Raw genomic sequence first — 115,343 nt, 5'->3', positions numbered from 1 at the left:
TGATCGGCTTTATCCAGCAATTTATGTCCCCAGTATTCCTTTCCACGTATTTTGACATGTTTAAAACTGCCATCCTCATTCAGAGGAACAGAAGCATGATAAAGAAGATTCGAGTTTGAAACCAGATACATGCCGCCATAAGTAAACAGACAACGCATATGCTTCTTCAATTTCTCGCTATTCATAAATGAATAATGAATCTTTTCTACCAATTCGCGTTCTTCTTCAGTCAACCGGTAAGGATCTGCCGGGTCTACAGTCGGGAAGTTGGTATCGCGCAAAGCATATTCTTTTCCTTCGTACACAAAGACACCACGTTCAAAATCAATCTTCTCCAGAAGTTTACGATTAGCCATTCCGAATTCCGGACGGCGGTCGATGATTTCAGCTTCCAGCTTAAACTGGATAATGGTAATGGCTTTATGCATTTGAGTAATCAGACGCAAAGTCTTCTCATTATAATGAGCATCGGCAAAGTTCATTTTCGGCATGAAGATCGTGCAAGGATCATCGGCATACGTATCCATTGCAAAAGTAGCCAATGGAAGCAAATTGATTCCGTACCCGTCTTCAAGCGTACCCAGATTACCGTAGCGCATGGACATACGTATCACATTAGCGATACAACTATCATTACCGGAAGCTGCTCCCATCCAAAGAATATCATGATTTCCCCATTGGATATCGAAGTTGTGGTAATTGCACAATGTATCCATAATGATATGCGCACCGGGACCACGGTCGTAAATATCTCCTACGATATGAAGAGAATCAATAGTCAAGCGCTGAATCAGATTACACATAGCGATAATGAAATCGTCGGCACGCTTCGTAGTGATAATCGTGCTGATAATTACATTAATATAAGCATGCTTGTTCGGTTCGATAGACGATTCGTGCAATAACTCCTGAATGATATAAGAGAATTCGGCAGGCAGTGATTTACGAACCTTCGAACGGGTATATTTGGAAGACACGTTCTGACAGACCTTCACCAGTTGGTTCAGCGTAATCAGATACCAATCGTCCAGATCCTTTTCACGGGCCTTCACCAATTGGAGTTTCTCTTCGGGATAGTAAATCAACGTGCAGATTTCTTTCTTTTCAGCTTCACGGAGAGTATTGCCGAATATTTCATTTACTTTACGTTTTACCGCACCGGAAGCATTTTTCAGTACATGCTGAAAAGCTTCATATTCTCCATGAATATCAGTCAGGAAATGTTCCGTCCCTTTAGGTAGATTTAAGATAGCCTCCAAGTTGATTATTTCCGTACTGGCATCGGCAATGGTAGGAAAACTTCGGGAAAGCAGTTGCAGGTAACGGAGATCACTCACAATGCTTTCAGGAGTTATGTTACTTTGAGCAGTCATTCTATTTACTATTTTACTATTTACAATTTATTAATTGGCAACTTATTATTCGTTGACAACTTACCATTTAGTAACTCAAAAAAGGAATTTATTAACTCCTCTCCTTTTCTTGTTACAAATTTATCTATTTTAAACGATTCCTGATTAAGAAATGACTTCTTTTTATTTACAAATCCATCATTTCTCAATTTTCAATTCTCAATTCTCAATTTAACAAGAACATCAACAACACTTGAGCGATAATTACCCGCAGGAACATACACAGCGGATAAACAGTCGCATAGGCTACGGATGGATTGTCGCTGGGAATGGTATCGTTCACATAGTTCAGTGCCATCGGATTTGCCATACTTCCGCACAACATACCGGATACAGTACCGAAATCAATCTTCATCATCTTGAAAGCTACAAACCCGACCAACACGGTTGGAACAATAGTCAATCCGGCCCCCAAAGCGATCCATAACAAACCTTCCGGACGGAATACGGTGTCGAAAAAATGAGCTCCGGCATCCAGTCCCAGACAAGCAAGATACATGGAAAGCCCCAAGGCACGCAGCATCAGATTCGCACTACGGGTGGTATAGGTAATCATATGTATCCGCGGTCCAAAAGTTCCCAGAAGGATACCAACGATAATCGGTCCACCCGCCAATCCCAGCTTCACAGGAGTACTGACACCCGGAAAGGAGAAAGGAATAGCTCCCAATGCCAAGCCAAGTACGATGCCGATAAACACAACAACCAGATTGGGTTCTTTCAAGCTTTTTACAGCATTTCCCAATACCTTCTCCACATTCTGAATAGCAGCAGCCTCTCCCACTACCGTCAGGCGGTCTCCTAATTGAAGTATCAATCCCGGAGTAGCAAGCAACTGCACACCCGACCGATACACGCGGCTGATGTTAATCCCATAATGGTTTCTCAACCGGAGTGAACCGAGTTTCTTACCATTCAGTTCGGGGCGGGTAACGACAATACGTTGCGAAATCAATTCACTATCAATCGCATTCCAGTCAATGTCCTCTTTATTCCAATCCGTATTTTCCTGTTCACCAAAAAGCACGGTCAAGACCAAAGCATCTTTCTCCGCAGTTACCACCAGCAAACGGTCACCTTCCTTCAATATCTTGTCAGAAGTCGGAATACTTACATGTCCGTCACGCCATAAGCGGGAGATGACAAACTTCGGGTAACTCATGCGAGCTATATCCTTGATGCTTTTATTGAAAATAGCAGGATTGTGTACTTGAAACGCTGCAATGTAGGTTTTGTTCGCATCGTCTTTCTCTTTTATCTCCAAGTCTTCTTTGCGAACCAGCACTTTGCGAATTAATAAAACGGCAAGGATTACACCAACTACCCCCATCGGATAGGCTACCGCACATCCTAAAGCAGGAGTACTGCTGTCCATTCCCATCTGTTTCAATGTTTGTTGTGCGGCTCCCAACGCCGGAGTATTCGTCGTTGCTCCACAAAGGATACCAACCATATCAGGAAGAGAGACACCTGTTGCATAACTGGCCACCACCGTCAACAACGTTCCCAACAGAACAACTCCCAATGCCAGCATATTCAGTGTTACCCCTCCTTTGCGGAAAGAGCTAAAGAAACCGGGACCGACTTGCAAACCGAGAGAATAAACGAAAATGACCAGTCCGAAACTTTCTGCGTAGTTCAACATCTGCGGATCGACCGAAAGCCCAAGATGGCCGGCGAGGATGCCTGCAAAAAAAACAAAAGTGACTCCCAGGGAAACTCCCCAGAAATGCACTCTTCCCAAGCCCAGACCAATGGCAGAAATCAATGAAAGTACCACAACAGCCTGTAAGGCAGAATGTTCGAGAAATAGACTATATAACCACTCCATGTATATAAAAACTAATAGGGCGCAAAGATAAAAACTATTTAGTCCGGTTCAAAACTTTTAAGCTTTCATTTCGCGCCCTATTTATACCCTGAATCATATATCCTGAAATCTTATTGATTACCCTTTTACTTCGTTACCTATTATTTTGTTCCTAATAACTATCCTATTTCTATCTTAACTATCTTATCCTTCTCTTTTCACCTGCATCTTGTTATCCATCAAACGATTTTTTCCCTCTGTTTCTTTCCGTTTTATCTTTCATCTTTTCCCCTGAAACTCTACAAAGTTATTTCGTCCGTCCAGATAACCGCTTAGCCTGTTTCCACCGATGTACACATCATCCAGATATGAAACATCATTCGGTCCGTATGACATACGAATGGAAGTCTGCGCATAATTCTCCCAGCTCCAACGGAAATTATATTCATACTGCTCTACTGCTCCGTTAGGATATTCCACCCGTATATAGTCAATTCCCGTACGATCTAAAAAGAAATCCAGTTCCTGACGGCAATAGTTACCGTCCATGTCCCGGTAGAAACTAACCCAGGTACGGCTACACAAATCAGCCGAACGATTATAGTACCCTGCACCATTATTATCATCATCATAGAAACTGTCTATTTCCACTTCGCAAGAGGTAAAACTTACCATCAATATAGCCATTAAAGCCAAACCGAAGTATTTAAATGTGTTCGTTTTCATATTCCTTTATTTTTAACGGTTCTCTAATTATTATCTATCATTTATCTTTCGATAGAACAAAAGTAGAGAATGAATTTTCCTTATGAAACTGAAAACTCCTACTTATCGGGAGGAAATTGCCTAAATCTAGGGGTAAATCCCCCCAATGAAGTCTATTTCAAAGAATTCTTGTATCTTTGCCTCCTGCTAACAACACATGAAATCATCTGTCGCATGAAGTCAATCAAATCCCATATCACCCAACTGCTGAAATCCCTCAATGAGGGAGTATTCGAAAAAGAACATACCATCGCACTCTCCCTATTATCTGCCATGGCAGGTGAAAGTATCTTTCTATTGGGCCCTCCGGGAGTAGCCAAGAGCTTAGTGGCACGCAGGCTCAAACTGGCTTTTAAAGATGCGGATGCTTTTGAATATCTGATGTCCCGTTTCAGTACACCGGATGAAATATTCGGCCCCGTCTCCATCTCAAAATTGAAAGATGAAGATACATACGAACGTATTACAAAAGGATACTTGCCGACAGCATCGATTGTCTTCCTGGATGAAATATGGAAAGCCGGTCCTGCTATCCAAAATTCTCTTTTGACAGTAATCAATGAAAAGATATATCGCAACGGACAATTTACGGTGCGTGTTCCTCTGAAAGCACTGATTGCCGCGTCCAACGAACTACCCGCAAAAGGTGAAGGACTGGAAGCCTTATACGACCGTTTCCTGATCCGCCAGTTTGTCGGATGCATTGAACAGGAATATGCTTTCGACCAGATGATTTCTTCTACACGGGAAGTAGAACCTGAAATCCCGGCAAAACTCCAGGTAGACGATGAATTATACAATCAAATACAAGCTGAAAGTGAGAAAGTAGGTATCCACTATACCATCTTCGAGCTGATTCACAATATCAAACGAGAAATCGAACAATATAATACAGGGCGGGATGAAAACACCCCTCCGATCTATATATCCGATCGCCGTTGGAAAAAAATAGTAGGTCTGCTCCGCACCTCGGCCTATCTGAACGAATCTCCGGGGATTCACTTCTCCGACTGCTTGCTGATGAGTGCCTGCCTGTGGGATGAAGTTTCGCAGCTCCCCATCATCGAAAACATAGTGGAACAGTCGATTGCACGGGGAATCAATACATATTTATTGGGAGAAAAACGACTGGAACAGAAACTGGATACATTGAAAGAAAACATGAAGTCCGAACACAGCCTACGGGAACTTAGCGATCCGGGAATCCAGGTCGTAGATACTTTCTATCATCGCATAGAAGGTTACCACATTGCCGGAAATTTACTCATCTTTGCTTCGGATTACCAGTCTTTGAGGAAAGACAGCAACCGGTTGTTTTATATCCAACAGGATAAATTCCGTCCGGTCAACAAAATCCTGAAAGCCTACGATTTTGTAAAGAACAGAAATATCGCACAAAAGAATATTTATTCCCTCCGAAAAGGAAAACGATCCGTTTTCGTCAACAATCAGGAATATCCACTACTATGTTATGATCATTGCGAACCTTTGCCAGCCCAGCAGGACGACAGCACTCCGTTCGAATTTACATTGCAGGAAGTGATAGATTTACTTCAGCAAATGGAAGTAGAATATAAAACAATCTCCGAGCGGGAAACAGCATACACCAAGGAACATCTTTTCTTAAGTTCATCGCAAAAAAGCAAGATTAAGCGAATCTTGGGAGAGACTGCACATATCATAGAGAACTACCGGAATGAACTTCGCATCATCGCTCATGCCCATGAACAAGAGAACAGAGAGTATTAGGCTCAAACACCTGCAAGACATTTATTACGAAAAATTGCAGGGAATAGCCTATGATGTGTACGACGAACAACTGCACAATCAGATTATCCGTCCCGAAGAACTGGATGCGGACATTCACCTATATTTTCGTCACACACAACCCTCCCTGCAAGATTTCTACTCCCGCTATGCATCGCAATGGGAATACTTTCATGAAATGAATGAAGCATCGGACGCCAAGTTTCTTCAATTCCTGAAAAACAGCGCATACCCCTTCTCCATGAAATATCACCTGGTAGACCTCAACGTAAAATACTATCTCCAACGTTTTGATGTAATCAGCCCGCGTTCCAAAGAATGGAAAGCGCTGCGGACTCTCTTTTTCGACAAGTGGCATACGCTGCTCTCGAACAATGAGTTCAACTATCAGATGGAACATATCGAGCAACTCTGTGAGGATTTCTACCGCATTCAACTGTCATTAGCCAAAAATCTTCCGGTACGCGGTGGCTCACGCCTCGTCTGGCTACTTCGCAATCATAAACAGATAGCGGAACAGATTTTAGAATACGAAGAAACAATCAAACGGAATCCCGTTATCCGCGAACTGGTAGAAATCTTAGGCAAGAAACACCAAAGTAGCCGGAAACGTTTCAAAATGACCGCAGGTATTCATCGGGAACAAATTATATCTCACGCCACCCGAAGCGATATTGCAGGCATTTGTGAAGGAAATGATTTGAATAGTCTTCTCCCTCTGGAATATTGTTATCTGGCGGAAAAGAGCCTACAACCCGTATTTTTCGAGCGTTTCATAGAGAAGAGACTACAAGTTATCGATTATCAATCGCACGAGAAGCAAACCATCAATGATAAGAAAACAACAGGAAATGAAGTTTCCGAAGAAGCTGAAGGCCCTTTCATCGTTTGTCTGGACACTTCCGGTTCTATGGCAGGAGAACGGGAAAGAATCGCGAAATCTACTCTACTTGCCATTGCCGAATTGACAGAAGTACAACATCGGAAATGTTACGTCATCCTTTTCTCCGATGATATCGAGTGTATTGAAATAACCGATTTAGGAAGTAGCTTCGACCGCCTTGTCGATTTCCTAAGCCAATCTTTTCATGGTGGCACAGATATGGAACCGGTCATCACGCATGCTCTGCGAAAAATCAGCGAAGAAGGATATATGGAAGCAGACATCATCACCGTATCGGATTTTGAGATGCGTCCCGTCGATAAACTGCTATCCCGGTCCATAGAACATGCAAAAGCAAAACAGACAAAGATGTATGCCATTTCTTTAGGAGGCAAAAGTGCCGAGACCAGTTATCTGAAATTATGTGATAAATATTGGGAATATAGTGTTCAAAACGCTGAAAATCTTAATAAAAATAGAATTGAAGAATCAAATATTTAATCAATGTTATAAAACATCTCTTTTTTCTTGTTTTATTTGCAAATTCACCAGAAGTCCGTATATTTGTACTGTGTTTTTCATAGTATTAGATTTAAGGTTAACAAAAGATTGGCTGTCTGGGATAGATAGCCTTTTTTTATGCCCTTTTCCAAGGTTAAATATACCGTCACTATCCAATCCCGATGATTACCCTATCCCATGAAGATACCGTCACTATAATGAACGGATAGCGTCAATATGTTTCAAGTCGTCCGCCCATCGATAAAATTTAAAAGCTTTCGAAAAAAAATTCCTCCGTTTAACATTTGAAACATAGCAGGTTATCTCATTTTACAAAAAACAGGTAAAAAAAATCTTGCTAAAAGATTTGCGTAGTCCAAAAGTTCCCCCTATATTTGCACCGCATTTGAGAGAGAATGCGGGTTCAAGGAAGTTTGGGTGAGTGGCTGAAACCACCAGTTTGCTAAACTGACGTACTCGTAAGGGTACCGGGGGTTCGAATCCCCCAGCTTCCGCAAAATCTCAAAATAAAAAAGAGCTAAGTTTTGTAGACTTGGCTCTTTTTAAATCTATCAAATTCCGGTGGGTTCGTCTAACGGTTAGGACACATGCCTCTCACGCATGTAATACGAGTTCGATTCTCGTACCCACTACCACTTGATTATCAGTCTCTTACAAACAAGTAAGAGGCTTTTTTATTGCCTTATATCTATATCAAAGTATCGTTTTAGGCGTTATAAATGGGTATTATTAAAAAAAATGGTGCAAATTTTGCGTAAATTTTCATCTCGCATAATTATCGCGCTATCCCATTAATGGACTCTCTTTTTCTTTATAGATCTCGAAGTAAGATTCCTTATCAATCCTCAACCGGACTCTGTCCTCCCTTTTCTGACCTGCCAGATTCACAAACAGATTGAAATACAGTTGGCTGAAAGAAAGGTTGGAACGGTCATAAGTTATATCGAACGTCCAAGTTCTGCGGAAAGAATCGAACGTAGCATACGATTGTTCACCCCCTTTACACATAAACACTTCCGGGAAAGACGTAGGAGGATAAGGCTGGAATAAGCCGGCTAATTGAGCATAAATATAATCAATCATCCATTCATCTCCTGTTAAGGTCAATTCTCCTTTTAAACGGAGTTTGATGGCATAACTGGCAGTCACGTCGGGCGAAGTATAAACAGGGACCTGGCTTTCTGCCGGATAGTTGCCGTCTTTATATCCAAGACTCATCGTTAGTTTGGATTGACCGACACCATTAAAACCACTCACCTCCTGATCAGTCAACCGGTTTTTCAGACTAACCATAAATGTCAATTTACCGAGCGTCGGATCACCCGGATATTGCGCGAGCGTGTCCAGTACATAATCTTCGGTATTATAACTACGGGCTATCAAATCACCCTTTCCAGCCTCCAAAGCCGGACCGCCTCTTTCCACATCCACGTTGCCAACCGGATAATAAATAGCATCATTATCCCTTACACAACCACTAAAACAGAACAGCAACACTGCCAACTTTATTATCTTATTCATTATCAACTACATTTTGATTTTGCGGACAAATATACATCTTTTTTGTACCACACATGATTTATGTCAACCGTTTTTAGTATTTTTGCACACACCAAGACAAAAAGACATGGATACACTATTAAGAGATACCGTAAATGCTGTTGTTAATTCCCGCTTTCCGGAAATGAGCATAGAAGGAAGACGGCAGATAGAAAACATATTGATCCGTGAAGAATTTCCCAAAGGAGCAATAGCGCTGAATGAAGGAGAAGTAGCTCACGAACTCGTTTTTGTTGGCAAAGGTATGCTTAGGCAGTATTATTACAAAAATGGAAAAGACATAACCGAACATTTCTCATACGAAGGCTGCATCGTGATGTGTATCGAAAGTTTCTTGAAACAAGAACCTACGCGGCTGATAGTGGAAACTCTGGAACCTTCCATCATTTACCTATTCCCCCGTGATATGATACAAAAGTTAGCAAGAGAAAATTGGGAGATCAATATGTTCTACCAGAAGATACTGGAATACTCCCTAATCGTATCGCAGATTAAAGCAGACTCCTGGCGTTTTGAATCCGCCCGCGAACGCTATAACCTCCTGCTCGAAACACATCCGGAAATCATCAAACGTGCACCTTTGGCGTACATCGCCTCCTATCTTCTAATGACACCGGAGACATTAAGCCGTGTACGTTCCGGTGTTTTATAAATTTAGCGGCTTTTCCGGTATTCCTTAGGAGACATACCGGTGTAATGTTTGAAGTATTTTCCAAAGAAAGACTGGTTTGCAAAATTCAGCCGGTCGGCAATCTCTTGTATATTCATACTTGAAGAATTCAGAAGTGCTTTCGCCTCCAGAATCACCAATTCGTCAATCCACTCTCCCACTGTTTTCCCACTGACCTCTTTCACTACTCCCGAAAGATGCTTCGGTGTCAGACATAACTGATCGGCATAGAATTTCACACTGCGTTCAGACTGGTAGGACTCTACTAAAAACTCATAGAAACGTTCAAAAATATATTCTTTCCGACTTTTATTCTTCACTGTGACAGTATTGGCAGGTACATGGTTATTAAGAATATTATACAGTTCGAAAAAGAACCCCTGCATCAATCCCATCACAACCTCTTTACGGTACACCCCCTCCTTATTTCTCAATCTCTTCCTGATAAACATATGATATTCCTTCACAACCTCCTGCTCGTGCGAGTGAAGGGCGAGACACGGATAGTCTTTCAGATAGAGAAATAAGGAAAGCACATTCCCGATTTTAGGCAACACCTCCAACATATTCTTTGACACAGCAAAAAATATTCCCTTAAAATCGGGACTAAAGCACCGCTGTTCAATAATCTGGCTGGGCAACGCTATCACCATCAATCCGGGAGACAACTCAAATTCACGCAAACTAATATTAAATGCACCAGTACCTTCCAGGCAAAGCCCTACAGTCAGCACTTCCAGTTTGGTAGGTCCATTATACAATGATATAACGCTCTCCGTATCGAAAAGTGCTATATCATTATCCATAACATCAATATGGTCGGCATCTATATGTTTGGAATGAACTACCGAAGAAATACCTATTTTAGGAACACTCTGAATATCCATACTCTATCTTTTTTGCGACAAATATACCAGCATTTAATCAGATACACAAGCCATTCAGGAGTATTATCGGACATAATGAACACTTTTGACTACTTATTGAACAGACCGGAATAGATATTCATAATCACGTCTGGCAGCCGGCACTGTCCATTTCTCCGGAACAAACTTCCACTGATTCAGGGCTTTGGGGTCCATCTTACCTTTCTTTTCGATATAATTCATCAAATAGAAACGAAGGTCTTTATCCGTAGAGAAAATAATACGGTCTTTCAATTTCTCCTGCGGAATACCCGATCCTTTCGTCAACAGTTCTCCACCGCCATTACCACGATAAGAATTTAAGGCCACTTTATATATCTTATCCATACGGAAAGGAGAACCGTCGGCCATACTCGTAATCGTAATCTTTTCTCCCTGCGGTTTAGTCACGTCCACCGTATAAATAATGCCGGAAGCCGAGTCGAAATTAAAACTGAAGTTCCGGAAAGAAGCCCTGTCTTCCGCACCTTCCCGAGGTTTCTCCTTGAACCAGAGCAGATGATCTTCCGGTGACTTCATCCGGTTCGTCCACATATAATAAGACATCTCCAGAAAATCCTTAATCTCCTTCCCGGACAACGTCATCACGTACAACATATTCTCGTACTTATATAAGTTGAACATATCACTGACAAACACATCCCCCTTCTTTATCTCCGCATCAAACGAAAGCGGAGCGGCAAAAGAGATGTCAGCTCCGGTAATGTCGAGCTGTAAGGTATGTATCAAGTCGATAAAAGCGGAAGGACCGAAGAAAGCAGGACGAGTAGAGATACTCTCGGTAAAAGTTCCGATCTTCTTGGATACAAACTTCTGCACCGCCTCATATTGCGGAGCAAAATACTTCATGAAATCCTCGCTGATTCCGTAAGTTTCCGTCTCCGTCAACTCCCCCTTGATATCCTTGCTCTGCACCTTTCCATCTTTCAATTTCAAGGTCACATCGATATTAGACAATACAATTCCATTGCTGGCCGGATCGATAATCAACACCGAATCTCCGGCCACGTTCATCACCTTCTTACATTCGCGGGCATGATCGTGTCCCATCAATACAATATCGAATCCCGGGACATTCTTCGCAACGTTGAGAGAAGCATTCTCATTGTATTTACCCGACATTTTGAAAGCCTCCTGTCCGGCATGAAACAATCCGATCACTACATCGGGATTCTCTTTTTCATGGATAATCTTCATCCATTTGCGTGCCGTCTCTTCCATATCGTCGAAACGCAACCCTTTCCACAGATTTTCAGAAAGCCATGCAGGGATGGCAGGAGTAATCATACCCAATACCACAATCTTCACGCCATCACGTTCCAACACCTTATAAGGAGCCAGATGGGGCTTTCCCGTAGACGTATCAATGATGTTGGCACCCAACACAGGGAAGTCACAAGTGCGTATCCAACGGTCGAACACGGCACGCCCCGTTTCCACATCATGGTTTCCCATATTGCCGGCATCATATTTCATATAATTCATCATTTCCGAACAAAGATGAGGAGACACCGTATCTATATAATTATAGTAATAGGCAGTAGGCTGTCCCTGCAAAATATCACCATTATCCAGCAATATCAGATTCTCTTTATACTGTTCGCGCTCCTTCTGCACGAAAGAATAAATACGTGCCAGACTCCCCTTCCACTCGTGACGGGTTATAAAATTGTAAGGATAATAATTACCATGTACGTCACTTGTTTCCACAATCTTCAGCTTCACTACCTTTTCCTGCGCCGCAACAGACAGTACGAGACAGAAAAGCAAGCCATAAAAAAATCCTATTCGTTTCATTCTTTTTCTATATTTAGCGGATGCGAGAATACGAACCGTGCCCCACCGGTATAGTCAGGGTCGATCCATATACTTCCTCTCCATTTATGCACAATCAATTTACAGATAGACAATCCCAATCCGGTTCCCTGGGCATACTCATTCAATTTTTCAAAACGCTCGAACACAAGTCCCTGTTTTTCTTTCGGGATGCCGCATCCGGTATCCGTTACCGAGAAAATAGCCATTTGCTTTTCCTCATTCACAGAAAAGTCCAATGTAATCTTCCCGCCTTTCGTAAATTTGTCAGCATTGGACAGCAGATTAATGATTACCTGTTGCATACGCTGCACATCCGTCACCATCCGGAAAGTTTCAAAAGAGGTGGAAAACAAGAACTGATTGTCCGACGACTGCCGTGAAAAACTAACAGAGGCAACCACCTGACTACACAACTGCACCACATCACATTCCTCCCACGTTAAAGTCACCCGGTTCGCCTCCAGACGTGAAAGATCGAGAATATCATTAATCAGACGAAGCAACAAATCCGAATTGGTTTTGATAATCTGATAATAAGACTGCTGTTCATCCTCCGTGCTATCGCCCATTGCCAGTACATCCGAGAAGCCGACAATCGAGTTCAACGGTGTCCGTATCTCATGACTCATATTGGCAAGGAAAGCACTCTTCAGACGATTAGACTCTTCCGCCCTGTCTTTCGCTACACGCAAATCCTTCTCCGATTTCAGAAGCTCGTCTTTCAAACGTTTCGTACGGAAATAATAGAAAAGAGAGATACATAAGCCAAGTACCAGAATCACGAACAAAGCACAAGCAGACCATATCTGATAAGTATATTGCTGATAGAACGAAACCGGTTGGTTGACAAGCTGCACTTTAAAAGGCAACACACTCGGGTGCAGCCCCCACTCTTTCACCTTCCGGCTATCCAATACCGCTTTAGAGCCAATGATCGAAAGATGCTTCCCCGTATCCTCCGGGTGCTGATCCATCCGTACGGACTCCATAGCCATTTCTCCTCCCACTTTCCGATAATCGGGCAGCACTCCCCCTATCGCCCAATAGCCAAGGCTCACCGATGAAGGAGTAAAAGCTGGGATGGTAGGAGTAGCCTCCATCATGGCATACGTCGCATTTCGCATGAAATACCCCTCGTTCATATCCACACGCCACGTTCCCACCAAAATAACCGTATTTTCGGGCAACTGTCTTAATTCCTCAACGATGGTATAAATAGAATGTCTCCGGCCGTCCATCAAAATCAAATCCAGATCGGGGAACTTCTTCATTTCTTTTCGTACCAACGATTGCATGGTCACTCCACCATAAGTATTGTCCGAGATAAAGGCAATATGTTTCGTTTTCGGATAGAAAGCTTGAATCATGGAGATATTACCTTCTATATTATATTGATTGATAAATCCCGATTCCAGTTCGGGAATATCCAAATGATCTTCAAAGATATCGACAGATTCGGGCATCCAGCAATCAAGGTTTTCCACCGTATCTTTCGGCAATATCACCACATTGCTACTGACCAGACTGCACATCACCGGCACTTTCACCTGCATTTCATCCCTCTGCGACAAATAGGCAGCCCATGCCTCCTGTCCTAATAAGATAATTTGTGCCGGATGCTTTTCTCCCTGATATTTAGCCAGAATCTGCGTCATCATCGCGCTCCATAACGGAGCCTCCGAGAAGCTTTTACAATTCATGTTTTCGATGATAATGTCGCGCTGTCCTCCCAACTTACTATATTCATCCATATAATCGGAAATAGTGACCGAGGTTTGGTGCGCTGCCGGATTATAAGAGCAAATAATCAGAATAGGTTTCTTATCTTTAGAGACAGCCAATACTTCCGTTGACTGCAGAAGCCAAAGGAAACAGATAAAAAGATATCCAAGACGTCCCAGCATAATTATGCAGTTTTGATGTGTTAATTCATTAATTGAGTTGCAAATATAGTAAAACTTGTCGGGTTTAGCAGATTTATATGTATTTTTGTCGCTCATTTACTCTCAAAAAATACAAATTATGGAATTATTTCACAAGATGATTTCCGGTTTTCTGGGTATACCGGAAAGACAAATAAGTAGTACACTCCATCTTTTGGGTGAAGGTGCTACGATTCCCTTCATCAGTCGTTACCGTAAAGAAGCCACCGGCGGACTGGATGAAGTGCAGATAGAGCAAATCAAAGAGCAACACGATAAGTTGTGCGACATAGCCAAACGGAAAGAAACGATTCTCGGCACCATCAACGAGCAGGGAAAACTGACTGCCGAACTGGAGAAACGTATCAACGACACCTGGAATCCGACGGAACTGGAAGACATTTATCTTCCTTATAAACCCAAGCGGAAGACACGTGCTGAAGTAGCCCGCCAGAAAGGGTTGGAACCGCTTGCCACCATCCTGATGTTGCAAAGGGAAAACAACCTTAGTGCTAAGGCTGCCTCCTTCGTGAAAGGAGACGTGAAAGATGTGGAAGATGCCCTAAAAGGCGCCCGTGACATCATTGCAGAGCAAGTGAACGAGGACGAACGTGCCCGCAACGCGGTACGTAATCAGTTCATCCGCCAGGCAGAGATTAGTGCCAAAGTAGTGAAAGGAAAAGAGGAAGAAGCGGCAAAATACCGGGATTATTTCGATTTCTCCGAAGCACTGAAACGTTGCACGTCCCACCGCCTGTTGGCCATCCGCCGGGCAGAGTCGGAAGGCCTGCTAAAAGTATCCATCAATCCCGACGACGAGGCATGTATCGAACGCCTGGAACGTCAGTTCGTACGTGGCAACAACGAGTGTAGCCAGCAGGTGGACGAAGCCACAGTCGATGCCTACAAGCGTCTGCTCAAGCCTTCCATCGAAACAGAATTTGCCGCTCAATCCAAAGAAAAAGCCGACGAGGAAGCCATCCGGGTATTCACCGAGAACCTCCGCCAACTTCTTCTCGCCCCTCCATTGGGACAAAAACGGGTGCTCGCCATCGACCCCGGATTCCGTACGGGATGTAAAGTTGTCTGCCTCGATGCACAAGGCAATCTGTTGCATAATGAGAATATCTATCCGCATCCTCCCGTGAACAAAACAGGAGAAGCTGCTTCCAAACTCCGTAAGATGATTGAGGCCTATCAGATAGAAGCCATCTCCATCGGCAACGGAACGGCAAGCCGTGAGACAGAAGATTTCATCAACAGCCAGAGCTTCGACCGTCAGATACCCGTGTTTGTAGTCAGTGAACAGGGAGCTTCCATTTATTCGGCTTCGAAGATTGCCCGCGACGAGTTTCCCGATTATGACGTAACGGTGCGTGGAGCAGTCTCCATCGGCCGCCGCCTGATGGACCCGTTGGCAGAATTGGTGAAGATAGATCCTAAATCCATCGGTGTAGGTCAATACCAGCACGATGTAGACCAGACAAAGCTGAAAAAAGCACTCGATCAGACCGTAGAGAATTGCGTGAACCTGGTCGGCGTAAACCTGAATACGGCAAGCAGCCATCTATTGACTTACATCTCCGGACTGGGACCGCAACTGGCTCAAAACATCGTCAACTACCGGGCGGAAAACGGAGCTTTCGGTTCGCGGAAAGAATTGATGAAAGTTCCGCGCATGGGCGCCAAGGCTTTCGAACAGTGTGCCGGATTCCTCCGCATCCCCGGAGCCAAGAATCCGCTGGACAACACCGCCGTGCATCCGGAAAGCTACCACATCGTAGAGCAAATGGCCAAAGACCTGAAATGTACCATCGACGAACTGATAGCCGACAAGGAACTCCGCCGGAAGATTAACATCTCCGCCTACATCACCCCTACCGTCGGCCTGCCCACCTTACAGGACATTCTGCAGGAACTCGACAAGCCGGGACGTGACCCGCGTAAGGCTATCAAAGTCTTCGAGTTCGACAAGAACGTGCGCACCATAGCCGATTTGCGCGAAGGAATGATTCTTCCGGGCATCGTAGGCAACATCACCAATTTCGGGGCGTTTGTCGATATAGGTATTAAGGAGAACGGACTGGTGCACCTCTCGCAATTAGCGGAACGGTTCATTTCCGATCCGACGGAAGTGGTATCCATCCATCAACACGTCATGGTCAGAGTGATGAATGTAGATTATGACCGGAAACGGATTCAGCTTAGTATGATCGGGGTACCGCAAGACTGATTGCTTCTCTTTTTTCTCCCCACCACACAATCAGAATCGTAAAAACAATCATAAGTACTGTGCAAATGAGCGAGCCTTCAAAACCGAAGGCTCCGCCATTCAGTACGTTTTCTTCGGGCATACGCAAAGTCAGCATGCTCGTCGTGAAATTATTTCCGCTTACCTGATAACCCAGAATCGGACCCTGAATCCAATTCCAGAAAAGATGAAGAGAGATAGGGAAACACAGATTACGGGTATATAGATAGGAAGCACCCAACAGCATACCGGCAAGCAATAGATTTAGCATCGGCAGGAAAGCTATTTCCGGATTAAAGATATGCATAAACGCGAATAATGCCGACGAGATGAAGAGTGCCAGGAATTTATTCATATTGGTATGAAGCAGACGTCCGAGGATATAGCCGCGCATCAGAATTTCTTCAAACAACGCCACTAACAGGAAAAACACCCACGACCCCAATAAATCCAACGGCTTAAACTGGAAACCGGTGACTTCTATTTCTCCCAAAACAACAGAGATTCCGAAACCCAGCAAATAGAGCAAGATTGCCACCAAGAGACCATACCACAGTCCGTTGGTATGTCCTTTTAGGGAAAGTCCCAAATCAGAAAACGGACGACGTTCGAGACGAAGCAAGATGACGGCGGCAGTAAGAACGGCCAAAAGCATACCGGCCTCCACGAAAATATACCCTACTACTCCCGGATGGCGAGCCTCCACTCCAAGAACCAACGACAGGCCTCCGCTGACCAATGTCCCATACAATCCAATAAATATGAAAAGTACCACAATAAACAGCGGGATACATGCCCACACAGGAAGTCTTTTGGGTTCTTTCTTCCCATCTATGTTGTCTGCCTCCATTTTTACAATTTGTTAATCCGGCTACAAAATTAGATATAAAACATAAAAAAACATCATGTATTCTCTATTTTTCCTATATTTGTCAGAACAAATCTACAAAATTATGAAAATTAAACTACTATTGATAAGTTTCTTACTGGCCGCTAATGCATTAGGAGCCGCCGCCCAAGTGAGTAAGACGTATTATGTGAGTAAGCCCGGTACGCTGATTTCCATGATGACTGAAGAGGAAGCCAACAGTGTCACCCACCTCACACTGACCGGAAAACTGAATGCAGAGGACTTCCGGCATCTCCGTGACGAATTCGATAATCTGAAAGTATTGGATATTTCGAACGCGGAAATCAAGATGTACAGCGGAAAAGCCGGTACTTATCCCAATGGAAAATTCTACATTTATATGCCGAACTTCATCCCTGCCTATGCTTTCTCGAATGTGGTAGGCGGAGTGACCAAAGGTAAAGCCACACTGGAAAAAGTGATCCTTTCCGAGAAAACGAAGAATATCGAAGATGCTGCCTTCAAAGGCTGTGAGAATCTGAAAATCTGCCAGATCCGGAAAAAGACAGCTCCCAACCTGCTGCCGGAAGCATTGGCAGACAGCGTTACCGCCATCTTCGTTCCTCTGGGCAGCAGCGACGCTTACCGCTACAAAGACAGATGGCAGAATTTTGCTTTCATCGAAGGTGAACCGGTAGAGACTACCCTGCAAGTGGGTGCAATGGGCAAACTGGAAGAAGAGATCCTGAAAGCCGGACTGCAACCCAGAGACATCAACTTCCTCACCGTTGAAGGGAAACTGGATAACGCTGACTTCAAACTTATCCGCGATTATATGCCGAATCTCGTATCGGTTGATATTTCCAAGACAAATGCAACGGCTATCCCCGACTTCACTTTCTCGCAGAAGAAGTATCTGCTGAATATGAAATTACCTCATAACCTGAAATCAATCGGACAGCGTGTATTTAGTAATTGCGGCCGTCTGTGCGGCACGCTGGAATTACCGGCCAGTGTAACGGCTATCGAGTTCGGCGCTTTTATGGGATGCGATAATCTTCGCTACGTATTGGCTACGGGGGATAAGATCACAACACTGGGAGATCACTTGTTCGGGGAGGGAGTTCCGAGTAAGTTGGTTTATAAGAAATAAAAGAATTGAGGGCTGTCTAAAACTTCAACTTACTAAAAACAGCCCTTTTCTTATTTAAAAGAAACATGCTTTTGGCCAATTTTAAGCAGAATGAATATATTCATGATTATTTCACATATAGATTGTTTCCTTTTCCTAAAGCATAGCTTTTGCCCACCTAAAGCTAAGCTTTCCGTTCTCTAAAGCTATGCTTTTTACTTATACTAAAAGAAGTTTCACACTTCTCCTACAAAAAACTCATTTCTCTATTCTCCTTCACCTTTCTTCTGAACTCCAGATAAATAAGCTCTCTACGGGTGAAGGTAGAGTTTTTCATCATTACATTCATCGTATTGCATATCGAAAAAAGTCATTATAGAACTTTCTAAAAATCATCGCATTAATTGTAGAAAACATCCCAATGTTTAAAAAAGAATATCCCAATGAAAAAAATAATCTATTAGCATATTCTATTTAACTATTAGCATATTTCATTTCTAAGCAAGGTGAAAAGTAAGCGTCTCCGCGATTCTATCTTGTCGGCCTTTTTTCATTCTTATATTTTTGCTATGTATAAAAATGAAGCATTATGGATTTAGCAGAAAATCGATTTGGAAAAACTTGGAAACATTTCCTTGAAGTATTGAAAGTAGACTACAATTGTTCTTTAGCCGATGTTTGCCGCGATCAGCATACCACTTTTGGTGGTATGAGTTCCTGGATGTCCAGACGGGGCTATAGCGTTAAACAAGCCAAGGCAGATGTGGTCCGTGATTATTATGGCGGCGTTGAACCCTCCCAACCGACAACTTCCTCTCCTTCATTCACTCAAATAGCACCCGCCATGTTGTCGGAAGAAGAGTTTAGTCTTGCCGGGATCACAATCACCTTTAACAGTGGAACCACCATTTCGGTCAAACGGGCCACACCCGGTGGTGTGATTAAAATGTTGCGCGATTACGAAAGAAAGGAGGGAGATCCATGTATTCTCTAACATCAGCCAATCGATACTATCTGTACCAGGGCTTTGTTCGTATGAACCTTGGCATTGACGGTTTATTCAAAATTATACGATCGGAAATGAAGGACTTGTCTCCCGTTTCCGGAGATATCTTTTTATTCTTTGGTAAAAACCGACAAAGTGTAAAAATACTGCGTTGGGATGGCGATGGCTTTCTTCTGTACTACAAGCGCCTCGAAGGTGGAAGTTTTGAGTTACCGACATTTAACCCCAATACAGGCAATTACGAGATTTCTTATCAGGTTTTGTCTTTTATCTTAAATGGAGTGTCATTAAAGTCTGTACGGTTGAGAAAACGTTTTAGGATCTAATTCAACATTCTGATTATTAGTTATTTGTGCTAAAGATATCATCCGGTTTATTTGGCCAATTCGTTGATTCTTTATATCTTTATGCCATGAAAAAGGATGAGATCATAGAGTTATTGAAGGAACAAATCAAGGGATTACGAGATGACAACAACAGACTCTTGGACCAAATAGATGCTTTGATAAAGGAGGTTTCTTCCCTTAAAGAGGCACTCCTTCAAAAAGGCGAATCTCTTAGCAAGCAACAGCGCCTTACTAAGGGACTCGCCAAACTTGTATCCAACACATCCGAACAGCAACAGGCTCCCCAATCTGCCATATCCGAAGAAGAGCGGCAGAAGATAGAAGCGGAAAAAGCAGATAAGCGTAAAGCAAGAAAGAACAATGGGGCCAAACGTGACATGCATTATGAGATGGAGGAAGAAGAACATGTCGTTTATCCCGATGATCCCGATTTTGACATCAATAAGGCCCGGTTGTTTACCACTGTTCCCAGAATATGCGTCCGCTATGAATGTGTACCCATGCGCTTCATCAAGCATGTCTACAAGATACACACCTATACGCAAGAAGGTCGCCTGTTTGAGGGAAAAACACCGGCTTCGGCCTTCTTGAATTCCAGCTATGACGGTTCATTTATTGCCGGATTGATGGAATTACGTTATATACAATCGCTACCTGTTGAAAGAATCATCAACTACTTCGAGAGTCATGGCTTTACGCTGAAGAAACCTACGGCTCATAAGTTGATAGAGAAAGCCTCAAACCTCTTCGAAAATCTTTATAAGTGCATCCGGCAGACAGCTTTGAGTGATCCTTATAAGGCAGCCGATGAAACCTATTACAAAATACTCGTCCCGGAAAAGAACAGCAAGGGAAAAGGAGTCAGGAAGGGATACCTTTGGGTGGTTGTCGGCATAAACACCAGGATGATATACCTGCTCTATGATGACGGCTCCCGGTCTGAAAGAGTTATTCTTAACGAATTAGGCAGTTGCAAAGGTATCATACAAAGCGATGGTTACTCACCTTACCGGAAGCTCGAAAGCGATGCTTATCCCAATATCACACGCATCCCGTGCTTGCAACATATAAAACGGAAATTTATAGATTGCGGTGAGAAGGACCCGGATGCAAAAAGGATCGTGGAGCTGATAAACGCACTTTATCAAAACGAGCATAAGCATAAAGTTGGGGTTGAGGGATGGACGGTAGAACAGAATCTTATGCATCGAAAAAAGTATGCGCCGGACATACTCGGAGAAATAAAAGATGTGCTTGATGAAATAGAAGAACGGGGGGATTTGTTACCTAAGAGCGAACTGCAGGAAGCCATTACCTATCTTCGCAATGAGTGGAATGCAGTGGTGGACATCTTTAATTATGGTGACACTTATCTGGACAACAATATGGTTGAACGGATGAACCGGTACATATCCTTATCAAGAAAAAACTCATTGTTCTTCGGCAGCCATAAGGGGGCCGAACGAGGCGCCATACTCTATACGATAGCACTCACTTGTAGGATGCATAAAGTGAATCTATTTGAGTATCTCACGGATGTGATAAACAGAACAGCCGAATGGCAACCGAACACACCAATTGAAAAATACAGGGAACTGCTTCCTGACAGATGGGAAAAGGCTAATGACTAAAAAGGGATCATTAGCCTTTTTATTTTAATACACTATATAGAATCGCGGAGACGCTTACGGTGAAAAAGACAGTGTAAGAGGTAACCATACTATTTTCCGCCACGACAATTTTATCGGCTGTCTTTCAGCCGATAAAATAAAAATGCCCGTAAGAAAATATTTTTGTTTTAACATTCCGGTTTATAGAAACATGGCAGAAGCGCCTTCTTGTCGCAGTCCTTACCATAAAGAATACATTCAAACAAGTGTTTCAGGTAGTCCTGAGGGGCTATGTCATTTAACTTACAACTCTCTATCAAAGAGAAGATGAATGCTGAGTTTTCTGCCGCATCCTCACTGCCTATGTTCATACAGTTCTTGAGCAGCAGCTTTACAGGTTTCATCCTTTGCTCACAGAGGTTGTTCGAGATTTCCGCTGAACCGTCCTTGAGGATATTTCTCAAGGATTTCCACTGGTGTATCGTATAGTTCACGGCCTTTCTCATCAGTTCGTTAGCCATAATCTTCGCATCCTGCATCATAATGACCACCTTATGATGGATACGTTCAAGAATCGGTCCTGTAAGCTTAAGCCTTCTTTCCTTAATCTGCTCACCGCTGAGTTTCATCATACGGAACAGGTCTTCATTTCTGAACATCTCACCAATAGGATCTATTATGTCCATCGCTGTTCTGTCTGAAGGCAGGGCATCAACCCACAACCTTCTACAGTGCGTCCAGCATCCTATATGAAGCACCTTTGAGTCTTCACCATCGTACATCCTGTAAACCGTATATCCGTCAGTGGATATGGTTCCCATAAAATATTCCAGGAATGACTTTGCCGCATCGGATGACCTGCTGCCGTTATTATAGTGATAATAGACCATCTTAATATGCTTGGCAAAGAAAGCCCATAAGTACTTTCTCCTGTAAGCCTTCCCTTCCTTTGTCTCCACTCCTACGAGTTCGGTGGTCTCATCAACCATAAGGTATTTAGCTCTCTGTACAAACTCCTTGAATACATCTTCTATGAACTCCTTTAGCTTGGCGATTCCGTTATGTATATAGCTGTTCAGCGTGGTATTGCTTATGTGGATGCCCTCTCTTGCAAGCAGTCTTATCTCTCTGTTTTCTGGCATGCTGAAGTCATATTTTAGGCAGAGCAGGCGGGCAAGCAGTTCAGGAGAGAAGATACCTCCAAGATTTTTCAGCGGATGCTCCATGGTGCTTGTGAAAGTGCCGTCTGTAAGCTTTACCCTTGCCACCTTGTAAACATGCTCCACGTTATGAGCCCTTACATGTTCTATGACCCTGTATTCCCAAACATCAGGCATACCGTTACGGTTCATAAACCTTGCACCATCCGGGAGTTGGTAATAGTCTTCTATTTCATGAACAACTACCTTATCCACCTTCAGCCTGCTCTTTTCTGCACGTGGGGCGGTTTCCTTTCTTCTTGAAGGTTTGCTGTTCTGTTCAGGCACGTTATCGGAAGAGGTATTGCCACTGGTTTCGTTACCATGTCGAGTAGACCAAGGGAATTTCACCCTCAGCCTCTCTCGGAACCGTACGTGAAAGTCTCCCTTCATACGGCTCTTCGCATTCAAATCATTTCTTTTGACGTGCATAGGGTACATATCCTACTTGCCAATGATAAAACAGATTGGGTTCTTTCTGAGCTATATAGGCTAACCAATAATGAGCAGATATGACACCTCGACGACGAAGTCTTTTATATTTCGTCTTTGCCCAATAAGCAATAGAGCGATTCAGATGGCACATAACTTTCCAAAATTCTGTTTTACCAAATTTCTCATAATAGTTTATCCATCCTCTTACGACATCATTAATATATGCTGCCACAAATCGTAGACTTCGATTATGGAGACGTTTGAGATTCCATGATTTTATTGTTTCATGTATTCTGCTTACCGATTTCTTGCTTATAGCAGGCAAATAACTTGTGAATAAGACGTTGTTGCGTTTATCTTTTGCTGCTCTTGATCTAAAAGTAAAGCCTAAATAATCAAAAGAAGTACAATGATAGTGCTTTGATGAACGACTGCTCATTTTACAGAATACTATTTTTGTCTTTTCCTCATTAAATTTCAATTTACATTCAGTAAAGCGTTCTCCAAGCCTTTCCTTTATGTATTCAGCTTGAGCCAATGTACTGCAATGACAAACACAATCATCAGCATATCTCTCAAAAGGTATGTGAGGATATTTATAAGACATCCATTTATCAAAGGTATAGTGTAGGAACAGGTTTGCTAAAATTGGACCTATGACTGAACCCTGCGGTACTCCCATGTCCCTCTTTACAATTTCTCCATCACTTCTCTGATAAGGGACAGTCAACCAACGTTTTATATAGAGAAGTATCCATTTTATATTGATATGCTTCTCCACCGCTTTCATTAATAAGCCATGGTCGATTGTATCAAAGAATTTGGATATATCTATATCTAAAACCCATGCATACTTCCAACACCGTCTTTCTGCCTTGGCTATGGCATCATGAGCAGAGCGATGCGGACGATAACCAAATGAATCTTCATGAAAACAGGGTTCGATGAGAGGCTCAATTACATTAACAACAGCCATTTGTGCAATACGGTCTTCAATAGTGGGAATCCCTAAAGGTCTTTTACCACCATTTGATTTCGGTATTTCTACAAGTTTTACTGCTTTAGGCATATAACTGCCGGAGCTCATGCGATTCCATAGACGATAAAGGTTGGAACCTAGGTTTTGCTCATAAGTGGTCATCTCTATACCATCAATGCCTGAACTACCTCTATTAAACTTTACTTTCTTAAAGGATTCAAAGATTATTCTTTTGTCTATTTGAAATGGTTTTGCTTCTTGCATTGTGTCCTCCTTAGTTTATCAAGTTGCACAATACAGTCCGCTGAATACGTTTCCCCCTTCGCTCCCTTCTCATTACAAGAACTTCAACACTACTACGGAGAAATCCGCCACAAATTGAGACTTTGATACTTTCTGCCTTACGTGTCATGCGTCTTTGGCATTTTCTCTTGACATTCTCAATCTGCTTCTCACGTTCCATCAAAGAGCCTATATAATGGTCTTGCCGCCTACACACCGTACACCAAAGGGACAGTAAACAGGTAACCTCCCTTCTTATCATAGAGCGTAGCAGAAGCCCTATTTCTGATGTAATCTGATAACAATAACGATGCTTCATCAACGGTTCATTTACATTCAACTCCATTATACATACCTTACCATATCTTCTGACTTATTACACACAACGTTCACCACTTTTTGATTGCTCAAAACGCAGCTTGTGATGGTTTGCAACCTGTTCCTGTAAACCGATTGCGAGGGACCTACCCTCATCTCTTTGATAGTTGCAGACAAAATTTCCATGATACCAGCCAATAGCATCATGTTATAATGCCCTCGTGACACACCGGCCTTATTATTATCATCATCCTTCTTGTCATAACCGTCATACTCGGACTTCTCCATTGCAGACTTGTCAAGGTTACGGTTGTTCAGCAGCCTTCTTTGCTCGGAGGTACGGCCGAAACGGTGTTTCCTGCTGTCATCAAGCTGTAGCTTGAGATTGGAAATCTCGTTTGCCAGCATTCTGTTCACCTCGTCTTTTGCCCCAAGCTGCTTTCTCATAAGTTCCATTTCCTTTCGATAGTTCTCGACTGTTGCGGATAACTCATTGATTGTCTCCATCAGAGCCTTGGAGTTCTCCTTGTTGGATTCTTCAATTGCTTTAAGCCTCGCAATCAGTTCGTTTACCTGTTTGCGAAGCCCTGCCTTTTCCTCATTCGCCAGACCCAGCTGACAGCAAAGTAACTCGTATGCTCTTTCATCAATCATGATATAAAGGTACGAAAAATCAGGCAGTTACGCAAACTTTTTATCGTTTATTTTTATACTATTCTATTGATAATCAACATGTTAATATTAACCTTTCGGACTAACGTACATCTTGTCAACTACAATGCTTTCCGTAAGATAAGCCATGTCCGACCATTGTATCCGGTAGCATCTGGAGACTTCATCAAATACAGGTTTCTTGAATTTGCCCATAACAGGACGTTTTTCGTAAAGCACATAAAAACCGCGTTCGTAATGAAGTATCTTCACGACCTTTCGGTTCCGGGACATGAACATATATACATTGGACGCATCGCTCGGGTCAAGTGACATTTCTTCCCTTATACTCTCACACAGACGGAAAATGCCTTTCCGCAAATCAACATTACCGTTAAACAGGTAATAGTTCAGGTTAGCACTCAGACCAAGCATATCATCCTATCATTTTATTAAGCAACAGGCTCAAATCAAGAACGGTGGTGTTTCTCAGGAACAGTGTTGCGCCAGACACCAACTGTAACTTAATCCATTTTATTGGTGGTTCACCTTCAGGCTGTTTCACTTCCAACTTCACAGTTGGACTATTGCATGGTTTCCCGGTTATCTGGACTTTGGCAACCTTGGGCTGCTCAACCTGGACTGTCTTGCCTAACTTCTCACTCCACAGTTGGTGACGCTGCCAGTTCATGAACTTGTCGTAATTTACCCCATAATCAGCACAGAACTCCCGAAGATCCTTGGTCTCGCTGCATAACTGGTAGAGGTCATATACCTCCTGATAGTTTACTTTTTCTTTTGCCATAATCATTTTTGTTAAAGGTTACGGCGCAAAGATATGGCGGCTAACAACTTATGTCAAGGCGGAAAATAGAATGGTTACGTGTAAGAGCGCCCCTTCACCCGTAAACACACTATTTATCAGGAATCTGGAAGAAAGGTGAAGAGCAGAAAAATAACTACGCTCGAGAAAGAGAATTGAATATTAATTATGTGCATAATGCTTCTGTCCTGTTATTACAATCAAAGTTACAATTACAGACATAGGGATTAGTAGTATTTTTCAATTCCCCCAAATCCTTTTATCATTTTATTTTCCTTCGTTTTATTGATGAAGTTGTTCAATCGCTTTTCAAATTCTTCGGGCCGTTTTCTGGCAGCTTCAATGTATGCAATTCGGATACGTCTATACGCATCGGAAAATTGTTGGTAATTCTCCCATACTGTTTTATCCTCTTTCAGTTTTCCGATGATATCATTCGGGAAGACAAAAGGGGCTGACAATACTTTTCGTATATTATCTTCCCAATCAGGATGAATCATATTATGTTCCAGCAACCATTTCAGTCTCTCTTTGTTGGCTTGCGAGTAGGAACTTTTAGGGTTTCTGGGTGTGAAATGCTGGATTTTATGTTCTTTGTCGAGCGCCTTTATGGTGCTGTCGATCCATCCGAAGCAAAGGGCTTCTTCGACAGCGTCGTTGTATGTAACACTTTTTTCGCCCGAAGATTTGGAGGGGAATACAAACCAAACGTCATTGGCGTTTTCAAAGTTGTCTGCCAGCCATTTTCGCCAATCTTCTCTGTTTTCAAAATATTTTATTTCCATAGTGCTAAAAAGAACAGCAACCCATTGTTGAGAATAGGTTGCTGTTAAATTGGTTATTCATCAGACTTCATGTATGGGAGTCAGGAGCTTTTATTCGTCCGGTCACTTATTTGTCTCCGTACATCTTCGCCCGCAATTCCTTAATATGGTCGGAAGTGATATATTCGTCATATTCCATCATCTTGTCGATGATACCGTTCGGTGTCAGTTCGATGATGCGGTTGGCAACGGTCTGGATAAATTCGTGGTCATGAGACGAGAAGAGGATATTTCCTTTGTACGTCTTCAGGTTGTTGTTGAACGCCTGGATAGATTCCAAGTCCAGATGGTTGGTCGGAGTGTCCAGAATGAGGCAGTTTGCATTGCGCAGCTGCATACGGGCAATCATACAACGCATCTTCTCACCTCCGGAGAGTACGCTTACTTTCTTCAGCACCTCTTCGCCGGAGAAAAGCATACGGCCGAGGAAGCCTTTCATATATACCTCGTTGCCTTCTCCAAACTGGCTCAACCAGTCTACCAGGTTCAGGTCGGAATTGAAGAAGTCGGTATTATCCACCGGCAGGTAAGCAGTGGTGATGGTTACACCCCAGTTGAAAGTACCTGCATCCGGTTTCATGTTTCCGTTGATAATTTCGAAGAAAGCAGTCATCGCGCGCGGATTGCGTGACAGGAATACCACCTTGTCACCTTTCTCTACGTTGAAGTTCACGTCGTTGAAGAGCACTACGCCTTCTTCCGTCTTCTTGCTCAATCCGGAAACTTCCAGAATCTGGTTGCCCGGCTCGCGTTCGGGAGTGAAGATGATGCCCGGATACTTACGTGAAGAAGGTTTGATTTCTTCTACGTTCAGTTTCTCCAACATCTTCTTACGGCTCGTTGTCTGCTTGCTCTTCGCTACGTTCGCGCTGAAACGGCGGATAAACTCTTCGAGTTCTTTCTTCTTCTCTTCAGCCTTCGCCTTCTGGTTCTGTTGCTGACGGAGAGCCAATTGGCTGGATTCGTACCAGAAACTATAGTTACCGGCAAACATATTGATTTTTCCGTAGTCGATGTCTACGGTGTGTGTACATACAGAGTCGAGGAAGTGACGGTCGTGGCTTACCACCAATACGGTATGCTCGAAGTTGGCAAGATATTCTTCCAACCAGGTCACTGTTTCCATATCCAAGTCATTGGTAGGCTCATCGAGCAAGAGGTTGTCCGGATTTCCGTACAATGCCTGCGCCAGCATGACACGTACTTTTTCCTTACCACTCAATTCACCCATCAATACGTAATGCTTATCTTCTTTCACGCCCAGTCCGCTCAACAGCATGGCTGCGTCGCTTTCCGCATTCCATCCGTCCAACTCGGCAAATTTTTCTTCCAATTCGGATACTTTCAGTCCGTCTTCGTCTGTGAAGTCTTCTTTTGCATACAATTCTTCGCGTTGCTTCATGATGTCCCACAACACGGTATGTCCCATCATGACGGTATCCATGACGGTATATGAGTCCCACTTGAAGTGGTCCTGACTCAACACCGAGAGACGTTCGCCCGGTCCGAGCGCAATCGTACCTGTTGTCGGGTCCAGATCTCCGTAAATCGTACGAAGAAACGTAGATTTTCCCGCACCGTTCGCACCGATAATACCATAACAATTACCACTCGTAAACTTCAGGTTTACGTCATTAAATAACACTCTTTTACCAAACTGAACCGATACGTTCGAAACTGTAATCATCTTATTATTTACTATTTTACTAGTTACTATTTACTATTTGAGCGTGCAAAGGTAGACATTTAAAATGAATTATGAGCTATCTGATATGTGCCAATCTGACATAAAAGTGTTACCTTTGCTGCGTTTTTTAGCAAAACGGCCAACTTGGCAAAGTTTTTGCAGACGAAATCTGTGACATCCGGTCAGTCCGGTATGTTTATAAGCGGTATCTTGCATAGATAACGTGTGTTTCTAAATAGTAAATAATAAAATAGTAAATACCAAGATGGATCCGAAAGAAAAAAAAATGAAGGAAGAGGAACTGAATGTGGAGGAAACTCACAATCCTGCGGAAGACCAACCGCAAAACGAACAAGCAGAGGGAACCGCTCCGCTGACTCATGAAGAGGAGTTGGAAAAGGAACTGGAAAAGGCTCAAGAAGCGCTTGAAGAGCAAAAGGATAAATATCTGCGCTTGTCTGCCGAGTTCGACAATTATCGTAAACGCACTTTAAAGGAGAAGGCCGAACTGATCCTGAATGGTGGCGAAAAGAGTCTTGGCAGTATTCTTCCGGTAGTGGACGACTTCGAACGTGCCATCAAGACGATGGAAACGGCAACGGATGTCAATGCCGTAAAAGAAGGGGTGGAACTGATTTACAATAAATTTATGGCTGTTCTGGCTCAAAATGGTGTGAAAGTCATCGAGACGAAAGACCAACCGCTGGATACTGATTTCCATGAAGCCATCGCGGTAATCCCCGCACCGTCGGAAGCACAGAAAGGTAAGATTCTGGATTGTGTGCAGACGGGGTATACACTGAACGACAAAGTGTTGCGCCACGCCAAAGTGGTAGTAGGGGAATAAGGATTCGCAACCCATAAAACTCATAATTTTTAAAGAAGCATGGCAGAAAAAAGAGACTATTACGAAATATTGGAGGTGACGAAGACAGCCACAGTAGAGGAGATTAAGAAAGCGTACCGTAAGAAAGCAATCCAGTATCACCCTGACAAGAATCCGGGGGATAAGGAGGCGGAAGAGAAATTTAAGGAGGCGGCCGAGGCTTATGACGTGTTGAGTAACCCGGAAAAGCGTTCGCGTTACGATCAGTTCGGTCATGCGGGAGTGAGCGGTGCGGCAGGCAATGGCGGTCCGTTCGGTGGTTTCGGTGGCGAGGGGATGTCGATGGATGACATTTTCTCTATGTTTGGCGACATCTTCGGTGGCCGCGGCGGCGGTTTCGGGGGAGGCTTCGGAGGGTTTAGCGGATTTGGCGGTGGCGGTTCACAGCAACGCCGGTATCGCGGCAGTGACCTTCGTGTGAAAGTGAAGCTGACGCTGAAGGAGATCTCTACCGGAGTAGAAAAGAAATTTAAACTCAAAAAATATGTGCCGTGTGACCAGTGCCATGGCACGGGTGCCGAAGGTGACGGCGGTTCGGAGACTTGTCCTACTTGTAAGGGCAGCGGCTCCGTGATCCGTAACCAGCAGACTATTCTGGGCACTATGCAGACTCGCGTCACTTGTTCTACTTGTGGCGGTGAGGGTAAGATTATCAAGAACAAATGTAAGAAGTGTGGCGGCGACGGAATCATTTACGGTGAAGAAGTGGTGTCGGTGAAAATCCCTGCCGGAGTGGCAGAGGGTATGCAGCTTTCTATGGGTGGCAAAGGAAATGCCGGCAAACACAACGGTGTGGCAGGCGACTTGCTGATTCTCGTAGAGGAAGAACCGCATCAGGACTTGATTCGCGACGAGAATGATTTGATTTATAATCTGTTGCTTAGTTTCCCGACTGCTGCTCTGGGCGGAGCCGTGGAAATTCCGACTATCGACGGCAAAGTGAAAGTGAAGATTGATTCGGGTACTCAACCGGGTAAGGTGCTCCGTTTGCGCGGCAAGGGATTGCCGAATGTGAACGGGTACGGAACAGGGGATTTACTCGTCAACATCAGTATCTATGTGCCGGAAGCGCTCAATAAAGAGGAAAAGAGCACGCTCGAAAAGATGGAGGCTTCGGACAACTTCAAACCTAACACGTCGGTGAAGGAGAAGATTTTCAAGAAGTTCAAGAGTTTCTTCGATTAATTTTTTGCTATAATATATAAGGTATAAGTGAGCTGCAATCTTTTTTGTGGCTCACTTCTGTTTTTAGGGCTTGTCCTTTTAAAAAAAAGACATATATTTGTGTAGCAAACAAATGGACGTAAAGCGACATAAAATAAATACTAACACTTTAAAATTCATATTATGAGAAACGAATTTATCATGTCCACGACTAACACAATAGAGGGTTGTCCTATAAAAAAATATATAGATACCATCTGTTCCAATATCGTGATAGGTACCAATATATTCTCCGATTTTGCTGCATCATTCACTGACTTTTTTGGTGGACGTTCTGACTCGTATAGAAGAAAATTGGAAATTATATACGGCGAAGCATCAAAGGCATTGAAACAAAAAGCATTAAACTTGGGTGCAAATGCGATTGTTGGTTTCAGAGTCGATTTTGATGAAATTTCCGGTAAGGATAAATCAATGTTTATGGTTTCTGTTTCCGGAACGGCCTGTATCATTGAAATTAATAATAAAGAATTATCTGAAGAGGAGATCATTCGTACATCCATCAGTCAATCTGATTTGCAAAAGGAAATAGACAGGCGGTATATTATTTCGCAAATAAAAGATGCGGTACCTTTGACTTCCGAATGGGTAGAGTTTTTACTGGAATATCCGCAAACAGAGATAATAGAAAGTCTTATAAAAAGATATATCTCCATAGATCTCGATTATTATGCGGAAGAGGCGGCTAACATCAAACAGGTTTTATCTGCCACTCCTCCTGATTTCGTCATTCCCGTTATCTATCAGCATATTGAACACAAAAAGATAAGAATTCTAATAAAGGAGTGCTGTCTTTTTGATGGTGAGTCTATATATGAAACAATAGTGAAAGGAAAAATCCACGAAGGGGTGAGATTGTTGTCAGCAACAAAGAATTCTTATGATGCCAAGGATTTAAAATGGATGAAAACAATATTAGAGTGTTTAAACAGCCTGCCGGATACGGGAAAAATAGAAGTTGTAAAAGGCGGTGTGTTTACAAGAGATAATGGCGAGAAGTATATATGCGAAAATGGACATAAAAATCCTGTTGATTCGTCCTTTTGCGAGAAATGTGGAGTTAATATGAAAGGAATGACCGAGGGGGAGGTGAAGCATATTGATTCTTTAAAGGAAAGATATAGTATTATTGAACAATATATCCAATAAGTCAGGGCTCTAACTAAAATATATAAATCAAGTATGGCAGAACCTTTTAAGAATATGTACAACGAGCAATTTTTCGATCTATTTACGAAAGATTTGAAACTTGTTATCGATGATTTTGATGCTCACGGGTTTGTTTCTCAAGTTATGGATGATGAATGGGAAGGCAGGGAACTTAAACAGCGCTGCATACATATCACTACCATTCTGAAAAAGTTTTTGCCGGCAGATTACAAAGAGGCAATCGCTAAGATTCTTGAGTTGTTGGATCATGTAAAAAGTACGCGGCCTGATTTTTCGGTGATAGATGATACGAAGTTTGGATTGATGCTGGAGTATGGGGCGATTCTGGATAATTATGTCGAGCAATATGGGTTGGATGATTATGAAACGTCTGTCAAGGCGATAGAGAAAATCACGCAGTTCACAAGTTGCGAGTTTGTGACTCATCCTTTTATTATAAAATATCCGGATGAAATGATGAAGCAGATGTTGGTTTGGTCGAAACATGAGCATTGGGGAGTAAGGCGGCTTGCGTCAGAAGGTTGCCGTCCGCGTTTGCCTTGGGCGATGGCTTTGCCGAATCTGAAGAAAGATCCGACACCTATTATTCCTATTTTGGAGAATCTTAAAAATGATCCGGCAAAATTTGTACGGTTGAGCGTTGCCAATAATTTGAATGATATTGCGAAAGATAATCCGGAAATTGTCATTGATTTAGCAAAGAAATGGAAGGGTGAATCGAAAGAGGTAGACTGGATTATTAAACACGGTTGCCGGACGCTCTTAAAGCAAGGGATTCCGGAGGTGATGGAGTTGTTTGGTTTTGATTCTATCAGAAATAATATTAGTGTGGAGGATTTTCAGATTTCAAGTCCTAAGGTTAAAGTCGGGGATTCGTTGGAGTTTGGTTTTAACTTGTTGAATCATAGCAATAAGACAATCAAAATACGGCTTGAATATGGTATTTATTACCAAAAAGCAAATGGAACGCTGACGAAGAAAGTTCATAAAATCAGCGAAAAAGAATATACTGGGAATTCTACCACACGAATAACGCGAAAGCACTCTTTCCGCGTGGTTACGACGAGAAAATTCCATCTCGGGCTTCATCAAATTGCTATAATAATCAATGGGAGTGAATTTGAAAAATATGATTTCGTTTTGATTGAGTAATTCGATTGCTGCAACAAATAATATAAATCCTCGATTCTCCGGATGAAAATCGAGGATTTTTTATTTTGATTACTACTATCTTCTTCCTAATACCCCGGATTCTGTTTCAACCTCTCATTCATCACCCGTATTTTCTCCGGTATAGGGAATACAGTTGTATAGCCACTTGCTTCATCCGGCAGTTGCGGACGGCTGCTGTAAGCTCTTGTAAACTTCCCGAAGCGGACTAAGTCCTGTCGTCTCCATCCTTCCCAAGCCAGTTCCAGCTGACGTTCGGCAAGGATATTCTCTAAAGTGGCAGTGCGGGGAGAAGCGTTGACACGGCTACGAACTTCATTGAGTTCTTCATCTCCGTTTGCTCCGTTCCGGACTTTCGCTTCACTCTTCATCAACAAAGCGTCTGCATAGCGGAACAATACAATGTCATTCTCCATCAACTTACCGTCTTTTGTGGCAGTCGGGTCGACTTCATACTTTTTCATGCGGGCTCCTGCGGTTTGTTCGTATGGGGTGTCTGTTATATCCAGAGATACTTTCCAGGGCAGATATTCCAGTACCGTTCCATTATCCAGTTTGATTATGTTTCCTTTCAGGTCGTGGACAATTCCTGCAAAATAGCAAATATCAAAACGGGGATCTTGTTCCGCGGTTTCATAACCGAAAGCTTCGAGGGCTTCAATGGTGGCGCTGGGACCGTTCTCACCGCTTAGTCCGTAAGCCTTGGCGTGATTATAGTGGCGGGAACGGAAGAGATATTGCATCTGGTTGGTGTACAGAGTTTTGTTCATCGGGATAGTGAAGACATTCTCTACGGACGGTTCGTTGAATATAGAGAAATTCGTTTCGTATTCCGGTTCCAGTTTGTAGCCCATAGTCTTGAGTTGGTCACAATAGTAGATGACTGTTTCCCAGGCATTGAGTTCGCTGCCGTTCACTGTGAACTTTATATTTTTTCCATCCGGGCGTTGTCCGTCCGTCCAATCATTGTCTGTATAAACTTCGGAGTTCAAAGCCAGTTTGGCCAGTAGGAAAGTTACCACGGGGCGAGTGATACGGCCATAGTAAGGGCCGGACTGGTTGCTATGTGCATCGCTCAACAAAGGAGCCGCCTCTTGCAATTCCTTGACAACAAAGTCAAAGACCGTTTTCCGTTCACTTTGCACTACATCTTTCATTGCTACGGAAGAGGATTGAACTAGCGGGATGCGTCCGAACAAATCCATCAGGTAATAATAATACATAGCCCGCATGGCACGTACTTCGGCACGGTATGCCGGCAGTTCCGTAGCGGAATGAGTTTCGGCGAATTTGTCTATCCGTTCCAGTGATTTGTTACTTAACATGACGACTTTATAGAGATATTCCCATGTAGCCTGAATGGCATCATTCTCTATTCCCCAATCGTGCAGGTAAAGTCCTTGCCAAAAACCACCGTCATACCAGTCACCTCCACGGGTGGGGATAATGGCTTCGTCGGAGGTAAAGGTGTTCAGGTCGTAGACTCCCCTACCCGTTCCCTGCAATCCCTGACTATCACTATAACCGCCTACGTATGTATAAAGCGAAGCTACTGCATTGAGATATACTTCCGAGATTGTATTGTAAACGTCATCTTCGGGTAACTTATCTTTCGGATTTTCCTCCAAAAACTTACTACATGAGAATAAACCCAGGCACATTGCCAGAAAGAATCCTAACCGACTTTTATTTTTCATATATTGTTTCATCATCTCCTCCTCCATTAAAAGTTAATACTCAATCCCAGTGTATACGTCCGCGCCAACGGATATCCCCGTTTATCATCCACGCCTAAAGTGGAGTTCACCGTTGAACTGTTAATCATAGGTGAAAGTCCCGAATAACCGGAAATAGTTGCCAGGTTGTTGACTGTAAATGCCAGACGCAGGGAACGGACATATTTCTTCAGTTTCTGTACTTTCTCAATCGGCACGTTCCAACCCAGCGTCACATAGTCGAAGTTGACATAATCTCCCTTTTCCAACCAATAGTCGGTGGCGGTTTGATCCTTGATGTTCTGTTTCGGGGCTTTCTTCATTACGTTATAGTCGGGAAATATATTCATGTTCATATAGGTCAGGGAGGTTCCGTTGTAAATTTTATGTCCGAAAGCTCCGTTAACCTGCAAAGACAGGTCGAAACGCTTGTAGCGGAAACTGATGTTGGAGCCAAGAATCGTTTTAGGTACGGCTTGTCCTGCCACGTAGCGGTCTTCACCATCTTCAAGGCTGACACCTCCGCCATTCAGATCGGCGATGCCATAGGTGTATCCACCGTTTCCATCGGATTCGAGTCCCGTACTGTGGGGAAGATAGAACACGCCCAACGGTTGACCCACCATCTGATATACGATGTGGTTGTATCCTCCGTGAAAGCCGGCTCCGTCGAGGCTGGCAAGACTTTTATATTCGGGGGCAGAAAGCATTTCGCCGTTGTACATACCGCTTAATGAGAGCAGTTTGTTGCGCTGGAAAGTGATATTGGCATTGATATTCAGTTCCATATCCTTGGTCTTCAAGGGGGTGATGCCGATGGCGATTTCCGTACCCCAGTTGCGCATGGAACCGATGTTGGCAAGTAAGGTGTTATAGGTGAAAGGCGGTACGCTTACGTTGTAAAGGTAAAGCATGTCTGTGGTTCGGGAGTTGTAATAGTTGGCGGAAAGCAGCAGGCGGTTGCCGAAAAGAGCTACGTCGATACCGGTATTAAAGGTATGTTTCACTTCCCATTTCAGGTCGGGATTTGTGTTCCGTAAGTCTCCTAAAGATACGACGGCGGAGTTTCCGACGGGGACTACACCGTTCGGCTTTACAAGGTTCAATGTAGTGTATGAGTCAATCCCGCTCTGATTACCTGCCAGACCATAGCCAATACGGAATTTCAGATTATCCACCATCGGCAACTGCTTCATAAATTCTTCTTCACTAATCACCCATGCGGCAGATGCGGAGGGGAAGAATCCCCATTTATGGTTCGCTCCGAATTTGGAGGAAGCATCTGTACGGGCGTTCAGCGTCAGTACGTAGCGGTCGGCGTATGTATAGTTGAAACGTCCCATGAAAGATGCCAGACGGGGTTGGTCGTAGTAAGAATTAGTGCCTTCCCACAAGCGGAGTGCGCCTGCCTGAAGATTATTATACCCGAATTTGTCGGTGCTGAAATTGCTTACTGTTGTATAATATCCCGTGTAGGTTTCTTTTTGAAGTTCGGCAAGTGCCAACACGTCAAAGAAATGTTTTTTCCAGTTTTTCTTATAGGTCAGCATCATGTTGCCCAGCAAGGATTCTCGCTTTTTGGTTCCTTTGTAAGCCTGGCCGTTCGCCCAGACGGAGGTGGGGAGGTATTGCGAATTTTCCACGATATTATAGGTATAGGCACCGAAGAGGTTTAGTTTCAGTCCTTCCAGCAGATTGAAAGTCAGACGGGCGTGCGTGCTGATGTGCGAAGTGGCATCATCGTCCTGCACTTCCATCCATGCCAATGGATTGGTGATTTGGCTGGCAGTCGTTATTCCGTCCCAGGAATTGGTGACGGGGTCTTTATGGTTGGGATAGGTGGGGTTGAATGTGGCTGCCGAATAGAACGTTTTCTGATAATCCACCAGATTATGATTCTTCTGAATGGAACCGAACATTCCCAGCTCGCAGTTCAGGAAGCCGTCGAACATTTTCTGATTCATGTTCATATTCGAAGTGAAGTTTTTCATGTCTTCATTCAAAATCACTCCCTGACGATCCATGAAACCAAGAGAAACGCGATAGCTGGACTCACTGGAACCGCCATAAAAGGCGATGTGATGGTTTTGTTGTAGTCCTGTCTGTTCAATCTCTTTCTGAAAATCGGTGTTATTTCCTTTATCCAGAATGGAAATCCCGCGTTCCGAGGCGACACGGCGGTACTCATCGCCGGACAGCATTTTCAGATTCTTGTAGACGGTGGAAATTCCGAAGCTACCGTTGTAGGCTACCTGTGTTCTGCCGCTCATTCCTTTTTTAGTGGTGACCTCGATCACACCGGAAGCTCCTCGTGAACCGTATTGTGCGGTTTCGGAAGCGTCTTTCAGAATGGTGAAGCTCTCAATATCCGTAGGGTAAATGGAGGTGAGCATACTCAAGTCACCAAATACTCCGTCGACGATTATCAAAGGGTCATTGCCACTGGTCAGTGAGGTAGTTCCCCGCAGGCGTACTGCATCCAAGGCTGCCGGACCATTTGACCCGCGTTGGATAGTCAAGCCCGGCACACGTCCGCGGATTGCTTCCAAAGGGTTCGTTATCTGGTCTTTATTCATCTGTGTCTCCGTAATCTTCTCTACGGAACCGGAGAGGGTTTTCAAACTTCCGGTGGCATATCCAACAGTTATCAATGAGTCTATGGGCGTGACGGGAATCTTCTGCGCCAAGGTGCTCTCGCACGGGATTACCAGAAGAAGAAGGGTGTAGAAAATGAGTCTAGCGTGTTGTACCATATTCTTAGTTTTTAAGGTAATAATACAAATATAACAAAAAAAGAGAGAATCTGGTTGAATAGATTCCCTCTTTTATTCATAAATGATATTGACAATGTCTATTTCACGATTATCTCATCCGTAAATATCCACCCTCCGAATTCGCTTCCGGCCTGTGCCTGGTAACGTACGTATCTTCCTTTGGCTTCTCCCTGCCATGAAATATCCGTAAACCGGATAGGGGTTTCTTTGCTCACTTCAAAGTGTTGTTTTTGCAACTCCGTGAAGTTAATTCCATCATCGGAAATGGAAATAATCACTGTCTCCGGCAGGAATACTTCCGCGCCGACCACTTGCATAAAAGCGGTGGTGACGGAATGGATAGGGGTTTCTTTTTCCATATCAATCGTCACATCGAGACGGTTGTCCGAGATAAATCCTTGCCATGAACCATCACCATAAGTCCAGTCACCACGTATGCCGTCTGTCAGGGCTGTGTTGCCTTGTGCGGGATAATGGGGGCTATAGGAGGAGTTATAGATCACTTTTTTACCGAGCGCCAAATGGCTGACTGGTTGAAGAGATTCGGGACGGCTGCCGATTTCTTTGCTCAAATCAAAAGGATGGTATCCTTTTTTCTGTAAATCGGCCACTGCTGACAGTGCGCGGGTATGGAAATCGGGCCACGACTTACGTTCCGGAGCCGACCAGGCTACTTCCGCCAATGCCAGCATACGGGGATAAATCATATATTCCACGTGTTCGGGAGTAGGGATATATTCCACCCATAGGTTGCCCTGCACGCCGTAGACTAACTTTGCCTGCTCCGCAGTTAAAGAAGCGGGAACAGGATCGTAGGCATATACTTTCTTCAATGGCAGGTAGCCGCCGATAGCTTCCGGCTGGGAGTACGGGGCGTCCTGATAGCTGTCCAGATAACAGTATGCACCCGGTGTCATGATGGCATGATGGCCGGAAGTGACAGCAGCGATACCACCCTCTTCTCCACGCCACGACATAACGGTTGCATTGGGCGCAATGCCTCCTTGCAGAATCTCGTCCCATCCCAAGAGACGGCGTCCATGATTGTTGAGGAACTTTTCGATACGGTGTATCAGATAGCTTTGCAGCTCGTCTACATTGACCAGATGCTCGTCTTTCATTCTCTTCTGACATTTCGGACAGGTCTTCCAAGCCGATTTACCGGCCTCATCACCTCCTACATGAATGTATTCGGAAGGGAAAAGTTCCATGACTTCCGTCAGTACATTCTCCAGAAAGGTGAAAGTTTCTTCATTGCCGACACAGAAATCGGAGTTCTTGTAAGGTTCTCCCGAACAGGATAGCTGCGGGTAGGCAGCCAGCACTTCTTCCGAATGGGAAGGCATTTCAATCTCCGGAATCACGGTGATATAGTGCTGACGGGCATATTCCTGTATTTCACGAATATCGTTCTGGGTGTAATAGCCGCCGGAAGCTCCGGGTTCATCGTAACGGAGGTATTTACGTCCACCGTTCCACCATTTCTTCCAAGTGGGGTCTGTACGCCAGGCTGCAAAATCGGTCAGTAAAGGGTATTTCTTGATTTCAAGCCGCCAGCCTGCCGCATCGGTCAGATGCAGGTGCAAACGGTTGATTTTGTAATATGCCAATGTATCTATCTGCTTCTTTATAAACTCTTTGGTAGAGAAATGGCGGGATACGTCCAGCATCAGTCCGCGGTAAGCAAAACGCGGGGTGTCTTCTATCTCGACAGAGGCTACGGAATAGCTGCCTGTGCCCGCCGGTTGCATCAGCTGTAACAGGGTTTGCATTCCATAGAATAATCCGGCTCCCGAAGTTGCCCGGATCTCGATTCGTTGAGGGGTGACGGAGAGTGTATAGCTTTCCGGTGATGGCAATTGGGGAGTCTTGGGGGTTATCAATAAGAAAAGCATCTGTTTCCTGTCTTTCATTCTCGCTTCTTTCAGCTGAACAGGTAATGCTTTCAGGTAATTCTCCCAGAGTTCCGCTTCTCCACCTTGCAGGTTTGTATAAAGTTTAGTCTTTTCTGACAGTAAAAAAGAGCCCGTCCCCTGCTCCATTTTTAATGGGACAGGTATGACGGACTGTGCCAGAATGGGATGTGCATGGAAGCACATCCCCAATATCCATAAGAAAAGACAAACTTTAGGGTATTCTTTTCTTATATTCATTAATCAATTTTGATTTCGTCTACAAATAAAAATGCGTTTTTACCTTTTCCTCCATGCCATGCCGGAAGTGATTTCTCCGGTGAAGCAATGACTCTCACGTATTGGGTGGTCACAGGAGCAAAGGTTAGTTTGTGCTCAACGATTCCGTCTTTGTCTGTCTCTTTCATCTCCGGATATTCTTCGGAAGCAATCTTTTTGAAGGTCTTGCCATCATCTGAAGTTTCTACGGACAGGTTTCTGGCATCAAATACCCAGTCCCCTTTTGCTACATTGGTAGAGATTGCCACGCTTGAGATTTCAGTAGGTTGCTGGAGGTCGATAGTCATATCCATGTCGTTTCCGTTGAAAGCGATCCAACGGCCTGACTTATAGCTGCTATTTCCTTTCAGACCATCTATCAAAGTGGAAGCTCCTTTGAACAGGTATTGTTCATTGATAGGCTGATTGGCTACAATCGGCTTCATGCTGGATTTGCTGAAATCAATCTTCTCTGTCACTGTCTTGCTTTCGCCGTTGGGACGAATGGCTTTGGCGGACAGGGTTACATTTTCCTTGATTTTCAATACTCCTTCGTAAACGGGGGAAGCGGCAGTAGGTTCTGTGCCGTCTAATGTATAGTAAACAGGGGCACCGTCGATGGTAGACAGGGTAACGTCCATTGTTCCTTCTGCCGGATTCGGGTCAAACTCGGCTTGTACGTCAAATACGTGTTTAGCGTAATTGTATCCTTCTGCATCGTACCACTTAATCAGTTGTGGAAGACGGGACAGGAAGTTGGCATAGTTTTTCTTTTCGGGGCTGGACCACTGAATTTCACACAAAGCAGCCCAACGAGGCAATACCATGTATTGTGCATGCGGGAAGGTAGCGATGTATTCTGTCCAGAGGTTGGCTTGCACTCCCTTGATGTATTTCTGTTCTTCCGGAGTAAGAGAAGCCGGCATCGGCTCGTAGCTATACACTCTTTCCATCGGCAGATAACCACCGATACCGAACGGTTCGTTTTCGATGTCTTTAGCTTGGTAGTAGTCGAAATACAGATAGGTGTTCGGTGTCATGATGACATCGTGTTTCTGCTTCGCAGCTTCGATACCACCTTTCTCACCACGCCATGACATCACGGTAGCATTCGGAGCAAGTCCGCCTTCGAGGATTTCATCCCAACCGATGATTTGACGTCCGTGGTCGTTCAGGAATTTCTCAATATGGTTGATGACAAAGCTCTGCAAACGTTCTTCTTTGCTGTGGCTCTGATCTGACTTCAATCCCAATGCTTTGATACGTGCCTGGCACTTCGGACATTTTTCCCATCTTACTTTCGGGCATTCGTCGCCCCCTACATGAATATATTGTGATGGGAAGATTTCAATCAATTCACCATAAACATCTTCCAAGAATTTCAATACTTGGTCGTTTCCGGCGCAAAGCACATCCTCGGATACACCCCATTGTCTCCATACTTCGTATGGACCACCGGTACAACCCAGTTCAGGGTAAGCGGCAAGGGCAGCTTGCATGTGTCCCGGAAGGTCGATTTCGGGAACAACGGTGATGTAGCGTTCGGCTGCATAATCTACAATTTCTTTGGCTTGTTCCTGGGTGTAGAATCCACCGTAAGGTTTGCCGTCGTATTCGCCGGAGTTACGTCCGATGACTGTTTCTGTTCTGTTAGCACCGATTTCAGTCAGTTTCGGGTATTTTTTGATTTCCAGACGCCAACCTTGATCGTCGGTGATATGCCAGTGGAGGCGGTTCATGTTATGTAAAGCCTGCATGTCGATGTAGGTCTTTATTTCATCCACGGTAAAGAAATGACGGCTGGTATCGAAATGCGCGCCACGATAGCCAAAGCGGGGAGCGTCATTGATTTCTACGGCTGGCATGGCAATATCCGCACCGACAGCCACAGGCAATGATTTGCGCAGGGACTGGATGCCATAGAATACGCCGGCTTCCGTAGGACCAGTAATCGTGATTCCGTCACCGGTAACTTTCATCTGGTAGGATTCCGGATTTTCGTTCTCCGTGCCTAATGCCAGTACGATTGCGTTTTTACCTTCTGTTCCGGCTTCAATGGCGAAATCTTTTCCGGTAGCCGTTTTCAGATAGTCTGCCAGGAATTTTGCGTTGCGTTGCATCTTCTCGTTTCCTTCCGGATAGAGAATTTTCACACTGCTCTTGAGGATGAAGGGACTTCCTTGAGCGGTTACAATTTCTTGTGGCATGGGGATGATCTGGTAGTTGGCTTCCTGTTGCACCGATTGGCAAGAGGCAAAAAGTCCTGCTAGTGCCAGACATCCGGTTAATTTAAAGAGTTGCTTCATAAACTAAAAAATTAAGTGTTAAGTTATTAATAGATTAATTATAAGTTTCACGAATATGTTTGATTGTCAAAGGCAGCTCCTCTCCTTTCTTTATTTGGGGAGAAGTGATGACGACCGTTTTACGTTCTCCGGGAAGAAGGTCGAAAAAGTTGTCGCTGAAACGGGCTCCCTGCAAAGGAATTTCAATAAAGACATCTTTTGCAAGAGCGGGAGAAAACAATGTCAGTTCACACATGCCGTCTTTCTGTTTCATCTTGCAGGAAACGGTTGTTTCAGGCAGAAGCAGGTCTTTTGTTTTTCTAAAGAAATATACGGTTTCGGCAAGGGTGTTTCCTGCCTTGTCTTTCAGCGTCAGTTGCATGAAACAGCGTTGCTGTTCTTCCGGTGATAGCCAGGTGTCGTTTTTTATACGGTACACGCATTGGGAAGTGTTAGCCGGAACTGTCAATGTGTTGAGTCGTATAGGCTTGCCTTGTTTCTTTCCGTCAAAGTCTGTTACTTTCATTTCCAACATCAGGTGGTCTTTGGTGTCCGGACAGTCGGAAATCAGGTAGATATTGAGGCTGTCGTTTTGCCGGATAGGATTGATGAGGATTGGAGCAAAGGCTCGTTTGGCTTGGTAATGCAGGGCTTTCCAATTACCGTAATAGTCGATGCTCGACCAGGATACTACCGGCCAGCTGTCATTCAGTTGCCAATACAGGGTACCCATACAGTAAGGACGGTTCCGGCGGTGTGCTTCCAGTCCGTGACGCATTCCTTGTCCTTGCAGCACTAGTCCGACATAGACAAAGTCTTCAAATTTTTCGGGGATGATATAGTCGCGCTCCATGTAGGTACGAATCAGGGCGTTGCCGATGCTGCTTTTCTGATGAGCATTCATCACTTCCGATTCTATCTGATAATCTTCCGGAGCGGCGAAAGTGGAGATGGTCTTCATTTCCGGGAAGGACTGAAAACCGAATTCGCTCATGAAACGGGGCAGGTCTGTATCGAGTGACTCGAATGTTTTTTGACCATACCAGACTCCCCAGTTATGGCTGTCTCCTATCCCCCAGGATTCAGGACGCCCCCAGTTGGCAAAATACGGGGAGCTGTGTATGTAGAAACGGTCGGCATCCAGTTCCTTAACCTTGGCTGGAAGGAGCTGATGGAACAGTTTGTCGTAGCCTCGAAACATTTCCTGATAGATTTCGGGCGGGAAGTTCTTGTCGAATCCCCAATATTTTAAGGCTTCCAGTATTTCGTTATTGCCGCACCACATCGCCAGGGAAGCATGATTGCGAAGGCGACGGATGTTATAGCAGGCTTCCGCCTCTACCCTTTTCAGAAAGGTGGGGTCGGACGGATAGGGAGTGCAGGCAAACATGAAGTCTTGCCACACCAGTATTCCGTTTTCATCTGCCAGGTCATAGAAACGGTCATCTTCGTACGTTCCACCTCCCCATACACGAATGACATTCATGTTCGCTTCGCGGATGTCGCGGAATAAGGTTTGGTAGCGTTCGGTAGTGACGTTAGTCAAGAGTGCATCCTGGGGGATGTAATTGGCTCCTTTGGCAAACATAGGTACACCATTTACTTCAAAATAGAAGGATTCTCCGTCTTTATCTTTTTCATTAACGAGGCGAACAGTACGCAGTCCTATCCGGTGCGATTGCTCGGCTACGACTTTATCTTCTACTATGATTTGAGCGGAGAAATCATACAGGGCGGGCTTTCCCCATCCATTCGGCATCCAACGTACGGGGGATGCCACTTCGGAAGGTATGGAAACATGATTGATTCCGGGCTGTAAGGTGATTGCCTGGCTGATGCTTTTTTCTGCACTTCTTTCGAATGAGGTATTGATTCTCACCTCTGCCTGAAGTGGCCGGGAGAGTATGTTGTTTATTTCTAATTCATTAGACAGATTTGCGAGCTGGTCGGTCAGTGCGAGTTGCTTTACGTGATAGTCACTGATAGAAGCTGCGTCATAAAAACGGATGGTCACCGGACGCCAGATGCCGCTGGTCACCATGCGGATTCCCCAGTCCCAGCCATAACTGTAAGGGGCTTTACGGGAGAATATGCTTAAATGTTTGTCGTGATGGTCGTTGTCTGCCGGATAGTTGAATCCGTTCGAGTTATATTGAGGCAGTGTCTGCCGGATGGGGGAATGAAAATAGATGTGAAGAAGGTTTTCTCCGATACGGAGTTGGGACTTGACAGGTATGGTATAACCGACAAACATGTTATCGGCTTTCAGCAACAATGCTCCATTGAGGTATACATCGGCGTATGTGTCAAGACCTTCAAAAACCAATTGGGCGTCATCCCGTTTCAGTTGTTCGGGGGTAACTGTAAAAGCAGTCCGGTATTCCCAGTCTTCATTTTCCACCCACTGAATCTTTTGTTCATTGATGCCATAAAAAGGATCGGGTATTTGTTTATGGTAGATAAGGTCCTGATGAACGGTGCCCGGAACCTGTGCCGATTGCCACAGCTCTGTTCCTGCCTGGGAAAATTCCCAACCTGTATTTAGAACGACAACTTCGGAATTGTCATTGCTCTGTGCATATGCCATACTGCAACAGCATAGTAATCCACATGCTATTTGAGCCTTTTTTCCGATCAAATTAATCATCATAGTGGGGGCATTAGATATTAACGGATTCAAAGATATTGTTTTTTCAGCAAATTTCACTGATAATTTAACAAAATATGTTGTTTACATCTGTTATTCTTTTTATTATTCAACCGTTATCCTAATTATTTCAGAAGTACGGACGCCCGGCTTCAATTCTCCGTTTATGTTGTAATATGTTTTGTTCCATCCTACCAATGACGCTCCCGCACGTGCCGTTTGCGGTGTACGGGCAACTTCCTGCCATGTATTCTGATGGATGTCATATACTAATATCCGGTCATTGAATTTGTACCACTCGGCGGGATGGAGAAGATAGTCCTTTTCAGGGTGTCGAAGAGCAGCGAGGAATATATCCTTATTCACTCCACCGGTACAAAGAATCAGGTTTTCATTGATGGCAATGGCTGTCCCGCCACCCAAAGATATGGTTTCACCATTGTTTCCCGTCGGAGTGGCTATGCGAGTCCATTGCCGGGACGTGGATGAATAGCAATAGCCGTCAGTGGAAAGTGTGGCAGGATTGCCATCGGTGGAAGCGGCAAATCCGCCCCACAGGTAAATACGGGCTTCGCCATCCTTGTACTCCCCGGCACAGACGGGTTGCAGACGCGGTGCTCCGGGAAATTCGGGAAGTTGTTGCCAACCTGCCGCGGGATTGTTTAAGTCAAGGCAAAGAAAAGAGTTTGAAGGCTTTCCGTTTCTATTTGTTTTTTTTTCACTTCTATTTCCACCGGTGATAAAAAGTTGGCTACCGGCTAGTGTTCCGTACATATTGTCTAAGGCGTAGGGCAAATCGGGTAGAGTTTCCAGGAAGACTTTGCCTTTCTTTTCGTCCCACCGGATTTTGTAAACGCCGGTCAATGCGCCGTGGTCGTTCATTCCGCCTGCACAGATAATGCCGTCGGGACAAGATACGGAAACTCCGTATGCGGCAGGTGCAGGAAGCCCGCCTACTTTTTTCCAAAGAAGCAGCGTGTCGGGATTCATTTCCGCTACATAAATGCCTTGGTAGTATTTCTTTTTTCCACCTTCACTGGCAGGTGTTCCGGGAAAGTTACAGCCGCCGGCTATCAATAGCTTTCCGCTCAGGATTCCTGAATAGCAGGCAGAAACACCCGATTCAATACCTTTCTCTGATTTCGGGAATCCTTTCATTTTCTGCAAGTCAATGCTTTTGACGAACGACTCCGGTGCTTCGGCTTTGAAGGTAGAAGCAGGTAGCCCATCTTTATTTACCAGATTCGCCCGCGTGAAAGGCTGCCAGCCATACCGGACATATCGCGGATGCTTTACCTGTTCGCTATATACTTTTATCCGTCCCGTTTCTGCCCCGCAAGTTCTCCCCTCTTCCACTTCGGCAACTGCGGGGTAATAAACGCCATCCGTTTCGGCTACTTCAAACGTACACAAAGATTGACCGTCGGAACTTCTCAAGCCTTCGCCATAATCAAAGATTATATATACAGCGCCTTCCCGAAAATCGGCTTGGCGGAATAACGGGCCGGAAGGCAGTACATGGCACATTCCATACGTCTTGTTCAATGCCCAACGAGCCAAGCGTTCTCCCACCGGCTTCTTATTTCTGGGATGTACATCCAGTGAATCGCCCCAATCACTCGATACCGCCATACCCGTATTCAGTATTTCGTTCATCATCCTGCGCTGGCTGTCGCGGAACCACGGCCATGAAGGACGGGCAATACCGGAAAGTTGTACATAGTAGAAGGGCAGCGTCTCACTCCCCCAGTTTTTACGCCAACTGCCGATTAACAACTTAAAAAGTTTCTCGTGAGCTTCGTAATTATGAGCATTCGATTCTCCCTGATACCAGATAACACCCCTGACGGGATACTGCGCCAACGGACGGATGCCCGATTCGTACAGATAGCAAGGTTCGTAAGGGTGGCGCTGGAGTTTCTCTTCCGACTGTTTGATATTTAATGCAGCCCGTCCGCGCACCCAGTCTTGTATAAAATCATTATGCGTCCAATCTTTTAATATAGCCGGGAACTGGTATTCCAGTGTATTCCGATCAACCCACGATTCGGTAGGCGAACCACCGATAGCGTTACATATCAACCCCACCGGAACTTTCAAGCTATCCCGCAACATCTGGCCGAAATAATAAGCGATGGCCGAGAAACGGGCAGCATTGGCGGGAGTACAGATTGCCCATTCAGTATCTTTATAATATTGGAGATGATTCAGGGAATCAAGGACGGAAGCGTCCCATTGCACCGCGTCCGTGCGCCAGCGTGCTTTCATATCATACAGACGCAACTGTTCATCGGCGGCTTGGGGGATGTCTTTTTTGCCCGTAGTGGCCTGCCGCAACATAAATTCCATATTCGACTGACCGGAACACAGCCACACTTCCCCTGCCAGCACATTTGTATATTTCAAGATTCTTTGAGAAGTGGAGATGGTCAGCGTGTAAGGGCCACCGGCTTTCAACGGTGATAATTTCACCGACCATTTTCCGTCTAGTGCAGCTTTAGTTATCCACTGCTGATGGTCTATGCGGACTGTCACTTGTTCACCCGCATTAGCTGTCCCGTGAATCAGCAAGGGGGTATCGCGCTGAAGAACCATATTATCCATGTAAAGCGGAGATAACTTCAAGCCGCCATAATCTCCGGTGATAGCCGAATAAACTGTTTTCGCCATTATCGCAGCCCCTTCAGCGGTAGGATGAACGGCGTCTGGCAGCAAGAAAGGATAGGGATAAAGCGGTTCTCGAAAATCTATTAACTGCACACCGGCATAATGTGCTACCGTTTCGATAGCTGTCTGCATCTCGCCGTGCCAGTCGCGGGTCCCCGAAAGGAAACGGTTATGACGGTCGGCAATCGGAGTCATCCGCGCGATGATAATCCGAACATCGGGATTTGCCTTGCGGAATGTATCCATCAGATTCAAATAGTCTGTCACAAAGGAATCACGATAGTTGGGCCAGTCACGAGGGTCGGTGTCATTGATTCCCAGATGGATGACCACAATATCTCCTGCAAAATCCAATGCTTTGCGGTATTCTTCCTGTCGTGTATATGGACGGTGTCCCTGATTGAGCAGGGTGGCGCCGGGCTTCCCGAAGTTTTCAACTTCATAATGCTCTCCCAACAATTTCTGTAACTGTACGGGATAAGATTGCGTTGCACGGTCAGCCAGTCCGGTTCCGTAGGTGATACTGTTTCCTACACATGCAACCTTTATCCGTTGTTGGGCAAACAATGCCCAACAAACGAACAGACAGACGGATAATAGTAAAATCTTTTTCATTTATTTTTTCCGGTATGTATTTCTTTTCGACTTTTATTTTCCTGACTTTTATTTCTTTCCGATGTAAGGTTTTACAATCTCCACCCATTTCCGATACCCTTTTCCAAGAAGATGCAGTCCGTCATTCGTGTAAGCAGTATTCATCTTTCCGGTTTCCTCGTCTACAAAATGAGAGTACAAATCTATATAAGTCGCTCCTTCTTTTTCTGCGAGACGGACTAATCCTTTATTGATTTCGGGAATGACCTGCCAACGCAAAGTATGCCCTTTGAACATACCGTAATGGTCGGTCAACGGAAGAACACTTTGCAGATATAGCTTCGTCTTCGGCGAATCCGCCTTTATCTTCTGGGCAATCATGCCGATACGGGCTATAATGGTATCGGCAGAAGTTCCCCGGCTAACGTCATTTATGCCTATCAGAAGAAATATCTTAGCTGGTTTACCTTTCAGGATAGCATCCAAGCGGTCATATACTCCCATGCAGATATCACCACTGATTCCGCGGTTCTTGATATGTTTGTTATGAAACAGCTCCGACCATTCGGCGCCGTTCGTGATGCTGTTTCCCAAGAAAATAATGTCATTGGAAGTGACAGGCAGTTCTTCAAACAACGTGGCACGCTGGTAATAAAACGTAGAATATTTGCGTTCCTGCGCATGGCATGCCAAAGACAGGGTCAATATGACCGCTAAAAAAAAGTTCTTCCTCATGGTTATTCCTTTTATTTACTCATTAGTATATCTTTTTTTTTCATTACAGCATATTCAGTTTTCATTATAGCATATCCGTTTTTCATTATAGCATATTCAAATCAGCTCATGGCATATCCATAAATATCTCCCTTCTGATTGACAGGTCACTTTAGTGTTTTATCCGGTGAGTAAATGAGTCCGTCCACCGCCTTCTGCCCGTCGGGAGTGACAAAGACAGTGGTGAACATCCATTTCACCAACCGTACTTCGGGGGTAACGAACTTTCCTACCGGCAATTTCAGAAGTACTTTGTTCCATCCTTTTTGCAGATGCACTTCCAAAGGGGGACGCGCTACACAATTCTCGTTGCCTAAAGCTATTTCATTACTCTTAGTCCGGTGGGTGGCTGTCCAGACAGGAGGGATAATTTCCTTTCCATTTATCCAGATACGGCTTCCCTTATAGTCCCATTTTCCCTGCAAAGGGGGAAGGTCGGCTTCCGAACGTCCGTAATTCTGAAATTCAGCCCACAAGCCTACTGTCTGTTCTATCGGCGAATAAACATAGGTATAGGCATAAGCTGTATGGTTCTCTTCCGGTTCTTTATAGAATCCGGGGATAAGGGTGCCCCACACATGACGGAGATAGATTCCGGCACCAATAGCGGGACGTACCCGATAGGTCTTTCCTTCATAGCTGTAACTATCCTGCAAGGCTTCTTCCGGCGGGAAGACCTTTGCCAAATCCCCTTCATTCGGAAAAGCGTCCGTAATGTTCCATTTCACATTTGTCTGACGGACATAGGCAAAGGGATAACCGGCAAAGGTGTGTTCCTTATGCCATAACAGACGGCGTTCAAAATCGGCGAAGTTCCTGAACAACTCTGATTGCTCGTCTGTGGGAAGTATTGTTCCGCTCTTATCAAAATATTCCGTTCCGCCGCCTTTCCAGGCACGCTCTGCCATAGCCAGCATGTTGGGATAGAAATTATTTTCAATAATCATCTCCCATTCGGTGTTGACCAACCGATCATTCCAGATAGCCAGAATGGTTCCTGCAAGGTCATCGCTTCCTTGTTCCTTATTATATATACGGCTGTTGTACAATGCGATGATATCACCAAAGGTATCAAAATGGTTCAGATAATGGAAACGTGAATCAATGGCGGGAATACCTTCCTGCGCCTTTCCACGGTAACTCCATAGCTGGGTCATGTCTATTTCTCGGGGTTTGTAGTGCCAGCCCGGATTCCAGGAAACCACTTTCTTGCCTTTGGAATGCACGTAGGCTACCATTTCGGGTACAAAACGGGAATTGGTAAACTGCACTTCATCCGTGCCGATATGCAAATAAGGTACATCAAACGTTTCACAGACTTCATCCAACAGGAGTTTCAATATCTTCATCCCTTCGGGGCTTTGCATATCGTGGCGGAAGGTACGTATAAAGGCAGCGCTGTGTCCCGGCATATCTATTTCAGGAATCAACATCACGTGATGTGCCTTACAGAATGCGACCAGTTCTTTGACTTCTTCCAGCGTGTAATATTTGCCGGGCATCCGGGTGGTGTTTGCGCTATCGTTCAACATCGGGAATATCTTGCTTTCCAGACGCCATGATTGATTCTCAGTCAGATGCCAGTGGAAGACATTGATTTTGAACTTGGCAAGTACGGCGATTTCACGTTTGAGTTCTTCGAGTGAAATGTAACTCCGTCCTACATCCTGCATAAAGCCACGAATACGGAAAGCAGGCCAGTCGATGATTTCAGCTCCCCGAATCTGTGTTTTCGAGTTTCTTGTGTCTGCCAGTTGCCTTAAAGTCTGCATGGCCCAATAAACGCCACGTTCAGTCACGGCCTCAACGGTTATCCGCTTCTTTGTGATGTTCAGTCGGTAGGCTTCCTCCTGATTCATCGGTATTCCGGGAAGAGAAGGCAACAGTTTCACATCAATGCTACCAGTTGCTTTCGGCGAGAGAGTCCCTCTCATTTCAAAGACAAAAGCTTCCCACTCCTGCTGAAGCACAGGAGTGGAAAGCCGCACATTATTCACTTGAAAACAGGTATGAGAGGGGGTAAACTTTTGTGGTTGGGGGAGCAGGTGGCAAGCACCTGCTTTTACCACTGAAACTGTGTATAAGTTAATTATAAAATATATGAATAATATTAATTTGTTTTTCATGATTACAGGTCGTGTGTATATCTCTATTTTATTATATCCTTCAGCCGGACAGCCTGGAAAGTCATGTGGGCTACACTACTTTCATACAGTATGCCAACCGTCTCTTTATCAATCATCGTCAGACAAGAATATCCCCATCCTTCACCTTCGTCCAACATCACCTGATGTTCGGGCAGCCAGGTGATGCCACCGTCCAGACTGGCCTTGATTGTGATGTGGTGACGGCCTTTTACCGTATTCGGATTGGAGAATAAGAGAATATCCTTATTTAATGCATTGTCTTTCGCTTTTACGCTAATCAGGCTTGCCATACAAACCGGTTCCTGCAAAGCTTTGCGGGAAGAGGGATGTTCCGTCCAAGTCTTACCAAAATCCTTAGTAGTGGAAACAGCACGGCTACCACCCCGGTTATCTCTCATATTCAGCATCAGTACGCCCGGTTCTACTTCCGCCACTTGGGCTTCTGTAGTATTGGTACGTGCATAGTTATGGATTTTCCATGTCTCGCCACGGTCTTTGCTATACATGATTCCCGCATTCGGAACACGGGTAGAGTCAATAAACTGAATCGGGAATACCAGTGTGCCATCCTGCATGGTGATACCGCGTCCAGGCCCTTGCAGTAGGAAATACCAGGAAGGGTCTTTCACCTGTTCTGTTATATTGATGGGCTTAGACCACGTTTTACCGTCATCCGTACTCTTTGACAACACTAACTGGGCTGTATGATTCATATCCATTCCCGGATAGGAGCTCCACCAGGCACGCTGATTACCCATTCCGTGTGTCCAGGCTGCCACTACCCATACTGTGTTGGTCTTGGTATCTACCAGAATCGAAGGGTCGCCGACACCATTCTGTGCAGCAGGCAGGTCGCCCGTTTCACCGAAAGCCAGAGGCAAACGCATTTTCTCCCAACTTTTGCCACCGTCTACGCTACGGCTCAAGCCTACGTCTACATGTTCCTGCAAATCAACGCTGCTATTGTAACGTACATCATATACACCCAGCAATGTCCCCTTATTGGTAGTTACCAATCCCGGAATGCGGAAGGCTGCCGAACCGTCGTCACCGGCATGACGTACTCCTACTCCTACCCTATGAGCTATATTTTCCGATGAAACGGAATGTACAAGGGCAGCTTTACCATCCACCTTGACTGTTACAATATCAACCGAAACCTTATCGAGCAAGGAAGCACCCAGCTTCATCTGCAAACTAATCCAGAAATAGTTGATTCCGGAGAAAAGTTTCTGGTCGGCTTTCAATGTAACTTTCCGCTTTGGGTTATCCACTTGCGATTTATGAACCGAATAGGAAGGATTTGCCGCCAATGTCTTCCCCGGCGTATGACTGGAAATATAGGACACGGGAGCAAAGAAATTCTTTCCATTATTCTGTCTGGCTTCCGTACCGCTATAATATAACTTGACAGACTGTATATCCGCCACATTCACATCTTTGCCAAAATTTAAAACCACTTCATCCAAAACACGACTCTCTTTTGCGTTCAAACGCAACATAAACAATACATTGTCTTGTCGTTCAATCAAAACTGGAATCTGAGTTTCACGTACAAATACAGTATCCGATGCAACTGACTGCAAAATCACACAGAAAGAAAAGATAATGGATAGAAATAGATTCTTTTTCATGGTATTATTTAAATGTTTCATGCTGCAAATATATAAAATTATAACGAATTTCCTCCATATTTAATAAAATAATTTATTATAAAACACACGATTAATAAACCATCTATTACAAAAGCGAGAACGCATATGCTAAACCACACATACGTCCTCTTGTTTTTATTCGATTATCAACCTGAAGTATTATTATTCTTCACCTTCTCCACTGGTGAGATAACCTTCAGTCTGCCCCAGCTCTCTATTATTGGTCAGTGTATTGGCATCAATCGGCCATAGCAGCCGCTTTTCATTTGCTGTAGAATATTTTGCCGTATAACCCAAAGTACGTATATCATACCAGCGTTTTCCTTCATACATCAATTCGCGCAAACGTTCTTTCAAGACTGCTTCAATAGGGTCATCATCACCTGCCACAAACGGATTGCCGGAATAAAATTCACCGCCTTTTTCATTCGGATAGGCCACCGTTGCTTTATTTGCCTCGAAATAGGTCTCACCGTATGCACGTCTACGAACAGTGTTAATTTCCGTAGCAATATCTTCACCTAACAAAGCTTTAGCCTCTGCAAGAAGTAACAAACAGTCTGCATAGCGATAAATAGGGTAATCATCTAACCATGCACGCTCTGAACCACCGGGCAACATTGTTCCTTGAAATTTATAAGGGATACAAGCCTTATATACCAAGTTTTCCCCCTCTTTCATATAAACAGCTTTCACAGAACCTGCTTTACGGGTATCGCCTTCACGGAATACCTTATTATAAAAATCTTTTTTAATCTGAAATCTTATCAAACCATTCAGTTCAGCATCTTTCGTTTCGGCAAAAGAAACTCCGTTCTCATCAAAATAACTGCCGGAAGTCATGTAAGCTTGCTGAGGGACAAGATTACCTCTAAAACTACCATTCCACATGTTATATTCATCACGTCCATTATGAATGGTGAAGATTATTTCTTTATTTTTCTTGTTCGCATAGGCGAAAACATTGGTAAAGTTATCTTCCAAATCGATACCCGGACAATTATCCACTTCCTGCAAAGCCGTTTTAGCAGTACGGTAGTCGGCTTCACCACCACCCATCTGCTTGCCACTCCACAAGTATACTTCACCTTTCAACATTTTTGTAGCTCCCAACGACCAGTAATGTTTTCCATATTTGTAGGAATAATCACCATTAAATGCCGTCTCAGACGCAGTAATGTCTTCTTTGATATGGGCCATCACTTCCGTTGCCGGCGAAGCAGCCTTTTGGATATTTGCCAAATCAATGGTCGAACCACTGGTGTAAGTCAAATGCAGAATGACATCTCCCCATGAGCGGAGCAAGTGAAAGTAAAGAAAAGCACGCATCCCATAGGCCTCTCCCAAATAATATTTTTTGGTGGCTTCGGGCAGCAATCCAGTATCTTCCGTTTTGGCAATCATCAGATTTATCTGATTGATAACTCCGTACAAATTAGCAAAATTACTGAGCCCTACGTTCTCCCTGTTCAGCGAATTGGCGGGGAAGATTTCCATGCCCTGAGTTGCCTCACCACCGAACGGTGCATCACCATAGATATCAGCACGAGGTTCACCTAATATAAAGAAATTGTACGAACGCTCTCTGAGTTGTGCATGCAGACCAACGTTGAAAGCACTGAAATGCGTGTCACTCTTCCAATAGTTGGCATCGGTTATCGTACTTTCCGACTCCAGATCCAAAGAGTTACATCCTGTCAGGAAAGGCAGCAAAGCTGCACTTACCCATAAATATTTGAATATATTTTTCATAATTCTATTCCTTTTTGAGTCCTGTTAAATTAGAATGTTAGAGATAAACCGAACAAAAATGTTCTCGGAGTAGGATAACGTCCATTGTCAATACCACGACCATATGTAGTCGATACAGCTGGTTCAGGAGATACACCATCATATCCGGTGATATAGAATAAGTTCTGTCCGGTGACGTACACAGATGCTTCTGTCAAGTGCGCCTTGCTAATAAGCGATTTCGGCAACTGATAGCTCAATGTGATTTCGCGCAAAGCCAGATAATCACCCTTTTCATAATAACGGGAGCTGTTGTTGTCGGCTGCAGTAGAAGCATTATTCGAACGGGTAATATTCTTCTTTGCCAACTGGTCGGCATAGTAGAACTTCGTAAGGTCTGAGTTCGGATTTGCTTCGCTCCACATATCTTTCACATCCGTAATGATATTGAATTGCCCCTGATATTGTCCCAACGAACGCGCTTTCAAGTCATTGTATAAGGTGTGCCCCAAAGCATAGTCGAAACGGGCATAGAGTGACAGACCTTTATATCCGAATGTAGTAGAGAAACCACCCGTGACATTCGGGAAGATATTACCCATTACGGAACGGTCGTAACCGTTAATAATATTATCACCGTTGATATCCTCCCAACAAGCGTCACCCGGCTCAATAGGTTGCCATCCCGAAGATTCCTTATAAGTCTTTCCGGTAGCGGGGTTGATCTGATCAGCCAGTCCGGGACCATACAAGTTGGCAACTTCATCCACACGTAAATTTGCGTGTTGCTTTACGTCATCCCAGTCTTTGAAAACATGCTGCTGTCTGTATCCAACCAGTTCTCCCAGTTTACCGCCTTCCTGACGACCGGCAATCCATTTGGTCGGAAACTTGCCATCAGCATCTACTTTACCAGCCGCTACTTCATAACCGCCTACGCGGTTGTTCTCAACATTGTTATAAGGTAATGAAATTATCTTGTTGGCAACAGAAGTGATATTCGCAGTCATATCCCATGTGAAACCACCCTTGTTGATGATATTTGCTTTCACTTCCGCTTCGAAACCGGAGTTGCGCAACGTACCCATATTCGTTACAATATCCGAGAATCCGGTATATCCAGGCAATGCTTGTTTGGTCAGCAAATCCTTTGTCCGACGGCTGTAGAAGTCGAGAATAAAAGAAAGTCTGTTCTGCAGGAATCCGATATCCAATCCCACCTCAAAGGTCTGACTCTGTTCCCACCGCAGGTTGGTATTGAGCAATTTTTTATTATAAAGAGCTGTCGCCCCACCATAAGTTTTAGCATCCACCTGTGCGTATTCTCCATAGACTTCATAATTTCCGATACCATTTACATTACCATTCACACCATAACTGAGACGCGGTTTCAAATTAGAAACGATGTCGGACACTTTGGATTCTTTCCAAAAATCTTCTTCCATAATATTCCACCCTACAGATACTCCCGGGAAGAATCCCCAACGATTGTCTTTCAAACGAGAAATTCCGTCATAACGAGCTGTAAAAGACAACAGATATTTCATATTGTAGTTATAATTGACACGACCGAAACCAGAAAGAATGCGATAAGCCGTTTTTTCGGTACGAGTGAAAGTCCTTTCAGAACCAACATTCAAGGTCGGGACATCGTCCGTAGGAGAACCTTGTGTCTTAGCTTCAAAATCAAATTGATTGTAAGTATAATACTCTCCGCCAATCATTGCATCCAAATTATGCTTTTCGGCAAACGTCTTGGTATATGTCAATGAAGCATTAAGCTGAATCTGATTGTATTTTTGAATCCAAGCTTCCGCATTGCGAGTTGTATTGGGCGTAGAAGCTGTCTGTGTTTGATAGGCCTTGTCAAATTTTTCTCTCTGATACTGATAGTTCAATAAAGAAGCGTTTCCGTTCAAAACCAGTTCCTTTGGAAGAATATCCAACGTAAAGCCGATATTGTATGTGGCACGTGCTGTACTGTTCTTTTGGGTCAGCAAATCACGATAGTAAGCCGGATTACCATCCCCAGTGCCACCCCCTGAGGCAGGAGTTCCGTCTTCCATCCAAGGATTCCATGTAGGACGCTGCGAACGGGTACGATAAAAGAATTCATAAGTACCGATCCATAATTCCGGTCGGGTAGACCATACATAAGAAACACCGGCTTTGATATTTAATATCGGAAAAATCTTATACGATCCGTTAAACGATCCACTGAAACGTTTGAACCCCGTTCCTTTAATCATACCATCTTCATTATAGTACCCCAAGCTGCTCGCAAAGGTGCTTTTATCATTACCACCTGTAATATTAAGGTAATGGTCTTGCGTAATGGCACTGCTGCTAAATACCTCATCATCCAACTGCCCGTTGTAATCTCTAAATAAAATCTGCTTTCCGTCATAGTACGGGTCGTTCATTACAGACCATCCTTCATTCTGAAGATGAGCTGTTTCATCCGTCAAATAACGAATATCGTACAATGCATTCCCTACGCCATATCCAGCTTGTGCATCTACATTGTATGTGCCCATACGTCCATCCCTTGCCTGGTTGGTACGAAGCATACCCAAACGATTATAATAGATATAATCTTCCGCATTTACAAATTCATATCCCTTACGAGTGAAATTTTTGCCTATCTTGAACTTATAATTAACTGAAGTTTTTCCTTCCTTTCCACTTTTCGTTTCAATCAAGATAACACCACCGTTCGCGCGAGCCCCGTAAATAGCCGTAGAAGCCGCATCTTTCAAAATTTGGATAGATTCAATATCAGAAGGATTAACATCCGACATACTATTACGTACTATACCGTCCACAACAACCAAAGCATTACTGTTGTCACCAGTGATAGTCGCCCCACCACGTAATGTAATATCCGGATTCGTACCCGGTTGACCGGTAGTGTTTACCACCCGAAGCCCTGTTACAGATCCTTGCAAAGACTGCCCTGCATTGCTGAACGCTGCATTTTTCAAAACAGAGTTGTCCAGTTTTGAGATTGCAGTCGTCAACGTCGCACGTTTCTGAGAACCACCATAACCTGTAACCACCACTTCATCCAAAACTTCTGTGTCATCGTGTAAGATGACATTCAACGTTTGTCCGGCAAACTTAATTTCCTGCGTTTTATAACCGACAAATGATATTTGGATAATATCTCCGTTTTTCACATTGCCTAAGGTAAATTTACCATCAAGATCCGTAATGGTACCGTTCGTGGTACCTTTCACAATCACGGACGCACCAATAACGGCCTCACCCGCCTGATCAGTAACCACACCTGTAGCAGTTTTAGTCTGCGCCATAGCCCCTATCAAGCCAAATAAGCACAACATCAACAAAAAGATGTTTTTTTTCATAAGTATTACTTTTAGTTAATAAAAAAGGTTTATTCACACTTCTCACCTAAGTTCGATTAGAACTTAAGTGATTTATATATTAGAATTACTTCTGCTTCATTGACAATTTTATTGTTAACTTTCAGCATCTATTTCTTAAGACGCTGCAAATATACAAATATTATTAATAACAGCAAATGAATTAATAAATTATTTTATTTACATATGCTGTTAAACATCATTTTGTTTAATAAATCACCTTGCTAATACGCTAAACAAATATTCATACATCAAGTAGATAATAGGTATTTCTTTTGAAGTTATTTTTTCATATTGCAATTATAATAGTCGAATTTGTATGAAGAAACCATAAGTATTTCCGGAAGATAAGTTCTAATCGAACTTAGGCATTTATCAGAAACCGCCATCCATTAAAACTTATCAAGAAAACCATTTATACATTAGAAAAACTATGCCTATTAGATTCTTAGAAAGACAAAGCTAATGAGTTCGATTACTCGTATAATGACAAACAGCATAAACAGAACCGCATCATTAATATGAGCCAGTAGAAATAAACACCACAAATCTCATATATTACCAACGTTTAGCTACTTAATAATCTATTAGAAACGGTCGTCTTTTTATAGCCCACATATGCAAACTGAACAGCACACATATGTAAACCATACAGCCCACATATGCAGGCTCTACAGCACACAACCGTGGGCTATAAACTTAGTGCCACTCAAATCGGGTTATTAAGCCATTATAATCCGCTTTATATGGATTCATTTCAACAAAAACAAGCCATTTTATGATTTTTCTCCTTCCATTAGACTGTTTTATTAATGATAGATACCCTGTTTTTACTGGAGAAATAATGATAGATACCTTTTGATAAATGTATCTATCGTATGTATTGTTTTAATAATGAGAACAATATAAAAATGAATGATAGTATGATAGATATTTTATTACCTTAGTGATAGATATCACAATCTATTCAAGATGTTTTTTCAACCAAGGAAGTATCAACTCCGACTTAAAATAATGATTGGCCCCGTCCACATTCACCAGTTTATAAAACTCATTCCTATCGAGCCCTTCCGGCAGTGCCTTTATGTCTGTTCGATTATGCGGATCAGCGTATTTTGGATAATGATGTATCTCGACATTCTCCAAACGTCCGGTCATCTTATAAGCGGCACGTACTAAATCCAAATCGCGATCCAGTCCGCCTTCCGTTAATATAACAGGACGGGGAGCCAAAGAGGCTACAATATCCGGGAAATTAAATTTACGCCAGAAGTCCGGTATCAAATGGCGGATAGAATTTGGAAAAGGTCGTATACCCGTCTTGTCTGGAGCAGTCATAACCAATGCCCGTTCTTGTGTATGACACAGAAAATCATTATAAACAAAGGCGTAGATGGATGTATCCAGTGTCCCTAATACAATCAAAGGTTCTGTCCCCAAAGAAAAACCGCTTACAATAATCCGGTCTTTACGGATATAGGACTGCGTTTTCATCCATTGAAGAACTTGCATATCAAGATAAGAAGTATATCCGAGATAACTCCACCCCAATTCCAATAAGATGCGTGACACTAAATCATAGTTATAATTCCTTCCGCGTGCATAGCGTTCCAAATCCGAGGATTCACCGGCTGCCGGATTGTCTACGGCTACTGCTACATAGCCCGCCTTCGCAAAGTTGCGTGCCATTGTTACCTTGGGATTCTGATAATCATCATTCAGTTTCGGAGCAACTCCCGGTTCTCCCGCCAGCCCTTCTTTACTACCACCTGAACCGGGGATACATAGAATGGCGGGAACAGGCCGCTGTAAAGAATCGGGTATCAGGACTAAAAAGGTGGATACACATTGGGACAAAGGATAAAATTCCCATTTCTCCAGTTTGTAACCGTCACGTTGTTTGCTGTACAGCCGTTTAGGCGACGGCATATCTTTCACTTCGGGAAATTTCATGATTTCCTGCATTGACTTCCGTACTTTATGCTGCCATTCACGGAATTCTTCGGCAGTCATATCCGGCTGAAATGCACATTCCGGTTTTATGTTCGCGAGCATTGCATGGACAACTCCATAGGTACTCAGGAATCGTCCGTCTTGTCTTTCTGATTGAATGATAGTATGTTCGCTTCCTGTCACATCAGGAATTTGAGCAAGACTGTTGGCATGCACCAATAGTAATAACAAAACAGCTATTATGTTCTTTTTCATTGTAATGCCTGTATTATAAAAGTTATCTTATCATCCTTTATACTGAAATCGAGTAGGAAGAAAACTACTTCGTTTTCCTCCTACTCGATTTCCGACCTCTCAGTCGAGTAGATAAAAGGAGTTCCACCTTAAATCTCTCACAGAACCGTGCGTGATAGTCTCCTATCACACGGCTCTTCTTATTCAACCTTATAACTTTATCGTACCTTTGGCTGGTTTGAGACCTATTTGCCAATGATAGAAAATAGCATCCCTTTCTGCAATGTTCCCAAGCCATTTCAATATTACGTACATGGGCTTGCGTCTAAAGGTTTTATATTTAGCTTTTGCCCATTTTGCAAGTAATAAATCGAAGTACCGAAGTAATTTTTGAAAAGATTTTCCACCATATTTACCATAATAATTTGCCCATCCTCGAAGTATGGGGTTAACCATTTGAGCTATGCAGTCCAGCGGAGTATGAGATTTTGACTTAAGATTCCATGAGCGCATGGTAGCTCTGATTTTTGTTGTTGCCTTCATACTTATTCTTGGTTGGAAACCTGTAAAAGCTTTACGGGAGCTTTTATGAATGGTTTTACATGGTCGAAATGTATGACCGAGAAAATCAAAAGTAACATTAGAGTGATTTTCATTTCTTCTACTTGATTTGCAATATACTATCTTTGTTTTTCTTCATTCAGGCTTAATTTGCATGACTTAAACCTAATTATTAGTTCTTCATACAGGGATTCAGCTTCCTGTTTACTGTGACAATGACATACAGTATCATCCGCATATCTCTCAAAAGGGATTTCAGGATGATGTATCTGCATCCATCTGTCAAAACTGTAATGCAGAAAGAGATTTGCAAGAATCGGTCCTATAACACTACCTTGGGGTACACCGCAGGTCCTTTCAATCAGACTTTTGTCTGCATTCTGATATGGGACTTTGAGCCATCTTTCTATATATAATATTATCCATCTTTCTTTTACATGAAGCTTTACGGCTTTCATCAATAACTGATGGTCTATCGTATCAAAGAATTTGCTGATGTCCATATCCAAAACCCACGCATATTTCCAGCATCTCTCTCTTGCACGTCCAAGTGCATCATGAGCAGAACGGTCGGGACGATAACCATAGGAATCTTCATGAAATATCTTCTCGATTTCAGGTTCTATCATTTCAACAACAAGCATCTGTGCAATCCTGTCTTCCACTGTAGGGATACCCAATGGTCTCGTTCCTCCTGCAGGCTTCGGTATCTGAACCAGTCTGATAGGTTTAGGAACATAACTCCCTGAACTCATACGATTCCATAGTTTGTATAAGTTTCTTTTCAAATTACTGTTATACTTTTCAAGTGTGACGTTGTCAACACCTGAACCACCTCGATTTTGATTCACACGCTTGTATGCGTAATATAGTTTCCATCGGTCAATATCGAATGGTTTTGCTCCTTGCTTTTGTGTCATCCTTAATGGAATTTAAGTTGTACAATACAATTTCGCTTGAATAAGTTACCCCCTTCGCTCCATCTCCATTACAGAGAGTTCTTCACTACTACGAGGTAATCCGCCCCTGCATCAGACATCAGTATTTCTACCTTGTGTTTCTTCCACTTGTGTATTTTCCTTTGACATTCTAAAGCAGGTTCCTATGTTCCGACAGTTAGCCTACAGACAAATCATGCCGCCTTAACACCGTACATCGAATAAGCAGCAGTATAGGTATCTCTTATTCTTATCCAAGGTTTGTGGTGAAAACCAAGTTCTGATGTAGTCTAACGCACATTTCGATGCTTCATCAGCGGTTCACTTCCGTTCATCTTTTGTCTGCCTACCTGACTATATTTTTTTTATATAGCCTTTTAACAAGTCGTTCACTACAATATCTTTTCAGATACAGCAGCACTTGCCGGTTTACTACCGATACCTATTTACCGATAGTGGAAGGTCTGCTTCCATCTAAATGTCAGTTATGAGTTTAAGAAAACTCTACATAGCACACCACCACCGTACATGCGGTTCCGCATACGGCGGTTCCTATTTTGGGTACCATTCGAGATAATAATCCATTAGGCTAGCATAACCTGCTCTGCGCAACTTATCGTTAGACATTGCGAATGTAAGCAGACGGCTGAGTGCTACACGCCAATACCCGAGTCGAGTGTTACCCCATTGATACGCCTGCCAGTCAAGGACACCGCATTTCTTTAGATTTGTCACTCTGGTCTTGGCTCACAACCCTTCCATCCTTTATAGTGTGGCAGAGTATTTCTCTCAGCTTGCTATGGCTGACTGTATCAAAGAAACGCTCTAGATCAAGGTCAACTACATATCTGTAGCCCGCATCCACTATCTTCTGCGCTCTTCGTAGTGCGTCATGGCAGCCCCTTTTCGGACGGAACCCATAACTTGTCATGGAGAACTGACGCTCGTAAATTGGTGTCAGAACTTGGTGTATGGCTTGTTGTACCAGTCGGTCTACCACGGTAGGAATACCCAAAAGGCGTTTCTTGCCATTATCCTTAGGGATTTCAACCCTGCGGACAGGATTGTGACGATATGTCCCGTTTTACAAGGAAATTATAAGCTCATCCTTATTAGCCAAAAGCCATGGAAACAGTTATTCGCATGACATCTTGTCGATACCGCCACACCCTTTATTGCTGACTACTGCTTTATAGGCTTTATTCAGATTAGAGGGACTAAGAATAAGTTCAAACAGATGTTCCTTGTCGAATGGTACTTCCACGATGTTGTCTTCGGTCATCCACATGAAAGTCTGCACCCCCTCATACCATTCGGATTCCGTCCTATCTCTTTGATAACTCCACTACTATAACTTCTGCTGACTTCTCACGGCAAGCTTTACTCCGTACATTTCGTAAAAAAAACTAGTCCGTGAGACCTCCTCGGATAAGGGCATTATCTTTCCATCTTATACCTGCTTCATTTACACCAACCGTTCCGAATAGCTATAGGGCTTTGGTTCGCTTTGCAACCTTACCCCCAGTCAAATGCCTTATATAAAGTTTCTGTTCGTCAGGTCAGATGTTTGCTGCCGACTTCCTTCTGATTCCAACTCGCAATGGACACCATTGCCATAGGCTATGTAATTCCCGCTATTAGGGCTTACTCGGGACTTACACCCGTTAGATAATGCTCATGCCGAGCGTACAAAGAATCCTTGGCATGATTCTTCAAAAACATGCCAAGGATTTATGGAAATGAAAAGTAAGTGTCTAGTTGGCAGTATTGTCTCTCATGCAACGAACACCAAAACCAAATGTACGCTTATTTCCTTTAGGTGTATTACAATTCGTAGCATCGTAATAGAACTGTGCCCCGAAGTCTTTTTTAGTTGCGGCATTGCTCCATAGACTGATGCATCCATTACCTGCAGGAGCTACCCGCTGCAATGCTCCGTTATTGATAAAACCGGTACTAGGATAAATAGCCGTTCCGCCATTTGCAAAAGTAACGCCACCCTGTTTCGTTATATCACCTGAAGCACTGGTAGTCACAGCACCAGTTTTATGATTGCCACCGCTGACTGTCGATGTAAATCCACTCCACACATAAGGATGAGGAACACGATAGCCCGGCGGACATGGATCATAGATTGACTTTGAACCGGTAGAGCTGTCTCCACCGCTAGTAGCATACACTGTTGAATTTCCCCATAAATCATAAGCGTCTTCATTCAACCAATTATCTCCCTTAATATATTTCATCGGATATTTGGCTATATCTTCTCTTGAAATCAATGTTGTAACTGTAAAGTCCCAACTTACAACCTCATTATCCTTATCATAAACTGTGGCGTGTGCATTTGCCGCATCATCACTCGGGCCGATAATCGGGTCTTTACGCCCCCATTGATAGAACAAACCATGCGAACCTTTAGGATCAGTAGCTGCCGACCACAGCTTGTCATCCGTTGCACCCAAGTTACGATCCATCATCACAGGTGACTGAAAAGTGGGGTATGTGTTATAATCTGCATGCACAGTATACGTTTGCACTTTAGTATCCAAATCCACATCTGTAACCCAAATATGCCAACTCCATACAATCGTTCCTGCGCCATCATAAGCGGCAATAACCGCATTACCTGCCTTTAACGCCGTTTCTTCCGAACCGTTCAAGGTAAAATAGATATAATCATTTTTCAGTTTCACACCGGATATCAGGCTTCTTTCGCTTTGCCAAAGAATTGAAGCCGATGCAGGAGCTAACGGCGAAGGAGTGATACCTTTCTTTGTATCATCACCTTCTACTGCCGGAGTAATCGTTCCATTACCCATAACGGTAGCCTTAAAGCGATATTCCTGCCCTGCCTTTCCTGCCACATAGCAGTTTGCCGTTTCCGTTGCACTCAAATCAATGGATAAGTCTTCCAAAAGTGCGGCAGTCAGATTGTCCAGTTCCAAATTCAATGTGTTAATGTCACCTGCAAGTATATTGACAGAAGCAATCCTGCCTGTCAGGCTAAGATCGTCCTCCCCTGCTTTTTCAATCGCTACCTTTACGTTACATTGTTTCGCTGACAAGTCCACAGGATTCATAGACATATATCCGTGAAATACTCCGTTCGCAACGAGTGCCGGAGCATTGTCTACTCTCAACTCTATTTTTGAAGAGCCATCGGCTATAGCAAACTGACCGGTAGTAAGGTCAAATTTATAATCACCCGCCAAAGCAATGCCATCCTCCGTAGAAAACTCGATGGACTTCACTTTCCAACCGACATACTTGACCGATGTCTTACAACTGATGTCTAAATATCCCAATGCATGTCTAAAGGTCATCGGAACAGCAGTTTCCACCTCAGCAGACTTAGCCGTCGCATACATCAAGGCAGTGTTCGTCAAATGAGCGTTTGATGTGCCCGACTGTAATTGCGAGTTACTCAAAACTCCGGCCACTGCTTTCGCTGACGTATTATCCTTATTATAAGGGATGTAAGCATAGAAAGTGTGTTCTCCCGTTTCTTTGCCCCACACTACCTGTGTGTAGAACATTCCCTCGGTCTGTCCCACATAAGGAGCTGCAACTCCCACAACAAGATTGACTGTTTTTGTCTGTTCGCAGAAGAAACCAATTTTACTATCTGCCGCCCAAACTGTCTTGTTATCACCCAACTGTGACTGGCAACTGAGGAAGATCTGATTTCCTCCCGCCGGACGCGTAAAATCCGTCTGGGCATAGTCATCGTCACTGCATGCAGTGACAAGAAACGCTGCACAAAATCCTAAGACTGGAAATATATATTGTTTTTTCATCTTTGTATAATCTAAATTTTAATGAATGATATGAATCCGACAGGCGGATTAGTAACCCGGTGTCTGCTTAACCAACGGGTCTTTCGACATTACCGTAGCATCTACTGGCCACAACAAGTGCTTCTCGACAAGATCGCCCGAAACGCTAATCTGAAGAGCCTTAGCCAACTCTCCATTCTTCATACGGCGAATGTCATACCAACGCTTACCTTCACCTACAAACTCTTTGGAGCGTTCTTCCAGAATTGCATCTTCCGCTGTTTCACCACTACGGGGGTATTTATTGGCAGCATAAGCGGAACCGTATGCACGCTCACGGACACTATTGATGTAAGCGGCAGGATCACCTCCCTGCAATGCCACAATTTCGGCCAGTAGTAACTGCAAATCCGCATAGCGATAGACAGGCCAGTCGTTTGTAAACTTGCGTATGTCATTGTCCAACTCCCCTTTATATTTATTCAAGAGTATGGCTGCCGCTCCTCCGTCTACCTTATATACATCAAAGAAAGTGGCGCTACGACGGATATCGTTTTCACTGAATGTATCAAAAAAATCTTTCGCATACTGGTAGTTGGATGCAGTACCATTCAGTTTCAATGGGTTCACATTGTCACCTTTGTACTCTACACCGTCCGCATTTTCAAAACCGACCAGATTGGTATTGGTAGGATACATGAACTTGCTGAAGAAGTTTTCTTTCTCATTCAGCATATAGCGGATAACGAATATCATTTCTTTGTTATCTTTCTTCGTTACATCAAAAACGTCCTCAAAGCTGGTCTTGGAAGCAAAGCCATACTTGCCGCAATCAATGATATCCTGCAACGCTTGCTTGGCTGCTGCCAAATCGGCCGATATATTTTTTGAGTAGACGCTTGTACCGCCAATAGGTTTTACTTTACATCCCCACAACAGGATTTCGGCTCTCAACATTTTTGTTGCCGCCTTGCTCCAATAAGAACTTTTGTCTGTAGAATTGATGGTAAATGCGTCATCTGCGAAATAATCTTCCGATGCCTTGATGTCCTTTACAAGGAAATCATAGACTTCTTCTTCCTTGGCCCGCGGCTGATTCAAGTCGGAAGGAGTAAAGCTACCATCCATCACGCGTGCTGTTTCAATCAGAGGAACTCCGCCATAGGTACGGAATAGATGAAAGTAATAAAAACTTCTCAATCCGTGTAACACGCCCATATAATAGTTCTTTTCTGTTTCATTCAAGGCAGAACTGCCGGGGACGGACTGGATGGCATGGTTAATCTGCATAATGTCCATATAGAAATTGCCCCAGTTGTTTATCACATAATTAGCTTCAGTAAGATTGTTTGTCACAGCCGGCACATCGCTAATAGTCTGATTAAACAAAGAAGAGTTTGAGCCGTAAAAAGTCCCGCCTCTAAGTTCACCCATCTTGAACAATACTTCCTGACGCTCACGGACACGATAATGCAAGCCACGCACAAAGCGTTCCGCCTGATCTTTGGTACTCCAGTAATTACTGATACCGTAGGAGTCTACCGGACTCAAGTCCAAATAACCGCAAGACTGCATAGCTCCTATCAACAACACTAATAATGTATATTTTATTTTTTTCATAATACATCTTTCTTTATGATTTTAGAACATAACCTTTAATCCCATCAGAACTGTCTTAGGTAAAGCATATCCGCCCTTGTCGCCACTGGTGGTTCCATACTCGGGAGTGTAGAGACGATTGTCCGTTATGTAGAATAAATTCTGTCCGGTAAGCGTCACCGTCACTTTATCCATGAGGGCTTTTTTAGTCCACTGCGAAGGTAAATCGTAGCTCAAGGAAATCTCACGGGCACACAGGTAAGAAGCATCTTCCCAAAACAATGAAGTGTTGCGGGTATAGTTCTTTTTAAAGTTAGTGTCGTTAGTCATCAATACCGGAAGTTCCGCACCCGGATTATCTTCCGTCCATGTCTTTTTAGCCAAATCCGGAACATTGAAGTGACCGGAAGTGATACCCATGAAATATTGATAACCGCTATTCCACTTCTTGTATCCCAACGCATAGTCGAATCGGGCAAACAAGGTCAGCCCTTTCCACGTAACGGATGTATTGAAACCACCCATCCATTTTGGAATTTCATTACCAAGCTTCACCTGATCATACGTGTCGATAGTTCCGTCACCATTCACATCGTACCAGACAGCATCACCCGGAGCTAACTGCTGCGCATTTTTCTGCTGCTCAACCGTCAATTGTGCATAAGCTGCCGGACCATATACCGGTTTAGAGGGAATCTTATCTACGTAATAAGCATAGTTTGCCAAATCGGCTTCGTCACGCACAACACCCATCATTTTGAATCCGTAAATATCACCGTAAGACTGTCCTTCCTGTATTCCACCTTTCCAAACGGTTTCATTACTACCTTTGCCTTTGTAAACTTCCGTTCCGCCTTGACGGTTGTTCTCATTACCATTATCAGGTAATTGCAGGATTTTGGATTTCACAAAAGTAATGTTGGCACCTATATTCCACTTAAAGTCCTTACGGTCAAAAATACGGTAATTGACTTCAAGCTCCATACCCTGACTACGCACAGCGCCGTTGTTTGTCGTCATTGAGCCTACGCCGGATGAAGAAGCCAAAGGTACATTGGCAATCAAATCGGTAGTTTTCTTGTTGAAATAACCTACTGTCAAATCTACTTTATTAAACAGTCCTAATTCTATGGCAGTATCAAAAGAGGTGGTTTTCTCCCAACGCAGTCCGGGATATGCAATATCGTCAATCAACAGGCCGTAGATGCCGTTGTAGTTACCGGCTGTTCCATAACTACCTTGTAGTTCGTACAGTCCGATACCATTCACGTTACCATTCTGCCCATATCCCATACGTACTTTCATGTTGGAAAATATATCCAGATATTTCTCCATGAATTCCTCACGATATACGTTCCATGCGGCACTGACACCGGGGAAAAATCCCCAGCGGTTGTCCACCAGTTTGGAGTAACCGTCGTAACGTCCGGAGAAAGAAAAAAGATACTTGCTCTTATAGTCGTAGGTAGCATTCAGGAAACCGGACATGATGCGCTCCTGTGTGTGAGTGGTAGACATGTTACGGGTGGATTTTCCGTTTGCGTCCAACGGGGCAGTGAACTGCAATCCGATAAAATCATCGGAAGTAGCTCCCTGACCTGATGCCGAGAGTCCGTAGTTGTATTTGTCTATCATTTCAAAACCACCGACTGCACTGACGTTATGGTCACCGAATGAGACATTGTAATTCAGAATGGCGTTATAAGTCTGATCCAGTTTGCGCGCATAAGTAGCAGAAGCTTTGCGGTTAGAATTCAACTTACCGGGAGCGGTAGGTAACTCTTTATCAAAAGATTCAGTTTCCTTCATCCAAAGATACCACATACCGCTCAGTTTCAAGCTCAGTCCTTTCATCAAATCCACTTGGAAAGAAGTTCCCAGCGTAGTCTTGTAAGCCGTATTTCTGCGATAGTAGTAGTTCTTCATCTCATTCCAATTGGCATTTTGAGTATTATTGAGTAGTGTGATAACCGTTCCGTCCAAATTAGCTCCTTTAAAGGTCGGGGGAGCAGCAGCTACCACGCTCCAGAAATTAGCGTCGCTCATGTAGTTAGGATTGGTTTCCGAACGTGAGAAATTCACGAAACCGGAAGCTTTCAGCCAGCTCTTGATCTTATATTCACCGTTCAGGTTGAAAGACAGACGTTGGTATCCCGACTCCAATGGAAAACCTGTTTCATCATAATACCCGATACTTGAGTAGTATTTGCCTTTGTCGTTTCCACCGGAGAAAGAGACATTATAATCCTGCGTCCAGGCATCCTGCGTGTTCAACTTCATAAAATCAGTTTCCTTGAACAATAGATAATTGTCTGATGCCGGATCTTTCATCGATTGCCAACCATAATCCAAAAGATATTTATTCTTATCTGTCAGAATAGAGGTACTATAGATACCGTTGCTGCTTTTATTTCCGTCGGCAGTGATGTCATTTCCTGTACCCCATCCGTTCACAAGATTCATGTCGTCTCCGCTACGCTTTGCCGCCATACGTTCCCAATACAGATAATCGCGGGCATTCATAAAATCGTAGTTGTCGCGGGCAAAACCTTTACCGATATTTACGTTCAATGTTACGGTTGTTTTCCCCACATGACCGCTTTTTGTGGTCACTAGAACTACACCATTATTGGCACGTGCACCATAAAGTGCTGTCGCAGCAGCATCCTTCAAAACCTCAATAGATTCAATATCGTTACTGTTGATGTCGTTCATATCGTCTTTCTGCACACCGTCAATAATATACAACGGACTACCGGAACCGTTCAAAGAAGCACCTGCACGTACCTGAATGGAGGGCCCTGCTCCCGGCTGACCGGAAGTCTGCGTAACACGTACACCAGTAACCGTACCCGCCAAAGCAGTCAACGGATTGGAGCGTACACCTTTCTCCAAAACTTCGGAAGAAACTTTGGATATAGCCGCAGTCAGCTTATCTTTAGTTACGGTTTTACCATAACCTGTGACAATGACTTCCTGCAAACCTATGGCATCATCTTTCATCACTACCGTAATATTCTTACGTCCATCCACGTGAATATTCTGTTGAACATAACCTATGTATGAAAAAGCAAGAACTGATTTACTCTTTGTCAATGTTAACGTATATTTTCCATCCAAATCTGTAATAGCACCATTTGATGTGCCCACTTCCAATACGGAGACACCAATCAAAGGCTCTCCAGCAACATCTTTCACAACGCCACTTACCGTTTGCTCGACTTGTGCATATATGCTGCCAATGGAGCAAAGCATGGCCACTACCACGAATATTACTTCCCGGCAATACTTTAAATGTATTTTTCTCATATTAAAAGAGGTTATTTAGTAGATAATATAAATAATTCCAATCTCATCCATCCGGCCGGACGAGTTGATAGTTTTTGGAATCCCGGTTCATTACCGAGTTCGGCAACAATAGCCATATCACCATCAGGCAGAAGTGCCATACATGTGTATCCTGCCGCTTTATCATAAAGCACCATATGATCTGCCGGCTCAAATGTATGCGAATGACCACCAAAGAATTTAGCTCTGGCCAAATATAGTATACCACGATCATCATGAGCTGTTGTCTCGGTAATCCCTTTCGCCCCACAGTAATACATCCAGCCATCCTTTACGATAACACTTCCCGCACAGCCTTGGGCTGGAGTTGGTAGTGCTGTCGGAGCATAATCAGAAAAAGAAGGCCATTTGGCTCCACCATCTGTACTTACATAGTTTTGACGGTGTCCATTATAACGGATATTTCCAATTAATGCACCATCAGGAGCTTCCGTTACCGTCCATTCACCAGACTTATTAGGTTGCCCGGTTTCCCATGTCACCCCGTTATCATCCGACCACATAGCTGTATTCCCGCCATTTGAAACGGTCCCAGCAGCTTCATTCACTTTGAAAGTGCGTATAGGGACAATCAAACGATTCTTATATTGCTCACTTGATGTCATTTGCACACCGGAACCGGGACCGAAGCTACCAATCATTCTTGTCGCACCGCTAAAAATTCCAATTTCCACCTCGTCTGTGAGATCTTTTCTTGTCCAATTTAATCCATCATCTTCCGAAGTGTACATGATAGCTCTATTATTATAGCCTTGTTTGGCAGACTCCTTGCCTACAGCATCCCACAAAGAGGTAAACAAAAAGATTTTCCCCGTAACTTGGTCGACGACAACAGTCGGGTCCATATATGACAACTTTGATGAAGTAGCTTGACTGGTTAAATTCTTTTCAGTCCATGTTACCCCTTTATCGGTACTACGCTTCATCAGAATATCCGTCCGCCCAGCTTTATCTTGCCAAGTTCCATAGCGAGCTTCACAAAAAACGAGTATGCTGCCTTTCTTTGTAACCGCGATGGCAGGAACACGATATGAAATGTCATTACTTGCTTTTGAATTGAATACGGTAATTGTTGGAGAAGTTATCTCCCATATCGGTTTCGAGTCAGGATCAGGGTCGGGATCTGGATTTGGATCCACAACTTCATCTGGATAAGGCACCGGACTAAAGTCATTAACATTATCATCCGAGCAGGCAATAATAGCAAACAAACTCAGAATATAACAAAACACATTAAATATATTCTTCATAAATAAAAAAATTAAAGATTAATAACAGGCACTAAAATTAAAGTAACTACTCAGGTATCTTTTCCTGAAAATTGAAAAAGTAATCCAAACTCTCTTACCTGTTGAAATGTATCTGATAACTTTATGCCAATCCCCTTTCTCTATTATCCCCTAGATATTACTTTTGCATTCAATGATTGAGCAGGTAACAGACATATCTAAGTTCTTATCGGAGATGAACGAGAAATTCTCTTCGATGGAGCAAACTATATCTGAGCAAGGTGCTGATATTAGCCGTCTTTATCGTATTATTGATCAGAAGGATAAAGAGATTCATGTATTAAAGAAACGTTTATCCAAATATGAAGGACCTGATAAGGATAGTCATAATAGTAGTATTCCTCCTTCCCAAGAATCGCTTCCTGCCAAAGTCCTCCGTCGGACACAGTCTTTGCGCAAGAAGTCAGACCGTAAGAACGGTGGTCAATTTGGTCATCCCGGCTCTACTTTAGAAACGAGCACTTCTCCTGATTTTATCGAAGAACATAAATCTGACTATTGTGAATGTTGCGGCAGTTCTTTGACTGGGGCTGAGTCTATTTGTAGCGGAGTCTCCCAAGTGGTTGATATACCTTTACCCCGTCCCCAAGTAAAAGAACATCGCTCTTTTGATGTGACTTGTTCTTGCGGCCACATTAATAAATGCCCGCTCCCCAAAGAATGTAGTAAACGGATTTCATACGGCAAGACTATTCAGTCTCTGGTGTCTTTTCTTAGCCATGTTCAATGTGTTTCATTTGAACGTATCTGTGAAATACTCAAAGAAATTTTCTCTTTGTCTATTAGTCAAGGTACAGTGCGGAACATGCTTACTAAAATAGGGACTAAATCAAAAACTGTTTGTGACCAAATTCGCAGGCGCATAGCCGAATCCACAGTTGTTGGCGCTGATGAAACGGGACTATATGTCAATAGTGCACTTAATTGGGCATGGATATTCCAAACGGATCAGTTAACCTATGTATACCAAGACAAGTCCAGAGGAATGAAGGCTATAAACAACCATTTTCCTGATGGATTGCCCAATGCTGTATTAGTCACAGATCGACATGGTAGCTATTTCAATATGGAAGTAAAGAATCATCAGGTATGCATTGCACATCTGTTAAGGAACATTCAATACCTTACTGAACTTGACCCTAAGCAGAACTGGTCTAAAAAAGTGAGTACACTTCTTAGAGAGGCGATACACATCCGTAAGACTACAAGCTTTGAAGTAATACCAATAACCACTATAAAAGACAGATTGGACCGATTGCTAAATGAAAGCGTAGCACATCTGCATGAGGATTTCCAGAAGTTCAAAAATGGTCTCTTCAAATGTAAGGATTATCTTTTTACCTTCCTGCAAAACCCAGATGTTCCTTATGATAATAATGCCAGCGAAAGAGGTATTCGAAAAATAAAGGTAAAGCAAAAAGTCAGCGGATGTTTTCGTACAGAAAAAGGGGCTAACACTTTTATGAACGTCCACTCCGTTGCTGAAACCGCTAAGAAAAACGGAAATTCTAAATACAAGGCTATTCTTGCTGTTCTTGAACAGTGAGAAGTATCAATATGACTTTATACCTGAGTAGTTACAAATTAAATCCAACTTCATCCAGTCATCCGGACGCTTAAGAGGTTTCGTATTAGGTAATGATTTACGAGTAAATGATTGAGTATCTGCTGTTTCAAAGATTATAGCCATTCGTCCGTCCGGTAAGAAAGACATACAGCTATATCCGGCAGCCTTATCATATAACAGTAACCCATTATCCCATTTTCTTCCACCATCCTCACTTTTATATAAAGTAAGTTTTGCACGTTCATCATATTCGGATGTCTCCGGTATTCCTTGTATCCCAGAGAAATAAAGCGTTTTACCTTTTCCCAATACACTTGCCTGACATCCTTTAGATACACCAGGCAAAGCAAGTTCCTTTACAGCCTTGCTCCATGTCTCTCCCCCATCTACACTGAATGACACCATTCGCGCTTTGGGAACACGAGCATTATAAACCAAAACTCCGGCAGGTGACTCTGCAATCTGAAATTCATCATCATTATCACCATTGCCACCCATCTTCCATGTTTTACCATGATTATCGGAATAAATAGCTACATCATGGGCTTTCTCACCAGTGACTTCAGATACACGAGCCGGTAAAATCAGTCTTCCTCTATATTTTTCACCCACCATTTGCAAACCTGCTCCCGGTCCAAAACCATAAATACGACTTCCTTTCGGCATTAATGTACCAGTCACATCAACGGGAGCAGCCCATGTACAACCATTGTCATCTGAAGTCAGCAAAATTGCCCGATTTTTGGTACCTGTGTGATCATCTGCCGGCCAAAAAGTGGTAAAAAGAAAAATTCTACCGGTAGCTGAATCTAAAAGAGGAGTCGGATCCATATAAGCGCCAGTGGTTCCCTGAGTCAAATCTTGCATAGCTGACCATGTCCGCCCATTATCTGTACTACGTTTCACTACTATATCTGTACGGCTTTTATCCTTCCAACTTTCTCTACGTGCTTCACAAAACACAAGTAAAGAGCCGTCTTTCGCTGTCAACAATGATGGAATACGATAACTATTCACATTATCATCTCCTGCTGAAAACACAGTATATTTAGGAAACTCCGGGAATTTTTTTTTTGCACCGGACTGCGCTTCTCCTTTCATACAAGAAAAGAAAAGCATAAGTCCCGCAAATAATATGTTTTTCATAATACACATAGTAATAGTTTTAGATTTTATCAGAAGAGTTACATATTACTTCACAAAAGCTCCTTGCAAAGCATGTAACTACGAATCATCATGCGAGGTATATGGAAAGGACCTTTAAAGAGATTTCCCTTAGCTGGTTGTGCCACAGTACCATCACGGTGAAGATAACCATACCATTCTCCATATTCCTTATCGGGAAAATGAGTATACGTCCAGTCACTGATTTGCTTATGCATCTGAATATATTTCTCATCCCCCGTAGCCTGATAGGCATATAAAGTGGCAATAATAGTCTCTGTTTGCGGCCACCAGAATTTCATATCCTGAGAATAGTCCTGAGCCGGAAGATTACGGCAATCACGGAAATTGATTATGCCACCAAACTCTTTATCCCATCCCCATTCCCAAGACCAGTCGAGAATCTGAAGAGCCAATTGCAGTAAATCCTTATCCCAATTGCGATATTTAGCTTCTTCCATAATGAACCAAGCGGTTTCAATACAGTGGCCCGGATTTATGACACGTCCGTTACACGTGTCAATAAATTCACCATTAGGTCCTACCATTTCAAGTAAAGCCTTAAACTCCGGATGGATAAAATATTTACGCAATGCGGCAATCGAAGCATCTATCTGCTCCGTCAATACAGGATCGTCAATAACCATCCGGATGCGAGAAGCTGTATTAATCAAGATCATCGTTATAGAATGCCCTCTTGAAGACATAGCCGGCAAATATTTAGGTTCAAGCATTCCCGGAGTATCCAGGAAATGCTGTGTACGCTTGAAGATTTCCAATGCTTTCTCAGCATATTCCTTTTCACCGGTTGCCAATGAATATTCAGCCATTGCTATTGCCGCAAAACCTTCTGAAAACACATAACGGCGCTTACGTAACGGGACTCCATCTTCTGTGACTTCAAAGAACATATGTCCATCCGTATCAAAGCAATGCGCTTCGATGAAATCAATACAACTCTTGGATGCTGCCAACCATTGGGGATTTTTCTCTATATTATTATATGCATATGCAGCTATAAACCCGAAACGTCCCTGAAACCAGACAGATTTCGTTGTATCCATCAAACTACCATCCCGATTAACGCATGTATACACCCCTCCATGTTCTTTATCCAGCCCGTACTTCATCCAGAACGGCATAATATTATTTATTATATCGTCTTTATAGGATATGGCCCACTTATTCAAATATTCTGCTGTATTCATGCTATGCGTTTTTAAAGTTTATTGCATCGGTCAAAAAAATGAATTGCCTCAAGCTCCGTTTTCATCTGAACTTCTTCTTCATCTGTCATATTCTGGAAGGGAGTACGGTTCTTACCTAAATCAAGTCCTATCAATTTCATTATGCGTTTTCCGCCAACAATATTCCCACGAAAATGGCAGATCACATTTATTACTTCCTGTGAGAAGTTCTGACGTTCACGGGCTGTTTCGATATCACCTGCCTCCCATGCTTTGATGATACCGACCAGTTCTTTACCATTATAATTGGTTGTTCCGCCGATGCCGCCCTGAGCACCACCCATAGCCAGACAAGGAAGAATTGTTTCATCCTGTCCATGCAACATATCATATTTTCCGTTTTTATATAAACGGCATTGGTTGTATTCATACATGCTCTCAAAAGTATATTTAATACCTGCAAAGTTAGGAACACGTCCGTCTACCGCTTCCAGTAATTTAACCATTGGCAGAAAAGCACCGTTGAATGCCGGAATATGATAATAATAGAAGGGAAGTTCGGGCGCACCGGATGCTATCTCTTCAATATATTTCACCAATTCTTCAATACGGCCAATCTTCGGAAAAGGAGGAGCCATAGCACCAATTCCCCATGCGCCTATTTTTTGTGCATGTTCAGCCAACATACGGCTGGCCTTTACACAGCAACTACCGACGTGCACGATTACTTTAAAGCCTTCGGGAGCGACAGCAACCCAACGCTCTGCCAATAACATACGTTCTTCTTCAGTCAGCATATAACCTTCACCGGAAGAACCATTGATAAACACTCCTTGAAGTCCGTTCTTTACCAACATCTTGGCATATGCTTCAATAGGTTCCAAATTCACTTCACCATTCTCGTAAAAAGGAGTAAACGGTGCATCGATAAGTCCTTTAATTCGTTCCATCATTTTATTTTTTATAAAGTTATTATATTCTTAATCTACCATATTATCTGTCTTCGGTCTTAAGAAATAGATTTGAAGTACCAATGCTACAGCTACCACGATACTCAGCATTGCAAATCCCTGTCCTAAACTTCCTCCGTCTGTCCACTTTCCAAGAACTTCTGTCACGGCAGCTCCCGCAAACACACCGGTCATATTCATAATTCCATAAGCCGTCGCACGATGTTTTGCTGATACAAACTGGCATAGAATAGGCATATTATTTGCGTCAAAGATTCCAAAACCAATACCAAAGAGCAATCCCGCTCCAATCACACTAACAAAACTATGTCCAAACCCAAGCAGGAGCAGAGCCGGTATAGTCATCCCCAAACCGATGGCTCCGGTATAAACACGCCCGCGAATATTTTTTTGTACCCAACGGTCAGATAAGATTCCACCTAAAATAACACCGATAAAAGAAGACACGGCAATTGTTATAGTAGATATCGGTCCCGCTTCGGACATAGGAATATTCAAGCTATCCGCAAACAAAGTCGGAAGCCAATTCTTTGTTGCCCACCCCGGAAGACTGGGAGCCGCAAAATAGAAAAGAATAATCCAAAATGCCCAATTAGTAAACAGCAGGGAAAGCCCACTTATAATGGAAGGTTTCTTCTCTTTAGGAGCATCATCTATTTTTTTGATAGATATATTATGAATAGGATTTTCTTTCAAAAACAATATAAGTACCAAAGAATAAGCAATACCTACAATGCCAAACCAATGAAAAGTAGCCTGCCAAGAAAAAGCGGCAGCAGCCGTAGCCCCAAAACCACCGATAGCCTGCCCGACATACAACCCTGTCATATGAACTCCTACAGCTAAAGAGCGGGATTTTCCCTCATGCCAGTCAGCAATCAACGATAAAGCCGAAGGAATATACAACGCTTCACTGACTCCCATGACAGCACGCAACCAGTAAAGCTCGTGAAAGTTATGAGCATACCCCATTAAAAAAGTAACCGCCGACCAGACAAAAAGACTACCGACCACCAACCATTTACGATTTACCCTATCGGCGATAATTCCCGCAACAGGACTCATAAAACCATATATCCATAAAAATATAGCCATTAAAGCTCCAAAAGCTTCAGCTTTGTTCAACTCTACGATATCTACTTTCATAGCTTCCTGCATCGTAGAAAGCATCTGACGGTCCATATAATTAAGTAGCGCTACTATCCACAGCAGACCGACAACCACCCATGGGTAAATACTTTTGTTTTTCATATAAAGTAATTTTTTATGTTTCACTCGTATTAAATCATTGCAAACATAATACTATTTTTATTTTCCTCCAAATATTTAATTAAATATTTTATTATATATTTGCTTATTTATAAATCACATAAGAAGATATAATACTTTATATATATCAAAAGGCAGCACCTCATTAATAAGAGACACCACCTTTTCCATGTTATTTTCGATACTACAAAATAAAAACAATAACAATTTATAGCCGTACTTTAGCTATCAATTTACGTATCTTGCCATGACCAATAATCGGGGCATGGGGATCTTCCGGATACACTATTACAAATTGCCCCGGAAGCAGATTAACATAAGTAGTCGGAGTATCTGAATATAAGGCGCACTCGTCCTCTTTAGAATATGCCTTAACCTCTTTTTGTAAGTCCTCCAAGGCTTTCCAACCAATTGTTTCCGCACCTTCCAACAAGATATGCACATCAATATAGTCATGATGTAATTCTAAAACTTGCTTATCAGGAGATACACATTCCAGATTTACATTATTGATAAACAAATTCTCACCATCAATCTCAATACGCCCCAAATCCGTATGAAGCAAATCATGGGTTTTCACATAGTCAAACAAGGGCTTGAACAAAGGGTGGAGCCCTTCGATACGCTGACTGTTTTGCAGATTAGATACGATCATATTTTTCCTTTCATTTATAATTAAATAATAGAAGGGCAAATATAAAAGAAATATTTAATATAACAGACGTTATTAATAAAATTATTAAATATATAGATTCTTGATTTATATATTATTCATTTTAATACAATATTCAGAAAGAGGGATAAATAAAGCATCTACTAAATTCAAATCAAACAAATCTCCATTAATAAATAAATTTATTATCTTTGCCTCAAACAATAAAGAAGGACTAAGATGAAACAACATTTACTGAAAGAAATAGAAGCAGGAACCAAGAACGCTCTTCTCAAAAAGAAGATTATTACACATTATATATATAATGGTAGTTCTACTATTACAGATTTAGCAAAAGAACTGGATCTCAGTGTCCCGACTGTCACAAAATTCATTAGTGAAATGTGCGAAGAAGGATATATAAACGATTATGGCAAATTGGAGACGAGCGGAGGACGCTACCCCAGCTTATATGGACTAAATCCCGAATCCGGTTATTTTATAGGAGTAGATATTAAAAAGTTTGCCATTAATATAGGACTGATTAATTTCAAAGGCGATATGGTAGAATTAAAAATGAATATCCCTTTTAAATCAGAAAACACTTCACAAGCACTGGAAGAGTTATGCAAACTTATTCTGCAATTTATAAAGAAAGCAGATATAGATAATGATAAAATATTAAATATCAATATAAATGTGTCCGGCAGAGTCAACCCAGAATCTGGATATAGCTTCAGCCAATTTAATTTTGAAGAGAGACCCTTGGCGGAAGTATTAACTGAAAAAATCGGATTCCGGGTAACAATAGACAACGATACACGCGCTATGACTTACGGGGAATATATGAAAGGATGCGTAAAAGGGGAAAAAGACATTATTTTTGTAAACGTCAGTTGGGGATTAGGCATAGGTATTATCATTGATGGGAAAATATATACCGGAAAGTCCGGTTTTTCCGGAGAATTCGGGCATACAAATGTATTTGACAATGAAATCATCTGCCACTGTGGTAAAAAAGGATGCTTGGAAACGGAAGCATCAGGTTCAGCTCTTCATCGAATATTAATAGAACGCATCCAGAAAGGAGAAAGTTCTGTCCTATCCAACCGGATTTTAGCCAAAGAAAATCCTCTTACTTTGGATGAAATTATAGCTACCGTAAACAAGGAAGACCCACTCTGCATTGAAATTGTAGAAGAGATCGGACAAAAACTGGGAAAACAAATTGCAGGGCTAATTAATATATTCAATCCTGAACTGGTAATCATAGGCGGAACCCTATCTTTGACTGACGACTATATCACCCAGCCGATAAAAACAGCAGTACGCAAGTACTCGCTAAATCTAGTCAATAAAGATTCAGCCATTGCGACATCCAAGCTGAAAGACAAAGCCGGTATCATTGGCGCTTGTATGTTGGCACGCAGCCGGATGTTTGAAAGTTGAATTTATCTTCTGCGCTGAGAGAAAAAGTTATCTATAAAACGAACAATATAGACCACGACAACTCCTGCGACGACTAAAACAATAATGCGACTCAACATAAATTTCGTTTTTTATATTTCACATAAATTCCATGTAAAAAAGATACCACACTCATACGAAAGAGATTCTATAGAAAAACAAAACGCTGATTATTAGTCAAATAATCAGCGTTCTAATTAGAGAGCCGCTAGCCAGACTTGAACTGGCGACCTACGCGTTACGAAGTCCCGTGTAGCGGCTCTATTATTATACTGACTACTAATATATTAACTACTCTTTTCTAAGCTTTTCAAAAAACAATCTACTATACAATTGCTATTTTTAAGGTAGAATTGAAATGTTAATAATATATTTTATAAAGTTGACTAATAAAATTTGAATCCTATTTAAAGTCCCTTACATCATAGCTAGTTCCATCTATAAAGATGGAATTTCCAATTGTAGTGAATGAAACTTGCTCTCTTACCATTCCGCCATACGAATTCTTTGCCCCGTAATCTAATTCCCAATTCACTGTATATTCTCCATCTTTAGTATATTTCTCGTCATATACCGTAAAAGAGTCAGGGTCCTTTAATATATGTTTAAAATACGCTTTGTATATTCTTCTACCATTCGATACACTTTCATCACAAGACGATAATGATACTAATAGAATAGCCATCATTAATAATAAAATCTTTTTCATTATGTCTATTTATTTAGTTTGTTTTTTAATTCATTGAATTACAGCCTTTTCATACATCCAAGAACTTGAAATATAGTACGTATCATTTTTTTAGGAATTTCTTGTACTCCATATTCCGGTGATTTATTGGTAGGAATGAGGTTATAATGCTCTTTGTCGTCTCCTTTTCCCAAACGTTTAATAGTACGCATATCGTTTGTTGTGACGATAGCATATACTTCTCCGAGTGGCAAAAATGATGGATCTTCTATTTTTTTTAGTGCTATAATATCCCCATGATTGATTTCCGGTTCCATTGAGTGCCCTGTGACATTACACCAGCAGGTGGCATCATTATATTTCCTGAAATCAATAAGGTATTCAGGCTTTGTTGTCTGGTCATTTAAGACTAAATCAAAGCCACAAATAAAATCAATGTTATAATAAGGGACTCCGATAGTGAAGTTTACTTTAGGCTGCTCGTCTGTTTCTTGTGATGTGTTTGCAGATGATTCAGCTTGTTCTGACGTTTTATCTTGACTTGCTGTATTTTCTCCAATAAGCATCTCTCCTTCACCGGTAAGAAGCCAAGATTCATTTATTTGCGGATATTTACTACAGATTAGTTTTGCTGCATTTTTACTTATTCCTACATTCTTGTTTTCATTTAGAATGTCATAAGCCCACTGAGGGCGTTCTTTCCCTAATGAATCAGAAAGCTGTTTAGGATTCATTCTTAATTCTTTAAGTAATTCATTAAAAACTTTTATAGCTTTATCTTTATCCATATTCAGAATTATTCTGTATTTTTGTGCCGAAATCAAGTTGCGGGTGATTTCAACTAAATTGTTTAACTGTTCCCGTAAGGGACTATATAGGCTACTTCACTTCAAACCGCAACTTTGAAGTTGGTCGCTTTACTTTATTATCATGATACAAGAAACAGAAGATGGCGGGCTTGAACTAACAGACCCTGAAAACGACAGAAAAATAATTAATGAAATGCTCAACAAAAATAGAGCAAAACTCAATTATTTAATAAGCAAACAAGCTCTAAAAATATCTTATATAGCCATTTCAATAAGTATTGCGGCAATCCTGTTGCAGCTAATACGGATATTATAATGGCACATTTTGCTATCCTATTAGCTTTAATAGCAGCGTGTTTACTCTTATTATCTAATTCCCTATCATATTCTTCTTTTTCTATTCTTTCTATTTCGTCTTTGCACACGGCTTTATAAGCAAGCATTGTCTTTGGGAATGGAGACGACGCTCCATATTCTCCATATTGCACATGGGCGTTTTCTGATAAATCCCGCCTGATGGCATTCCAATAGTCGCCAGCAAGTTCTCTTGCCTTTTTGTCATCTATCTTCCCGTATTCGATTAGATAATCGAGAACCTTGACAGTACATTCTAGTTGCCTTTTACTTTTCACGTGTATTATAATAAGGTATAAATCACCTCAATAGTTAAACAATGTTTAAATACAGAATATATCTGTATATTTCATTTCAAATACAGAATTATTCTGTATATTTGCATCATCAATCATTCAATCACGATACAAAGATAGAAAAAAGGTTGATATAAGAAAATAGTACATACATATTAAAATACACGATTATGAGCACAACATTTAAAAATCAGATGAAAGAGGTTATGTCAATGGCATGGCGATTCTTTAAAGTGACAGGTGAAAATTTTGCAGATTGCTTAAAAAAAGCATGGCAAGTTTACAAGTTAGCTAAAGAGATGAAGAAAAGAACGGTTCAGTTCTTTTATCAGAAAGTTTCAGGCGAAGTACGTCAAGCCTTTGGCACGATGAAAGAAGAAGAAATTCATGATAAAATAAAAGGTACCGGTTCTCGAAAGAATAATGACCTCTTCAATTATTGGGATACCGAAGTTGGCGGATGGCGCTCATTCAAGAAGTTTAACCTTATAAAAATTGCATGATTATGACACGATACGAATTAGAACAAGGCTTGAATGCCTTATACAGAGACCTGGACAATGTTCAGAATATGGATGAAGAAACAGCCCGTAGAGTTTACAATGTAGATTGCAAGGCTGACATCATAGAAGTTATCGAAGAAGAAATTGATACCTATGAAGCCATCCTTTCAGGACCGGATACAGACGAAGATAACGACATGGATTATGATGCCCTCTGTCTGATTCAAGGTTTAAGCAGATACGCGTAGAATCTTACATGATTATACCGAGCACGACAGCCCGTGCAGACGTAGAGAATATTCTACACGGGCACTATTGATTAAGCTCTTTGACATATTGTAAAAGCCTTTATAGTGTAATTCATAAACTATTTAGGTCAACCAAAGATAATGAGATATAGAAGCCACCATAGCAGGGATGCGGTGAACGGTGGTAGGCTATATAATTGAAATGAAATTTACTGTTAGTCTGAAAATGTCTTTATCAGTAAGCACTACCGAGTAGGCAACGGTTGCGCTAACAGGTGTAATATAGCCCGTGCCGAACTTGTGATAAGAGTTCTTCTCTTCGATGAGAGCACGGGCACTAACTAAAACATATTATTATGAAACATAGGCGAAAAAGAAGATTTACCAATACAGATGTAAATACTATCTGTAAATTGAAAGATGAGCTTATCCAATATAAGCAAGCATACAAATTTCTGTTTTATTCAATCATTAATGCTGAAGCAGGTAAAGATATGCCGAATATTTTAGTATCTGACTTGCCGGATGATAGTGTAGTCCACTATGTAAATAGGACTATAAGAGAGTGGAGCGAGAAGTTATATCCAACCAATAAAGAGAAAAAAGATGATTAAAAGAATAGTTCAGTATATTAAAAGGCGCAACGATATAAGGTTGCGTAAATGGTGTGTAAGATTGGCGGTAAAGACAAACACACATTATGATTGTGTATATTATACCGCCAACCAAATCTATAAATGGATTAAAGGGCTTCCTGAATCTTAGTTTTTATTTCTTCGTATGTTTCACTCGTTTCTATGAAATGAGAGCCATTTGAAGATGGTGAAGTAAGGATAATTTGCACCTTGCCGCTGTTTAATGCACTCAAAAAACTAATAGTGTTTACATTAACTAATGTTACACCTCCATTTTTAAGATTTACTTCAATAAACTGTTTCATATTTCTTAATTTTTAGTTAGACACCTCAAAGTTAAGAAAATCCCCTGATTATAACGTGATGTTGCCAATCGAATTGGTTCAGGGGAACAAACTTTTAAATTATACGATTATGTCACATTATTATTCAAAAGTAGATGCTGATAGCTTATTATCGCTAGTGAATGCATCTGATTGTGTTGATTATTTCGATACATCTAGTTTAGTTTCTGAAATGGACGAAACAGAAGTTCTAAATCAGATAAGCGAAGATACTATAATTAGTTATCTCGAAAACAAAGGGTTTAAAATCGAAAAGGAGGATTGAATATGAAATTAATTCAGTTCGTTTTATCTATACTTTTAGCTTTGTGTGCTATTGGTATGCTATACGGGGCAATAACGACATATAGTCCGATGAAATTAATGTCTATTGTTATAATGGGTATTATATGTATTGGGACTTTCGCCTTTGTCAGAATAGCCTATACGGAATTACATGAATAGGATCGTACTCGAGTAAAGAAACTTGCAAATCTTTGAAAAAGTTGCAAGGATTAGCGTAAAATAGAACAAACTTGAATAGAAATCCGCAAAAAGGTAGACCGATAATCCGGCATAAGGTTCCTGCAATAAGTCAGTACTGTGAGTAAGGGAAACCAGCCGGGCGGATTCTGAAAAATATAGTAGTTTTTATCGTGTTTTATTTTGTGTTTGTGTTGTACAGGTGTACGGTCTGCGAAGATAGTGCACCTTTTAAAATGGAGAAGTGGCGAAATTGGTAAACGCTCTAACCGGAGGTGGAAATGCACGCCACCGTAGATGGGTAGAATTGTAGTGCAGCAAATCCTGGTTCGAATCCGGGATTCTCCACAGATAATTTTTCTTTTATGTTTAACCAATGATGCCGGCGAAAAGGACGTCGTAGGGTTTAAGCCCCTGTATTTATTTGATTTTTAAATGTTCTGCATCTATCCCGGTGTCCGTTGGTTCGGTATCCGGGAACAAAGTAGCTCGTGAGAGTGAATGTTTATCAATAAAAGAACAAGAATATCAAAGTCCACATTAGAGCGCTAGTGTGGCAAACATGGATAAGTGGCGGAATTGGAAGACGCACGGAACGTATGCCGGGACTCTCTCTTATTAGCAGTAAAGCTCATCCTCGTTCGAATCGAGGCTTATCCACAATCACTAATTAAAAAAACAGCTTATGGAAAAAGTAAGTAACAAAGAAAAAATGAAAACTATGAAGAAAGGAGCAACAATCAAGTTGCCAATATCTTCATTAGAGACAATTCGTAACAATGTATCCCTTTTGAACGCCAAACATTACAATGAAGGCAAGAAATGGAAGTCTGAATCATTCAAAGAAAAAGGCATTGTTATAGTTACCAGAACATCGTAACCAATCAACTTACACGATTATGGAAAGAGTATTAACAGAACTTACACCTGAATGTGAGGTTACAGCACGAATGTACGCACAGGGGTATGAGAAGAAGGAAATAGCTTCGATGAAATGCAGGGCGTTGAGCACGATAAATAACCAACTGCAAGAGGCTTTCAGAATTCTTCGAATTAGAAACGGAAGAGAGCTGGCGACAATGTTTTATGAACGAATGACAGGAATGAAATTTACTATGGACTTCTCTCTTATTGCTCGTTCTGCGGTTGCTTGCTGTTTTTTATGCCTTTTTTCTTTTTCACTTTATCACGAACAGAGTGATATGAGAAGGGCACGAAGAACAAGAGTTGAAACTATTGAAAGAGTAAGGAGGTTAGAATGAATGCAGAAGCAAAATTAAACACTCTCTATCGAATAGGTAGCAGAGTGTCTCTCAATAAAGAGCAAGCAAAAGAGTTTGTAGGCGGTCGTTATAGACTTGAAAAGCTGATAGCAGAAAAGAAAATACGGGCAGAAAAGACCGGAACCACGAAAATGTCTCCTTATGCAATCAATGCTTGTGATGTACTTCTCTATGCTATTGATTCTAAAGAACAAAGAATATAATTAACCCTTTAAATTTTACGATTATGAGTGACCAACTTATATACACTAAGATAGCCAGTATTCTAAAAGAAACAAAGGCTATAACAAAGTCGGAAAAAAACCAGCAACAAGGTTTTAAATTCCGTGGCATTGATAACGTTATGAATGAACTTCATGAGTTATTCTCAAAAAATGATGTGTTCATCCTTCAAGAAGTACAGAATTTCACCACTGAAAATAGACCAACGAAAAGCGGTGGTACTAATACATTCACCCGTGCGATGATAAAGTTCCGCTATATGACTACTGATGGTTCTTTTGTAGAAACCACTAACGTAGGAGAAGCGATGGATTCAGGTGATAAAGGAATGAATAAGGCAATGAGTATTGCTTTAAAGTATTCACTGTTGCAAATGTTTCTCATCCCTACAGAAGAATCAAAAGACCCAGACTCAATTACACCGGAAGAAACGGATTATCTGGCAATGGCTCTGCAAGAAGTTAAAGGCGCGCAAAGTGTGCAGACACTAACGCAGATATTTAATAGCTATAACAGTTTGCAGGGGAACAAAGATTTTATGAACGCATTATCCACTAAGAAAAAAGAATTAAACAATGCAGCTCAATAAATCGCAAGTTGTATTCAACCAAGAGAAACACACCTATATACTGAACGGTGTGTTTCTCTCAGGAATTACAGGGATAATTGAAAGGCAATTATTTCCCGATAAGTTAAAAGGGATTCCTCAATATCGGATTGATAACGCAGCAGAAAAAGGTTCTTATATACATGAATGTTGTGAAATAGCCGATTCATTAGGGGTTATTCCTGATTGTGAAGAAGCGAAGAACTATCTCAACTTAATACAACTTAATGGATTGATTATTGAAGATAGTGAATACCTTGTATCCGACAATGAACATTATGCAAGTTCAATAGATAAGGTTTATCGAGAAAATGAAGATACCTTTCACTTGGGTGATATTAAAACCACATATAAATTGGATAAGGAGTATGTGCGTTGGCAATTATCTATTTATGCTTATCTCTTTGAATTGCAGAATCCAGGCGCAAAAGTTGATAGATTGTTTGCTATCTGGTTGCGAGGCTCTATCGCTGAATTGATAGATGTAGAACGAATCCCTTCTGATGTTATAAAATCGCTTTTGACTTGTGATATGAATGGCATCCAGTTCGTTAACCCCTACGCCCTACCCATATCCAATATTACTTTACCATCTCATTATCAAGAAATGGAACTATCCATAATTGAAATAGAAAAACAAGCGAAATATTGGGCAGACAAGAAGAAGGAACTTACGGATGGAGTAATGAAAGAGATGGTGAAATCCGGAGTCTATAATTGGAAGAGTGATTCAATACAATTTATCCGTAAAAAGGATAGCATTCGAAAATCATTCGATAAAGAAAAATTCGAGAAAGACTATCCGGGAGTTTATAACAAATATTTGAAAGAATCTCCGATAGTTGGTAGCGTAACATTAAAAGTAATATAATATTCATTATGGCAAATCAAATAACCGGACGGATAATCGAAATCAGTCAGACCGTCCAAATACTATCCAAGAATGGAGGAAATCCATTTACCAAACGAGAGTTTATTCTTGATGCAACCACATATGACCCTTATACAGGTGAGCGTAGCGAGTATGAGAATGTTATTCCTTTGGAGTTTTCGGGTGACAAATGTGCAGAACTTGACCGCTATAAAAATGATGATGTAGTGACTGTATCATTTGTCTTACAGGGACGTTCTTGGACGAATCAAGACGGAGAACTTAAACGTATGGCATCTATTCGATGCTATAAAATAGAAGGACGTGGCGGTGTATCACAATCCCCACAGAGTGCACCAGTGCAACAACCAGTACCACAACCGACTTATCAACAATCGCAGGATTTTCCACCTCCTGTTGATGCGAATGGTAATGAAAAGGACGACCAACTTCCTTTTTAAAGTATGTTGTTCGACTTGAAGAATGAATACCAAGTACCCAAGTTCAAGGAGTATGTAAATAAGTTGTTCAAAGAACGTGCGGTAGTAGAAGTAAAAAAGAAGTTACCTAACCGCACGCTTGCCCAAAACAGCTATTTACATCTTCTTTTAGGGTATTTCGGTAGTGAATACGGTTGCAGTCTTGACGAAGCTAAAATTGACTTCTACAAAAGGACTTGCAACCGTGATTTGTTTGAGAGAAAGGCGGTTAATAAGAAAGGGAAGGAAGTAACCTGCTTGCGTAGTTCTGCTGAATTGACAACGGGCGAAATGACATTGAGTATTGACCGCTTCCGCAATTGGAGTGCGGCACAGGCAGGTATCTATCTGCCGGCTGCGAATGAACATCAAATGCTGATTTACGCTCAGCAGGAAATCGAACGTAACAAAGAATTTATTAGCTATGAACGACTTATTCGGGAATGAGGTTAAGCCTCCAAAGGTTTACAAGCGTGACAGCATAGGCAGGTTTGCCGATGAAAAGACGGCAGAGTACGAACGGGCTTTGATGGAAGCAAGTAAATACAAACAGATGTATCTAGCTGCTCAATCTAGGATGAGGGGGATAGCTAATATTTTGAGAATGAAAGATGAACTAATTTATAAATTAAGACAATGATAATCCGTTTAAAGTTAGACATGATAGCCTACTTAATCTGTGAAGATAGAGTAGGCAAACACGGATAGGTAGACATAGAGCCAGCGCATACAGGCGCATCGGGGTTGGAATCCCCGCCTATCCACATAAATGTGAGCCACACATAAATGGCAATGGTTAGTAAATAATGGTTGTGCCCCGGAGCGTATTCTCCGGGGCTTTTAATTGGAAACTATATTTATTATGCAATACAGATATAAGAAAAAGAAAGAGAAGCCTTTACCCCTGTTTGATAAAGCAGGGGTAACAATCAAAAAGAAGCCGGATTTAAAAGTCAAGCTCGACAAAGTTTTCAGCTTATATATTCGGCTTCGTGATGCAATGCCGAATGGATATTTCAAATGTATCTCATGCGGTCAGATAAAGCCCTTTGAGCAAGCGGATAACGGCCATTACATCAACCGCCAACACATGAACACCCGTTTCGATGAAATGAACTGCAACGCCCAGTGTAGACACTGTAATCGCTTCATGGAAGGAAATATTCAGAACTACCGAAAAGGGTTGGTTGCTAAGTATGGCGAGCAGAGGGTTATTCTACTTGAAGCAAAGCAGGGTATCAGCCGAAAGTTTGCTGACTTTGAATATGAACAGCTAATCAAGTATTACAAAGCGCTCAGTAAAAAACTACGAAAGGAGAAAGGAATATGAAATCCACTATCATTGAAGGAGTTGAGTATAAACTCACACCGATAAAAAAAGAAAATAAAACAGTAGCTTTATTTATCCTCACTATGCCCAAAAACAATTCATGGAATGGTAAATGGACTGGAGAAGGAAATTTATATGCCTATTCGCAGGTTGCATTTAGACGTGGAAAGCCAATCTATTCAAATCTAAAAGAAGGAAACTTCTATTATGATTTTGGCGATGGATGGGTAGCAAATGTGGAAGTCAGATATGTTACACCAAGCGAATCTAAAAAAATAATGCGGAAATCTAAAGGTTTCTGTGGATATACTTGGATGTGCGATGAGATAATGAAACTCGGAAGAATCAGAACCGTTACAGAAAGAAGAGCAGACAATGTACAAACTACGTGATTACCAACAGAAAGCCTCTGATTCAGCCGTTTCTTTCTTCAACAATAAGGCAAAGAAAAGTAATGCTATCATGGTGTTGCCTACCGGATCAGGGAAATCACTAATCATTGCAGACATCGCCAATCGGTTAGACGGACACACCTTAGTCTTTCAGCCCTCGAAAGAAATTTTAGAGCAAAACTTCAAAAAGCTATGTTCATACGGTGTGCTTGACTGCTCCATCTATTCAGCCTCTTTCAACTCAAAAGAGATAAGCCGGATAACCTTTGCCACCATCGGCAGCGTAAAAGGACATCCCGAACTATTTGCACACTTCAAGAACGTGATAATAGATGAGTGCCACTTAGTGAATCCAAAGGAAGGAATGTACAAAGACTTTCTTTCTATATTGAAATGCAAGGTTCTTGGATTAACAGCTACACCTTATAGACTTTCATCCAGTCAGGATTTTGGTTCTATGCTGAAGTTCATCACCCGGACCCGTCCGGCTATTTTCAAAGAAGTTATCTACCACGTACAGGTATCTACTTTATTGGATATGGGTTTTCTTTCTAAGTTGAATTACTACCCAATGAATCCTATGGGATGGAACGAATTGAATTTGAAAGTAAATACCACCGGTGCAGACTATACTGATAAATCAGTTCAACGAGAATATCAACGAATCGACTTTTACAGTTATTTGGTTCATATAGTCCAAAGGCTGATGAATCCAATACAAGGCGGTAAACGGAAGGGTATATTGGTATTCACCCGATTCTTAAAAGAAGCTGAACGGCTTACGATGTCGATACCAGGATGTGCTATCGTTTCCGGTGATACGCCAAAGTCTACCCGTGAGATGATACTTAAACGTTTCAAAGCAGGTGAAATACCGGTAGTAGCCAATGTTGGGGTGCTGGTTTGTGGATTCGACTACCCCGAACTTGATACTATTGTCATGGCACGTCCTACGATGTCTTTAGCAATGTACTATCAGATTGTAGGTAGGGCCATACGTCCGCATCCATCTAAAGAGTGCGGCTGGTTCGTTGACTTATGCGGAAACATCAATCGTTTCGGTGAAGTCTCTGATTTAAGACTTGTAGATGGCGGTAATGGTAAATGGGCCGTGTATTCTAAAGGCAGACAATTAACTAACATAAGATTTTAAGCCATGGCAAAGAAGAGAGAGAAAGAAGTAATTCCCCCCGATACTTGTGCTAAATGTAAGAGAGGAATATTTATTCCTGTATCGAAGGGAAATCCCCGTGTAGTTCACTGTAGTTTGTTTAATAAGCGTTTCGTTGCCGACAGCATACGGAATTGTATATATGCGATTTGAATATGAATAGTTATCAACTAATATCCAAGCTCCGAAAGGTTCGGGATGATACTTATCTCACCGCAATAGATCAGGCCTTATATCATGAACTAATATCTATTTGCAATGAAAAAGGCTGGAAAGAGGTGTTTGAGGCTCGTAGTTCCATTTTATGCACTTCGTTGAATATATGGGATAAAACGTTGAGAAAATCACGCAAAATACTTGCTGATGCAGGTTTAATATCTTTCGAATCATGTAGAGATAAGAGGGTCGGATGTTATTACTCATTCTTGACAATATTAAGTAATGACATGAAAACATCAGTAATATCATCGGTAAATGGTACTGATGAAAATACCGAAGAAAATTCCGATGATTCTCAGGGAAAGGAATCTCAATCATCAGTAAACGACGCAGTAATATCTTCGGTACTACGTACTGATGAAAATACCGATGATAAAAATACTACTCCGGTAATATCATCGGTAAATGGTACTGATGAAATGAAAATCCCACCTATTATAGATATTAAAACTATAAACAAAGAAGAGAGTCTCGCGCATACGCACGAGAGTACCCCACCCAAAAAGCCTAAAAGTTCCAAGAAGAAAGAAGGGGATGAAAAGCCTTTAATCTTTCCTTTTACCTCAATAGCTTTTATGTCGGCATGGGAAACACTTCGGCAAAGCCCTAAGTGGAAGAAGAAACTCAATTACGCTTTGCAGCTTTCGCTAGATAAACTTTCCAAATTTGAAGAAGAGTTTGCTATCCGGCAGATTGAAAGAGCAATTGAATCTAATTGGACCGGGGTTGTATTTACGGGAACTGAACGTGATTATCAAGAATGGTTAAAATTGAAACATGGAAACAATCAACAAAATCGGGGAACTGATTCCAAAGGTGGTCCTAAATCAGCCGGAATCAAATCAATCTCCTTCGGTTAGGTATCATATCAAAGGTGAGCCTATCAAATGGAAAGAAACCGAAACGGAACGATTCTGGAAAATTAAGCTCATAGAATCAATGCAAGAGGAAGAACCCTTCTTTGTGGTAGATGATAGAAACAAGGTCTTGTTATCGTCATTGTATAATTGGGTTTGGAATAAAGAAGGTTTGTTTGACCCCTGTAAGGGCTTATTATTTTGGGGTCCTATTGGTGTTGGTAAATCAGCTCTACTAAAAGGTCTCCAACGCTATTATGGCAAGATAAACCAGTACTGTTATGGATTTAGTAAAAACAATATCGGCTTTAAGCTAACAAGTGCTGCCGAAATAGCTCTTCTCTATGCGGAAAAAGGGATGAGCGGCATCGCCCAGTACACCGATAGGAATTGTATGTGTCATTTGGCTATTGACGAATTAGGACGGGAACCATTAGACGCCAAGCACTACGGTACCGGAATAAGTGTAGTACAAGTAATCCTCCAACTTCGTTATGAAGTCAGAAGAGAGTTTATAACCCTTGCAACTACCAATCTCAATCCTGATACTGAATTTGAAGGAATATACGGTGACTACATAGCCGACCGAGTGAAAGAAATGTTTAATGTAATCGAATTGAAAGGATCTTCCCGCAGATGAGAATACTCCTAAACATCCTCCTTCTCCTAGGAGTGAACATCTTATTTTACCTGGTGGTGTATGCGATAGCGGACCACTTGATGGATAATATTAATTAAACGATGAATGATAATGAAGAAAACTCACGGCTCATTATTTAGTGGCATTGGAGCTCCGGAACTTGCATCCGAATGGATGGGCTGGAAAAATCTGTTTCATTGTGAAATAAATGATTTCTGCCGGAGCTTTTTGGAAAAACGATTTAAAAGTGCAAGTTATGCAGATATTACCACAACAGACTTTAATATTTGGCGAAACCGAGTGGACATCCTTACAGGTGGATTCCCCTGCCAAGATGCAAGTAAGGCAAAGCAAATGGGAGGAAAAGGACAACTCGGACTTGAAGGAGAAAGAACCGGATTATGGTGGCACATGTGTCGGGCGGTTGATGAAATCCGTCCACGGTGGGTTATTGCAGAAAACGTTGCCAATATCACAAGAGTTAACAACGGAAGAGATTTTGCAAAAATCCTCCATTCGCTTTCCGGATTGGGGTACAATGCAGAATGGAAGATTATGTACGCTTCAGACGCAGGTGCGCCCCAAAGAAGAGCCAGGTGTTACTTGGTTGCTTACTCCGACAGCGTCCGATTACCGGAGGGAGAATCTTTCTTCTCCGATGTATGCAAGACGATTGTCAAGGAGCGCAGGCTGTTTGCCGGAACATCTTTATCGGTTGGGGCTGCGTGGGATGGTCAACCACCAGTTTGTAGCGTGGATTATGGGTTTTCCGATAGATCACTTGAAATGTATGGCAAATCTCGATTAAAAGAAGAAGTATTTCGTGCTTACGGAAATTCAATGTGCCCCCAGCTGGTATATAATATTTTTAGAAGAATAGAAGAATTGGACAATTAATTAAACCTTGCAAGTTCTTGAAGGATTTGCATAAAACAAGAAAGATATGAGCAAATACAGTGAATACCATTACGCCTTTACCTCTACAGTAGCCAATCTGCGGGAGATAAACCAAGTTCTTATTCTTTTGAAAAACGCAAAGATCAAACGGGAAGAACCGGTGCCTGATTACGTAGGAAACAAGAAGAACAATATCAATTTAGCTAACAGCATGATTGAAATTGCGAAACAGAGATATGAGGTTGCCATACAATATATTAACGCTTCAGGGATTATGCCTACTGGCTGGATTCCGTCATTTGAAGAGTTGAAGAATATAGCTGAAACTGCCGAAAATGAAGATACGTAATCCCCTTCCGCATTATCGTATGGGATTATCAGGAGAAATAAAATATTAGAGGAACTTAAAAACGAAAAATGATCTAATCATGACCCGCAATCAATTTATTCATTACTCCTATCGACATAGTGAGATCATTATCTGGCATCAAAAGCACCCGGAAGTAGATATTGAATGTATGCTGATAGGGGTAGATTTCGATCACGAATTATTTCATCTTGTTCCTATTGACTTAGATTATTATGAAGATAGATCATATTGGCTTCCTTATACATCATGCGACAAACAATTTAAGAAACCTAAGATGAAAGTAGTAAGGAGTGATAGAACAATAGTAACTAAATAACTAAAATATCAAATTATGAAACAGACATTAAAAGAAGCAGCAAGAAAATACGCTGACGAGATATATGATCCTGCTGACAGAGGAATTTTGTATAGAGAAACACAGGATGATTTTATCGCTGGTGCAAAATGGCATGCAAAGCAATCACCGTGGATAAGTGTAGAAGAACGATTGCCGAACTATAAGGAAGAAGTTTTAGTCCTTTATGAATATGAAGGGAGAATACAAATCCAACAAAGTTTCTATCTTGGAGAAAAAGACTGGAAGTTTGGTTCTAATAAAATACTTGCGTGGATGCCAATCCCGTCTTTCGATGAAATATTGGAAGCCAACAGAGATGTACTAGAACGGATTAAGGAGAAAGGAGATTGATTAATGAGATTTATATTAATTATACTTATGATAACCATGTTATTATCTTGTAAAGATGATATGGCTGGTTCTTTAAAAGGCGGAACGATTATTACTGTTGAAGGAGATACTATTGAGTTTTATGGAGGAACGTTGACTTATAGAGCACTTGGTGTTAGAAGTATTAGGGAGATTGCGCTCAAAGAATTAAAAGAGAAAGGAGATTGATTATGTATGTAGCAAGAGACAGATGTGGGGATTTGTATCTTTATAAAAAGCAACCCGTGAAGTATTCGGAAAGTTGGCAATTATGTAGTGACAATCCCCATGATTTCTACAAGCTAGATTCTTCTTTATTTCCCGAAGTAAAATGGGAAGATGAAGAGCCGACAGAAGTTGAATTAGTAAAGAAGGAGAAATAACTATGCTAACAATATTAAGAGAAACCTATCCAACAGCCAAGAAAGAGCATATATGTGAATTTTGTGCCTGCAAGATACAGCCGGGACAAAAGTATGTCCGTCAGACAAATGTCTATGACGGAGTAGTGTACGACTTCATCACACATCAAGAATGTAAAGAAGTAGCTCATGAATTGAGAATGTACGATGATTGTGATGATAGTGGGCTAGATGGAGAATCTTTTCGTGAAGAATTGGATTCATACGTATATGCCAATCATTACGATGAACATACAGATGATGTTTATACCAGTTGGCAGTTGAATCGCTATGAGATAGCGAAAAAGGTATTGAACGAACTTAAACAAGATAGATAATGAAGAAAATAACAAATGTGACTACTGTTTTCAGGTGTCTTAAGCCATATCGAAATTGGTATAATATTATGAGCCAAGATGGTTTCTATGATATTAACGTCATCATTGTCGGCAAATTAGAGCTATTAAAGCTAATTATAGCTTTGATAAAACTATTTATTTTCAACAAAAGTGCTGTCATTAAAAGATACAGAAAGGAGGACTAACTATGGGATTTACAACAGCAGCATTTATACTCAAAAACACACTAGAGCTTAAAGATAAGTTAATTCGTTTAGGATATAAAATAGGATATGAAAGGTATATAAACGATTATTTTTTAGCAACAGACAATAATGAGATGTTTGGGATTGATATTTCATATCCTCCCGAAGAATGTAATGGGTATATTCATTGCGGAACTAACGAAGAACTTTTCTTGGCAATAGCCGCATTGAGGGATGATACAAACGAAAATCAATGGTTCATAGCAGATTCACCGCTTAGCGTTTCTTATGATGATATTGTGGGTAATGACCATTATTTCACAGAACCCAAAGGCAGTATGTTCTTTTGGAATATAAATTGGATGCACGCAACAATCATTTCAGGGAATTACCACAAGGCTACCGTAGAAGAGCTAATTGAATACTTTAAAGAAAAGGAGGCGAATCATGGATAGTATACAGACACAAACCTTTTTTATCAAAGGGAATGACGATGCTGTGGCATATTTTGCTTTTTGTGATGGAGATTTATGCGTTTCTGTTGTAGTAGAAGGCAAACAGGCAGATTTTCACTTTGAGCCTGCTACTTTGAAGATGTTTGCATATGCTTATAAGTTGCATTGTGAAGAATTAAAGGAGGAGGAAAATAAATGAAAGAAGAATTTGTAACATTTGAGACAGCAAAGATGCTTAAAGAGAAAGGCATGTTTACAGATATAGAATTTCCTCCGCAATCATTAGTCCAAAAATGGCTACGTGAAACCAAGAACCTACATATTGAAATATACCGAAATGCCGTAGGGTACGGCTATGCTATAGTGAAAGCCGATAACGGAACGTGGCAGGAAGATGATAATTCTAGGGGCCCTAACGATGGCGGTCAGTGGGACACCTATGAAGAAGCATTGGAAGTTGGAATACAAGAATCATTAAAACTAATAAAATCATGAAACCATTTGATTTAGAAAAAGCAAAAGCTGGTGCACTCATTGCTGCCGAGATTGATAGATTGCAAAGATTGAAATAGTCCTCAAAACAAGAATAGATATGAATACAACCTTTGAAAAATCGGCTAATACCACTGATGAGTGGTATACACCCAAAGAAATTATAGACGCATTAGGAAAGTTTGATTTAGATCCATGTGCTCCGGTTAAACCGCTTTGGCAAACGGCAGAAACCATGTACAACAAAAACCATGACGGATTAACTAAAGATTGGGTAGGTCGTGTCTGGTTAAATCCACCTTATTCCCGTCCGCTTATTGAACAATTTGTTCGTAAACTGGCACAACACGGCAATGGCATTGCGCTGTTGTTCAACCGCTGTGATAGTAAGATGTTCCAGGATATTATATTTGAGAAGGCAACGGCAATTAAATTTCTACGCGGAAGGATTCGTTTTTTCAGGCCGGACGGAATACGGGGGGATTCGCCTGGTTGTGGTGCTGTTTTGATCGCTTTTGGAGAAGAAAACGCAGAGATACTAAAAACTTGTAACATAAGTGGCAAGTATGTAAGAATCAATTAGAGTAAAACAAAAATAATACGAATATTTGCAATGTAATCAAAAACAAGGAGGTACAAATGATAATAACAAAAACAATGGATTTAGGAAGTGTACTCAACGCTTTACCTCGTTCCATTAAAATTAATAAAATCGAATATAAATTGATTATTAGTACTAATCTTGTAATACAAGAGAAATGGAGTGTTTTATATGCTCCGAATACAATTTGCCCTGATATACCGGAGCATGAATCAATTAGTGATAATCTATGTATTGCAGCCTATGATATGCTGCAATGGTGCAAGGAGAATAAATATGTCAAATGATTAATAACAAGATGAAAAAGAGCAATAAACATCCTAGAAAATGGATGAGACATAATCTTTCCGTTTTTCTCACAAATGGGAGAAGTAGAAGCATACCCGTACAGTGCTTTCTGTACATTAAAGTAAAAAGGAATTCCGTTAAATGGTATTATGATTGCATGATACTTTCCAATTAACTAAAAATATGAATAAAGAGCAAGTTTGTAGTGAATGTAAGCTGTTTATCAATGAAGATTCATTTGGTAACGGATGGTGTGAATTTCATCAGAAGAAAACGTTCTGCGAAAACGGAGCCTGTGAAGATGGGGTAGAAATAAAAGTAGGAGAATCTTCTCCTGATACGGATAATGACAATAATAACCTTTTAAAATGATACGACCAAAGCATTACAATTATCACAACCGGTCCCAACCCACACAGCGAGAAAGGACTACATAAACCACTTCCGGCAAGAGAAGCTCGCCACAGTCACCCGTGAAAAGTGGGAACTAATATCTAGTCACACAGCTAGACGTTCAGCGGCGACGAATATGTATCTCACTGGCCGGATGAAGACGCTAGAGATAATGAAACTCACCGGACACCGGACAGAACAGAACTTCTTCCGGTATATTCGACTAACAGGTGACGATACTGCCCGGTCCATTTCGGGAGATATGTTTTTTAAAAAGTAAAATCAATAACTAATATGGATAATTATATTGACCAGAACTTGTATGCTGAATCAATGAAAATGGCATTACGAGTAGATTTTCTTGCTAATAGTGAGGAATTGAGATTATATGCAACTTCTATCTATAACGCTTCAATATGGAGCAAAGAAGTAGACAAGAGAAATAAAGCCATTCTCAAAAGGAATAGGGCTTTAAAATAGAAAGGGAGAATCTGCCAGCACGACCAAGCATTGATTCTCCCAAATCTTACACGATTATGATGCAAATATACTATTTACTTTTAAAATAATCGTGTTATGGAACTGAATTTTGATAGAATTATTCGCCTAAAAAAGATTAGAATCAAGAAATCAGAACTTTCCGAAGAAGAGAATGCAATATCTACGCCTATTCTATCTGATAAAAGCCTTATTTATGAAATCTATAAGATATTCGCTGAGATACTCAACGAAAGAGATTGTCCCCCATGCCTCGAAAATGTCACCCAAAGAAAGAAGTTCATCTTTATTATACTATACTTGTTTTCACCCAGTACTCTTGCCGGTGGAAAGACTGTTTACGGGATAAGAGGAGAAATAGCAAAGGTTGTTGGCATCCAATCTGAAAGTACAATTTCCAACAACTGTGAAGATGTTGTGTTTCTGTATCAAAATTACGATGATTTTAGTGAGGATATAGGCTATCTTTACACCGAAATTCTAAATCGTTTAAAATTCAAAGGGCTAATCAATTGAAAGCCGGAGTTTAGTGCTCCGGCTTTTTTATTCTCCTTTCTCTATTTTAATCTTTTTCCCACAGTGAGGACAGGTGATAGTATTGTTATCTTCCTGAACTTCTACCGGTGATGCAAAGAGTTGCCACATCGGAACATCTAAAGCCTCTGCAATACGTTGTGCTGTCTCGACAAGCATTTTACCCTGTATCTGTTTGCTTAATGCCTGCCTGCTTATTTCGAGCATATCTGCAAGCTGATTAACTGTCAGCCCCTTTTCTTTTAGTATTTCTTTTATTCTTGTCATATAGTTTGTTTTTCTGCAAAGTTACATTAATAAGCAATATGTAAATAGAACTATTTACTAATAATAGTTAATAGTAAGCATATTTATTGCTTTTTTATTTTTAAAGTAAATAATTCTATTTACATTTGCATCATCAGAAACGAAGTAATAACAATTAAAAGATATATAATATGAAACGTTATTTTGTAAATGGCAAAGAAATAAGCGAGCAAGAAGCTAAAACTATTGAAGCAAAGAATCAAGAGTACATGAACAGCAATGATTTCTCTCTTTGGGCAAAATGTGAGTTTATAACAGTTATCAACGCTTAAATATACAATTATGGCAACAAAAATGAGTGATAAAGTAAAAGGTGAAATGATTACCAGAATAATGGTTGAAATGAAATCAGCAGCTATGCTGCAAAACAAGGCATTTGATGAAGGTGTTTTCTTCGACCTCATATTTATGAGCGATAAAGAGTTGCTGAAAGTTTCAAAACTTTGCGGTATTAAATAATAGTATTAACCAGCAGGGCGAAAGCCCTGCGCAATATAGAAGATTATGAAATTTAGTGAATTACCAATAGACACCCAACAGAGATTAAACGATGAACGCTCAAAATTGAGTAATCGATCAATCAATAATGCAAATGAGGTTTTACTATACAATCAGTCAGGTTCACGTTTCTTTTCTGCAAGAAGGCATCAAAGCTCATGGCAAGACGACAAGGGTAATTATATGCCATTTGGTGGCGGTTCTGAATGGACCGTACGATATGGATGTGTCGGTTTCGCTCGTAAGAAACAAGTGATTGGTTACGATTACGAGTTGGCTGAAGGCAAATTGTACTCTAAATCATCAAATGGCACAGTTATTCCCTCTTCTGTAAAGACCAAGAAAGAAGTTTTGAGTATAGCGAAGTCTATTGGTATATTTATTTTTTAATCCGATAGCCTTCGGGCTACCACAATATATAACGATTATGAACTCAATAAACAAAAACGGCTGCAGTGTATGCGCCCCTGGTAAAGAGAACTACTGTACCTATAACACCAAGCTGAAAGGTAAGAAAGTGAGAATGTACCAATATGACTACCGTGCTGAAAGTGGCGAATTATTTGCCTGTTGTGCGGCAACCTTAGAAAAGTGCAGAGAAAAACGTGATAATTGGCTAAGTTCACAACAATAGGTTGAATGTTGTGGATAGCGATTGAAAATATTTCGTTATCTTTGATTGTGGTAGTACCTTTGGGGTATTATCGCGGGTTAGAGCAGTGGGCAGCTCGTCACTTTGACTTGGTGAAGGTCAGCGGTTCGAATCCGTTACCCGCAACTACTTAATTATTAATTTAAAAGACACGATTATGAACATTCTAACGCTTAGTATTAAGCAAAAGTTTTTTGATGAGATTTTAGCAGGTATAAAAACGCACGAATATCGTGAAATTAGACCTACTAATGCAAAGAAGTATATTACCTACTTATGTGGCGGCAAAGAATATAAGACTGACGAAGAACTACCCGAAGAAGGTGAAATCGAATTGAAACCTATAAAGTACGATGCCATCAAACTTCTTACAGGCGAATACAAGGGCAAACGCCCGTATATGATTATAGAGGTAAAGAGCGCAGAAGCAGTTATTCTCACGGACGAAAAGGGGGATGATATTGTTTACGAGTATCAAGGCGAAGAATACCTTGCAGCCCAGATGGATTACACATTAGGTAAGGTATTAGAGAAACATATAGATTGATTGTTTAATTTAAAAATTATTGCTGAGTCGCAAAAAGAGTAAACAGAGTAGCCGGACCGCGCAGAAATATGAATGGTGCAGGTGCTGGCGGTAGATTAGTTGCTAATCGTAGGGGTACGGCAAGTGCCACCCAGTTAGGTTCACGTAGACAGCGTTACAGTGACCTCCGTGTTTCATTTGGATTATCAGGTGGTTAGCTATGAATAAAGTAGAGCAAGCGAACCGGTATATAGACCTCATTCGGGTAAAATCGAATGAGTCTATACTCTTTTTGTCCTTAGGAAAGGACTCGCTTGTTCTTCTTGATTTAATCTATCTATCCGAAGTTTGACCGGATTGTTTGCGTGTTCATGTACTTTGTCAAGAATTTGGAGCATATTAACCGTTGGATAAACTGGACTAAAGCCAAGTATCCGAAGATAGAGTTTGTTCAAGTACCACATTGGAACCTTACTTATATTCTCCGTGGCGGTATGTATTGTGTGCCAAATCCGAAAGTAAAGCTCTTGAAGTTGGCAGATGTGGTAAAGGCTATGCAGCTTACTCATGGAGTTTATTATACATTCTTGGGCATGAAAAAAGCTGATGGTATGAATCGTAGGCTTATGTTGAAAGGGTATGAGGAAAACGGTTACGAGAATAACGGTATGGTTTATCCTTTGGCTGATTGGACACAAAAGGATATTCTTGCTTATATGAGGCAGCACAATTTACCTGAACCAGTTCGGTATTCATTGAAAGCCAGTTCGGGAGTAGGTTTCAATCTTGATTGTATGCTTTGGTTAGAAAACAACTATCCACAGGATTTGGAGAGAATATATAAAACATTCCCGTTTTCAGAACGGATTTTATGGGAGTATAAAAATGGAACTAAATAAATATTTCAATAGTCAGTCTGCCGTCCTAAATCGCTCACAGATTCACTTCGCATCTTACAATCCACGTAAGATTTCAGAAGAAGGACGTAGAGCATTAAAGAAGTCCATTAAACTATATGGCATTGTTGGAGGGATTGTTGTAAACAAACAAACAGGGAATACGATTGTTGGCGGGCATCAGAAAGTAAGTGTGCTTGATGAACTAAACAAGTTCCCCGATAATGACTACACGTTAAGAGTAGAACTCATAGACGTGGACGAGAAAAAGGAAAAGCAACTAAATATTACCCTCAATAACCCAAACGTGGGAGGTCAATGGGATTTCGATGCTCTAGCACATATTGTTCCTGATATTGATTGGAAAGATGCAGGTTTAACGGATGCCGACTTAAATATGATTGGCGTTGATTATCTATTGCAGACCAAAGAGGAAAGCTCAATTGCCGATGCTCTTTCTGATATGATGTCAGAGGTCAATGAGCAGAATGAAGCCGATAAAGCCCAAAGGCAATTAGAGAGAGCTGAGAAGGTAGCCCATATGAAAGAGGTTAAACAGCAGGTAAAAGAGAACGCACAGAAGCAGGCCGAAAATATGGATGCCTATGTGATGCTCTCCTTTGATACCTATGAAGCGAAAACAGCTTTCTGTGAGAGATTCGGGTATGATCCGGATATGAAGTTTATCAAGGGAGAAATCTTTGATGAGCAAATAGAAAGGATAGATTGATATGCCAAATAGTGAATCTCAAAATATAAAAGGTCGTGGAGGAAGGAAGCCTAAGTTTGATTATACAAGCGAGGACTTTCTTTCTCTCGTAGAATCGTATGCAAAAAAGGGATTCACTGATAAGGAAATTGCCCACGCTATCGGATTGTCACCGCAAAAATTCAGTGAAAAGAAAAGTGCATACAGTGAATTAAGTGATGTCCTCTCACGCGCGCGTTGTGCAATCAACTCCCTTGTGCGTGCCAAGTTCCTTGCGATGGCTCTTGGCGGCGTGAAAACGAAGAACACAACAGTTCGGAAGTTACGGGATAAAGATGGCAATCTGACTGGTGAAGAAGAAGTACAAATCGTAGAGGGTGAGTTGGCTCCCAATATAAGTGCTCAAATGACTTGGCTTTATCACTACGATGAAGATTGGAGAAAGGTTGAACGCAAGCAGGATGAAGAAGATGACATTCCTTCTGACATAAACCACGGTATCAGTATTGATTCCTGGATTAAAGACAAACTGAAATGATAGAACCCCAGGCGATATATCACCCTTTGTACGAAGATAAGGAGAAATTCATCATCCTTATCACTGGTGGACGTGGATCAGGAAAGTCTTTCAATGCTTCCACCTTCATTGAACGGTTGACCTTTGAAATGACGGAAGTCGAGAAGATTGTGCATCAGGTTCTCTACACTCGTTATACTATGGTTTCTGCAGGTATGTCTATCATCCCAGAAATGATGGAGAAGATAGAATTAGACGGAACAACCAAGTATTTCAAGACCACCAAGACGGATATAGTCAACAAAATGACTAAGAGCCGTATCATGTTCCGGGGTATCAAGACTTCATCGGGTAATCAGACGGCAAAACTGAAATCTATCCAGGGTATCACTACCTTCGTTTGTGATGAAGCGGAAGAGTGGACGAATGAAGAAGAGTTCGACAAGATAATGCTTTCCATCCGTAAGAAAGGAATCCAGAACCGGGTAATTATCATAATGAACCCGTCGGACTCCAATCACTTCATTTACAAGAAGTACATAGAGAAAACTCATAAGCTCGTAGAGATTGATGGCGTACAGGTGCAGGTTTCCACGCATCCGAACGTGCTTCACATCCATACTACTTACTTGGATAACCTTGATAACCTTTCTCCGGAGTTCTTGAAAGAGGTCGAGGACATGAAGGTGCACAATCCCGATAAGTATGCTCATGTGGTTATCGGTCGTTGGGCTGATGTGGCGGAAGGTGCTGTGTTCAAGAAATGGGGCATTGTGAAAGAGTTCCCGCAGTGGGCTAAGAAAATCGCCATCGGACAGGACTTTGGATATACAACAGATGTTTCAGCAGCCGTTAGGTGCGGAATTGTCGATAACGCCCTCTATGTGGATGAACTGTGTTATCAATCGGGAATGCTTACTAATGCGCTTGCCGACAAGGTTCGTCCCTACGGATTAAAAGTGTTTGCCGAATCCGCTGACCCTCGACTTGTTGATGAAATCAAACTTCGTGGAGTGAACATATACGGTGTTGACAAATCGGGTCCATCAATCAAGGCAGGAATAGATAAAATTCTCTCTATGGATTTGTATATAACCGACCGTTCATATAACCTCAAGAAAGAGTTAAGAACCTATGTTTGGGATAAGGATAAGAACGGCAACTACATCAATGAGCCAATAGACAAGGATAATCACCTTATGGATGCCATGAGATACTATGTTTTGGGTTGCTTACTTGGTAAGGTTTTGAAGCCAAAAGATTTAACTGGAATATTCACGCATTAAAATTATAGATTATGCCATTAACACTCGAAGAAATATTAGCACTCCCTGATATAGGGCAGAAAATCACCTACCTGAAGAAAGGCCGTAAGACAGAACTTCCCGACCGTTGCAAGCTTTGGGATGATTGGAATCCAGAACGTCATGAGATAATGACGGATAAGGAGAAGTACCCGGATAGAAGGGTTCTTGAAAAGGAAGCCGAAAAGGTTTTCGATGAAAAGACGGGTAAGACATACGAAGTTGAAGCGAAGTACAAGACCGAGCCGGTAAACCGCATCTCCATTCCTTTGGAGCAGGATATCGTGAACATCCAGACAGCTTTTACTGTTGGCACTGAACCTTCAATGGATTGTACTCCATCCGATGATGACGAAAAGAAGCTACTTGATGCGGTTAAGGCTGTATTCAAGTCTAACAAAATCAAGTATCAGAACAAAAAGATTGTTCGTTCATGGCTTTCCGAGCAGGAAGTGGCTGAATACTGGTATGTAACCGACGACGATTCATTCTGGGCTAAGTTCTGGAAGAAAGTGAAGACTTCCTTCGGTGGAAAGGTAAAGCCTACCAAGAAGCTTAAATCGGTTATCTGGTCGCCCTTCCGAGGAGATAAACTTTATCCGTTTTTCAACGATGAAGGTAAGATGATAGCTTTCTCCCGTGAGTACAAGAAAAGGCTCATGGATGATTCGGAAATTATCTGCTTTATGACTATTACGGATAAGATGGTTTACCAGTGGGATTTATCCAAGGGTTATGAGGAAAGAACAACTTTCGCTCATGGATTTCCAAAGCTTCCTGTAGATTACGCTTATCGCCCCGAAGCATACTGTAAGAAGATTAATACCTTTCGGGTAAGGTTGGAGAAACTTCTTTCTAACTATGCCGATTGTATAGATTATCATTTCTTTCCCATTCTGGAGTTGATTGGTGAGGTAATCGGATTCACAGGCAAGACAAAAGATAGAACAGTAAAACTAGAAGGAGAAGGAGCAGGTGCACGGTATCTGACATGGGACCAAGTTCCAGACACGATTAAATTCGAAGCCGAAACCCTTACCAACATGGCATATGATATGTCAAACACTCCACGCATTTCTTTCGAGACATTGAAAGGTGTAGGTAAGGCTTCCGGTACAGCTTTCCGTTTTATGTTCATGGGAGCGCACATGGCAGTCGAAAATCATGCTGAGGTAATAGGTGAGTTCATGCAAAGACGTGTAAATTTCATTGTTTCCGCTTTAGGGGCTATCAATCCATCCGAGTTTAGTAAGGCATCCCAAACCATCGACATTGAAACAGAACTGGTTCCATATATGATTGATTCAGAAGATGACAAGGTAAATACTGCTGTTTCTGCTGTCAGTGGTGGAGTATGGTCCAGGCGTGAAGGGATTATGTTCGCCGGGAATGCGGATAGAATTGATGAAGAGTTGAAAGAAATCGAGGAAGAACAGGCAACTAAAAATACTAAAACAGGAGAAATAGGACAGAAAAATGCTTCGTAGTCAGCAAAATCACGAGGATTATAATTTTAGCACATGAAAAATAGAACATTTTAATCATGGGAAAGAAAAAAGGTTCAAAGAAAAAGGGTAAGGGCTGTTAAGCTCTCCTTTGGGATAGCGGTGATTCGATAGGATTTCCGCTACCACTTTGTTAAAAGTAACAAAAACGTTATCTTTATATGCAATACGCTTGCATGATAGTAACAAAAACGTTATCTTTGTGTTGAATTTAAAAGCTCATTGAAATTATGAAAGTATCAGAGTTAGTGAGGGCGCTAACGAAGGCTGGCTGTTTTATTCATCGTCATGGTGCTAATCATGATATTTGGTATAGTCCGATAACCAAACAGACTTTTCCGGTATCAAGACATGGTAGTCAAGAGTTGAGAGATGGCACGCTGAAAAGCATTAAAGAGAAGGCGGGGATTTAATCCCTGCCACTCACTACCCTATGAGAACCCATATTTCAGAGCTTTTAAATTTCAAATAAAAAACAAAGAGTTATGAAGATACTTGCTATTGTTGAAAAGGGAGCAGATGGTTTATACTCCATCTATTCGGATGATATGTTACTTAATCATGGATTGGGTGGATATGGTTCAAGCGTGGAAGAGGCGAAGGCTGACTTCTTTGAAAGTATTAAAGAAGCAAAGGAGATGATAGCCGAAGAAGGTAAAGTTCTTCCTAGTGGAGTTGAAGCAATTGATGTAACATTCAAGTATGACCTCCAGTCATTCTTTAATTATTTTGACTGGATTAATGTAAGCCAGTTTGCCAAGAAGGCGGGAATAAACGAATCAAAGATGCGCCAGTACAAAAACGGATTGGCATTCGCTGGAGAATCAACCACAAAGAAGATTCTCGATACTATAAAGAATATCGGAGCAGAATTACAATCTGCTACTTTATAAATTCAAAGCTTTTAAATTCAAAATGAAAGCCGTGTTCCCAAAAGTTCACGGCTTTTTATTTTTTTATTCCTCAACTAATTTAAGTCTTGTACCACACTTCGGGCAAGTAAGCCCTATTTCCTTCTCAAACAAATCACCGGTATTCACACCAAGAATCTCGGAAACCTTATAAAGTGTTTCAACTGTTGGATTCCCGTTCAGCATCTTAGAGAGATTCCCTTGTGCCATTCCCATCTTCTCTGCAAGTTCAGTAATAGTAATCCCTTTCTCCTTGCATACTTCTTTCACTCGTAACATATACTATAATATTTTGATGTTCCTGCCACAAAGATACTTGTTTATATACTATGTGCATATAAACAACTTTTAAACATATACTGTATTATATATTATTAACATTATACTTTACACTAAATATATACTAAAAACATATATTGCAGTGTGAAAATATAATATAATACATAATACTTATAATAATGAAGTCAATCAAAGAGCAAGTAGATGCAGTTATCAAAGGTACAGGTAGCAAACAAGCAAAGAGCGTATCTCTTATCAAATTAGGTTTAACAAAGTATGAAGTGAACCTTTTGTTAGGTTCTATGCCTAAAGTGTCTAAAACGGCAAAATTCAATGCTAATACATTAACCTTTGGCGTTGAGATTGAATGCTATAATGTAATTAGAGATAGAATAATTAGAGAGGTTGAACAAAGAAACATTCTCATTCAATCACAGGGATATAATCATGCTGATTCTAAAGAATTTTATAAGATAGTTTCAGATTGTTCTATTCAAGGTAACGATGCAAACGAGATAGTAAGTCCTATTCTCAAAGGTAAACAAGGTGAAAATAGCTTGAAAGCAGTTTGCGATTCACTCAACGCTATAGATGCGAAAGTAAATAAAACAACAGGTCTTCATGTTCATTTTGATGCAAGTTCAATATCAGATGCTCACTTTGTGAATATATTCAAGAACTACGCTAAACTTGAAAACGTAATTGATTCATTCTTGCCAGTATCAAGACGTGAAAACAACAATCAGTTCTGTAGATCATTCGTAAACAAGTCTTTCGATTATTGCGAAACGAAAGAAGACGTCATTCGCTGTTTAGGTAGTCGTTATTTTAAAGTGAACGCTGAAAGCTACCTACGTCACAAAACGATTGAATTTCGCCAACACAGTGGCACAACAGACTACATAAAGATTCTGAACTGGATAAACTTCTTAAGAAAACTCATTCAATTTTCTTTTGATTCAGATATTCAAGAATGTAATTCTATTGACGAAATACCATTCTTGACTGTGATAGAAAAGACATACTTCACAGATAGAAAAAATCAATTATCATAATGTGTGTAATCATTTACAAGCCTGCGGGGGTAGATATACCCTCGTTTGAACTACTTTATAGAGCGAAAAGTAAAAACCCTCACGGGTGTGGTTTTTGTTCGCCTACAGTAAGCTATAAAGGTCTTTCTTTCATCTCTTTTTTGAAAGCATTAAAAAGAGTACCCAAAGAAGAACCTTTGCTTATTCATTTTAGGTTGGCTACTCATGGCAGCATAAAGCAATCCAATTGCCACCCGTTCTATGATTCTGAAACAAACACTCATTTCATGCACAATGGCATACTGTATGGCATTCGACCATATCAGGATAAAACAGATTCAGAATGCGCTTTTGAATGCTTTTTGCAGCCTACTGTCAAAAAATATGGGCTACATTCTGACGAACTAGGCATGGAGGTGGATAATGTTATAGGATATTCTAAGTTTGCTTTCATGCAAGGCGAAGAAGTGAGATTATTTGGTGATTTTATTTTTCGTGATAGTCTTTACTTCTCAAATTTGCGTTTTCTGTAATCGACTATTCTTTGTGTTTTAGGCTCTATTGCTTCGGTTTTAGAGCTTTTCTGTCTTTATTTTATCACATTGATGAGTAATGTGTTTTTCTGACTATTCTGACTATTTAATTATTTCTCTTTCATTTACCTACAGACTACTTTTAGACCAAATTCACAACAATGGTCCTGTTGTTGTGAATGGAGAGTCTAAATATTTACTAATCATCTGTATTGGTGGTATTTTTACTCTCACAAATTGAATTTCAAATTTTAATTCATACGGTATGACAATTTTAGAACAAATCTCAGCAGGACTGCAAACGAAATTCCCGGGTGTGGATGCTGCTACTTTAACCCGAATTGCCTCTAAAAAGGCAGAGGGTGTAACGGACGAGACAAAGGTAAACTCCATCGTGGAGGGTATCAGCTTTGCGGACGTAGTTACTAATTATGGTGATTTCCGGGCTAATGGTGCAGTTTCTTCCGCAGTGACAAACTATGAGAAGAAGCACAACCTGAAGGACGGTAAGCCAGTCGAGACTACCACTACCCAACAACCGACTATTCAGCCAACGGAACAACCCGACATGGCAGCCATTATCGCCGATGCGGTAAGTGCAGCAATGAAACCTCTCTCCGACAAACTCACGCAGTTTGAAACAGAGAAGTCGCAGGCTACCCGTCAAGAGCGGATATTCGCTAAGGCTAAGGAGTATGGTATTCCCGAAAATTACGCTAAGAGATGCGCCATCAAAGAAGATGAGGACTTGGATGTTTATTTCAAGGACTTAAAGCAAGACTTTGCCAATGACGGTTTCAATGGCGTTATACCTCCCGAATCAGCAGAATCGAAGATTGAGAAAGAATCTGAATCTATCGCTAAAATGATTTCCGAGGGGACAAAAACTATTGTTGAATCTAAAAAGTAAATTAAAATGGCAGCAGGTACAAAGTATAACTTGACACCGGAATACAAACCGGAAGAGTTTTACCGTGTAGAAACAGGTGTTAGAAAAAGCGGCCCGTGGAAGTTGGATATCACCAACCTCGTGATTGGCTCATTTTTACCCGTTTTTACGCCCGTTAAAGCGGACATGGTGAAGCGTACGCTCGTTCCGGTTCGCAACGTAAAAGTGATTGAGGCTTACACCACTGGAGAGACTAATCTCACCATCAAGGTAGCTAAAGGCTCTCTGGCTTATCAGGGTATGTTTGTTGGAAGTTCAAAGAAAGGCGCAGAAGTAGTCTCTATTGACAAGTCCAATAAAGAGTATGATGTATTGACTATCAAAGCGGCATTTGGGGAGGACATTCCCAAAGATTCCGTTCTGTTTGAGTCGACAGCAGTGGGTGGAACAGTAAAGAAGCACACAGCCAATTTCGTAATCTATGCGGAGACGAAAGTAGAAGAGGGAGCAGTTTTACCTACCCTTCTGATGCAGGCATATGAGGTGAAAGAAAGTAAGTTGGTTCTCCCGATTCATGAATTGGATAAAGTTGGTTTAACCAGCCGCTTCCAGTTCGATTATTAATCTTTAAAAAGTAGAGTTATGAATTTGACTATACAAACATTATTTACAGACCCCAATATCGTTCAGTCTATTATTGACCGTGTCCTTCAGTTGAGACTGGATACAATCTATTGGAGGCAATACGGTGGATTCATGGAAACGAAACAGCGTGTGTTTAAGACCTACTTGGGGACAGTCACGGGAGTAGTTGCAGGTACTATCATTGGCAAAAACGACCAGAAACCTATCCGTGAAAGACGTTCACTCGGAAGTGGTTATACCGAAATTGCATATTTGGGTGACCGTTATCAGATGGATATTGATCGCCTGTCGCAGTTACAGGACATCATCGACAAGTTCAATGCCGCGAACACAGCAGACCAGCGCACTATCTTGCAGGAGATTATCGACTTCATCGTAGATGATTATCGTCAAATCTTGCTTGCTCCACACAAACGGATGGATATCGTTGTTCCTGAATTGTTAATGACCGGAAAGACAGAGGTTCACCTGGCAGACAACAAAGAAAATATCTCGTTGCTTGACATTGACCTTCCGTTCCATTTCCTTACTCCTGGAACATCTGAAAAGGATAAGTTCATCTCTTACTTACAGCAGGAGATTCAGAAGCTGAAAGCTAAGTACGGAGTGTTCTCTAAAATGATTATGTCTCGTGGCACATTCATGAAGAACATCGTTGGTGCTTCCGAGTTCGGGGATAAGTTCAAGATGATTCTTGGTGAACGTGAGTTCATGGTAAACGCAGGATTGGTGACCGACCAAATGGCATCAAGCGTATTTACAGGCATCGGACTTCCGGCAATTGAAATCAAGGAAGATTACGTAGAAAAACAAAATGGGGAGAATGTTCAGATTTACGCTGACAACCGCATCACCTTGTTGCAGAGCGACAACGTTATGCGTATGCGCCATCACAGACCGTATGTTATGACCGATCCGGTTCCGGGACGTTCATATAGTACATCAGAAGGTCAGATGTCTGTTTGTAACTATCGTGACGAAGAAGGTAGATATATGGAATACACGGCAGAGTGGGTTCCTGAGTTTATCGCTCCGAATAAGATTGTGAACTTCGACCTTACAACGATGAACGCATGACAGTAAGAGATTACATAGAACAGAAGTTTCAGACCTTTGGCATTAACTTATCAGAGGCTGACCTTTGGGATATGTGTCTGAACTCGAAGGTAGGCGGAGAGGATGAGATGGGCGAGGATTGTTATGGTCTTGTGTCGGTGGCAATTGCGAAGTTCATCCCCTCTCTATTACTTCGTGCTACCTCTATCGGCGAAAGCGGATTTTCAATGTCTTGGAACATTGATGGAATCAAGCAGTATTATTCTTTCCTCTGTAAGCAGTACGGATTGAAAGATGAATTGTCTAACAAACCAAAATGCACCTTTTCATGATTTTTGCCCCACACATATTGCAGGTTAAGGTTATCAAGCCATTGGATAAAGATGAGTTTGGCAGACCCATTCCCGGTACTGGTGGCGAATCATGGCAGGATGTATGTAAGTGCCGTTGTGATGACATAAGTGCTGAAAAGAAAGTATCTGTCAATGGTGGTGTATATGATTTCAAATACAAAGTGGTGTTTGATAAATCACCTAAAACCGTATCTACTGGTGCAGAAATTCGGTGCTTGAATCCTGATGGTAGTGTGAGAGGTAAAGGTATTGCCAAAAGCCCATTGGAAACAAACTATTTTCCTTACAGAGTGATATGGTTGGAGTAGATGCAGACTTTTCGGATGTGGATAAGTTCTTTCAAGACGGAGAATGGGAAGTCGAGAAGAAAATGATTGATGTTGGTGATGAAGCCGTGAAGTATGCAGAGGAACATGGCAATTATCAAGACCACACACTGACTTTGAGAACATCCAATGATTACGATGTCGATAAGAGTGGCTTAACTCTGAAAAACGAAGCAGAATACGCCTCATTCGTAGAATCTAAATTTGATGTTTTAAGTGGTGCCGCTTTATATGCGGAGAAACGATTAAAAGAAGAAATTGAATGATAGTAACTACCGACATAGGAAACATTCTCTATCGGGACTGCAAGGCTTTCGGAATAGACATAGTGCCTAATGGTGAAACTCTGACGGGTGAATTAAAGTCTGAAAGGATTGTCATCCATGCAAAGAAACAGCAGCCAGGTACTTATTGGAAAAAGTCTTTCGCTGAAATCAATCTTTGTGTGCCCGACTTAGAGCATAATTCAGCTTACTCCATCCGCTTGAACGAACTCGAAAGAGAAGCAAACAAACTGTTTGATGATGTGGTAAGTACTTATGACGGCACTCGTTATCATTACTCAATCGAATCTATTGGTACAGAAGCGGACACAGCTTTGAAGTGTCATTATGTGAATGTGAGAATTTTGTTTGAAGTATTGAATGTAAAATAATAAAGTTATGATTACAGCAGTAGAAATTGACGAACTGTATTATGCGGAACCTATAACGACGGTTGCAGCCGCAGCAACTGGATTGACTGGTGCGGAGGTTGCTGCTATCTTGAAAAATGCAGCAACGAAGCGGGTCAAGAACGTACACGGTGACACGTATCAGTACGAAGAAGCGGAGGCGAGTGTAACTCGTTACAAAAACGCTTTGACGGGTGAGTACTACCGGGAAACGTCCGAACCAGGTGAGGTGAAAATCAACTTTACCATTGGTGAGTATGATTATGCTACAAAGGCTGATTTGCAAGGTGGTAAAGCCACAGAAAAGAATTGGGAAAGAGGCAAGTATAAGCCTATTCATAAATGTGTGATTGGTAAAACTAAAGACGGAGTTTATGTGGTGTTCCCGAAAGCGGCTATCAATGCCCGTGGTTCCAATACAGATAAAGCTGTCGGGTTGGCTGTTTCAGCCGTTCCCCTTGCTACAGGTGTAGATGGATTGGCTTCCGAAAAGTGGTTTGACGAATCGGAAGTGGTCATTCCAGAAGGTTAAGGTAATAAGATTGTTTCAGGTATGGCGGTGGGTGGTTGCTCACCGCCTTTTTAATTTAATGTTATGAATCAAGCAGCAAAAATCGTATCTGATGCATTGTTAGGCATGGATTTCAAGAATGTAGAGATAGGAGGCATTGTTTATACTATTAAACCACCTACTATCAAGATTATTTGCCGTGCTATACGTCACTTCTCTAATATTGGTATGACGGGAGATAATATACTTGAGGCTATCAACGAACTTCCCGAAGCTACCGAAGATATGCTGAAAGGTATTTCTTGTTTTATTTGTGGTAGTGGGGACTTGGTAAATGCTTTGGAGAACGGAACCTTTGAAGAAATAAAAGAGGCATTGGAAGTCTGTTTCTCTATGATGGATATTTCGGCTTTTCAGTGTGTCAGCTCGATGAAGAACGTGTCGATGCTGGCAGCAAGACCGAAACAGTAGGAAACACAACGTTCTTCGGGCAGATAGCTCATCTAATTGATACGCTTCATCTGTCATTTACAGAAGTGTTTGAAGTTATTCCATACAGGAACCTATTAATGATGCAGCGTGATAAGCTTCATGCAGTATATAGTGGTCAGAAGGTGAATAAAATAAGTGGTAAAGAATTGGCAAATCGAAGAAAAAAGAAATAAGCATGGCTAAATTATATTTCAAAGTAGGTAGTGACTGGGAAGAAGTTGTAAAACTTCGTAATGAGATTTCGAAATTAAAGCAGGAGTTGAAGAGCATGGATAGTACGCAGTCACCCGCTGCTTTCAAGACTCTAAACACTCAACTTGCGGCATCCACTCAACGAATGGATGAGTTGGTAACTAATGCAGCCAAGGCGGGGGCTGTCATGGAAGGAGATTTCAAGAAGAAAATCTTTACTGCTTCTCAATCTGTTAATGGTTTTATTGAAAAAATAATTACGCAAAAGGCTGTAGTAAAGGATGTGGAAGCTGATGTGAAACGATTAGGAGAAGCCTATCGCTCTGCTTTGAAGAATAATCCATTGTCTGCCAATAGCAAATTATCCGAATATGCTTCCGCCAAGAAAGCACTTGATGAAGAGAAAGCGGCTTTATTTGGTCTTACACAAGAACAGGCAAACGCGCGTCTGTCGGTTAAGAAACTTCGGGATGAATATGCACTTTATAAGAATGACGGGAAACAAGTTGTTGAAACTAATGACGGTATGGCTATTTCATGGAAAAGGACATTGGCTGTTATTGGTGGTGTAGCAGCACTAAAGCAGCTCGGCTCTGAAATCATCCGTGTACGTGGTGAGTTTCAGGCTGCTGATACTGCTATTCAGACCCTATTAGGCAGCAAAGAAAAAGCGGATGCTTTAATGAAACAAGTACGCGAATATGCAAAGATTTCCCCACTTGAGTTTTCCGATGTAACTGCGGCTACACAGATGATGCTAGGGTTCAATATCGAAGCGGAAAAGGTTCCTCGTTTCATCTCCGCCATCGGTGATGTTTCTATGGGAGAAGCTCAAAAATTCAACTCTTTAACTTTGGCGTTTTCTCAAATGTCGGCAACGGGTAAACTGATGGGACAAGATTTGAACCAGATGATTAATGCCGGATTCAATCCACTGCAGCAAATTGCGCTAACTACTGGGAAGTCAATCGCCACACTCAAAGAAGAAATGTCAAAGGGTGCTATCTCTACCGAAATGGTACAAAAAGCATTCATAGATGCCACGAGTGCCGGAGGTAAATTCTATCAAATGTCCGAAAATGCGTCCAAGACTATTAATGGACAACTTTCTATGATGCAAGATGCTATGGATGCGGCATTTAACGAAATGGGGCAAAAGTCGGAAGGTATTATTATGTCTGGTATTCAATTGACTACTTCCCTAATAGAAAACTATGAAACTATAGGCAAAGTGCTTATAGGAATGATTGCCACCTATGGAGTTTATAAAACTGCTCTTATCACAAACATTGTACTAACTCGTGGTTGGGCAATAGCAGCACAGGCTGATGCAACAGCAAAAGGAATACAGACTATTGCAACTAAAGCGCAGACCGTAGCTCAACTAGCTTTGAATGCTGCAATGAAAGTTAATCCTTACGTCTTAGCAGCAACTTTAATCGTTGGTGTGGCAACTGCAATGTGGGCTTTACATGATTCTACAACAGAAGCGGAAAAGGCTCAAAAACGTTTCAACAAGAAAAAAGCAGATTCTTTACAAAAAGAAGAAGAACATAAATCCAGGTTAGAGGACTTGATAGCAACCATTCAAAACGAATACACCTCTTCCATGAACAGAGTGAAGGCTATAGAGGCCATAAAAAAAGAGTATCCTTCTCTGTTTCAAAAATACATAGATGAGAAAGGACATATTAAAGACCTTATCGGATTATGGAAAGAGTATAATGAGGAAGTTACCAAAAATAAGGTAGAGACAAATAAAAAGAATCTTAGTGATTCTACAGCGAATATTGAAGAATATGAGAAGATGTTATCACTATGGAAGAAGTTAGGTGAAAACCCTTATTATCGTAAGAAAAGACTATCTAAGGAAGAACTCGAATTGGCTGAAAAATACAAAGGAGAAACAGAATCTTCTTTAAGGAGAAAATTGGAACTCGCAAAACCATCAAGAGACTTGTATCAGAAAGATGTTCGCTCCGATGAACTAGCACAATGGCAGCTTGATTTAAAGAAAAATACAGACGTTCAGATAAAATCAGAACTGAATGAGATGAAACGCCTTCAACAAGCAAGAAAGAATAATAAGTGGTATTCTTTGAATATAGGCGTTGGCTCTTTGAAAGGTATAACTACCGAATCAGAATTGCAAAGCAGACTAGACGTACTTGAATCAGAGTTGAAATCACGCAAAACTTCAAACTATAAGGAGGATTACGAAAAAGCAAAAAAAGACTGGGAAGATGCCAAAAAACAACTCTCTGAAATAGAAAAAGATAAGTCCAAGTTCACTTCAAAACAACATGAAGAAGCAAAAAAGCGGGAAGAAACAGCTGAAAAGGTATATAAAAAACTTGGTGGTCTGACCGGAAGTAAACTTACAAAAGAAGAAAACCAAGCTGAAAAACTCCGCAAAGAGCAGGAGAAATACAAACTACTTCTTGATAAACAGAATCGTGAGAAGGAACGGATGGAAATATATTCCCAGTACGAAATGGAGCAAATCGAAATCAACGGCTTACAAGAA

The 115,343-nt window shown here is 41.7% G+C and carries 112 protein-coding genes, 4 tRNA genes and 3 pseudogenes (2 of these 119 only partly in view); 73 read left to right on the top strand and 46 right to left on the bottom strand.

Translation table 11 applies throughout. From position 1 onward, the window contains the following. The 3 genes from CJF29_RS10060 to CJF29_RS10050 all read right to left on the bottom strand — a co-directional run. Nucleotides 1-1,373, bottom strand: the 5' portion of a protein-coding gene (locus CJF29_RS10060) for a fructose-1,6-bisphosphatase (RefSeq protein ID WP_074559697.1). 622 nt of this gene lie to the left of the window's left edge; 1,373 of the gene's 1,995 nt are visible here — the first part of the coding sequence; the start codon lies at nucleotides 1,371-1,373; the stop codon falls past the left edge of the window. A 205-nt stretch (nucleotides 1,374-1,578) separates the two neighbouring features. Continuing rightward, a complete protein-coding gene (locus CJF29_RS10055) occupies nucleotides 1,579-3,243 on the bottom strand; it encodes a putative transporter (protein ID WP_074559699.1) in 1,665 nt (554 codons plus the stop codon). Between the two features lie 258 nt (nucleotides 3,244-3,501). Further along, on the bottom strand, nucleotides 3,502-3,948 hold the full coding sequence (locus CJF29_RS10050) for a hypothetical protein (protein WP_004310735.1): 447 nt from the start codon (nucleotides 3,946-3,948) through the stop codon (nucleotides 3,502-3,504). A gap of 213 nt (nucleotides 3,949-4,161) precedes the next feature. On the opposite strand from CJF29_RS10050, the gene CJF29_RS10045 reads away from it, so the two are divergent. The 4 genes from CJF29_RS10045 to CJF29_RS10030 all read left to right on the top strand — a co-directional run bounded on the left by CJF29_RS10045 (nucleotide 4,162) and on the right by CJF29_RS10030 (nucleotide 7,794). Then, nucleotides 4,162-5,736: an AAA family ATPase gene (locus CJF29_RS10045; RefSeq protein ID WP_074559721.1), complete on the top strand. Its 1,575-nt coding sequence runs from the start codon at nucleotides 4,162-4,164 to the stop codon at nucleotides 5,734-5,736. Further along, on the top strand, nucleotides 5,711-7,138 hold the full coding sequence (locus tag CJF29_RS10040; RefSeq protein WP_175486923.1) for a VWA domain-containing protein: 1,428 nt from the start codon (nucleotides 5,711-5,713) through the stop codon (nucleotides 7,136-7,138). The genes CJF29_RS10045 and CJF29_RS10040 overlap by 26 nt, the downstream gene beginning before the upstream one ends. Nucleotides 7,139-7,566: 428 nt before the next feature. Continuing rightward, nucleotides 7,567-7,653 (top strand) — tRNA-Ser (locus CJF29_RS10035). A 66-nt stretch (nucleotides 7,654-7,719) separates the two neighbouring features. After that, a tRNA-Glu gene (locus CJF29_RS10030) sits at nucleotides 7,720-7,794 on the top strand. A 148-nt stretch (nucleotides 7,795-7,942) separates the two neighbouring features. On the opposite strand, the gene CJF29_RS10025 is transcribed toward CJF29_RS10030, so the two are convergent. Beyond that, nucleotides 7,943-8,680, bottom strand: a complete 738-nt coding sequence (locus CJF29_RS10025; RefSeq protein WP_074559704.1) for a DUF3845 domain-containing protein — start codon at nucleotides 8,678-8,680, stop codon at nucleotides 7,943-7,945. Between the two features lie 106 nt (nucleotides 8,681-8,786). On the opposite strand from CJF29_RS10025, the gene CJF29_RS10020 reads away from it, so the two are divergent. Further along, a complete protein-coding gene (locus tag CJF29_RS10020) occupies nucleotides 8,787-9,371 on the top strand; it encodes a Crp/Fnr family transcriptional regulator (protein ID WP_074559707.1) in 585 nt (194 codons plus the stop codon). A gap of 2 nt (nucleotides 9,372-9,373) precedes the next feature. Here CJF29_RS10020 and CJF29_RS10015 read toward each other — a convergent pair whose 3' ends face one another. From CJF29_RS10015 to CJF29_RS10005, 3 genes are all read right to left on the bottom strand, one after another. After that, nucleotides 9,374-10,276 (bottom strand): helix-turn-helix domain-containing protein, encoded by a 903-nt coding sequence (locus CJF29_RS10015; RefSeq protein WP_074559709.1) that lies wholly within the window; start codon nucleotides 10,274-10,276, stop codon nucleotides 9,374-9,376. A 93-nt stretch (nucleotides 10,277-10,369) separates the two neighbouring features. Continuing rightward, nucleotides 10,370-12,112: a bifunctional metallophosphatase/5'-nucleotidase gene (locus CJF29_RS10010; RefSeq protein ID WP_099145875.1), complete on the bottom strand. Its 1,743-nt coding sequence runs from the start codon at nucleotides 12,110-12,112 to the stop codon at nucleotides 10,370-10,372. Then, nucleotides 12,109-14,037 (bottom strand): sensor histidine kinase, encoded by a 1,929-nt coding sequence (locus tag CJF29_RS10005; protein ID WP_099145876.1) that lies wholly within the window; start codon nucleotides 14,035-14,037, stop codon nucleotides 12,109-12,111. The genes CJF29_RS10010 and CJF29_RS10005 overlap by 4 nt, the downstream gene beginning before the upstream one ends. Nucleotides 14,038-14,155: 118 nt before the next feature. Between CJF29_RS10005 and CJF29_RS10000 the strand changes: the two genes are divergently transcribed. Beyond that, the gene (locus CJF29_RS10000; RefSeq protein WP_099145877.1) at nucleotides 14,156-16,288 is read left to right on the top strand and encodes a Tex family protein; all 2,133 of its coding nucleotides are present in this window, start codon (nucleotides 14,156-14,158) and stop codon (nucleotides 16,286-16,288) included. Here the strand turns inward: CJF29_RS10000 and CJF29_RS09995 are convergent. Next, nucleotides 16,260-17,156 (bottom strand): CPBP family intramembrane glutamic endopeptidase, encoded by an 897-nt coding sequence (locus tag CJF29_RS09995; RefSeq protein WP_074559715.1) that lies wholly within the window; start codon nucleotides 17,154-17,156, stop codon nucleotides 16,260-16,262. The two genes, CJF29_RS10000 and CJF29_RS09995, sit on opposite strands and share 29 nt — an antisense overlap. A gap of 103 nt (nucleotides 17,157-17,259) precedes the next feature. Between CJF29_RS09995 and CJF29_RS09990 the strand changes: the two genes are divergently transcribed. From CJF29_RS09990 to tnpC (CJF29_RS09975), 4 genes are all read left to right on the top strand, one after another. After that, a complete protein-coding gene (locus tag CJF29_RS09990; RefSeq protein WP_099145883.1) occupies nucleotides 17,260-18,309 on the top strand; it encodes a leucine-rich repeat domain-containing protein in 1,050 nt (349 codons plus the stop codon). Between the two features lie 568 nt (nucleotides 18,310-18,877). After that, nucleotides 18,878-19,282: a hypothetical protein gene (locus tag CJF29_RS09985; protein ID WP_004307670.1), complete on the top strand. Its 405-nt coding sequence runs from the start codon at nucleotides 18,878-18,880 to the stop codon at nucleotides 19,280-19,282. After that, nucleotides 19,270-19,620, top strand: coding sequence for an IS66 family insertion sequence element accessory protein TnpB (gene tnpB, locus CJF29_RS09980; RefSeq protein ID WP_004296723.1), 351 nt, complete (start codon nucleotides 19,270-19,272; stop codon nucleotides 19,618-19,620). Before CJF29_RS09985 ends, tnpB (CJF29_RS09980) begins: the two co-directional genes overlap by 13 nt. Nucleotides 19,621-19,706: 86 nt before the next feature. Continuing rightward, nucleotides 19,707-21,272, top strand: a complete 1,566-nt coding sequence (gene tnpC / locus CJF29_RS09975; RefSeq protein WP_004304902.1) for an IS66 family transposase — start codon at nucleotides 19,707-19,709, stop codon at nucleotides 21,270-21,272. 167 nt (nucleotides 21,273-21,439) lie between these two features. Here the strand turns inward: tnpC (CJF29_RS09975) and tnpC (CJF29_RS09970) are convergent, their stop codons facing one another. The 8 genes from tnpC (CJF29_RS09970) to CJF29_RS09935 all read right to left on the bottom strand — a co-directional run bounded on the left by tnpC (CJF29_RS09970) (nucleotide 21,440) and on the right by CJF29_RS09935 (nucleotide 28,449). Next, entirely contained in the window at nucleotides 21,440-22,882 is a 1,443-nt protein-coding gene (gene tnpC, locus CJF29_RS09970) for an IS66 family transposase (RefSeq protein WP_413544492.1), read from the bottom strand. Then, the gene (ltrA, locus tag CJF29_RS09965) at nucleotides 22,863-24,128 is read right to left on the bottom strand and encodes a group II intron reverse transcriptase/maturase (protein ID WP_099147667.1); all 1,266 of its coding nucleotides are present in this window, start codon (nucleotides 24,126-24,128) and stop codon (nucleotides 22,863-22,865) included. The genes tnpC (CJF29_RS09970) and ltrA (CJF29_RS09965) overlap by 20 nt, the downstream gene beginning before the upstream one ends. Before the next feature lie 10 nt (nucleotides 24,129-24,138). Beyond that, nucleotides 24,139-24,492, bottom strand: coding sequence for a hypothetical protein (locus CJF29_RS09960; RefSeq protein ID WP_141561043.1), 354 nt, complete (start codon nucleotides 24,490-24,492; stop codon nucleotides 24,139-24,141). After that, complete coding sequence (locus tag CJF29_RS09955; protein ID WP_413544493.1) at nucleotides 24,492-25,118, bottom strand: hypothetical protein; 627 nt, start codon at nucleotides 25,116-25,118, stop codon at nucleotides 24,492-24,494. The genes CJF29_RS09960 and CJF29_RS09955 overlap by 1 nt, the downstream gene beginning before the upstream one ends. Before the next feature lie 87 nt (nucleotides 25,119-25,205). Further along, nucleotides 25,206-25,550, bottom strand: a complete 345-nt coding sequence (gene tnpB, locus CJF29_RS09950) for an IS66 family insertion sequence element accessory protein TnpB (protein ID WP_004297053.1) — start codon at nucleotides 25,548-25,550, stop codon at nucleotides 25,206-25,208. A 1-nt stretch (nucleotide 25,551) separates the two neighbouring features. Further along, a complete protein-coding gene (locus tag CJF29_RS09945; RefSeq protein WP_176817105.1) occupies nucleotides 25,552-25,920 on the bottom strand; it encodes a hypothetical protein in 369 nt (122 codons plus the stop codon). Nucleotides 25,921-26,165: 245 nt separating this feature from the next. Then, a complete protein-coding gene (locus CJF29_RS09940) occupies nucleotides 26,166-26,723 on the bottom strand; it encodes a YdeI/OmpD-associated family protein (protein WP_074560209.1) in 558 nt (185 codons plus the stop codon). A 106-nt stretch (nucleotides 26,724-26,829) separates the two neighbouring features. Further along, entirely contained in the window at nucleotides 26,830-28,449 is a 1,620-nt protein-coding gene (locus tag CJF29_RS09935; RefSeq protein ID WP_074560212.1) for an ABC-F family ATP-binding cassette domain-containing protein, read from the bottom strand. Nucleotides 28,450-28,714: 265 nt separating this feature from the next. Here CJF29_RS09935 and CJF29_RS09930 point away from each other — a divergent pair, with 265 nt between their 5' ends. The 4 genes from CJF29_RS09930 (at nucleotide 28,715) to CJF29_RS09915 (ending at nucleotide 32,881) form a co-directional block, all read left to right on the top strand. Beyond that, nucleotides 28,715-29,296, top strand: coding sequence for a nucleotide exchange factor GrpE (locus tag CJF29_RS09930; RefSeq protein WP_099147228.1), 582 nt, complete (start codon nucleotides 28,715-28,717; stop codon nucleotides 29,294-29,296). A 39-nt stretch (nucleotides 29,297-29,335) separates the two neighbouring features. Then, on the top strand, nucleotides 29,336-30,520 hold the full coding sequence (dnaJ, locus tag CJF29_RS09925) for a molecular chaperone DnaJ (RefSeq protein WP_004307195.1): 1,185 nt from the start codon (nucleotides 29,336-29,338) through the stop codon (nucleotides 30,518-30,520). 162 nt (nucleotides 30,521-30,682) lie between these two features. After that, on the top strand, nucleotides 30,683-31,708 hold the full coding sequence (locus CJF29_RS09920) for a YbjQ family protein (RefSeq protein ID WP_008999258.1): 1,026 nt from the start codon (nucleotides 30,683-30,685) through the stop codon (nucleotides 31,706-31,708). 33 nt (nucleotides 31,709-31,741) lie between these two features. Further along, nucleotides 31,742-32,881 carry a DNA alkylation repair protein gene (locus tag CJF29_RS09915; protein ID WP_099147229.1) on the top strand — a complete coding sequence of 380 codons (1,140 nt, stop codon included), beginning with the start codon at nucleotides 31,742-31,744 and terminating at the stop codon, nucleotides 32,879-32,881. A gap of 86 nt (nucleotides 32,882-32,967) precedes the next feature. Here the strand turns inward: CJF29_RS09915 and CJF29_RS09910 are convergent, their stop codons facing one another. From CJF29_RS09910 to CJF29_RS09820, 19 genes and pseudogenes are all read right to left on the bottom strand, one after another. Further along, complete coding sequence (locus CJF29_RS09910) at nucleotides 32,968-34,611, bottom strand: RagB/SusD family nutrient uptake outer membrane protein (RefSeq protein WP_008999256.1); 1,644 nt, start codon at nucleotides 34,609-34,611, stop codon at nucleotides 32,968-32,970. Between the two features lie 11 nt (nucleotides 34,612-34,622). Next, nucleotides 34,623-37,367, bottom strand: coding sequence for a SusC/RagA family TonB-linked outer membrane protein (locus CJF29_RS09905; RefSeq protein ID WP_099147230.1), 2,745 nt, complete (start codon nucleotides 37,365-37,367; stop codon nucleotides 34,623-34,625). Nucleotides 37,368-37,465: 98 nt separating this feature from the next. Further along, the gene (locus CJF29_RS09900) at nucleotides 37,466-39,541 is read right to left on the bottom strand and encodes a family 20 glycosylhydrolase (protein ID WP_099147231.1); all 2,076 of its coding nucleotides are present in this window, start codon (nucleotides 39,539-39,541) and stop codon (nucleotides 37,466-37,468) included. Next, complete coding sequence (locus CJF29_RS09895) at nucleotides 39,541-41,865, bottom strand: family 20 glycosylhydrolase (RefSeq protein WP_099147232.1); 2,325 nt, start codon at nucleotides 41,863-41,865, stop codon at nucleotides 39,541-39,543. The genes CJF29_RS09900 and CJF29_RS09895 overlap by 1 nt, the downstream gene beginning before the upstream one ends. A gap of 34 nt (nucleotides 41,866-41,899) precedes the next feature. Further along, nucleotides 41,900-44,494 carry a beta-mannosidase gene (locus CJF29_RS09890; protein WP_099147233.1) on the bottom strand — a complete coding sequence of 865 codons (2,595 nt, stop codon included), beginning with the start codon at nucleotides 44,492-44,494 and terminating at the stop codon, nucleotides 41,900-41,902. 102 nt (nucleotides 44,495-44,596) lie between these two features. Then, complete coding sequence (locus CJF29_RS09885) at nucleotides 44,597-47,773, bottom strand: cyclically-permuted mutarotase family protein (RefSeq protein WP_099147234.1); 3,177 nt, start codon at nucleotides 47,771-47,773, stop codon at nucleotides 44,597-44,599. Between the two features lie 48 nt (nucleotides 47,774-47,821). Next, a complete protein-coding gene (locus tag CJF29_RS09880; RefSeq protein ID WP_009039373.1) occupies nucleotides 47,822-48,487 on the bottom strand; it encodes an SGNH/GDSL hydrolase family protein in 666 nt (221 codons plus the stop codon). Nucleotides 48,488-48,633: 146 nt separating this feature from the next. Further along, nucleotides 48,634-50,652: a family 20 glycosylhydrolase gene (locus CJF29_RS09875; protein WP_099147235.1), complete on the bottom strand. Its 2,019-nt coding sequence runs from the start codon at nucleotides 50,650-50,652 to the stop codon at nucleotides 48,634-48,636. Nucleotides 50,653-50,675: 23 nt separating this feature from the next. Next, nucleotides 50,676-52,307: a sialidase family protein gene (locus CJF29_RS09870; protein WP_099147236.1), complete on the bottom strand. Its 1,632-nt coding sequence runs from the start codon at nucleotides 52,305-52,307 to the stop codon at nucleotides 50,676-50,678. Nucleotides 52,308-52,490: 183 nt separating this feature from the next. Further along, the gene (gene nanU / locus CJF29_RS09865) at nucleotides 52,491-54,080 is read right to left on the bottom strand and encodes a SusD family outer membrane lipoprotein NanU (protein ID WP_009039370.1); all 1,590 of its coding nucleotides are present in this window, start codon (nucleotides 54,078-54,080) and stop codon (nucleotides 52,491-52,493) included. Between the two features lie 29 nt (nucleotides 54,081-54,109). Beyond that, nucleotides 54,110-57,427, bottom strand: coding sequence for a SusC/RagA family TonB-linked outer membrane protein (locus tag CJF29_RS09860; RefSeq protein ID WP_099147237.1), 3,318 nt, complete (start codon nucleotides 57,425-57,427; stop codon nucleotides 54,110-54,112). A 981-nt stretch (nucleotides 57,428-58,408) separates the two neighbouring features. Beyond that, on the bottom strand, nucleotides 58,409-59,653 hold the full coding sequence (locus CJF29_RS09855) for an alpha/beta hydrolase family protein (protein WP_099147238.1): 1,245 nt from the start codon (nucleotides 59,651-59,653) through the stop codon (nucleotides 58,409-58,411). 189 nt (nucleotides 59,654-59,842) lie between these two features. Beyond that, nucleotides 59,843-60,175: a group II intron maturase-specific domain-containing protein gene (locus CJF29_RS09850; protein ID WP_198138550.1), complete on the bottom strand. Its 333-nt coding sequence runs from the start codon at nucleotides 60,173-60,175 to the stop codon at nucleotides 59,843-59,845. A 137-nt stretch (nucleotides 60,176-60,312) separates the two neighbouring features. Further along, on the bottom strand, nucleotides 60,313-61,113 hold the full coding sequence (ltrA, locus tag CJF29_RS09845; protein WP_218014241.1) for a group II intron reverse transcriptase/maturase: 801 nt from the start codon (nucleotides 61,111-61,113) through the stop codon (nucleotides 60,313-60,315). Nucleotides 61,114-61,876: 763 nt separating this feature from the next. Then, nucleotides 61,877-62,467, bottom strand: a pseudogene (locus tag CJF29_RS09840) (reverse transcriptase domain-containing protein); the annotation flags it as partial. Nucleotides 62,468-62,885: 418 nt separating this feature from the next. Beyond that, nucleotides 62,886-64,928, bottom strand: a complete 2,043-nt coding sequence (locus tag CJF29_RS09835; protein ID WP_099147239.1) for a fimbrillin family protein — start codon at nucleotides 64,926-64,928, stop codon at nucleotides 62,886-62,888. Between the two features lie 48 nt (nucleotides 64,929-64,976). After that, on the bottom strand, nucleotides 64,977-66,527 hold the full coding sequence (locus tag CJF29_RS09830; RefSeq protein WP_009039366.1) for a RagB/SusD family nutrient uptake outer membrane protein: 1,551 nt from the start codon (nucleotides 66,525-66,527) through the stop codon (nucleotides 64,977-64,979). Nucleotides 66,528-66,548: 21 nt separating this feature from the next. Then, a complete protein-coding gene (locus tag CJF29_RS09825; protein ID WP_009039365.1) occupies nucleotides 66,549-69,815 on the bottom strand; it encodes a SusC/RagA family TonB-linked outer membrane protein in 3,267 nt (1,088 codons plus the stop codon). A gap of 11 nt (nucleotides 69,816-69,826) precedes the next feature. Next, nucleotides 69,827-71,104, bottom strand: coding sequence for a sialidase family protein (locus CJF29_RS09820; protein WP_099147240.1), 1,278 nt, complete (start codon nucleotides 71,102-71,104; stop codon nucleotides 69,827-69,829). 172 nt (nucleotides 71,105-71,276) lie between these two features. Between CJF29_RS09820 and tnpC (CJF29_RS09815) the strand changes: the two genes are divergently transcribed. Further along, nucleotides 71,277-72,689, top strand: a complete 1,413-nt coding sequence (gene tnpC / locus CJF29_RS09815) for an IS66 family transposase (protein ID WP_229112578.1) — start codon at nucleotides 71,277-71,279, stop codon at nucleotides 72,687-72,689. Between the two features lie 6 nt (nucleotides 72,690-72,695). Here tnpC (CJF29_RS09815) and CJF29_RS09810 read toward each other — a convergent pair whose 3' ends face one another. The 5 genes from CJF29_RS09810 to CJF29_RS09790 all read right to left on the bottom strand — a co-directional run bounded on the left by CJF29_RS09810 (nucleotide 72,696) and on the right by CJF29_RS09790 (nucleotide 77,956). Beyond that, nucleotides 72,696-73,856: a sialidase family protein gene (locus tag CJF29_RS09810; protein WP_255299404.1), complete on the bottom strand. Its 1,161-nt coding sequence runs from the start codon at nucleotides 73,854-73,856 to the stop codon at nucleotides 72,696-72,698. 50 nt (nucleotides 73,857-73,906) lie between these two features. Further along, nucleotides 73,907-75,082, bottom strand: a complete 1,176-nt coding sequence (locus CJF29_RS09805) for an AGE family epimerase/isomerase (RefSeq protein WP_055235426.1) — start codon at nucleotides 75,080-75,082, stop codon at nucleotides 73,907-73,909. Nucleotides 75,083-75,093: 11 nt separating this feature from the next. Next, on the bottom strand, nucleotides 75,094-76,011 hold the full coding sequence (locus tag CJF29_RS09800) for a dihydrodipicolinate synthase family protein (RefSeq protein ID WP_009039361.1): 918 nt from the start codon (nucleotides 76,009-76,011) through the stop codon (nucleotides 75,094-75,096). A gap of 30 nt (nucleotides 76,012-76,041) precedes the next feature. Continuing rightward, nucleotides 76,042-77,283 (bottom strand): MFS transporter, encoded by a 1,242-nt coding sequence (locus CJF29_RS09795; protein WP_009039360.1) that lies wholly within the window; start codon nucleotides 77,281-77,283, stop codon nucleotides 76,042-76,044. 226 nt (nucleotides 77,284-77,509) lie between these two features. Next, complete coding sequence (locus tag CJF29_RS09790) at nucleotides 77,510-77,956, bottom strand: YhcH/YjgK/YiaL family protein (protein WP_009039359.1); 447 nt, start codon at nucleotides 77,954-77,956, stop codon at nucleotides 77,510-77,512. Nucleotides 77,957-78,193: 237 nt separating this feature from the next. Here CJF29_RS09790 and CJF29_RS09785 point away from each other — a divergent pair, with 237 nt between their 5' ends. After that, complete coding sequence (locus CJF29_RS09785; RefSeq protein ID WP_009039358.1) at nucleotides 78,194-79,402, top strand: ROK family transcriptional regulator; 1,209 nt, start codon at nucleotides 78,194-78,196, stop codon at nucleotides 79,400-79,402. A gap of 421 nt (nucleotides 79,403-79,823) precedes the next feature. On the opposite strand, the gene CJF29_RS09780 is transcribed toward CJF29_RS09785, so the two are convergent. From CJF29_RS09780 to CJF29_RS09770, 3 genes are all read right to left on the bottom strand, one after another. Further along, complete coding sequence (locus CJF29_RS09780; RefSeq protein WP_055167860.1) at nucleotides 79,824-80,129, bottom strand: hypothetical protein; 306 nt, start codon at nucleotides 80,127-80,129, stop codon at nucleotides 79,824-79,826. 38 nt (nucleotides 80,130-80,167) lie between these two features. Further along, a complete protein-coding gene (locus tag CJF29_RS09775) occupies nucleotides 80,168-80,896 on the bottom strand; it encodes a helix-turn-helix transcriptional regulator (RefSeq protein WP_255299405.1) in 729 nt (242 codons plus the stop codon). 239 nt (nucleotides 80,897-81,135) lie between these two features. Beyond that, nucleotides 81,136-81,549, bottom strand: a complete 414-nt coding sequence (locus tag CJF29_RS09770; protein WP_099147137.1) for a hypothetical protein — start codon at nucleotides 81,547-81,549, stop codon at nucleotides 81,136-81,138. Nucleotides 81,550-81,737: 188 nt separating this feature from the next. Between CJF29_RS09770 and CJF29_RS09765 the strand changes: the two genes are divergently transcribed. The 3 genes from CJF29_RS09765 to CJF29_RS09755 all read left to right on the top strand — a co-directional run bounded on the left by CJF29_RS09765 (nucleotide 81,738) and on the right by CJF29_RS09755 (nucleotide 82,932). Continuing rightward, complete coding sequence (locus tag CJF29_RS09765; protein WP_099147138.1) at nucleotides 81,738-82,070, top strand: SH3 beta-barrel fold-containing protein; 333 nt, start codon at nucleotides 81,738-81,740, stop codon at nucleotides 82,068-82,070. 2 nt (nucleotides 82,071-82,072) lie between these two features. After that, a complete protein-coding gene (locus CJF29_RS09760; RefSeq protein WP_099147188.1) occupies nucleotides 82,073-82,318 on the top strand; it encodes a hypothetical protein in 246 nt (81 codons plus the stop codon). A 356-nt stretch (nucleotides 82,319-82,674) separates the two neighbouring features. Next, on the top strand, nucleotides 82,675-82,932 hold the full coding sequence (locus CJF29_RS09755; RefSeq protein ID WP_099147139.1) for a hypothetical protein: 258 nt from the start codon (nucleotides 82,675-82,677) through the stop codon (nucleotides 82,930-82,932). A 128-nt stretch (nucleotides 82,933-83,060) separates the two neighbouring features. On the opposite strand, the gene CJF29_RS09750 is transcribed toward CJF29_RS09755, so the two are convergent. After that, nucleotides 83,061-83,258, bottom strand: coding sequence for a hypothetical protein (locus CJF29_RS09750; RefSeq protein ID WP_099147140.1), 198 nt, complete (start codon nucleotides 83,256-83,258; stop codon nucleotides 83,061-83,063). 109 nt (nucleotides 83,259-83,367) lie between these two features. On the opposite strand from CJF29_RS09750, the gene CJF29_RS09745 reads away from it, so the two are divergent. The 29 genes and pseudogenes from CJF29_RS09745 (at nucleotide 83,368) to CJF29_RS09605 (ending at nucleotide 97,991) form a co-directional block, all read left to right on the top strand. Then, nucleotides 83,368-83,562 carry a hypothetical protein gene (locus CJF29_RS09745; RefSeq protein WP_141561028.1) on the top strand — a complete coding sequence of 65 codons (195 nt, stop codon included), beginning with the start codon at nucleotides 83,368-83,370 and terminating at the stop codon, nucleotides 83,560-83,562. A gap of 435 nt (nucleotides 83,563-83,997) precedes the next feature. Further along, nucleotides 83,998-84,107, top strand: a tRNA-Tyr gene (locus tag CJF29_RS09740). Between the two features lie 337 nt (nucleotides 84,108-84,444). Next, complete coding sequence (locus CJF29_RS09735; RefSeq protein ID WP_099147142.1) at nucleotides 84,445-84,639, top strand: hypothetical protein; 195 nt, start codon at nucleotides 84,445-84,447, stop codon at nucleotides 84,637-84,639. Nucleotides 84,640-84,658: 19 nt separating this feature from the next. After that, complete coding sequence (locus CJF29_RS09730; protein WP_099147143.1) at nucleotides 84,659-85,021, top strand: response regulator transcription factor; 363 nt, start codon at nucleotides 84,659-84,661, stop codon at nucleotides 85,019-85,021. After that, nucleotides 85,018-85,245 carry a hypothetical protein gene (locus tag CJF29_RS09725; protein ID WP_055167878.1) on the top strand — a complete coding sequence of 76 codons (228 nt, stop codon included), beginning with the start codon at nucleotides 85,018-85,020 and terminating at the stop codon, nucleotides 85,243-85,245. The genes CJF29_RS09730 and CJF29_RS09725 overlap by 4 nt, the downstream gene beginning before the upstream one ends. 23 nt (nucleotides 85,246-85,268) lie before the next feature. Beyond that, the gene (locus CJF29_RS09720; protein WP_099147144.1) at nucleotides 85,269-85,853 is read left to right on the top strand and encodes an ERF family protein; all 585 of its coding nucleotides are present in this window, start codon (nucleotides 85,269-85,271) and stop codon (nucleotides 85,851-85,853) included. Continuing rightward, the gene (locus CJF29_RS09715) at nucleotides 85,840-86,742 is read left to right on the top strand and encodes a hypothetical protein (protein ID WP_099147145.1); all 903 of its coding nucleotides are present in this window, start codon (nucleotides 85,840-85,842) and stop codon (nucleotides 86,740-86,742) included. The genes CJF29_RS09720 and CJF29_RS09715 overlap by 14 nt, the downstream gene beginning before the upstream one ends. A gap of 8 nt (nucleotides 86,743-86,750) precedes the next feature. Continuing rightward, nucleotides 86,751-87,203 (top strand): DUF3127 domain-containing protein, encoded by a 453-nt coding sequence (locus CJF29_RS09710; protein ID WP_099147146.1) that lies wholly within the window; start codon nucleotides 86,751-86,753, stop codon nucleotides 87,201-87,203. Nucleotides 87,204-87,206: 3 nt separating this feature from the next. Continuing rightward, on the top strand, nucleotides 87,207-87,668 hold the full coding sequence (locus tag CJF29_RS09705) for a hypothetical protein (protein ID WP_099147147.1): 462 nt from the start codon (nucleotides 87,207-87,209) through the stop codon (nucleotides 87,666-87,668). Then, entirely contained in the window at nucleotides 87,646-87,861 is a 216-nt protein-coding gene (locus CJF29_RS09700; RefSeq protein WP_099147148.1) for a hypothetical protein, read from the top strand. Before CJF29_RS09705 ends, CJF29_RS09700 begins: the two co-directional genes overlap by 23 nt. A gap of 222 nt (nucleotides 87,862-88,083) precedes the next feature. Continuing rightward, entirely contained in the window at nucleotides 88,084-88,551 is a 468-nt protein-coding gene (locus tag CJF29_RS09695; RefSeq protein ID WP_099147149.1) for a recombination protein NinG, read from the top strand. After that, the gene (locus CJF29_RS09690; protein ID WP_099147150.1) at nucleotides 88,548-88,943 is read left to right on the top strand and encodes a hypothetical protein; all 396 of its coding nucleotides are present in this window, start codon (nucleotides 88,548-88,550) and stop codon (nucleotides 88,941-88,943) included. Before CJF29_RS09695 ends, CJF29_RS09690 begins: the two co-directional genes overlap by 4 nt. Then, entirely contained in the window at nucleotides 88,927-90,096 is a 1,170-nt protein-coding gene (locus CJF29_RS09685) for a DEAD/DEAH box helicase (RefSeq protein WP_099147151.1), read from the top strand. The genes CJF29_RS09690 and CJF29_RS09685 overlap by 17 nt, the downstream gene beginning before the upstream one ends. 464 nt (nucleotides 90,097-90,560) lie before the next feature. Beyond that, nucleotides 90,561-91,193: a hypothetical protein gene (locus CJF29_RS09680; protein WP_255299406.1), complete on the top strand. Its 633-nt coding sequence runs from the start codon at nucleotides 90,561-90,563 to the stop codon at nucleotides 91,191-91,193. Beyond that, nucleotides 91,111-91,830: a hypothetical protein gene (locus CJF29_RS09675; protein WP_224262748.1), complete on the top strand. Its 720-nt coding sequence runs from the start codon at nucleotides 91,111-91,113 to the stop codon at nucleotides 91,828-91,830. The genes CJF29_RS09680 and CJF29_RS09675 overlap by 83 nt, the downstream gene beginning before the upstream one ends. A gap of 111 nt (nucleotides 91,831-91,941) precedes the next feature. Further along, on the top strand, nucleotides 91,942-92,727 hold the full coding sequence (locus CJF29_RS09670; RefSeq protein ID WP_099147190.1) for a DNA cytosine methyltransferase: 786 nt from the start codon (nucleotides 91,942-91,944) through the stop codon (nucleotides 92,725-92,727). A 46-nt stretch (nucleotides 92,728-92,773) separates the two neighbouring features. Beyond that, on the top strand, nucleotides 92,774-93,076 hold the full coding sequence (locus tag CJF29_RS09665; protein ID WP_099147152.1) for a hypothetical protein: 303 nt from the start codon (nucleotides 92,774-92,776) through the stop codon (nucleotides 93,074-93,076). 352 nt (nucleotides 93,077-93,428) lie between these two features. Then, on the top strand, nucleotides 93,429-93,785 hold the full coding sequence (locus tag CJF29_RS09660; RefSeq protein WP_099147154.1) for a DUF551 domain-containing protein: 357 nt from the start codon (nucleotides 93,429-93,431) through the stop codon (nucleotides 93,783-93,785). A gap of 3 nt (nucleotides 93,786-93,788) precedes the next feature. Further along, nucleotides 93,789-93,992, top strand: coding sequence for a hypothetical protein (locus tag CJF29_RS09655; protein WP_099147155.1), 204 nt, complete (start codon nucleotides 93,789-93,791; stop codon nucleotides 93,990-93,992). A gap of 2 nt (nucleotides 93,993-93,994) precedes the next feature. Further along, nucleotides 93,995-94,186, top strand: a complete 192-nt coding sequence (locus CJF29_RS09650; protein WP_099147156.1) for a hypothetical protein — start codon at nucleotides 93,995-93,997, stop codon at nucleotides 94,184-94,186. A gap of 2 nt (nucleotides 94,187-94,188) precedes the next feature. Beyond that, nucleotides 94,189-94,542, top strand: coding sequence for a hypothetical protein (locus tag CJF29_RS09645; RefSeq protein WP_099147157.1), 354 nt, complete (start codon nucleotides 94,189-94,191; stop codon nucleotides 94,540-94,542). Nucleotides 94,543-94,750: 208 nt separating this feature from the next. Then, nucleotides 94,751-95,203 (top strand): hypothetical protein, encoded by a 453-nt coding sequence (locus tag CJF29_RS09640; RefSeq protein ID WP_099147159.1) that lies wholly within the window; start codon nucleotides 94,751-94,753, stop codon nucleotides 95,201-95,203. After that, on the top strand, nucleotides 95,196-95,402 hold the full coding sequence (locus tag CJF29_RS09635) for a hypothetical protein (protein WP_074558104.1): 207 nt from the start codon (nucleotides 95,196-95,198) through the stop codon (nucleotides 95,400-95,402). Before CJF29_RS09640 ends, CJF29_RS09635 begins: the two co-directional genes overlap by 8 nt. Beyond that, entirely contained in the window at nucleotides 95,399-95,698 is a 300-nt protein-coding gene (locus CJF29_RS09630) for a hypothetical protein (RefSeq protein WP_074558106.1), read from the top strand. Before CJF29_RS09635 ends, CJF29_RS09630 begins: the two co-directional genes overlap by 4 nt. 97 nt (nucleotides 95,699-95,795) lie before the next feature. Next, a complete protein-coding gene (locus CJF29_RS09625; protein WP_029425872.1) occupies nucleotides 95,796-96,278 on the top strand; it encodes a DNA N-6-adenine-methyltransferase in 483 nt (160 codons plus the stop codon). Nucleotides 96,279-96,352: 74 nt separating this feature from the next. Then, nucleotides 96,353-96,583: a hypothetical protein gene (locus CJF29_RS09620; RefSeq protein WP_176553161.1), complete on the top strand. Its 231-nt coding sequence runs from the start codon at nucleotides 96,353-96,355 to the stop codon at nucleotides 96,581-96,583. Between the two features lie 184 nt (nucleotides 96,584-96,767). After that, nucleotides 96,768-96,956, top strand: a complete 189-nt coding sequence (locus tag CJF29_RS09615) for a hypothetical protein (RefSeq protein WP_074558109.1) — start codon at nucleotides 96,768-96,770, stop codon at nucleotides 96,954-96,956. An 82-nt stretch (nucleotides 96,957-97,038) separates the two neighbouring features. Further along, nucleotides 97,039-97,257 (top strand): annotated as a pseudogene (locus CJF29_RS09610) (recombinase); the annotation flags it as partial. Nucleotides 97,258-97,553: 296 nt separating this feature from the next. Continuing rightward, a complete protein-coding gene (locus tag CJF29_RS09605; protein WP_099147162.1) occupies nucleotides 97,554-97,991 on the top strand; it encodes a hypothetical protein in 438 nt (145 codons plus the stop codon). Nucleotides 97,992-98,018: 27 nt separating this feature from the next. Here the strand turns inward: CJF29_RS09605 and CJF29_RS09600 are convergent, their stop codons facing one another. Further along, nucleotides 98,019-98,276: a helix-turn-helix domain-containing protein gene (locus CJF29_RS09600; RefSeq protein WP_099147163.1), complete on the bottom strand. Its 258-nt coding sequence runs from the start codon at nucleotides 98,274-98,276 to the stop codon at nucleotides 98,019-98,021. A 170-nt stretch (nucleotides 98,277-98,446) separates the two neighbouring features. Here CJF29_RS09600 and CJF29_RS09595 point away from each other — a divergent pair, with 170 nt between their 5' ends. The 13 genes and pseudogenes from CJF29_RS09595 to CJF29_RS09535 all read left to right on the top strand — a co-directional run bounded on the left by CJF29_RS09595 (nucleotide 98,447) and on the right by CJF29_RS09535 (nucleotide 105,815). After that, nucleotides 98,447-98,587 (top strand): hypothetical protein, encoded by a 141-nt coding sequence (locus tag CJF29_RS09595; protein ID WP_176553162.1) that lies wholly within the window; start codon nucleotides 98,447-98,449, stop codon nucleotides 98,585-98,587. A 10-nt stretch (nucleotides 98,588-98,597) separates the two neighbouring features. After that, nucleotides 98,598-98,774: a hypothetical protein gene (locus CJF29_RS09590; protein WP_176553163.1), complete on the top strand. Its 177-nt coding sequence runs from the start codon at nucleotides 98,598-98,600 to the stop codon at nucleotides 98,772-98,774. Between the two features lie 45 nt (nucleotides 98,775-98,819). Continuing rightward, entirely contained in the window at nucleotides 98,820-99,203 is a 384-nt protein-coding gene (locus CJF29_RS09585) for a hypothetical protein (protein ID WP_099147164.1), read from the top strand. 37 nt (nucleotides 99,204-99,240) lie between these two features. Beyond that, nucleotides 99,241-99,447: a DUF3873 family protein gene (locus tag CJF29_RS09580; RefSeq protein ID WP_099147191.1), complete on the top strand. Its 207-nt coding sequence runs from the start codon at nucleotides 99,241-99,243 to the stop codon at nucleotides 99,445-99,447. Nucleotides 99,448-99,518: 71 nt separating this feature from the next. After that, nucleotides 99,519-99,591, top strand: a tRNA-Val gene (locus tag CJF29_RS09575). A gap of 31 nt (nucleotides 99,592-99,622) precedes the next feature. Further along, entirely contained in the window at nucleotides 99,623-100,012 is a 390-nt protein-coding gene (locus CJF29_RS09570; RefSeq protein ID WP_099147165.1) for an ASCH domain-containing protein, read from the top strand. 199 nt (nucleotides 100,013-100,211) lie between these two features. After that, a pseudogene (locus CJF29_RS09565) lies at nucleotides 100,212-100,890 on the top strand (phosphoadenosine phosphosulfate reductase family protein). After that, the gene (locus CJF29_RS09560) at nucleotides 100,877-101,617 is read left to right on the top strand and encodes a DNA methylase (RefSeq protein ID WP_099147166.1); all 741 of its coding nucleotides are present in this window, start codon (nucleotides 100,877-100,879) and stop codon (nucleotides 101,615-101,617) included. The pseudogene CJF29_RS09565 and the gene CJF29_RS09560 overlap by 14 nt, the downstream one beginning before the upstream one ends. Nucleotide 101,618: 1 nt before the next feature. Then, nucleotides 101,619-102,134 carry a hypothetical protein gene (locus CJF29_RS09555; protein WP_099147167.1) on the top strand — a complete coding sequence of 172 codons (516 nt, stop codon included), beginning with the start codon at nucleotides 101,619-101,621 and terminating at the stop codon, nucleotides 102,132-102,134. Next, nucleotides 102,131-103,399 carry a PBSX family phage terminase large subunit gene (locus tag CJF29_RS09550; protein ID WP_099147168.1) on the top strand — a complete coding sequence of 423 codons (1,269 nt, stop codon included), beginning with the start codon at nucleotides 102,131-102,133 and terminating at the stop codon, nucleotides 103,397-103,399. Before CJF29_RS09555 ends, CJF29_RS09550 begins: the two co-directional genes overlap by 4 nt. 11 nt (nucleotides 103,400-103,410) lie before the next feature. Then, nucleotides 103,411-104,904, top strand: a complete 1,494-nt coding sequence (locus tag CJF29_RS09545) for a phage portal protein (protein ID WP_099147169.1) — start codon at nucleotides 103,411-103,413, stop codon at nucleotides 104,902-104,904. A gap of 248 nt (nucleotides 104,905-105,152) precedes the next feature. After that, nucleotides 105,153-105,335 (top strand): type II toxin-antitoxin system HicA family toxin, encoded by a 183-nt coding sequence (locus CJF29_RS09540; RefSeq protein ID WP_099147170.1) that lies wholly within the window; start codon nucleotides 105,153-105,155, stop codon nucleotides 105,333-105,335. Nucleotides 105,336-105,407: 72 nt separating this feature from the next. Then, nucleotides 105,408-105,815, top strand: coding sequence for a type II toxin-antitoxin system HicB family antitoxin (locus CJF29_RS09535; protein ID WP_099147171.1), 408 nt, complete (start codon nucleotides 105,408-105,410; stop codon nucleotides 105,813-105,815). Nucleotides 105,816-105,878: 63 nt separating this feature from the next. Here CJF29_RS09535 and CJF29_RS09530 read toward each other — a convergent pair whose 3' ends face one another. Beyond that, entirely contained in the window at nucleotides 105,879-106,112 is a 234-nt protein-coding gene (locus CJF29_RS09530) for a helix-turn-helix domain-containing protein (RefSeq protein ID WP_099147172.1), read from the bottom strand. Between the two features lie 179 nt (nucleotides 106,113-106,291). On the opposite strand from CJF29_RS09530, the gene CJF29_RS09525 reads away from it, so the two are divergent. From CJF29_RS09525 to CJF29_RS09470, 12 genes are all read left to right on the top strand, one after another. Continuing rightward, on the top strand, nucleotides 106,292-107,167 hold the full coding sequence (locus CJF29_RS09525) for an amidoligase family protein (RefSeq protein ID WP_099147173.1): 876 nt from the start codon (nucleotides 106,292-106,294) through the stop codon (nucleotides 107,165-107,167). Further along, complete coding sequence (locus CJF29_RS09520; RefSeq protein WP_099147174.1) at nucleotides 107,167-107,679, top strand: class II glutamine amidotransferase; 513 nt, start codon at nucleotides 107,167-107,169, stop codon at nucleotides 107,677-107,679. The genes CJF29_RS09525 and CJF29_RS09520 overlap by 1 nt, the downstream gene beginning before the upstream one ends. A gap of 265 nt (nucleotides 107,680-107,944) precedes the next feature. Continuing rightward, entirely contained in the window at nucleotides 107,945-108,589 is a 645-nt protein-coding gene (locus tag CJF29_RS09515) for a hypothetical protein (RefSeq protein ID WP_099147175.1), read from the top strand. Nucleotides 108,590-108,595: 6 nt separating this feature from the next. Further along, a complete protein-coding gene (locus CJF29_RS09510) occupies nucleotides 108,596-109,192 on the top strand; it encodes a head fiber protein (protein ID WP_099147176.1) in 597 nt (198 codons plus the stop codon). 18 nt (nucleotides 109,193-109,210) lie between these two features. Next, nucleotides 109,211-110,290, top strand: coding sequence for a hypothetical protein (locus tag CJF29_RS09505; protein WP_099147177.1), 1,080 nt, complete (start codon nucleotides 109,211-109,213; stop codon nucleotides 110,288-110,290). Continuing rightward, nucleotides 110,287-110,601 (top strand): DUF6706 family protein, encoded by a 315-nt coding sequence (locus tag CJF29_RS09500; RefSeq protein WP_099147178.1) that lies wholly within the window; start codon nucleotides 110,287-110,289, stop codon nucleotides 110,599-110,601. The genes CJF29_RS09505 and CJF29_RS09500 overlap by 4 nt, the downstream gene beginning before the upstream one ends. Beyond that, nucleotides 110,598-110,930, top strand: a complete 333-nt coding sequence (locus CJF29_RS09495; protein ID WP_099147179.1) for a hypothetical protein — start codon at nucleotides 110,598-110,600, stop codon at nucleotides 110,928-110,930. Before CJF29_RS09500 ends, CJF29_RS09495 begins: the two co-directional genes overlap by 4 nt. Beyond that, entirely contained in the window at nucleotides 110,918-111,214 is a 297-nt protein-coding gene (locus tag CJF29_RS09490) for a hypothetical protein (RefSeq protein WP_099147180.1), read from the top strand. Before CJF29_RS09495 ends, CJF29_RS09490 begins: the two co-directional genes overlap by 13 nt. Further along, a complete protein-coding gene (locus CJF29_RS09485; protein ID WP_099147181.1) occupies nucleotides 111,211-111,603 on the top strand; it encodes a hypothetical protein in 393 nt (130 codons plus the stop codon). Before CJF29_RS09490 ends, CJF29_RS09485 begins: the two co-directional genes overlap by 4 nt. A 7-nt stretch (nucleotides 111,604-111,610) precedes the next feature. Beyond that, nucleotides 111,611-112,153 carry a hypothetical protein gene (locus tag CJF29_RS09480; RefSeq protein ID WP_099147182.1) on the top strand — a complete coding sequence of 181 codons (543 nt, stop codon included), beginning with the start codon at nucleotides 111,611-111,613 and terminating at the stop codon, nucleotides 112,151-112,153. A gap of 63 nt (nucleotides 112,154-112,216) precedes the next feature. Then, nucleotides 112,217-112,603, top strand: coding sequence for a hypothetical protein (locus CJF29_RS09475; RefSeq protein ID WP_099147183.1), 387 nt, complete (start codon nucleotides 112,217-112,219; stop codon nucleotides 112,601-112,603). A gap of 196 nt (nucleotides 112,604-112,799) precedes the next feature. Beyond that, nucleotides 112,800-115,343, top strand: partial view of a tape measure protein gene (locus tag CJF29_RS09470; protein WP_099147185.1) — the 5' portion only. 2,163 nt of this gene lie beyond the right edge of the window; only the first 2,544 of its 4,707 coding nucleotides appear in the window; the start codon lies at nucleotides 112,800-112,802; the stop codon falls past the right edge of the window.

It is taken from the genome of Bacteroides celer, from assembly GCF_002632415.2.
Lineage (GTDB): Bacteria > Bacteroidota > Bacteroidia > Bacteroidales > Bacteroidaceae > Bacteroides.
The sequence above is the reverse complement of the archived record's forward strand: the minus strand, read 5'-3'. Positions and strand labels throughout refer to the sequence as shown.

What these genes read in the sequence shown, in the direction of transcription:
- CJF29_RS09645 (WP_099147157.1), top strand. Translation starts at nt 94,189, where the DNA reads ATGCTAACAATATTAAGAGAAACCTATCCAACAGCCAAGAAAGAGCAT.
- ltrA (WP_218014241.1), bottom strand. Translation starts at nt 61,113, where the DNA reads ATGACACAAAAGCAAGGAGCAAAACCATTCGATATTGACCGATGGAAA.
- CJF29_RS09600 (WP_099147163.1), bottom strand. Translation starts at nt 98,276, where the DNA reads ATGACAAGAATAAAAGAAATACTAAAAGAAAAGGGGCTGACAGTTAAT.
- CJF29_RS09805 (WP_055235426.1), bottom strand. Translation starts at nt 75,082, where the DNA reads ATGAATACAGCAGAATATTTGAATAAGTGGGCCATATCCTATAAAGAC.
- CJF29_RS10010 (WP_099145875.1), bottom strand. Translation starts at nt 12,112, where the DNA reads ATGAAACGAATAGGATTTTTTTATGGCTTGCTTTTCTGTCTCGTACTG.
- CJF29_RS09930 (WP_099147228.1), top strand. Translation starts at nt 28,715, where the DNA reads ATGGATCCGAAAGAAAAAAAAATGAAGGAAGAGGAACTGAATGTGGAG.
- CJF29_RS09725 (WP_055167878.1), top strand. Translation starts at nt 85,018, where the DNA reads ATGAATGCAGAAGCAAAATTAAACACTCTCTATCGAATAGGTAGCAGA.
- CJF29_RS09745 (WP_141561028.1), top strand. Translation starts at nt 83,368, where the DNA reads ATGTCACATTATTATTCAAAAGTAGATGCTGATAGCTTATTATCGCTA.
- CJF29_RS09585 (WP_099147164.1), top strand. Translation starts at nt 98,820, where the DNA reads ATGAAATTTAGTGAATTACCAATAGACACCCAACAGAGATTAAACGAT.
- CJF29_RS10045 (WP_074559721.1), top strand. Translation starts at nt 4,162, where the DNA reads ATGAAGTCAATCAAATCCCATATCACCCAACTGCTGAAATCCCTCAAT.
- CJF29_RS09665 (WP_099147152.1), top strand. Translation starts at nt 92,774, where the DNA reads ATGAGCAAATACAGTGAATACCATTACGCCTTTACCTCTACAGTAGCC.
- CJF29_RS09800 (WP_009039361.1), bottom strand. Translation starts at nt 76,011, where the DNA reads ATGGAACGAATTAAAGGACTTATCGATGCACCGTTTACTCCTTTTTAC.
- CJF29_RS09760 (WP_099147188.1), top strand. Translation starts at nt 82,073, where the DNA reads ATGACACGATACGAATTAGAACAAGGCTTGAATGCCTTATACAGAGAC.
- CJF29_RS09570 (WP_099147165.1), top strand. Translation starts at nt 99,623, where the DNA reads ATGAACATTCTAACGCTTAGTATTAAGCAAAAGTTTTTTGATGAGATT.
- tnpB (WP_004296723.1), top strand. Translation starts at nt 19,270, where the DNA reads ATGTATTCTCTAACATCAGCCAATCGATACTATCTGTACCAGGGCTTT.
- CJF29_RS09755 (WP_099147139.1), top strand. Translation starts at nt 82,675, where the DNA reads ATGAAACATAGGCGAAAAAGAAGATTTACCAATACAGATGTAAATACT.
- CJF29_RS09850 (WP_198138550.1), bottom strand. Translation starts at nt 60,175, where the DNA reads ATGAAGGCAACAACAAAAATCAGAGCTACCATGCGCTCATGGAATCTT.
- CJF29_RS09900 (WP_099147231.1), bottom strand. Translation starts at nt 39,541, where the DNA reads ATGAATATAAGAAAAGAATACCCTAAAGTTTGTCTTTTCTTATGGATA.
- CJF29_RS10040 (WP_175486923.1), top strand. Translation starts at nt 5,711, where the DNA reads ATGAACAAGAGAACAGAGAGTATTAGGCTCAAACACCTGCAAGACATT.
- CJF29_RS09720 (WP_099147144.1), top strand. Translation starts at nt 85,269, where the DNA reads ATGAGTGACCAACTTATATACACTAAGATAGCCAGTATTCTAAAAGAA.
- CJF29_RS09670 (WP_099147190.1), top strand. Translation starts at nt 91,942, where the DNA reads ATGAAGAAAACTCACGGCTCATTATTTAGTGGCATTGGAGCTCCGGAA.
- CJF29_RS09985 (WP_004307670.1), top strand. Translation starts at nt 18,878, where the DNA reads ATGGATTTAGCAGAAAATCGATTTGGAAAAACTTGGAAACATTTCCTT.
- CJF29_RS09685 (WP_099147151.1), top strand. Translation starts at nt 88,927, where the DNA reads ATGTACAAACTACGTGATTACCAACAGAAAGCCTCTGATTCAGCCGTT.
- CJF29_RS09940 (WP_074560209.1), bottom strand. Translation starts at nt 26,723, where the DNA reads ATGGAAATAAAATATTTTGAAAACAGAGAAGATTGGCGAAAATGGCTG.
- tnpC (WP_413544492.1), bottom strand. Translation starts at nt 22,882, where the DNA reads ATGCACGTCAAAAGAAATGATTTGAATGCGAAGAGCCGTATGAAGGGA.
- CJF29_RS09555 (WP_099147167.1), top strand. Translation starts at nt 101,619, where the DNA reads ATGCCAAATAGTGAATCTCAAAATATAAAAGGTCGTGGAGGAAGGAAG.
- CJF29_RS09705 (WP_099147147.1), top strand. Translation starts at nt 87,207, where the DNA reads ATGTTGTTCGACTTGAAGAATGAATACCAAGTACCCAAGTTCAAGGAG.
- CJF29_RS09880 (WP_009039373.1), bottom strand. Translation starts at nt 48,487, where the DNA reads ATGAGGAAGAACTTTTTTTTAGCGGTCATATTGACCCTGTCTTTGGCA.
- CJF29_RS09550 (WP_099147168.1), top strand. Translation starts at nt 102,131, where the DNA reads ATGATAGAACCCCAGGCGATATATCACCCTTTGTACGAAGATAAGGAG.
- CJF29_RS09765 (WP_099147138.1), top strand. Translation starts at nt 81,738, where the DNA reads ATGAGCACAACATTTAAAAATCAGATGAAAGAGGTTATGTCAATGGCA.
- CJF29_RS10025 (WP_074559704.1), bottom strand. Translation starts at nt 8,680, where the DNA reads ATGAATAAGATAATAAAGTTGGCAGTGTTGCTGTTCTGTTTTAGTGGT.
- CJF29_RS09695 (WP_099147149.1), top strand. Translation starts at nt 88,084, where the DNA reads ATGCAATACAGATATAAGAAAAAGAAAGAGAAGCCTTTACCCCTGTTT.
- CJF29_RS09790 (WP_009039359.1), bottom strand. Translation starts at nt 77,956, where the DNA reads ATGATCGTATCTAATCTGCAAAACAGTCAGCGTATCGAAGGGCTCCAC.
- CJF29_RS09505 (WP_099147177.1), top strand. Translation starts at nt 109,211, where the DNA reads ATGAATTTGACTATACAAACATTATTTACAGACCCCAATATCGTTCAG.
- CJF29_RS09580 (WP_099147191.1), top strand. Translation starts at nt 99,241, where the DNA reads ATGAACTCAATAAACAAAAACGGCTGCAGTGTATGCGCCCCTGGTAAA.
- CJF29_RS09945 (WP_176817105.1), bottom strand. Translation starts at nt 25,920, where the DNA reads ATGGCAAAAGAAAAAGTAAACTATCAGGAGGTATATGACCTCTACCAG.
- CJF29_RS09715 (WP_099147145.1), top strand. Translation starts at nt 85,840, where the DNA reads ATGCAGCTCAATAAATCGCAAGTTGTATTCAACCAAGAGAAACACACC.
- CJF29_RS09935 (WP_074560212.1), bottom strand. Translation starts at nt 28,449, where the DNA reads ATGATTACAGTTTCGAACGTATCGGTTCAGTTTGGTAAAAGAGTGTTA.
- CJF29_RS09735 (WP_099147142.1), top strand. Translation starts at nt 84,445, where the DNA reads ATGGAAAAAGTAAGTAACAAAGAAAAAATGAAAACTATGAAGAAAGGA.
- CJF29_RS09630 (WP_074558106.1), top strand. Translation starts at nt 95,399, where the DNA reads ATGAAAGAAGAATTTGTAACATTTGAGACAGCAAAGATGCTTAAAGAG.
- CJF29_RS09620 (WP_176553161.1), top strand. Translation starts at nt 96,353, where the DNA reads ATGGATTTAGGAAGTGTACTCAACGCTTTACCTCGTTCCATTAAAATT.
- CJF29_RS09605 (WP_099147162.1), top strand. Translation starts at nt 97,554, where the DNA reads ATGGAACTGAATTTTGATAGAATTATTCGCCTAAAAAAGATTAGAATC.
- CJF29_RS09700 (WP_099147148.1), top strand. Translation starts at nt 87,646, where the DNA reads ATGAACGACTTATTCGGGAATGAGGTTAAGCCTCCAAAGGTTTACAAG.
- CJF29_RS09915 (WP_099147229.1), top strand. Translation starts at nt 31,742, where the DNA reads ATGGCAGAACCTTTTAAGAATATGTACAACGAGCAATTTTTCGATCTA.
- CJF29_RS09990 (WP_099145883.1), top strand. Translation starts at nt 17,260, where the DNA reads ATGAAAATTAAACTACTATTGATAAGTTTCTTACTGGCCGCTAATGCA.
- tnpB (WP_004297053.1), bottom strand. Translation starts at nt 25,550, where the DNA reads ATGCTTGGTCTGAGTGCTAACCTGAACTATTACCTGTTTAACGGTAAT.
- CJF29_RS09710 (WP_099147146.1), top strand. Translation starts at nt 86,751, where the DNA reads ATGGCAAATCAAATAACCGGACGGATAATCGAAATCAGTCAGACCGTC.
- CJF29_RS10005 (WP_099145876.1), bottom strand. Translation starts at nt 14,037, where the DNA reads ATGCTGGGACGTCTTGGATATCTTTTTATCTGTTTCCTTTGGCTTCTG.
- CJF29_RS09785 (WP_009039358.1), top strand. Translation starts at nt 78,194, where the DNA reads ATGAAACAACATTTACTGAAAGAAATAGAAGCAGGAACCAAGAACGCT.
- CJF29_RS09640 (WP_099147159.1), top strand. Translation starts at nt 94,751, where the DNA reads ATGGGATTTACAACAGCAGCATTTATACTCAAAAACACACTAGAGCTT.
- CJF29_RS09500 (WP_099147178.1), top strand. Translation starts at nt 110,287, where the DNA reads ATGACAGTAAGAGATTACATAGAACAGAAGTTTCAGACCTTTGGCATT.
- CJF29_RS09660 (WP_099147154.1), top strand. Translation starts at nt 93,429, where the DNA reads ATGAAACAGACATTAAAAGAAGCAGCAAGAAAATACGCTGACGAGATA.
- CJF29_RS09515 (WP_099147175.1), top strand. Translation starts at nt 107,945, where the DNA reads ATGACAATTTTAGAACAAATCTCAGCAGGACTGCAAACGAAATTCCCG.
- CJF29_RS09560 (WP_099147166.1), top strand. Translation starts at nt 100,877, where the DNA reads ATGGAACTAAATAAATATTTCAATAGTCAGTCTGCCGTCCTAAATCGC.
- CJF29_RS09480 (WP_099147182.1), top strand. Translation starts at nt 111,611, where the DNA reads ATGATTACAGCAGTAGAAATTGACGAACTGTATTATGCGGAACCTATA.
- CJF29_RS10055 (WP_074559699.1), bottom strand. Translation starts at nt 3,243, where the DNA reads ATGGAGTGGTTATATAGTCTATTTCTCGAACATTCTGCCTTACAGGCT.
- CJF29_RS09860 (WP_099147237.1), bottom strand. Translation starts at nt 57,427, where the DNA reads ATGAAAAAAAACATCTTTTTGTTGATGTTGTGCTTATTTGGCTTGATA.
- CJF29_RS09590 (WP_176553163.1), top strand. Translation starts at nt 98,598, where the DNA reads ATGGCAACAAAAATGAGTGATAAAGTAAAAGGTGAAATGATTACCAGA.
- tnpC (WP_004304902.1), top strand. Translation starts at nt 19,707, where the DNA reads ATGAAAAAGGATGAGATCATAGAGTTATTGAAGGAACAAATCAAGGGA.
- ltrA (WP_099147667.1), bottom strand. Translation starts at nt 24,128, where the DNA reads ATGCAAGAAGCAAAACCATTTCAAATAGACAAAAGAATAATCTTTGAA.
- CJF29_RS09825 (WP_009039365.1), bottom strand. Translation starts at nt 69,815, where the DNA reads ATGAGAAAAATACATTTAAAGTATTGCCGGGAAGTAATATTCGTGGTA.
- CJF29_RS09955 (WP_413544493.1), bottom strand. Translation starts at nt 25,118, where the DNA reads ATGATTGATGAAAGAGCATACGAGTTACTTTGCTGTCAGCTGGGTCTG.
- tnpC (WP_229112578.1), top strand. Translation starts at nt 71,277, where the DNA reads ATGATTGAGCAGGTAACAGACATATCTAAGTTCTTATCGGAGATGAAC.
- CJF29_RS09485 (WP_099147181.1), top strand. Translation starts at nt 111,211, where the DNA reads ATGATAGTAACTACCGACATAGGAAACATTCTCTATCGGGACTGCAAG.
- CJF29_RS09650 (WP_099147156.1), top strand. Translation starts at nt 93,995, where the DNA reads ATGTATGTAGCAAGAGACAGATGTGGGGATTTGTATCTTTATAAAAAG.
- CJF29_RS10000 (WP_099145877.1), top strand. Translation starts at nt 14,156, where the DNA reads ATGGAATTATTTCACAAGATGATTTCCGGTTTTCTGGGTATACCGGAA.
- CJF29_RS09830 (WP_009039366.1), bottom strand. Translation starts at nt 66,527, where the DNA reads ATGAAAAAAATAAAATATACATTATTAGTGTTGTTGATAGGAGCTATG.
- CJF29_RS10015 (WP_074559709.1), bottom strand. Translation starts at nt 10,276, where the DNA reads ATGGATATTCAGAGTGTTCCTAAAATAGGTATTTCTTCGGTAGTTCAT.
- CJF29_RS09535 (WP_099147171.1), top strand. Translation starts at nt 105,408, where the DNA reads ATGAAGATACTTGCTATTGTTGAAAAGGGAGCAGATGGTTTATACTCC.
- CJF29_RS10020 (WP_074559707.1), top strand. Translation starts at nt 8,787, where the DNA reads ATGGATACACTATTAAGAGATACCGTAAATGCTGTTGTTAATTCCCGC.
- CJF29_RS09875 (WP_099147235.1), bottom strand. Translation starts at nt 50,652, where the DNA reads ATGAAAAACAAATTAATATTATTCATATATTTTATAATTAACTTATAC.
- CJF29_RS09920 (WP_008999258.1), top strand. Translation starts at nt 30,683, where the DNA reads ATGAGAAACGAATTTATCATGTCCACGACTAACACAATAGAGGGTTGT.
- CJF29_RS09520 (WP_099147174.1), top strand. Translation starts at nt 107,167, where the DNA reads ATGTGTGTAATCATTTACAAGCCTGCGGGGGTAGATATACCCTCGTTT.
- CJF29_RS09910 (WP_008999256.1), bottom strand. Translation starts at nt 34,611, where the DNA reads ATGATGAAACAATATATGAAAAATAAAAGTCGGTTAGGATTCTTTCTG.
- CJF29_RS09995 (WP_074559715.1), bottom strand. Translation starts at nt 17,156, where the DNA reads ATGGAGGCAGACAACATAGATGGGAAGAAAGAACCCAAAAGACTTCCT.
- CJF29_RS09625 (WP_029425872.1), top strand. Translation starts at nt 95,796, where the DNA reads ATGAATACAACCTTTGAAAAATCGGCTAATACCACTGATGAGTGGTAT.
- CJF29_RS10050 (WP_004310735.1), bottom strand. Translation starts at nt 3,948, where the DNA reads ATGAAAACGAACACATTTAAATACTTCGGTTTGGCTTTAATGGCTATA.
- nanU (WP_009039370.1), bottom strand. Translation starts at nt 54,080, where the DNA reads ATGAAAAATATATTCAAATATTTATGGGTAAGTGCAGCTTTGCTGCCT.
- CJF29_RS09595 (WP_176553162.1), top strand. Translation starts at nt 98,447, where the DNA reads ATGAAACGTTATTTTGTAAATGGCAAAGAAATAAGCGAGCAAGAAGCT.
- CJF29_RS09475 (WP_099147183.1), top strand. Translation starts at nt 112,217, where the DNA reads ATGAATCAAGCAGCAAAAATCGTATCTGATGCATTGTTAGGCATGGAT.
- CJF29_RS09635 (WP_074558104.1), top strand. Translation starts at nt 95,196, where the DNA reads ATGGATAGTATACAGACACAAACCTTTTTTATCAAAGGGAATGACGAT.
- CJF29_RS09895 (WP_099147232.1), bottom strand. Translation starts at nt 41,865, where the DNA reads ATGAAGCAACTCTTTAAATTAACCGGATGTCTGGCACTAGCAGGACTT.
- CJF29_RS09750 (WP_099147140.1), bottom strand. Translation starts at nt 83,258, where the DNA reads ATGAAACAGTTTATTGAAGTAAATCTTAAAAATGGAGGTGTAACATTA.
- CJF29_RS09615 (WP_074558109.1), top strand. Translation starts at nt 96,768, where the DNA reads ATGAATAAAGAGCAAGTTTGTAGTGAATGTAAGCTGTTTATCAATGAA.
- CJF29_RS09495 (WP_099147179.1), top strand. Translation starts at nt 110,598, where the DNA reads ATGATTTTTGCCCCACACATATTGCAGGTTAAGGTTATCAAGCCATTG.
- CJF29_RS09655 (WP_099147155.1), top strand. Translation starts at nt 93,789, where the DNA reads ATGAGATTTATATTAATTATACTTATGATAACCATGTTATTATCTTGT.
- CJF29_RS09885 (WP_099147234.1), bottom strand. Translation starts at nt 47,773, where the DNA reads ATGAAAAAGATTTTACTATTATCCGTCTGTCTGTTCGTTTGTTGGGCA.
- CJF29_RS09905 (WP_099147230.1), bottom strand. Translation starts at nt 37,367, where the DNA reads ATGGTACAACACGCTAGACTCATTTTCTACACCCTTCTTCTTCTGGTA.
- CJF29_RS09890 (WP_099147233.1), bottom strand. Translation starts at nt 44,494, where the DNA reads ATGATGATTAATTTGATCGGAAAAAAGGCTCAAATAGCATGTGGATTA.
- CJF29_RS09510 (WP_099147176.1), top strand. Translation starts at nt 108,596, where the DNA reads ATGGCAGCAGGTACAAAGTATAACTTGACACCGGAATACAAACCGGAA.
- CJF29_RS09855 (WP_099147238.1), bottom strand. Translation starts at nt 59,653, where the DNA reads ATGAAAAAGAACATAATAGCTGTTTTGTTATTACTATTGGTGCATGCC.
- CJF29_RS09835 (WP_099147239.1), bottom strand. Translation starts at nt 64,928, where the DNA reads ATGAAAAAACAATATATATTTCCAGTCTTAGGATTTTGTGCAGCGTTT.
- CJF29_RS09690 (WP_099147150.1), top strand. Translation starts at nt 88,548, where the DNA reads ATGAAATCCACTATCATTGAAGGAGTTGAGTATAAACTCACACCGATA.
- dnaJ (WP_004307195.1), top strand. Translation starts at nt 29,336, where the DNA reads ATGGCAGAAAAAAGAGACTATTACGAAATATTGGAGGTGACGAAGACA.
- CJF29_RS09795 (WP_009039360.1), bottom strand. Translation starts at nt 77,283, where the DNA reads ATGAAAAACAAAAGTATTTACCCATGGGTGGTTGTCGGTCTGCTGTGG.
- CJF29_RS09780 (WP_055167860.1), bottom strand. Translation starts at nt 80,129, where the DNA reads ATGAAAAAGATTTTATTATTAATGATGGCTATTCTATTAGTATCATTA.
- CJF29_RS09525 (WP_099147173.1), top strand. Translation starts at nt 106,292, where the DNA reads ATGAAGTCAATCAAAGAGCAAGTAGATGCAGTTATCAAAGGTACAGGT.
- CJF29_RS09775 (WP_255299405.1), bottom strand. Translation starts at nt 80,896, where the DNA reads ATGGATAAAGATAAAGCTATAAAAGTTTTTAATGAATTACTTAAAGAA.
- CJF29_RS09870 (WP_099147236.1), bottom strand. Translation starts at nt 52,307, where the DNA reads ATGAAAAAGAATCTATTTCTATCCATTATCTTTTCTTTCTGTGTGATT.
- CJF29_RS09675 (WP_224262748.1), top strand. Translation starts at nt 91,111, where the DNA reads ATGGAAACAATCAACAAAATCGGGGAACTGATTCCAAAGGTGGTCCTA.
- CJF29_RS09540 (WP_099147170.1), top strand. Translation starts at nt 105,153, where the DNA reads ATGAAAGTATCAGAGTTAGTGAGGGCGCTAACGAAGGCTGGCTGTTTT.
- CJF29_RS09680 (WP_255299406.1), top strand. Translation starts at nt 90,561, where the DNA reads ATGAAAACATCAGTAATATCATCGGTAAATGGTACTGATGAAAATACC.
- CJF29_RS09530 (WP_099147172.1), bottom strand. Translation starts at nt 106,112, where the DNA reads ATGTTACGAGTGAAAGAAGTATGCAAGGAGAAAGGGATTACTATTACT.
- CJF29_RS09810 (WP_255299404.1), bottom strand. Translation starts at nt 73,856, where the DNA reads ATGAAAAACATATTATTTGCGGGACTTATGCTTTTCTTTTCTTGTATG.
- CJF29_RS09730 (WP_099147143.1), top strand. Translation starts at nt 84,659, where the DNA reads ATGGAAAGAGTATTAACAGAACTTACACCTGAATGTGAGGTTACAGCA.
- CJF29_RS09960 (WP_141561043.1), bottom strand. Translation starts at nt 24,492, where the DNA reads ATGGAGTTGAATGTAAATGAACCGTTGATGAAGCATCGTTATTGTTAT.
- CJF29_RS09820 (WP_099147240.1), bottom strand. Translation starts at nt 71,104, where the DNA reads ATGAAGAATATATTTAATGTGTTTTGTTATATTCTGAGTTTGTTTGCT.
- CJF29_RS09545 (WP_099147169.1), top strand. Translation starts at nt 103,411, where the DNA reads ATGCCATTAACACTCGAAGAAATATTAGCACTCCCTGATATAGGGCAG.
- CJF29_RS09490 (WP_099147180.1), top strand. Translation starts at nt 110,918, where the DNA reads ATGGTTGGAGTAGATGCAGACTTTTCGGATGTGGATAAGTTCTTTCAA.